The organism is Nonomuraea pusilla (assembly GCF_900109355.1).
GTDB classification, from domain to species: Bacteria; Actinomycetota; Actinomycetes; order Streptosporangiales; family Streptosporangiaceae; genus Nonomuraea; species Nonomuraea pusilla.
Window position 1 is genome coordinate 170536 of record NZ_FOBF01000009.1, and the last position, 112640, is coordinate 283175.

The window sequence follows — 112640 nt, forward strand, 5'->3', positions numbered from 1 at the left end:
GCAGCACTGGCCGAGCCAGGCGGGGACCCTCGCAGCAGCACTGGCCGCGCCAGGTAGGGATCCGCGCAGCGGCACTGGCCGCGCCAGGTAGGGATCCGCGCAGCGGCACTGGCCGCCAGGCGGCGACCCACGCCGACGGCCCGAGCAAGAGGCGCGCCCACAGCGCCACCGCAGCCAAGAGGCCGACGTGCGGCGGCGGCCCGAGCAAGCCCGAGCAAGAAGGCGCGCACGGCGTGCGTGCTGCCGGCCACACCCCACTGCCGTCTTCGCCGCCCAACCCCCTGGGACGCCCACCGCCATCGCCCAGCCCGCCACCGCGCGCCCGCCCGCCCCTTCCTCGGACCGCCACCGCGCGCCCGCCCGCCCCTTCCTCGGACCGCCACCGCGCGCCCGCCCGCCCCTTCCTCGGACCGCCACCGCGCGCCCGCCTCTTGGCCGCGGTGGCGCCGTGCACGAGCCTCTTGGCTGCGCAGCGATCTCAGCGCCGCCGGTGCGGACGGGGGTGGCGCAGGTTCAGGCCAAGCGCACCCTCGGACATGAGCCCCAGGGTGCAGGTGCAGGCCAGGCGACCCCCCGGATGTGAGCCCGAGGGGCGGCGCAGGTGCAGGTCAGGTGGCCCCTGGGCGATTGATGCGGGGTGGTGGCGCGGTTCAGGGCAGGCGGGCTGTGGTGGTGGATCGGGGCGGTGGGCGGCGACGGAGATGCGGGGACGCGCGGCATTGGGCAGTGAAGCAGGGGTGCGGCTTGGGGCAGGCGGTGGGTGGAGCAGGCGCTGGGGCGGCGGGGGCCGGCCGGGTGGTTGGGCGTAGGGAAGAGCGTGGGTGGGCCTCGTGGTTGGGGCGGCCGGTGGGGCTCGGAGGGTCGTGGGTCAGACGAGGCGGCGGGCGGTGGCCCAGCGGGACAGTTCGTGGCGGTTGGAGAGCTGGAGCTTGCGCAGCACCGACGAGACGTGCGTCTCCACCGTCTTCACGGAGATGAACAGCTCCTTGGCGATCTCCTTGTACGCGTACCCGCGGGCGATGAGCCGCAGCACCTCGCGCTCGCGCTGCGTCAGCGAGTCGAGCTCCGGGTCGATCGACGGCGCCTCCGACGAGGCGAACGCGTCGAGGACGAACCCGGCCAGCCGCGGCGAGAAGACGGCGTCGCCCTCGGCGACCCTGCGGATGGCGTCGGTCAGCTCCTTGCCGCTGATGTTCTTGGTGACGTAGCCGCGGGCGCCGCCCCTGATGACGCCGATGACGTCCTCGGCGGCGTCGGACACCGACAGGGCGAGGAAGCGCACCTGGGAGCCCGAGCCGAGGACGCGCCGCAGCACCTCCTGCCCGCCGCCCCCGGGCATGTGCACGTCCAGCAGGACGACGTCGGGCTGGTGCTCGGCGATCGCCCGCACGGCGGACTCGACGTCCTCGGCCTCGCCGACCACCTCGATGGAGTCGCCCAGCTCGGCCCGTACGCCGGAGCGGAACAGCCGATGGTCGTCGACGATCAGCACGCGCGTCATTCGTTCTCCACCTTCATCGTCAGCATCACTTCGGTGCCCTCGCCGGGTTCGGTGCGCATCCTCGCCGTGCCGCCGTGACGTTCCATTCTCCCGATGATGGACTCCCTGATGCCCATCCGGTCGGCCGGCACCGCGTCCAGGTCGAACCCCTTGCCACGATCCTTCACGAAAATTGTGACCTCTTCACCCTCTACCTCCGCATAGACGGAAATAGATGGACTCTCAGAGTATTTGGCCGCGTTGACCATCGCCTGCCGGGCCGCCTTCAGCATGGCCGCCAGCCTGCCGCCCGGGTCGAAGGCGAGGTCGCCCACGCAGACCACCTCGATGGGCACGCCGTGCGCGTCCTCCTCCTCGGCCGCGACCCTGCGCACGCCGGCGGCGATCGTCGCGTCGGCGTCCTGCGCCGGCTGGTACAGCCAGTTGCGCAGCTCGCGCTCCTGCGACCGGGCCAGCCTGGTGACCTCCCGCGGATCGTGGGCGACGCGCTGGATCAGGGTGAGCGTGTGCAGCACCGAGTCGTGGACCATGGCGGCCACCTCGGCGCGTTCCTCCTGCCTGATGCGCTCGCGCCGTTCGAGCTGGAGCTCCTTCCACAGGCCCGCCAGCCAGGGCGCCGCGATGACCGCGAGCCCGCCGACCACCACCGCCGTGAACAGCAGCCCCGGCCTGGCCTGCGCCAGCTCGCCCTGCATGACGAGGAAACCGGCGGCGCCGACGACCACGAGCACGACCCCGAGCAGCGTCCGCACCCGGTTCTTGCGCATGGTGCGCGAGGCGCCGCTCACCCAGCTCTTGCGGCGTTCGGGATCGGCCTGCTGCCAGAGGATCAGGGCGCCGATGCCGCCCACCGCGAACGGCAGCATGCCGATGCCGCCCTTGGACGCCCCCGTGAGCCAGCCGAACGCGAACAGCGCCACGCCGATCGCGGTGAACGCCGCGAGCTGGCTCCAGTCGCGCTGCGGCGGCTGGCCCTCGTACGGCTGCTTGGGGGTGATCATCCACAGCACCGCGTACGCGACCACGCCGACCCCGTCGACGACGACGCTGAGCAGCACGAACATCAGCCTGATCACGATGGGGTCGAGCGAGAGCTGCGTGGCCAGCCCCTGGGCGACGCCGCCGAGCAGGCGGCCCTCCATGGGCCGCGTCATCCGCCGGTAGGGCGCGTCGCCGCCGGGCTCGGCGAGAGTCTTCTGGTCAGCCATAACAAGGGACATCGTCACACGTCGGGGACGTGCCGGACATCAGGGAACAACCCCCGGGTCACGTCAGGGGTGTCCCGGATGCGGGGGCGCGGGGACCCGCGCCACCATGGTGGCATGACAGAAGCACCGTCCAGGGAACAGGCCACGAGGCCCCGCGGGCTGCGGCGCAGCAGCGAGGGGCGTTTCCTCATGGGCGTGTGCGCCGGGATGGGCCGCTACACCGGCATCGATCCCGTGGTGTTCCGCGTCGGCTTCGCGGCGCTCCTGCTCGGGTCGGGCGTCGGGCTGTTCCTGTACATCGCGGCGTTCCTGCTGATGAAGGAGCCGAACGGCAAGCCGGGGCTCATCGAGCAGTGGACGCGCCGCGACTTCGACGCCGAGACCGTGATGGCGCTGCTGACGGCGGTGCTCGCGTTCGGCCTCGCGATCAACCTGGCCTCGGTGTGGCTGGACACCGGCACGCTGGTGGTCGGCGTGCTGCTGGCCGTCTCGCTGCTGGCCGCGCACGCCAACGGCGTTGACCTCAAGGGGCTGGCGCGCTCGATGCCCGAACGGCTCAGCCGGCGGGCGGGTCCTGAGCAGGCGGCGCCGCCGTACGAGCCGGGCCGCCAGGCTCCCTTCGTGTACCCGCAGCCCCACCCTGAGCCGGTGCACTCGTACGCTCCCCAGCCCCCCACGGAGAAGCTCCACCCGGCGGCCCGCCCCCAGGATCCCCTCGCCGCCGAGACGCCGTCCGCCGGCGAAGGTGAAGGTGAAGGTGAAGGTGAAGGCGAGCCTGGACGACGTCCGGCGGCGCCGGAGGCTCCCCTGACCAGGGCCGCCTTCGCCGCGGAGACCGCCGCGGAGACCGCCGGAGAGACCGCCGAAGAGACCGTCGCGCAGGCGCCCACCGAGCAGCGCCGCACGGGCGAGGGCACGGGCGAGGGCACGGGCGAGGGCACGGGCGAGGGCACGGGCGAGGGCGCCGGTGACGGTGACGGTGACGGTGGCGGTGACGGTGACGGTGGCGGTGGCGAGGAGGAGCGTCCCGGGGCCACGCGGCTGCTGCCCGCGGCACCGTCCGCCCCGGCCGAGGCCGGGGAAGCGCCCGAGGGGCAGGCCGCGCCGACCGCCGAGATCCCGTCGCCGACCCGCCTGCAGCCGGCCGCGCCGTACGAGGAGCCGGCGACGACCCACGCCGACCAGACGGCGTCCCACGGGGAGCAGGCGGCGTCCCACGCCGACCGGACGGCGTCCCGCACCGAGCAGGCGACGCCCCGCGGGGAACAGGCGCACGGTGAGCAGGCGCACGGTGAGCAGGCGGCCTCGCACGCCGCGTCGGCCCGCTCCTACCGCGACCAGGCTCCCCCGCCCCGGCAGCCCGTCGGGTACGGCGAGCCGTTCGCGCCGAACGGCCCCTTCCGCCCGCTCGACCCCCGCAGGCGGCCCGGCCACTCCCCCTATGACCCCGCCCTGTACGGCAGGCCCGTCCCCAGGCAGGAGCGCAGGCCGCGCCGGAGGTCGTTCATCGGCGTCATCACCATCCTGCTGGCTTTCATCATCGGAGGGATCGTCATGCTGGTCCAGGCGAAGTCGGCCGGCGGCGTCAGCCCGACCGCCGTCGGCGGCGCCGTGCTGGTCACCATCGGGGCCGGCCTGCTGGTGGCCGCCTGGTGGGGGCGCGGCGCCGGGCTGGTGGCGGCGGGCACGACCGTCGCGATGCTCCTGGCGATGACGATGATGCTGGGCGACCTGCCGAAACAGTTCGGCGACTTGCGCTGGCACCCGCTCACGGTCGCCGAGGCGGGCCTGCGCTACGACGTGGGCGTCGGCGACGGCCGGCTGGACCTGTCGGACCTGAAGCTGGAGCCGGGCTCGCGCGTGACGTTCAACGCGACGGTGGCGCTCGGGACGCTGCGGGTGATCGTCCCGCCGCAGGCCAGGGTGGAGGTGCACGCGACGAACAGGATCGGGGACGTGAAGGTGGACCATTCGCTCAGGGGCGGCGTGGACGTGGACTTCAGCAAGGTCCTGGAGCCGGAGGTCCCCCCGCGGGACCGCCCGGCGACGATCGTGCTCAACCTGAGGGGCGGCGTCGGCGACATGGAGGTGCGGCGTGCCGCGTGAGGTGGACAGGCCGCGCAGCCTGCACAGGACGGACTGGATGGCCCTGCTCAGCGGGTTGCTCTTCGTGGTGCTGGGTATCCTGGTGCTGACCGGCGAGCTCAACGACTCTGTGACGTTGGGCGCGCTGGTGGTCGTGGGGCTCGGGTTTGCGGGGGTGGTCGCGATCATCGCGCGGGTGGTCCGCGGTAAGTGACCCTTGACCGGGACAAACACCGGCGTACGGTGGCGTGTATCCGCCTTTCCCCCTGTTCCTAGGGAGGACGTATGCCCCGAATCACCGTCACCGTCGACGGGATCACGTACGAGGAGGACGTGGAGCCGCGGCTCCTGCTCGTCCATCTGCTTCGAGACCGGCTGGGGAAGACCGGCACCCCGGTCGGCTGCGACACCAGCAACTGCGGCGCCTGCACCGTCATGCTCGACGGCAGGAGCGTGAAGAGCTGCTCGGTCCTGGCCGTGCAGGCCGACGGCTGCGACGTCGTCACGATCGAGGGCCTGGGGGCCGGCGGCTCGATGCATCCGATGCAGCGGGCCTTCCACGAGGAGCACGCGCTGCAGTGCGGCTACTGCACGCCCGGCATGGTGATGGCCGCGATCGACCTGCTCAGGGACGATCCCGATCCGTCCGAGGAGGCGATCAGGCACGGCCTTGAGGGGAACCTGTGCCGCTGCACGGGCTACTGCAACATCGTCAGGGCGGTGCGGCGCGGCGCTCAGGAGATGGGGCAGGCGGTGAAGACCTCATGAGCGAGATCGACGTCGGCGTGGTGGCCGAGCAGATCGCGGAGAGCGACCAGATCAGCGAGCCTTCTGGCGCACCGGAGCTGGGCAGGCCGCGGCGGCGCAAGGAGGACGGGAGGCTGCTCACGGGGCGCACCCGCTGGACGGACAACCTGTCGCGTCCTGGCCTGCTGTACGTGACGTTCCTGCGCAGCCCGATGGCGCACGCCAGGATCACCCGGGTGGACGTGTCCGGGGCGATCGGGCTGCCGGGGGTGGTGGCGGCGTTCAGCGGGCGGGACTTCGCGGACGAGCAGGGCAGCCTGCCGTGCGGCTGGCCGGTCAGCGAGGACATCGTGATCCCCGATCACCCGCCGATGGCGGTGTCGGAGGTCCGGTACGTCGGTGAGGCGGTGGCCTGCGTGGTCGCGACCGACCGCTACCGCGCGGCCGACGCGCTGGAGGCGATCGACGTCGAGTACGAGCCGCTGCCGGCGGTCGTGGACATGCGCGAGGCGCTCTCGCCGGACAGCCCGAAGGTGCACCCGGAGGGCAACAAGGCGTTCTCCGTGAAGATCGAGTCCGGCGACGTCGAGGCGGCCTTCCGCGACGCGCCCGTGGTGATCGACCGCACGTACGTGCAGCAGCGGCTCATCCCGACGGCGATGGAGCCGCGCGCGGTCATGGCGGAGACCGACGGCGACTCCTACACGGTGTGGTCGGCGACGCAGATCCCGCACATCCTGCGGGTCATGCTGGCCGTGATCACCGGAATCCCCGAGCACAAGATCCGCGTGATCGCGCCGGACGTCGGCGGCGGGTTCGGCTCGAAGCTCCAGGTCACCGCCGAGGAGGTGCTCTGCCTGCTGCTCGCGCGCCGCCTCGGCAAGCCGGTCAAGTGGACCGAGTCGCGCTCCGAGGGCAACATGACGGTGCACCACGGCCGCGACCAGATCCAGCACGTCAGGCTGGCGGCCGACGCCGACGGCCGCATCCGCGGCCTGCGGGTGGACCTGCTGGCCGACATGGGCGCGTACCTGATGCTGGTGACGCCGGGCGTGCCGCTGCTCGGCGCGGCGCTGTTCAACGCGATCTACAAGATGGACGCGTACGAGTTCGGCTGCACCGGCGTCTTCACCACGAAGATGCCCACCGACGCCTACCGGGGCGCGGGCCGGCCTGAGGCGACGTTCGCCATCGAGCGCACCATGGACGAGCTCGCCGCCGAGCTGGGCCTCGACCCGATGGAGGTGCGGCGGCGCAACTGGATCAGGCACGACGAGTTCCCGTACACGACGGTGTCGGGCCTGACGTACGACTCGGGCAACTACGAGGCGGCGACGGACCGGGCGATGGCCCTGTTCGGCTACGACAAGCTGCGGGCGGAACAGGCCGACCGGCGCGACAGGGGCGACCCGGTGCAGCTCGGCATCGGCGTCAGCACGTACACGGAGATGTGCGGCCTGGCGCCGTCGCGGCTGCTGGGCGAGGCGCGCTACGCGGTGGGCGGCTGGGAGCACGGCTCGGTGCGGATGCTGCCGACGGGCAAGGTCGAGGTCATCACGGGCACGTCGCCGCACGGGCAGGGCCATGTGACGTCGTGGAGCCAGATCGTGTCCGACGCGCTGGGCGTGCCGTTCGACGACGTCACGGTGCTGCACGGCGACACGGCCGTGGCGCACAAGGGCATGGACACCTACGGCTCGCGCTCGCTGGTGGTCGGCGGCGTGGCGGTGCTGAAGGCGTGCGAGAAGGTCAAGGAGAAGGCCAGGAGGCTCGCGGCGCACCTGCTGGAGTGCTCGCCGGACGACCTGGAGTTCCACGCGGGCGCGTTCCAGGTGAAGGGCACCGAACAGCGCAAGACCATCCAGGAACTGGCGTACGCGGCGTTCACCGCGCACGACCTGCCGGAGGGCGCCGAGGCGCGGCTCGACTCCGACGCCACGTTCGACCCGGAGAACTACTCCTTCCCGCACGGCACCCACCTGTGCGCGGTGGAGGTCGACACCGAGACGGGCATGGTGAAGATCCGCTCGTACGTCGCCGTGGACGACGTGGGCCGCGTGGTGAACCCGCTGATCGTCGAGGGCCAGGTGCACGGCGGCATCGCCCAGGGCGTCGCGCAGGCCCTGTTCGAGGAGGCCGTGTACGACGCCGACGGCAACCTGCTGACCACGACGATGGCCGACTACCTGCTGCCGTCGGCGGCGGACCTTCCGGCGTTCGTGACCGACCGCACCGAGACCCCGGCCACCAGCAACCCGCTGGGCGTCAAGGGCGTCGGCGAGGCGGGCACGATCGCCTCGACCCCGGCCGTGGTGAACGCGGTCGTCGACGCCCTGCGCCCGTTCGGCGTCGCCGACGTACGGATGCCGTGCACGCCCGAACGGGTCTGGCGGGCACTGGAAGGAGCAGGGCGATGATCCCCGCGCAGTTCGACTACGTCCGTCCAGGCTCGCTGGCGGAGGCCTGCGCGGAGCTCGCGGCGGACGAGGACGCGAAGGTGCTGGCGGGCGGGCAGTCGCTGCTCCCGCTGCTGCGGCTGCGGCTGGCCTACCCGTCGAAGCTCGTGGACGTCGGCCGCCTGCCGGAGCTGTCGGGCGTGCACGACCGCGGCGACCACGTCTACATCGGGGCGATGACCACCCATGACGAGGTCATCCGTTCCGCCGTGGTCACCGAGGGCTGCCCGCTGCTGGCGCTGGCCACGGCCACGGTGGCCGACCCGGCCGTACGGCACCGGGGGACGCTGGGCGGCTCGCTGGCGCACGCCGACCCGGCGGGCGACCTGCCCGCGGTGGTGCTGGCGCTGGACGGCGTCCTCGTGGCCGGGTCGGAGGAGGGCGAGCGGGAGATCCCCGCCGCCGAGTTCTTCGTCGACTACCTGGAGACGGCGCTGCGCCCCGGCGAGGTCCTGGCCGGGGTGAAGATCCCGAAGCTGGGTCCGGGGTGGGGCTTCCACTACGAGAAGTTCCACAGGACCGCCCAGGCGTGGGCGATCGTCGGCGTGGCCGCCGCCGTGCGGCGGGCCGACGGCGCGATCGCCGAGGCCAGGATCGGGCTGACGAACATGGGGGCGACGCCGCTGCGGGCCGCGGCGGCGGAGTCCGCGCTGCGGGGGGCCGAGCTGGGCGACCAGGTGCGCCAGGCGTGCGAGATGGCGGACGAGGGGACGTCCCCGCCCGCCGACCTGCACGCCCAGCCTGACTACCGGCGGCATCTGGCCAGGGTCCTGACCCGCCGGGCGGTGCTCGCCGCCGCCGGATCGCCCTGACCGCGCGGCGCGGGGACGCCTGAAGGGGCCGCCACGGGGCAGCCGGTGGGCAGCCACTCGGCAGCCGCCGGGGCCTCTTCCTGGCGTCCCCGCGCCGACGTAGTGTCGCAATGACCGGGAGAAGGAGCGGATCGATGGCGATGCGGTTCGAGCACGAGTTCACTGTTCCAGTTCCGATTGAGCAGGCCTGGTCGGTGCTGCTGGACGTCGAGCGGGTCGCGCCGTGCCTCCCCGGGGCCGCGCTTGAGGCGTCCGAGGGCGAGGAGTTCGCCGGGCGGATGAAGGTCAAGGTGGGTCCGATCACCGTCACCTACCGGGGGACGGCCAGGTTCGAGGACGTGGACAAGGACGCCCACGCGTTGACGATCCAGGCGTCGGGCAAGGAGGCCAGGGGCACGGGCACGGCGTCGGCCACGGTGCGGGCGCGGCTGTCGCCTGGCGACGGCACGACGGCGGTGGCGGTGGAGACGTCGTTCAACGTGACCGGGCGTCCCGCGCAGTTCGGGCGCGGCGTGATGCAGGAGGTGGGCGCGAAGCTCATCGACAGGTTCGCGGAGAACCTGGCCGAGCTGCTGACGGAGCCGTCCCACGAGCCTGCGGAGCCCGAGCCACGCCCCGCGCAGCCTGCGGTCGCCGCGGTGGAGCCGACGGCCGCCACGATGGAGCCGACAGCCGCGGAGCCGGCGGTGACAGGGCCCCCGGTGACAGGGCCCGCGGTGACAGGGCCCGCGGTGACAGGGCCCGCGGTCGCGGAGCCGGTGGCGGCCAGGGAGGAGGAGCGGCATCTCGTCGCGGTGCCCGAGCCGGAGCAGCTGCCCGCGGGGACGTCCCGCACGTCGCGCACGGCCGACGAGGAGGCACTCGACCTGCTGGAGATCGCCGGGCAGCCGGTGCTCAAGCGGCTGGCGCCGGTCGCCGGGGCGCTGGCGGCGCTGCTGGTCGTCATCTGGGTGATTCGCCGTCTTATGCGCTGATTTTTCAGGCAAAAACGTCATCAAGTCCGACACTCTGCCCCTGCCTGCGGGCAGTCCCCTACGCAGCCGGCCCTGAGCAGCCGGTTCCGTTGCCGCTTCTCACCAGCGGGGGGACAGGGATGCCGGACTGCACCGTCGTCGTGATCACCTACAACGACGCGGCCCGCCTGCCCAGGGCCGTGCGCTCCGTGCTCGGGCAGACGCTGCGCGACCTGGAGGTCCTCGTCTGCGACGACGCCAGCACCGACGCCACGCCCGACGTCGCCGCCCGGCTCGCGGCCGAGGACCCGCGCGTCCGCTACCTGCGCAGGGACGCCAACAGCGGCGGCTGCGGCGCGCCGCGCAACGACGGCATCGACGCCGCCGCCTCCCCGTACGTGATGTTCCTCGACAGCGACGACGAGCTGCCCAGGCACGCCTGCAAGAGCCTGCTCGCCGAGATCGAACGCACCGGGGCCGACTTCGTGTCGGGACAGATCTCACGCCTGTTCGAGTCGAGCGGGCGGCTGCGGCGGTACTACCCGTCGCTGTTCGCGCGCCGCCGCGTCGTCGGGGGCATCGGCGAGGACCCCGAGCTCTTCCTCGACTCCTTCAGCACCAACAAGCTGTACGACCTGGCCTGGCTGCGCGCGCGGGGACTGCGCTTCCCCGAGGACATCCACTACGAGGACCACGTCTTCGCGACCGGCCTGTACGCGCTGTCGCGGCGCTTCGCCGTCGTGCCGTGGACGGTCTACCACTGGCGCCGCCCCACCTCGAACCGGTCGATCTCGCTCAGCGTCGGCGACCTGGGCAACGTCCGGCAGCGGGTGATCGCCGCCCGCATGAGCGACGACGTGCTGCGCGAGCACGGCCTCGCGGACCTGGTGCCCGCCAGGCAGCGCCGGTTCCTGCGGCAGGACCTGCGGGTGTACCTCAACCCGCTGCCGGCGCGCGACCTGGTGTGGGTCAAGGAGTTCGCCGCCGTCGTGCGGCCGTACCTGGAGGGGATCCCCGAGGAGTCGTACGAGGGGCTGGACCCGCTGGCCCGGGTCTGCTGCCACCTCATCCTGGACGACCGGGCGGACGACCTGCGGGTGGCGGCCGCCTCGCTCACCGGGGCCCGCGCGGCGCCCAGGGCCGCCGTCCAGCTCGACGGGCGTACGTACTGGGGCACGACGGTCAAGCCGGGCATGGACATCACCGGTCTGCGGCTGGCCGAGCTGCCGTACGGCGACTCCAGGCTGCGCCACGAGGTCGGCGAGCTCTCCCGCGACGGCGACCGGGTGCGGATGACAGTGCGGACGTACGACCCGTTCGGGGCGCTGCCCCTCGACTGGCGGGCCTTCCTGGAGGCGGGCGGGGAACGCGTGCCGATCAGGCCGGAGCCGTCGGGCGACGGCGGGTACGTCAGCGAGGTCGTCTTCCGCCCGAAGGGCAGGTGCGAGCCGCGCATCGGCTTCACCAGGCTCTCCGACGGCCACACCACCACCGACCCGCTGCTCGTCGACCCGAACGCCGCGCCCGTGGTGCTGCCCGGCTGCGTGGTCGGCCCGGAGGGGTGCGCGGCGTACCTGTCGGTGCGTACGCGCAGGACCCCGCGCGCCCTGCCACGGGCGGTGGCCCGCCGCGCCAGGAGGGAGCTGGGCCGCCGGCTGGCCGCGCCCCGGATGAAGCTGCGGGCGTACCGGGCGCTGATCAGGGTGCTGCCGCCGCGCCGCGACCTCGCGCTGTTCGAGTCGGACGTCGGCAAGGGCTGCACGGGCAGCCCCCGCGCGATCTACGAGGAGCTGCTGCGGCGCGAGGCGCCGATCCGGATGGTGTGGTCGGTGGCGCCCGGCGTGCGCCACGTCCCCGAGGGCGCCGCCGTCGTACGGCGCGGGAGCTGGCGCCACGTGTGGGCCATGGCCCGCGCCGGCGTCTGGGTGGACAGCCACGGCTTCCCCCTGGACTACCCCAAGCCGCGCGGCACCCGCTACCTGCAGACCTGGCACGGCCAGGGCATCAAGTCGATCGGGTTCGACGCGCCCGACCTGCGGTCCGACTTCGAAGGCCCGCGCAGGCAGTGGCGGGCCGCCGTCGCCCGCTGGGACGCGCTCGTCTCGCCGAGCGCGGAGTTCTCCCGCCTGTTCCTGCCGTCCAACGGCTACACCGGCACCGTCTACCGGTACGGCACGCCGCGCTGCGACGCCCTCGTCAGGGGCGAGAGCACGGGAGACGTGCGGGAGCGGCTGGAGATCCCCGCCGGCAGGAAGGTGCTGCTGTACGCGCCCACCTACCGGGACAGGAACAAGGGCGGCGGCCGGTCGGTCCGCGTGGACCTGGAGCGCCTGGCCGAGGAGCTGGCCGACGAGTGGGTGCTCGTCCTGCGCACCCACCCGGTGGAGCGGTACGAGCCGCCCGAGCACGTCAGGCACTTCGTCCGCTCCGCCGCGGCGTACCCGGAGATCAACGACCTCATGCTGGCCTCGGACGCGCTGCTGACCGACTACTCGTCCGTGATGTGCGACTACGCCCTCACCGGCAGGCCGATGCTGTTCTTCGTCGACGACTGGGACGAGTACCGGCTGTCGGAGCGCGGCGTCTACCACGACCTGCCCGCCATCGCGCCCGGCCCCTGCGTCACCACCACGGAGGAGCTGATCGCGGCGCTGCGCGACCTGCCCGCCGGCCACGAGCGCCACGCCGCGCGCTACGCCGCCTTCCGCGAGCTGTGGTGCGCGGACGAGCGCGGCGACGCCGCCTCCCGGGTCGTCGAGGACTTCTTCGCCGCCCACCTGGGCAGGGCCGCCCGATGAGCGTCGTCTTCGCCTGCCTGGACGCCGACACGCTCGGCGGGATCCAGCAGGTCACCCACACCCTCGCGCAGGGCCTCGCCGGGCGCGGGCACGAGGTGCACGTCATCGGGCTGCACCGGGCCGCCCGGCCGTTCCGTTACGTGGAGCGGCCCCGCTACGAGCGCCACGTGATCAGCTCCCGCCCGGTGGGTCCGCAGGGCCCGGTAGCGCGGGCGCTGGCCGCGCGCAGGCTGCGCGCGCTTCTCGGCGGGATCCGCCCCGGGCACGCCGTGCTCACCTCGCCGTCGGTGGTGAGGCGGCTGGACGGGGTGCTTCCGGAGGCGTTCCACTCGATCGGCCAGTACCACGGCTCGTACGACCACGCAAGCGACTGCTGGCACCTGGCCGCCATCAGGAAGCACTACCCGGCGCTCGACCAGGCGGTCTTCCTGAGCGAGGACGACGCGTGGCGCTTCTCGGAGGACGCCCTGCTGCCGAACGCGTGGTCGCTGCCGAACCCTCTGGCGCTGTGGCCCGAGCGGACGTCGGCCCTGGCGACGCCGAGGGTGCTGGGCGTGGGCCGGTTGGAGGGGGTCAAGCGGTTCGACCGGCTGATCAGCGCGTTCGCCAGGTCGGGCGTCCCCGGGCCGTGGGAGCTGCACCTGATCGGCGACGGCTCGGAACGTGAGCGGCTGCGCGCGCACGCCGCCGCCGAGGGGGTGGCGGACCGGGTCGTGTTCCGCGGCCCGGTGCCGGCCGCGCGGATGACGGACGAGTACCTGGACGCCGCCGTGGTGGGCCTGACGAGCGACCACGAGGGCCTGCCCGTGGTGCTCCTGGAGGCGAGCGCGCACGGCGTGCCCGCCGTGGCGTTCGACGTGTCGGGCGGGGTGCGGTCGGCGGGCCCGGTGCTGGTGCCGCCGGGCGACGTGGACGCGTTCGCGGCCGAGCTGGGCCGGCTGGCCGGCTCGCTGGAGGAGCGGCGGCGCCTGGGCGCCGCCGCCAGGGAACGCGCGCGGGCGTTCCGCCTCGACCGGGTGCTGGACGCCTGGGAGGAACTGTTCACCCATCTCCGCCGCTGACCGGCCGTGACGCCGGTCAGCCGATCCAGGCGGTCGAGCCGGCCGGACGTCGGCCCAGGTCAACGGCGGTCAGACGGCGGGCTCGGCGACCTCGACCGGCTTGTCGTGCCTGTCCGGCAGCCCCGCCAGGGCCCGCTGGCCCGAGGTGAGCATCGCGGCCACCGGGCTGGGCTCGCGCAGCCGGTTGATCCTGTCGCGCATGGCCTTGCGCATGCGGTTGGCCTTGCGCTTCTGCATGGTCTTCTGCGCGGCGGCCACGTGCTCCTTGCTGGGCTTGGGCGCGCCGGTCAGCTCGTAGCCGTTGGCCTCCAGCCGGTCGCCGAGGACGTGCTCGGCGATGGCGATCTCCCAGTCCTCCAGCCGGTTCGCCCAGCTCCCGACGCGGCTGCGGGTGACCTCGCCGTGGGTGTTGCTGTGCCACACCTTGTGCAGGGGCACCGCGACGCTGGCGGCCTCGCGCGGGGAGATCATCGCCGGGGAGTAGTCCTCCTCCAGGAAGTGGCAGATCTTCTTCAGCTCGGTCGACGGGTCGTCGGTGAGGTCCTCGTAGCGCAGCTCGTAGTACGTGTCCGCCGGCAGGGACTTCCTGAGCCTGTTGCCCGCGTCGATGGCCTCCGCCCAGGTGGAGACGGCGTGGAACGAGTCGAGCGTGAACCAGGGCATCTCCTTCAGCGAGGCCACGCAGTCCCGGCCGTCCCTGATGAGGTGGATGAACTGGGCGTCGGGGAACAGCCTGAGCAGCATGTCGACCTGCTTGACGTAGCTGGGCCGCTTGTCGCCCCAGCGCTCCTTGCCGAAGCGCTCGGCGTACATCCGGAAGGCCGTGCCGATGATCGAGCCGAGCGAGCCCGGCCCCTCCACGCACTGGCGGACGAACTCGTCCTTGTCGATCTTCAGCTCGCGGAACTTCGTGGTGCGTTCCGTCGCGATCCACTCCGCGAGCGCCTTGCGCCGCTGCGGGGCGCGCAGGTCACCCCAGCTGCGGCGGCGGTAATAAGCGGGAACGAGGAAGCGCGTCTCCGGCGGGACCGCCATGCGCGGATGCGAGTGGAGCATGAGCTGGAGCATCGTGGTGCCGGACCGCGGGCACCCGATGACGAAGACTGGCCGGTCGGACATGTCGTACTAACCCCCGAAAACTTAGACGAGAACGTGCTCGCGGCTCTTCTCCTGTACGGGCGCGCTGTGCCGGCGCGTGAAGAGCCACATGCGGTAGACGAGGAAGACCTCGTTGGCCAGAAGCAGCACGCCGGCCACCGCCGAGACCGGGATGAGCGTCGCCGGGCCGGCCAGCGGCGCCACCACGAACACCGCCGCGTGGAACTCGATGCCGCTGATCAGGTGCGAGCGGACCCGGCGCCTGGCCAGGAACCGGTTCACCCTGCGGAAGAAGCGCGGCCCCTTGCGCCCCCGCGGCCGCGGCTCCAGGTCGACGTCGAGGTCGATGTCGAGGATGGTCTCCACGACCGGCACCGGGTCCGGGTCCGGCGCCGGATCCGGCACCCGCACCGCACCCGGCACCGCGTCGGCCATCGCGAGCTGGCGCTCCTCCCTGACCACCTCGCGGACCCGCTTCATCTGCGGCGCGTTGACGTACCTGAAGAGATCCAGCACCGCCACCGCGGCGCCCAGGAGGATGAAGTGGACATCCCCCGAAACGGCGTACTGCCCGTACGCCAGGCCCGCCGCGCAGCAGACGACCCTGATCCGGTCCCCCACGTAGTCGAGCCAGAGGCCGAAGGGCGTCCCCGTGCCCTTCAGCCGCGCTATCTTGCCGTCCACGCAGTCGATCATGAAGCTCAGATAGAACATCACAGCGCCCGCGGCCAGCTGGTTCATGGCGAGACAAGCCGCCGACGCCATGCCGAGGACCAGCGAGAACACCGTGAGCCCGTTGGGCGTGATCCGGGTGTGGTTGGCGACGGGAAGGGCGACCCGGCAGGCGACCGGGTCCACGAAATACACGGTCCACCAGGAGTCTCTCCGCTTGCGTGTCTCGTAGACGTCATACAGCGAATAGGTCCTCATGCGTTCCAGGATGGACACGACAAGCCGTCGGACGATTACTCTCTGGAACTACTGGGCCATGTCCATGCCGCTTCTTGACCATCCCGGCACGGAGAACCTCCAGGCCGCGCGCGACTCCCCGTCACGCAGCACATCCGTGAACGTGAGCCCTTTCAGCTCGGCCCGCACCATCACCTTCCAGCTGCGTCCGTGGCCCTTCAGACGGCGGGGATTGATGGTCGTCGTGAAGCCGTGCCTGCCCTCGCGCCGGCACTCCAGAGGCAGCTCGCGGCGGCCGTTGGTCAGCCACATGCTGAGCTCCTCCACCGGCTGCTCGACCCGGTGGATGGACACGTGGCCGCGCAGCCTGAACACGCGCCGCCCCCACTCCCCTCCCTCCGCCCTGGCGACCAGCTTCAGCTCGTCGCGGGCGTCGAACACCTCGTCCGGGATCCGCAGCCGCCAGCTCCTGAAGTACGGGTAGTCGCCGTACCAGCCGACCTTGCGGCGGCCGCGCGGCACCACCTTGGTGCCGTCCACCGACGCCCGGCGGAACTCGCGCACCTTGCGCAGCTCCCTCAGCCGGCCGCGCTTGACCAGGTGCAGTTCGAGCCTGCGCAGCGACGGCGCCGACGCGAGCGCCTCGGGGCTCAGCTCGTCCTGCCAGTCGCGGGCCAGCCGCAGCAGGTGGGCGCAGTCGTCGCGGCACTCCTCCAGGGCCTGGAACAGGAACAGGGTGTCCTTCTCCAGGACGAGCGCGTCGAAGTCAGGCAGCAGGTCCGGCGCCCGCTCGTGGAGGAAGGTCCGTACCGCGCGGATCGCGTTCAGCCGCTCCACCAGGTTCGGCGCCTCCACGCGGCGCTGCGTGATCGAGGTCTCGCCCTCCTCGCGCCTGCGCCAGTGGTAGACGACGTCGCCCAGCATGTCCACGCTGGAGGCCAGGACGTGCGCGCGCATCGCCACCGGCACGTCCTCGTAGATGCCCGGCGGGTACTCCAGGGCGTTGCCCTGCCAGAAGTCCCGGCGGTAGACCTTGTTCCAGATCGTCCTGTCCCTGACGAGCACCCGCTTGTCCGTGATGTGCGTGCACCGCTCGGGACGCCTGAACACCTTCTCGTGCAGCAGCGACTCCTCCAGCCGCCCGTCCACCAGCCTCCGCACCGCGCCGCACGCCAGGTCCGACCCGGTCTCCCTGAGCGAGGAGACCAGCTTCTCGTACGCCTCGGGCGGCACCACGTCGTCGGCGTCGGCGAACGCCAGGTAGACGCCCCGCGCCAGCCGGACCCCGGCGTTGCGCGCCGGCCCCGGCCCCAGCCGCTGCTGGCCGACCAGCGCGAACCGCCGGTCCCGCGCCACGAAGTCCTCCGCCGCCTGCCTGCTCCCGTCCTGGGAGCCGTCGTCGACCATGATGACCTCGATGTCCTCCAGCGTCTGCGCCGCCAGCGACTTCAGGCATTCCGTGATGTACGGCTCCACGTTGTAGACCGGGACGACCACGCTGAGCAGGGGGATCATGCCGTTTCGCTCCTTGGTTCGCGAGATGGGATCCACGGCAGCATGCCGCGCCCTACAGGGGCGATTCCGGACCGATGCCCGTCCATGAAGAGCTCTTTACCGGACACGGAAGCCACCGTGAATCCGCTACGTTGGGCGATGACGCGAGCACTGAACGTAGGGGGCCATGGTGCTGAGACCGGCACGAGACGACGACCTGGCGGCGATGCTGCGCTGGCGCAACCATCCCAAGGTGCGGGCCACCAGCTTCACCACCCACGTGATCGGGCCGGGCGAGCACGCCCGGTGGTGGGAGGCCGTCCGCTCCGACCCGTCCACCCGGGTGTTCGTCTACGAGCACGGCGGCACGCCCGCGGGCGTCGTCACCTACAGCGGGATGCTCGGCGGCAGCGGCTCCTGGGGCTACTACCTCGACCTCGACGGGCTCGGCACGTCCGGCGCGCTCCTCGCCGCCTGGATCGGGCTCGAACGCGCCGCCGTCGAGCACGCCTTCGGCCCACTCGGCCTGACCACGCTGCGCGGCGAGGTGCTGGCCGACAACGAGCCGGTCAGGCGGCTGCACCGCAGGTTCGGGTTCACGGAGGTCATGCGCTACCGGCGCCGCGTCGACGGCGTCCCGCGCGAGGTGGTCGTCGTCCAGCTCACCAGTGAGGAGAACCGATGATCTCGATCGACGGACGGCCCGTGGGGCCGCACCAGCCGCCGTACGTGATCGCCGAGATGTCCGGCAACCACAACGGCAGCCTGGAGCGGGCCCTCGACATCGTCGACGCCGTGGCCGCGAGCGGCGCGCACGCGCTGAAGCTCCAGACGTACCGGCCCGACACCATCACCATCGACGCCGACGGCCCCGCCTTCCGCATCGGCGACGGCCACGCGCTGTGGGGCGGCGAGAACCTGTACCACCTGTACGAGCGCGCCCACACCCCCTGGGAGTGGCACGCGCCGATCTTCGACAGGGCGCGCGGGCACGGGCTGACCGTCTTCTCCTCGCCGTTCGACCCCACGGCCGTCGAGCTGCTGGAGAAGCTGGGCGCGCCCGCGTACAAGATCGCCTCGTCGGAGATCGTGGACCTGCCTCTCATCCGGCTCGCCGCCGCCACCGGCAAGCCGCTGATCATCTCCACCGGCATGGCGACGGCCGGGGAGATCGACGCCGCCGTGTCGGCCGCCCGCGGCGCCGGGTGCACGCAGCTCGCCGTCCTCGCCTGCACCGCCTCCTACCCGGCGGCCCCGGCCGAGAGCAACCTGCGGGCGCTGCCGCTGCTGGCCGGGCTCACCGGCGCCGTGGTCGGCGTCTCCGACCACACGCCCGGCCTGGGCGCCGCGCTGGCCGCCGTCGCCCTGGGCGCCTGCCTGATCGAGAAACACGTCACCGGCGCGCGCACAGAAGGCGGCGTGGACGCCGCGTTCTCGCTGGAACCCGCCGAGCTGGCGGCGCTGGTCGCCGAGAGCACGCGCGCCTGGGAGTCGCTCGGCGAGCCGGTCATCGGGCCGCGGCCGTCGGAACGCGAAGGGCTGCGGTTCCGCAGGTCGCTGTGGGTGGTGCGCGACGTGCGGGCCGGCGAGCCGGTGACCGCGGAGAACGTACGCTCGATCCGCCCGGCGGGCGGCCTGCCACCCGACACCGCCACCCAGGTGATGGGCCGCCGCTTCACCAGGGACACCCCCGCCGCCACCCCCCTGACCTGGGACCTCGTCTGACTTTCCCCGGCCTCGGGCCCCGCGCGCCAGTGGAGAGCGTCGTCGGGGGCGGCGGTCAGAGGAGGGCGTCGGGGGCGGCGGTCAGAGGAGGGCGAGGAGGGCGTCGGCGACGCGCTCTCTGCCCCTGCCATCGACCAGGCCGCTGCCGCGCCGGGCGAGATCGTCGCGGGCGGCCGGGTCGGCGAGCAGCCGGGTGAGCGCGCCGACCGCCGCCTCGCCGGGCTCCCGCCCGAGGCCCGCCGCCGCGCCCCGGCCGACGAGCGCCCGGTAGCCGATCAGCTGGTTCGGCGCCACCCAGGTCAGGGCGGCAGGCACGCCGAGGTGGAGCAGCTCCCACACGGCGGAGCCCGCCGCCGTCACCACCAGGTCGGCCTCGGTCATGAGCTCAGGCAGGCGGTCGGTCGGCGGGACGACGGCGACGTCGTCGGGCGCGTCGAACGGCTCGGGGCTGACGACGGTCGCCTGGAACGGCACCCCCGTACGTCGCAGCGCCTCGGCCCACCGCGGCGCGACCCCGGCACTGTCGGTGCCCCCGAAGAAACACAGCACCCGCGCCACTCCCGCGCAAGACCGCGAACCCCCGGCGAGCTCCCCCGAACCGGCCACCCCCCGGCACCGCAGCCCTCCGGCGGGCCCCGCCGTGGCGGCCGGCCGCGGAACTGCCGCGCGCGCTGGTCGGCTGACGGCGGCGTCCGGCCGCGCCCGGCCGCCGAGCCGGAGGACGGCGTCGCGCAGGAGGACGTACCGGAGGCCCGCCAGGCGTTCGCCGCCGTGCGGCCATGGCGTGAGCTCGGCGTCGAGGTTCTGGTCGAGGTACAGGTCGGCGGACTGCCCGAGCGGGTCGCCGTCGACGATCGCGAGCACCGGCACGCCGGCCGCCCTGAGGGCCGCGCCCGTGCCGGGCGGCAGCTCGTACGAGTCGAGCACCATCGCGCCGAGCCGCAGCTCCACGGCGAGCCGCGCGAGCCCTGCCGGGTCGTGGGGAGCGGCCAGCAGGGGCAGCCCTCTGGCGGTGAGCTGCGCGCACGCCCACGCCGAGCCGGACAGATCTCCGAGGAACAGCACCTCGACGCCCCTGCCGGTCAGCTCCTCGGCCAGCGCGACGCAGCGCACCAGGTGCCCGGCCCCGCCCCGCGCCGTGACGTCACACCGCACGCCGACCCTCGCGCCGGCCGCCGCGTCGCCCCCCGCACCGGCCCTCGCGCCGACCACGGCCCCTTCCACAGGCCCTCCCACGGATCTCTCCGCAGGGCCCTTCGCAGGTCCCTTCGCAGGCTCTGTCACGCGTCCTGCAGCTCCTTCTGCCGTACGTGGGCGTTGAGCGCGCACACCTCGGGCCTCGCGCGCAGCCACGAGACCAGCTCGCGCACCGGGACGCACCGGTCGCCGAGGCCGTCGGCCACGGCCGAGATGAGCCGCCAGTCGTCCTCGGTGTCGAGCGTCACCCGCAGGTCGCCGGCCGACGGCTGGTACGCCAGCCCCAGCAGCCGCGCCGCCCCCGGCTCGGCGTACACGTACGACGTGACGTGCGTGCGGTGGTACCCGGTGGCCTCGCGGTCGGCGCGCCCCAGCGCGGCGGCCCCGACGATCTCCACGTCGGTGCCGCGCGGCAGGGTGCCGGTCAGGCCCGTGCTCAGGTAGTCGAGCCCGGGGACGGCGCGGTAGACGAGCGCCGCCTCCCTGATGACGGCCGGGTCGAGCAGCGGGCAGTCGGCGGTGAAGCGCATCACGGCGTCGCCTGGCCGCCCGGCCAGCGCCTGCGTGAACCGGGTGAGCACGTCGTCGACCGGCCCCCTGTGGCAGGGCACCCCGAGCCTGCGGCACTCGGCCGCCACGGCGTCGTCGGCCGCCTCCGTCGTGGTGGCGACGACGAGGTCGTCGACGGCGTCCGCCTCGCGTACGGCGCGCACCACCCAGCCCAGCACGGACCGGCCGCGCAGCTCGCGCAGCACCTTGCCCCGCAGGCGGGTCGATCCCATCCGAGCCTGAACGATTCCGACAATACGCACCGAAGCCCCAATCCCCCGTGTGACAGTGCGTGAACGAGTCGTCGCGCTATGCTACCGGCCAGCTTGGACGACTACCGCGCGATTTCAGGGGGCCACGCGTGAGCATTCTCAGAGGATCGTCGATTCTGGTCACCGGAGGCACGGGGTCCTTCGGCAAGGCGTTCATCCGGCACGCGCTCGACCACCTCGGCGTACGGCGGCTGGTGGTCTTCTCGCGCGACGAGCTCAAGCAGTACGAGACCCGCCAGCTCTTCGGCGACGACGAGCGGCTGCGCTGGTTCATCGGCGACGTGCGCGACCGCGACCGGCTCACCCGCGCCATGCACGGCGTCGAGCTCGTGGTGCACGCGGCAGCGCTCAAGCAGGTCGACACCGCCGAGTACAACCCGTTCGAGTACGTCCGCACCAACGTCGCGGGCTCGCAGAACGTCATCGAGGCCGCGATCGACTGCGGCGTGCGCAAGGTCGTCGCGCTGTCCACCGACAAGGCGTCCAGCCCCATCAACCTGTACGGCGCCACCAAGCTGGTCGCCGACAAGCTGTTCGTCTCGGCCAACCACTACGCGGCCGCCCACCCCACCCGCTTCGCGGTCGTCCGCTACGGCAACGTGGTGGGCAGCAGGGGCTCGGTCGTGCCGTTCTTCCAGCGCCTGGCCGCCGAGGGCGAGAGCCTGCCCATCACCGACAAGCGCATGACGAGGTTCTGGATCACCCTCGACCAGGCGGTCAGGTTCGTGGTCGACTCGTTCGACATGATGCAGGGCGGCGAGCTGTACGTGCCGCGCATCCCGAGCATGCGCATCACCGACCTGGCCGAGGCGCTGGCCCCCGAGTGCCCCGTGTACGAGATCGGCGTCAGGCCGGGCGAGAAGCTGCACGAGGAGATGATCGGCCCCGACGACGGCCGCAGGACGCTGCGGCTCGCCGACCGCTACGTCGTCCAGCCCACGATCGCCACCTGGGGCTACATCCCGCCCGACGGGGGCGAGCAGGTGCCCGAGGGCTTCAGCTACCGGTCCGACACCAACGACCGCTGGCTCTCGGTCGACGACCTGCGCGGCATGGTGGAGTCGTGATGCTGCCGTACGGGCGCCAGTCGATCGACGAGTCCGACATCGAGGCGGTGACCGAGGTGCTGCGCGGCGAATTCCTGACCACCGGCCCGGCCGTCGCCGCGTTCGAGTCGGAGCTGTCGCGCCACACGGGCGGCGTGCCGTGCGTGGCCGTCACGTCCGGCACGGCCGCACTGCACGTCGCGTACGCGGCGGCCGGGGTGGGCGCCGGCGACGAGGTCGTGACCTCGCCGCTGACGTTCGTGGCCACCGCCGCCACGGCGGCGCTGCTCGGCGCCACCGTCCGCTTCGCCGACGTGCAGCCCGACACCGGCAACCTCGACCCCGGCGCCGCGGCGGCCCTCGTGACCCCGCGCACGAAGGCGGTCACCGCCGTCGACTACGCCGGCCACCCCGCCGACTACGACGAGCTGCGCGCGGTCGCCGACTCCGCAGGGGCGGTGCTGATCGCCGACTCCGCCCACTCCCTCGGCGCGGCGTACAAGGACCGCCCGGTCGGCTCGCTCGCCGACCTCACCACCTTCTCGTTCTTCCCGACGAAGACCGTGACGACGGCCGAGGGCGGGGCGGTGGCCGCGGCCGACCCCGCCTGCCACGCGCGGGCCGCCCGCTTCAGGAACCACGGCCTCGTCCGCGAGCCGGGCGAGCAGCGCGACCCCGGCCACGGCGGCTGGCACCAGGAGGTGCACGCGTTCGGGCTGAACTACCGGCTGCCCGACGTGCTGTGCGCGCTCGGCATCAGCCAGCTGAGGCGGCTGCCGAGGTTCAGCGCGCGCCGTACCGAGCTGGTGGCGCGCTACGACGCGCTGCTGCGCGACGTCCCCGGGCTGACCACGCCCGCCAGGCGCGCGTACGTCACGCCGAACTGGCACCTGTACCCCGTGCGGGTCCACGACGGCCGCAGGCGCGAGGTCTACGACCGCATGCGCGCGGCCGGCATCGGCGTGCAGGTCAACTACATCCCGGCCTACTGGCACCCGGTGTTCGAGGACCTCGGCTACCGGCGCGGCCTGTGCCCGGAGGCGGAGTCGTACTACGCCGAGGAGCTGTCGCTGCCGCTGTTCGCCGACCTCACCGACGCCCAGCAGGACCACGTCGTCGAGACGCTCACCGCGATCCTGCGCTGACCCCGCCGAGTCGGGACGCTCACCGATCCTGCGCTGACCCCGCCGGGAGCCCGATCGCGCGCCCCCGGGAGCGCGATCGGGTGACGAGGCCCGCAGGGCGGGCCTCCCCGCCTCGGCAGGCTCACCGCTCGGCCAGCACCAGGCAGCCGTCCACGCCCCTGTCGATGAGGAAGCGGCGGTCGGCCACCGTCAGGATCGTGCCCCCACGGCCCTTCACCAGGGGGCGCAGCGGCTTGCCCTGGTCGATGACGACCTCCCACCACGACTCCGCGCCGACGGCCTCGTCGATGTCGGCCAGCGGCACGCGGGCGTGGAAGTCCTGGCCGGTGAGCGTCACGGGGAAGTACATCTCCTCGCCGTCGTTCTTGCGCGTGAGCCGCAGCACCGGCTCGCCGTCGCCGACCTTCTTGATCCTCCCCGAGAACACCAGGTCGCCGCCGTCCTCGACGCGGCACTCGCCGATGAACGCGCCCGCCTGCCGCAGCCGCAGGCCCCACGCGCCCTTCGCGTTGCGCACCGGCACCACCCACACCCCGCGACGGCAGGACGGCGACGGAGCCAGCGGCGGCAGCCAGCGCGGGCCCGCCACCCTGCCGTCGAGCTTCAGCCCCTGCCCCCTGAGCTGCACGCGCAGCTCCCAGTGGCCGCGCCTGGCGAGCTGCGCCGGCGTGAACGTCACCGGGTCGAACCTGAAGTGGAACGGGAACGCGTGCTCGCGCAGCACGCCGCCGTCCTCCTGCGCGACGTCCTCCCAGACGGGCACGCCGAGCTGGTCGCAGAGCTCGATCGTCTCCTCGGTCCTGCGTTCCTGCAGCCAGGCGCGGACACGGACGCGGCTCAGCGCGCCCAGGTCGAACCCGCCGATCCCGACCCGTCCCGCGCCGCGCAGCGCGCCGCCCCGCCAGCAGAGCTCCACCAGCCTGGCGTTCAGCCCCAGCTCCCGTGTCACGTCCGACAGCCGCGGCGGCATCGACGGGTGCTCCGCGTGCCAGCGCCTGCCGGCCAGCCCGCCCGGCGAGAGCCGCGGGTGCAGCCTGCCGTCGCGTACGGCGGCGTGGACCTCGGCCAACTCCTCCAACCGTCGCTGGTGCAGCAGGTGCACCTGGAGCCGCCGCGCGAACGGCAGGCTCTCCCACGCCTCACGCGACACGCCGTCCAGGTAGCGGACGGCGAGGTCGATCACCCCGGCGTCGGGCGGGCACTCCCCCGCGGCCACCGCCTCCACGGCGACCGCCATGTCGATGTCCAGCGTGTCGCCGTCGAAGCTCGGCTTCAGCTTCGGCGCGCCCACGCTGAACAGCGCGGCCGTCTCCAGCACCGACAGGATCCTGTCACGCAGGTTCGACGGCTCCAGCCGCCGCTGCGTGATGGACGAGGCCGGCTCGTCCCGCTGCCGCCAGTGGTAGACGACGCACGACAGCACGTCCACGGCCGCCGCGCCGATGTGCGCCGCCATCGCCACCGGCTGGTCCTCGTACATGCGTTCAGGGAACGTCAGGCCGAAGCGGTCCCAGAACGCGCGGCGGTAGACCTTGTTCCACAGCATGCGGTCGCGGACCAGCAGCGGATGGCGCGTGATGTGGGTGCGCCTGAGCGTCCGGGCGAACGCCTCCCTGTGCGCCCACGACGCCGTCAACGCGTTCCGCCACAGGCGCATGACGTTGCCGCAGGCCACGTCCGACCCGGTCGATTCCAGCGACCCCACCAGCCGCCTGAACGCCTGGCGCGGCACCATGTCGTCGCCGTCCACGAAGGCCAGGTACTCGCCCGTGGCCGCGCGCACGCCCACGTTACGGGCGCGGCCCACGCCCAGGTTGTCCTGCCTGATCAGACGGAACCGCGGGTCGTCCTCCTGCCTGGCCGCCACCAGGGCGGCGCCGCCGTCGGTGCTGCCGTCGTCGACGCAGATCACCTCCAGGTCGCGGAAGGTCTGGACGGAGATCGAGTCCAGGCAGGCGCCGAGATACCTCTCGACGTTGTGGAACGGGACGATCACCGAAAGAACCGGCACATGCACTCCTCTACTTCGACGTCCTCGGTCCTGGCTCGGCCGGAAGCAGCCGCGCCGGGCACGTCCGGGAATCCGGCGCGCCCGGCTCAGCCCGAGAGCAGGCGCATGACCCTGCGGGCGACCTTGCGCGGACGGGCGAACCTGCGCGTCAGCCTGAACCCCAGCGTCCGCCGGTACGCGGCCGCCTTGCGCTGGCTCCTCTTCAGCTTCGCCTTCGTCCTGGACAGCTCCCGCTCCCGGTACGACAGCTTCGTCTCCAGCCGCGACACCCTGGACAGGGCGGCCGTGAGCTGGTCGGCGAGCCGATCCCTGGCCCCCAGCAGGTCGCGGTACGTCGGCGTGCCTGCCGGCAACTCGGCCGGACGGCCCAGCTCGGTGTCGAGCTTGCGGGCCCGGTCGAGGTCGCCGGTGTCGCAGGGCCTGCCCGCCATGCCGCAGAGGGTGAGCGTGAGCTGCTCCGGGTCCAGGGGCCACGGCCACGGATGGTGGTGGCCCGCCGCCAGCAGCCGCACCGCGAACCGCCACAGCACCCGGCACAGCACGACCCGTGCCTCGTCGTCTCCCCTGTCCGAGGGGTCCGGGGCGTGCGTGACGGGCGGGGTCGTCAGGGGGATGGCGGAGAAGCGGCGTCCGTCCCAGACGAGCGTGTCCGTGGTGACGGTCGCGTCGCCGCTCGTCTCCAGCCATTCGGCCAGCGCGGCCAGCAGCTCGCGGACGGCCCGCACGTCCTCGCGGGCGCACGCCTCGACCAGCACCTCCTCGACGACCCGCCCCCTGGGGACCGGCCGTTCCCCGCCGTCGGGAAGGCCGCGCAGGCCGCGGCGGGTCAGCTCGTGCACCACCCCGCCGTCCTCGATCAGGCCGAGCGGCAGCACGACGGGACGAGCAGCGGGGGTGACCGTTCCGGCGGCGCCGGACGGGACGAGGACGGCCGGGCCGCCGGAGGCGACCGGAAGGCGCTCGGACGTCTCCGGCGCCTGCTCTTCCCTCGGCCGCTCATGAACCTGGGGCCCCTGAAGCTGGTGCTCATGGCCCTGGGGCTCATGGCCCTGGGGCTCGTGAACCTGAGGCTCGTGAGCGGGCCTCTGGCCATCGGTGCCCTCCCCGGCGGGCCCTTCGTCGGCGGGCCGTTCCTCTGCCGGCCGCTCGTGAACCGAAGGCCGGTGGGCCGCCTGGTCCTCGTCCCCCGGCTCCCCCTGGGGCAGGCCGGGCTGAGGCTGGTCCGGTTTGAGTGCCACGGTGAGCCACAGCGGGGCCAGTTCCGCGCCCAGCCGGTGGCGGAACGCCAGCCGGGTGAGCTGGAGCGGGTCCGCCACGGACATCCGGTCGCCGTCGCCCGCGCTGAGCGGCACCGCCAGCGAGTCGGGCAGCAGGCGGGCCAGCGCCTCACGCGCCACCAGCGCCCTCGGGGACCTGCGTCCCGGGTACGCCCCGTAGAACCGCTCCACCGCCAGCCCGGCGTCCTCCAGCCCGCGGTCCAGCGCCTGCGGGCCGCTCGGGTAGGTCACGTCGAAGCCGTGCGGGGCCCACTGGTCGTCGCCACCCGCGCGCTCGTCGGGCCTGGCTTCGAGGAGGCGGTCCACGCCCAGGTCGTTCCGTACGCCGAGCACCAGCCGGCCGCCCGGCGCGACCAGCCGCGCCAGCGCGGACACCGACTCGGCCCACGACGCCGCCGGGGCCTCCGCCGAGTGCGTGCGCAGCACGCCGTCGAGCGCCAGCACCAGGTCGTACGGTTCGCGCGGCTCGAACGCCTCCAGCCGCCCGCAGGAGACCTCCAGCCCCGGGTGACGCGCGCCGAGCGAGCACGCGTCGGGGTACGACCGCAGCACGATCGCCACGGTGGACGCTGCGGTCACCACCTCGTCCACGAGGGCCTCGGGGTGCGGGCCGACCATCAGCACCCTGCCGCGCGGGGGGAGAACGCGCCGGATCAGCTCCAGCGCCACGCCCCGCCAGTCCGTCATGCCGGACTCATCCGACAGGTCCGACCAAAGCAGCATCTCGCCGCCGATCATCCGCACGTTCCCCGGCACCTCCCCGGCACCGGGAACGTCGGGGGTTCCGGCGACCGTAGGACGGGGGGCATCGGCGCCTCGCGGGATCTCACGGCGGACGGGCGCCTCCTGGGGCCGCCCCGCCTGAACGGGCTGAGCAGGCAGCTCCGCCTGGTCGAACCGGACGGGCTGACCAGGCTGAACGGGCTCGTCCTGCGAAAAGATCATTCCCCTCGCGGAGGGCTGAACGGGCCGGCCGGACCGTACCGGCTGGAGCGGCTGGATCGGCTGGAACGGCCGTGCGCCTTCCCCCGCCGGTTCGCCCACCTCACCGGAAAGGGCCTCACCGAAGGGACGACGACCACCCCCGAACGCCCCCGCAGGGCTCTCACCCAGCGGATACGGCGGAACGCGACCCACCCCACCGGCCGCGTCGTCGTGTGCTGTGGCGGAGGGCGGGGCCGCATCGACTTCCCGGTCGGCGAACCTGGCGTTCAGCCCGGCGCCGTCACCTGCGTCCTCCACCGGGTCGCCCGCCCCCGGCAGGCGCTCATCCGCCGCAGGCGCCTGACTCCGCCATGCGTCGCCGCCGACGTCGGCTCTGACGTCGGAGCCGACGTCGGAGCCGGTGTCCGGCCCACCCGGGGGCGTCGTCACCGCGCGATCGTGCGTCCCGCTCGGCTCGTCCGGGCGCCCCCCGCGCGACACCTCCACACCGGGCTCGCACGCCGCCTCTCCGCAAGTCTCGGGCGCGGCCTCCTCGCGGACCTCGGGCGTGGCCTCGTCGTGGGCCTCGCGGGCCGCCTCCTCGTGAGCCCCTTCGGCCTCCGCCCTTGCCGTGTTCCTCGCGGACGGGGGCCGGTGGGCCGAGGGGTGGGTCCTGGGGGTGGGGATGTGACGGCGGACGTCGTCAGGGATGTCGTTCATGCGCACCGCACCCGCTTCCATCCGAACATGCGCCTCAGCTCCTCCGGTGTGGCCTGATACTCGAATCCCAGCTCGCGCTGCGCCGCCTCCGCCGCCGCCCCGGGGTCGACGGTCGTGCCGTGCAGCTCGGGCCAGAGCCGCAGGCGGCGTGCCGTGCCGCCGTACTCGGGGCGTTCGTCCTCGTACTGCATCGGGTCGCCGTACACGGCGACGTCGCAGCCGACCGAGGCGCCGTAGAACAGGGCGCTGCCGAGGCGGTTGGAGGCGACCCTGCGGTGCCGCCGCAGTTCGACGAGCTGCTTGCGCAGGAAGTTACGGCCCTTCACGTCCCAGCGAGATCCGCGCTCGCCATGGCAGATCACCCGGAATCCCCGCGATTCGTACGCCCGTCTGATGTCCGGATTGGCGAATTCCAGCCAATAAAGGCAGACCGTCACCGGGCCGGTTTCCACGTCCCTGATCTCGTCGGCCAGGCGGGCGTGGTCGCCGCTGACCGAGGACTTCTCCCAGCCGTGAAACGGGTACCAGATCGTCCCTTTCCGGTCGGGTGTGACACCGAGGTCAGGTTCGAGGTGGAGGAGGTAGATCCAGGGGGCACCGACCAGGTAGTGCCCGCGCCGCCCCATCGACCAGCCACGCCGTCGCAGCACGTCGGACCAGACGAACCGGGGGTATCCGGGGCTGCACCAGTGGTCGTTCGGCGGGAATCCGTGGAGGTAGTTCCAGCCGTGCTGAAGGAACCCCTGAATGCGTTTGGGCGTGTCGTCGGGCATTCCGCAGTATTGGGAGAGTATGCGGGAATGCCCATACCAGTGATTGGATTCGTCCATTCTTCCCTCTGTAGCCGTCGGCGCGCTCCACCGACATTTCCAGCCCCGGACGGGCGCCACCGCGCGTTATACGGTTCCATTACTCATGCCGGGCGTTGGTTTCAGCGGACCACCCAAAAGCGGCTACACTACGTCGCGGTACGAGGACAGAGAGTGAGTGATCATGAGTCATCTCGACCGCCTGCGCGCCGTCTTCCGCTCGGCGCTCAACCTTCCGCCCGGCGCCGACGTCGACGGCCTCGAGTACCGCGCGATCCCGCAGTGGGACTCCCTGGCCCACATGTCCCTGGTCGCCGCGATGGAGGACGAGTTCTCCATCATGATCGACACGGACGAGATGATCGACATGAGCTCGTTCGCGAAGGCGACGGAGCTGCTGGAGAAGCATGGCATCGACGCCGCCGTCTGACGGCCACCGCCCCGCGCAGGCGCCACGGTCTGAGGGCCACCGCCCCGCGCAGGCGCCACGGTCTGATGGCCACCGCCCCGCGCAGGCGCCGCCGTCCGACGGCCACCGCCCCGGCTCCACGCCGCTGCCGGGAAGCGATCGCCCTGCTTCCGTGCCGCTGTCCGCCGGTTCAGGCGCGGGAGCGGGCCCGGACTCCGGTGGGAGGGTCGCGCTGGTCACCGGTTCGACGTCGGGCATCGGGCGCGCCACCGCCGCCCTGCTCGCGTCCAGGGGCTACGAGGTGATCGTGCACGGACGCGACGAGGAGCGGGCCGCCAAGGCCGCCGCCGAGGTGGCGGCGGAGACCGGCGGGCGCGCCGACGCCGTCCACGGCGACGTCGCCGACCCGGCGGCCGTCTCGGCCGTGCTGCGCCGCGTCCACGAGCGTCACGGCCGCCTCGACGCGCTGGTGGTCAACGCGGGCGTCCACACCGCGGGCCTGCTCGGCATGGTCGGCTCCGCCGAGGTCGGCAGGCTCTTCCAGGTCAACGCCGCCGGCGCCGCGCACACGCTGCAGGCGTCGGTCAGGCTGCTGCGCAGGGGCTCCTGCCCGGCCGTGGTGCTCGTCTCGTCGATCATGGGCCGCGCGGGCGGCGCCGGGCAGGCGGTGTACTCCGCGACCAAGGCGTCGCTCCTCGGCCTGGCGACGGCGGCGGCGAAGGAGCTCGGGCCCGCCGGGATCCGGGTGAACGCGGTGGCCCCCGGCTACGTCGAGACCGGCATGCTCGACACGCTCGACGACGCGTCCCGAGCGGACGTCGTCGGGGCCACGCCGCTCGGCCGGCTCGGCACCCCCGGCGACGTCGCCCGCGTCATCGCCTTCCTGCTGTCCTCCGAGGCCGCGTTCGTCACCGGTCAGGTCCTCGGGGTCGACGGCGGGCTGGTGGTGTGATGTTCCCGCACCCGCAGGCGCGGCTGGTCGTGGCCGGCGAGCCGCACGGCCTGTCAGGAGACGAGCTGGCCCCCCGGGTGGCGCGCGGCGTCGAGACGATGTCCAGGCTGCGGCCCGGCCCGGTGTTCTGCGGCATGCGCAACAACCTGGCGTCCGTGCTGCGCTACCTCGCCGCCTGGGGGGCGCGGCGGCCCGTCGCGCTGCTCGACCCCGATCTCGCCCCCGGCGCGCTCGCCGACCTGGTCGCCCGGTTCAGGCCCGCGGCGGTGTTCGGCTTCGCGCACGCCCCCGACGGGGTTCCGCCGGCGCGGCGTGACACGCCCGAGCCGCATCCCGACCTGGCCGTCCTGCTCGCCACGTCGGGCTCCACCGGCAATCCCAAGCTCGTACGCCTGTCGCGGGCCGCCGTCGCGGCCAACGCGGAGGCGATAGCGGCGGCGCTGGCCATCGGTCCAGGCGACGTGGCGCCCACGAGCCTCCCGCTGCACTACAGCTACGGCCTGTCGGTGCTCAACAGCCACCTCGCGGCCGGGGGCACGGTGGTGCTCACCGAGGCCGGGCTGCTCGAACGCTCCTTCTGGACCCACCTCGGCCTGCACCGCTGCACCTCGCTCGCCGCGGTGCCGTACCAGTACGAGATGCTGCGCAGGCTCCGCTTCGACCAGTCCGAGCATCCGGCGCTCACCACGCTCACCCAGGCAGGCGGCAGGCTCGCGCCCGACCGGGTCGCCGAGTTCGCGGCGAAGGCCGAACGGTTCTTCGTCATGTACGGGCAGACCGAGGCCACGGCCCGCATCGCGGTCCTGCCGCCGGAACGGCTCCACGACAAGCTCGGCTCGGCCGGCGTCGCGATCCCCGGCGGCAGGCTGGAGATCGACGGCGGCGAGGTCGTCTACCACGGCCCGAACGTCATGATGGGCTACGCCGAGACCGCCGCCGACCTCGCCAGGGGCGACGACCTGGGCGGCGTGCTGCGCACGGGCGACCTCGGCGAGCTCGACGGCGAGGGCTTCCTGCGCATCACCGGGCGGGTGAAGCGCATCGCGAAGGTGTTCGGCGTCCGGGTGAACCTCGACGACGTCGAGCGGCTCGTACGCGACTGCGGCGCGGTCGCGGCGACCAGCGGCGACGACCGCGTCACCGTGTGGGCCGAGGGCCTGGCCGCCGACCGGTGCGCGGCGCTCGCCCGGCGGCTCGGCGCCGAACTGCGGCTGCACTGGAGCGGCTTCGACGTGCGCGGTGTCGAGCGGCTGCCGCTGCTGGCCACCGGCAAGGTCGACTACCGCGAGCTGGAGGCCCGTACGTGAGCGTCGTCTACCGCGAGCTGGAGGCCCGTACGTGAGCGTCGTCACGAGCGTCTTCACGCTGGCCGAACCCGACAGGGAGGCGGCGCTCGTACCCCGGCTGGCGGAGCTGACCGAGCGGCACCGGCGCGCCTGCGAGCCGTACCGGCGGATCCTCGACGCCATCGGGGCGGCGCCGGCGTACGAGCGGGTGGCCGACTTCCCCTGGCTTCCCGTACGCATGTTCAAGACGCACGAGCTGCGCAGCGTGCCCGCCGACCAGGTGTTCCGCGTGCTCGTCTCCAGCGGCACCACGGGGGCGCCGAGCCGGGTCCACCTCGACAGGGAGGCCGCGGCGGCGCAGCCGCGCATGCTGGCGGCCACGCTGCGGGCGGTGCTGGGCGGGCGGCGGCTGCCGATGCTGATCGCCGACACCCGTTCCGTGGTGCGCGACCCGACACTGAGCGCCCGCGGCGCAGGCGTGCTGGGCATGATGAACCTCGGCAGGGACCACACGTTCGTGCTCGACGAGCAGGGGCGCGTCGACACCGAGGCGGTCGGCGGCTTCCTGCGCAGGCACGGCGGCGAGCCCTTCCTGATCTTCGGCTTCACGTTCATGGTGTGGCTGCACCTGCGCGGGCTCGGCGCCGACCTCTCGCAGGGCACCCTGATCCACTCCGGCGGTTGGAAGCGGCTGGCCGAGCAGGCCGTCGGCAACGCCGAGTTCCGCCGCACGCTGGCCGAGGAGTGCGGGCTGACCCGGATACACAACTTCTACGGGATGGTGGAGCAGATCGGGACGATCTTCCTGGAAGGGCCGGACGGCGACGGGCTCTACTGCCCCGACTTCGCCACCGTCGTCGTACGCGACCCCGAGACGTGGGAGGAGGCGCCGCCGGGCACTCCCGGGCTGGTGGAGGTGGTCAGCACGCTGCCGACGTCGTACCCGGGGCACGTGCTGCTGACCGAGGACCTCGGGGTGGTGCACGGCGTCGACGACGGCGTGTGGCCGGGCAAGCGGTTCTCGGTGCTCGGCAGGCTGCCCAGAGCGGAGGCCAGGGGCTGCAGCGACGTGTACGCCCAGGCGGAGCCCGGTGCGGTGGTCCCGGGTGGCGCGCGGGCGGCGGAGCCAGGTGAGGCGGTCGTGGGCGGCCGGGGCGGTGGGCGGGTGTGATGCGGGCGCAGTCAGACCTGGACGAGCAGGTCGAGGTGACGTTCCCGGCGCCTGCGACGGTCCCCGCGGGCGCGCTGATCGGCGAGCTCGCGTCGGCCGGCGCCCTCGGCGTCGGCGACGAGCGGATGATCGCGTTCCTGACGGCGTTCGGCAGGCGGCTCCTGCGCCCGGCGCTCGCCCGCCGCCACCCCGAACTGGGGTCGCTCGGCTTCTTCCTGCGGCCGAGCGAGCTGGTCCGCACGCTCGAGTCCATGCGGGGCGAGCACGTCCGCGTGCCGCGCGGCCTGGTCTTCCACGTGCCGCCCGCGAACGTCGACACCGTGTTCGTCTACTCGTGGGCGCTGTCGGCGCTGATGGGCAACCGCAACGTCGTGCGCCTGTCGCGCAGGGCGGGCGCGGTCGCCACGGCGATCGTCGAGGCGCTGCGCGAAGCCCTGGCCGAGGCCGAACCCGCGGTCCGCGCCGCGGTGTCCGCCACCCAGCGCCTGGTCTCGTACGGTCGCTCGGCCGACGTCACGGCCGCGCTGTCGGCGGCCTGCGACCTGCGGGTGGTGTGGGGCGGCGACCGCACCGTGGACGAGATCAGGCGGCATCCGCTCGCCCCCCACGCCCGCGACCTGACCTTCCCCGACCGGTCCTCGTTCGCGGCGATCAAGGCGGCGGCCTGGCTGGACGCGCCGCGGTCGGCCAGGGTCCGCGCCGCCCAGGGCTTCGCGAACGACGCGTACTGGTTCGACCAGGCCGCCTGCTCGTCGCCGCGCACCGTCTACTGGGTGGGCGAGCCGTCCGGCCGGGAGGCCGCCCTCGCCGACTTCACCACCCACCTGTGGCGGGTGCTCGCCGAGCGCGGGTGGGGCGTCGACGCGGCGATGGCGGTGGAGAAGCGCGTCGCGACGTACGGGCTGGCCGCCGACGGCGTGGCCGGGTCGATCGCCTTCCACGGCAACGCGCTGGCCAACGTCACGCTCGCGGGCGACGGCGTCACCGCGCCGGGGCGGTGGCTGGGCGCGGGGACGTTCGTGCACGCCGGGCTCTCCTCCCCCGCCGACCTGGTGCCCCTGGTACGGCGCCGCGACCAGACCATGACGTACTTCGGCTTCACCCGGGCCGAACTGGAGGAGCTGGCGCAGGCGCTGGCCGGGCGCGGCGTCGACCGGATCGTGCCGGTCGGCGACGCGCTCACCTTCCACCGTGTGTGGGACGGCGTCGACCTGCCGGCCGAGTTCACCCGCCTGGTGACCGTCCTGCCGTGACGCGACCAGCTCGTCGGGCGGCGGGAGGAAGGTAAAAGGATCTCCCGCTGCCGGAATGCGGTGCAGAAACCCCGGCCGCCGAGGCGCGACGGCCCACGACGATGTCGGTGCCCGAAGCCGTCGGACGGCTCCGCCGGAAGCAGGACTCCCGACCACCCGAGACCTGCGCCCCGCGGAGCGCGCCGGGGTGCCCCACCGCACCGGGGCACCCGTCCACGGGGAACTCCGCCGCACGCGGAACCCCGGGGGCAGGGCGACTCCGCCCAGCATGGGACTCGCCTGGCACCTGGGGGCACGGCTTGTGCCGCGCTCCCGGGCGACGGGAAGCACCGCCCGGCGCTCCTGGCCGCCGGCGGTTCCGGCGGAGGCGGCGGTTCCAGCGGAGGCGGCGGTTCCGGCGGGGTGGCGCCGCGACCGTCTGCCGCCCCCTCGGGACGCCCCTCGGCACGCCCCCTCGGCACGCCCCTCGGGGTGTTCCGTCCCCCTCCCGTTCTTTCCATCCCTCCCTTGCAGGAAGCCGTCATGGAGATCACTGAGATCCGCCGACTGATCGACCTTGAGGACACCCACTGGTGGTTCCGGGAACGCCGGGCCGTTCTCCGCGCCGAGGTGCGCGGGCTGGGCCAGGCGCGCAGCCGTCCTGGACGGGCCCTGGACATCGGCGCGGCCGGCGGTGGCAACACGCGGGTGCTGGCCGAGGCGGGCTGGGACGCCACGGCCGCCGACCCGTCCGAGGAGGCGGCAGGAGCGGCCAGGGCGCGCGGCCTGACCACGGTGCGGGCCGACGCGCGGGCCCTGCCGTTCGAACCGTCCAGCATGGACCTCGTGACCGCGTTCGACGTGCTGGAGCACGTCCAGGAGGACTACCTGGTGGCCGAGGAGATCGCCCGCGTGCTGCGGCCCGGCGGGCACGCGCTCATCGCGGTGCCATGCGACATGACGCTGTGGTCGGCGCACGACGCGGCGGTGGGGCACGTACGCAGGTACGGACGTGATTCGCTGACGGTCGTGGTGGAGCGGGCCGGCCTGGAGGTGGAGCGGGTGTGGAGCTGGAACGTCCTGCTGCGGCCGTTCGTGGCGATGCACCGGCGCCGCTCGGCGGGCAGCGACCTGCGCCGGATGCCCGCGCTGGTCAACGCCGGCCTGTCGGCGGTGGTGCGGGCCGAACGGTACCTCCCGGTCAGGTCGCTGAAGGGCGTGACCCTGTTCCTGCGCGCCCGCCTCCGCCGCTAGCGGCCCGCCCGGGAACGTTGACCCGGTGATCGATCTCACCCGGTCAAACCCACCAGGCCGTCGGTCAGCGGCACGGCCTGGTGCGCGGCCATGGTCACCTCGTCGTCGCCCACGTCGGCGTAGAGGTTCCAGTCGCCCCTCGGCAGGCGGACCTTCGCCACGCCACGCCGGCGGGGGTGACGACGACCCGGTCGCCGGTGAGCGACCAACCCACTGCCTGGGCTCATGCGCACCTCTCCGACGGTTGAAGATCGACACGAGGTATCACCGCTGGGCGGCTACGGCGTTCATGACGTTCCTCCAGGCCTCTCCTGAAACGCGCCCGCAGAGCCGGACACCTGCTGGGCCGTGCAGGCCGTTGCTGGAGGGCTCCTGGTGAGGGCAGGCGTCTTCTCGGGGTCGGTGAGAGGCCGGCGCCCGGCGGGACGGCCGTGCGTCACGGGGTTCGCGGGCGGACGGGCGTGGAGCGCGGGCGCGCGGGTTTGGCCCTAGGCTGTCGCCTGTGTTGATTCACGCCATGCTCGCGGCTTCGCTGGCCTTCACCGCGGCGCCCGCGACCGACCAGCGGACGACGATCGACTGTGCCCGGGTGAAATGCCTGGCGTTGACCTTCGACGACGGGCCGGGCGATCACACCCCCGCGCTGCTCCGGGTGCTGCGTGAGGAGGGCGCCAAGGCCACCTTCTTCCTGGTGGGCAAGCAGGTGGAGCGGCGTCCCTCGGTGGCCAGGCAGGAGGCGGAGGAGGGGCACGCCGTCGGCAACCACACCTACTCCCACCCATGGCTGACGTCGCTGCACGACAACGAGATCCTGGAGGAGCTGCGTACCACGCAGGCTCTGATCGCCGACGCCACGGGGCGGCGCCCGACGATGTACCGTCCGCCGTACGGCGAGACGGACGAGCGGGTGCTCGGCCTGGCCGACCAGCAGGAGCTGGCCCAGATCCTGTGGACGGGCACCACGCTCGACTGGAAGCTGCGCGACGCCAAGAAGATCAAGGCCGCTGTGCTCAGGCTGGCCGAACGTGACGGGGTGATCCTCATGCACGACACCGTCCCGCAGACGGTCCAGGCCATGCCGGAGATCGTCCGGGAGCTCAAGAAGCGCGGCTACCACCTGGTGACCGTGCCGACGCTGATGCGCGGCAAGGGGCCGAAGGCTGGAGTGAGTTACTTCTAGCCGGGCAGTCCCCTGGAACGATGCTGAGCGACACCATGAGAAAGCCCGTGCCGTGGGTGGCGCTCGCGACCTTCGCGGTCGTCCAGGGCGTGCTGGCCTGCTGGTGGGCCGCGTTCCACCCGGGGCTGTTCAGCCGCGACTCGGTCCTCTACCTCAGCCACACCATGGTGGGGCCGTGGGTGAGCGACCACTCGGCGCTGTACGACGCGCTGGTGTGGCTCAGCTTCACCAGGACCGGCGACCTGGGCGCGGTGACGCTCGGGCAGACGACGGCGATGGCGGCGGCGCTGACGTACCTGGCGCAGTCGCTGAAGGCGATAGGCGCGCCGCGCCTGCTGACGACCGTGGTGGCGATGCTGCTGCCGTTCGCCCCCACGGTCGGGGCGTTCACCGTCACCCTGTGGAAGGACGTTCCGTTCACCGTCTGCGCGGTGGCGATCGCCGGGGTGTGCGCGCGGATGGCGGCCAGGCGCGCGGTGACGGTTCCGCTGCTGGTGTCGCTCGGCGTGCTGATGACGCTGCTCGGGCTGTTCCGCGCGAACGGCTTCCTGGTCGTGGGCGTGGCGGTGCTGGTGCTGCTGACGGTCGTCGCGTCGGGGCGGCTGCGGCTGCTGCTGACGGGCGTGCTGGCGGCGGGCCTGCCGCTGCTGCTCACGAACGTGGTGCTCCCCCACGCCGGCATCCAGGCCCCGTCGAAGACGTACGTCTACCACACCGCCTTCGGCGACATCGCGGTCGCCTACCGGGAGCGTCCCGACCTGTTCACCGATCGGGACAGGGCGCTCATGGAGGCGGTGGCGCCGCTCAGCCGCTGGTACGAGGGCGGCACCTGCTACACGATCAACCCGCTGATCTGGCGGCGTGACTTCAGCTGGCCGCAGGCGGACGCGCACGCGAGCGAGCTGCTCGACCTGTGGAAGCGGCTGCTGTTCGCCGACCCGAAGGTCGTGGTGGACGCCCGCCTCTGCCGTGGCGCGATCGCCTGGCGGCCGGTGCAGGACGAGTGGGCGGTCGGAGGGCAGACGTACCGGTTCTCGCGGCGGCCGAACGCCGACACGTACGTGGGGCCCACGAAGGTGCCGGACTTCCCTGGCCGTTCGGTGTTCTCGCTCAGGCCGCTGTCGCCGGAGCTCAACCGGGTGGCCGACCCGTGGCTCACGAACGCGCTCGCCCCGCAGTACGACTGGGTGCTGTGGCGGGGCGCGGCGTGGGCGTACCTGGCGTACCTGGCGGTGGCGCTGGGCGCGCTGGCTCTGCGTAACCGCTGGGTGGCCGGGGTGGCGGCGGTGGTGGCGGGGCAGCAGCTCGCGGTGCTCGCCAACATCTCGGCACAGGACTTCCGTTACATGGCCGCGCCGATCGTGATCGGGGCGATGCTGGTGCCGCTGCTCCTGGGCGCGCTGGTACGGCCACCGCTCGCCCTCGTCCGCCGCCTGACGTCACGGCCCCGCCCCTCAGGAGACGACGACCGGCCCGCGCAGCCGCCACCGGAGCCGCAGCGGGGAGGGCCGGACGCGGACGCCGACCGCGAGGGGACGGACACGGCGGAGGCCCGGCCGACCGAGCAGACGCAGCAGCCTCCGCACGTCTCCGACAGACGCGCCCTCGGCGAGGACGACCAGTAGGCGAGCGGGCGCCGTGCTGCCGGGGCGGCGCGCTGCCCGCGCCGCCCTGACCGAGGAGGAGAGCACCGAGCGGGCGCCTACTCCCACTCGATGGTGCCCGGAGGCTTGCTGGTGACGTCGACGACGACCCGGTTGATCTCGCGGACCTCGTTGGTGATGCGGGTGGAGATGCGGGCCAGCACGTCGTACGGCACCCGCGCCCAGTCGGCGGTCATCGCGTCCTCGGAGGTCACCGGGCGCAGCACGACCGGGTGGCCGTAGGTGCGGCCGTCGCCCTGGACGCCGACGGAGCGGACGTCGGCGAGCAGCACCACCGGGCACTGCCAGATCTCCCTGTCGAGGCCGGCGCGCGACAGCTCTTCGCGGGCGATGGCGTCGGCCTCGCGCAGGATGTCGAGGCGGTCGCGGGTGACCTCGCCGACGATGCGGATGCCGAGGCCGGGGCCGGGGAACGGCTGGCGCCAGACCATCGCGGGCGGCAGCCCGAGCTCCTCGCCCGCGCGCCGCACCTCGTCCTTGAACAGGGCGCGCAGCGGCTCGACCAGCTCGAAGCGCAGGTCTTCAGGGAGGCCGCCCACGTTGTGGTGGGACTTGATGTTGGCGGTGCCGGTGCCGCCGCCCGACTCGACGACGTCGGGGTAGAGGGTGCCCTGCACGAGGAAGTCGACGGGGCCGTCGGCCAGGATGGCGCGCTGCTCGTCCTCGAAGACGCGGATGAACTCGCGGCCGATGATCTTGCGCTTCTCCTCGGGGTCGGTGACGCCCTCCAGCGCCTTCAGGAACCGGTCGGAGGCGTCGACGACGCGGAGCTTCACGCCGGTGGCGGCCACGAAGTCGCGCTCGACCTGCTCGGCCTCACCCTTGCGCAGCAGGCCGTGGTCGACGAAGACGCAGGTGAGGCGCTCGCCGATGGCGCGCTGGACGATGGCGGCGGCCACCGCGGAGTCGACGCCGCCGGACAGCGCGCAGATGGCGCGGCCGTCGCCCACCTGGCGGCGGACCGCCTCGACGGAGTCCTCGACGATGTTGAGCATCGTCCAGGTGGGGCGGCAGCCGGCCGCGTCGAGGAAGTGCTTGAGCACCGTCTGGCCGTGCTCGGAGTGGAGCACCTCGGGGTGGAACTGCACGCCGTACAGGCCGCGCTCGGGGTGCTCGAAGGCGGCGACCGGGGTCTCGCCGGTGGAGGCGGTGACGGTGAAGCCCTCGGGGGCGGCGGCGACGCTGTCGCCGTGGGACATCCAGACCTTCTGGGTGGCGGGCAGCCCGGCGAAGATCACGCCTTCGCGCAGCACGTCGAGGGTGGTGCCGCCGTACTCGGCGACGCCGGTGCGGGCCACCTCGCCGCCCAGCGCCTGGGCCATGGCCTGGAAGCCGTAGCAGATGCCGAACGTGGGCACGCCCGTGGTGAACAGGCCCGTCGGCACGGCGGGGGCGCCCTCGGCGTAGACCGACGACGGGCCGCCGGACAGGATGATCGCCTTCGGGTTCTTGGCCATCATCTCCTCGACCGACATCGTCGAGGGGACGATCTCTGAGTAGACGTGGCACTCGCGCACCCGCCTGGCGATGAGCTGTGCGTACTGTGCGCCGAAGTCGACGACGAGCACTGTGTCGAACTCTGACACCGAGAGAACCCCCCAAAGGCGAATGCGGTGACCTCAGTGTATCGGCCCCCGCATTCACCAGGACCTCCCGTACCGGCGCCGCGGAACCTCAGCAGCCCCGTAGGTCGGCTACAGCACCGCGTCGATCAGGCCCAGGGGCGGGGCGCCCAGGTCGAGCAGGGCCTTGTGGAAACGCTGGACGCTGAACCCGGCGCCCCACTCCTTCCTCGCCCGCTCACGCAGGTCGAGGATGAGCAGCTTGCCCCAGGTGTAGCGGCCGTAGGTGGGGTCGAACGAGGCCCGGCGCGCCTCGGACAGGGCCGCGGGACCGGCCAGGTGGGTGTCGGAGGCGAACCGCCGGGCGCCCTCCTCCACCGTCATCTGCCCGGTGTGGACGCCGATGGCGCAGGCCAGCCGCGTGACGCGGATCAGCGCCTCCACCCAGACGCCGATCTCGAAGCGCGGGTCGTCGGGGGCGAAGCCCTCCTCCACGCACAGCTCCTCGGCGTAGTGCGCCCAGCCCTCGATGAACGCCGCGGACTGCAGCAGCCGCCGCACGTCGGAGGGGGCCCTGCGCAGCGCGCGGGCGTGCGAGAAGTGGCCGGGGGCGACCTCGTGCACGTTGATCGCGGGCAGCGTGGTCGCGCTGAACACCTCCAGCCACTCCTCCTGCTCCTGCTCGGGCCAGGACGGGTCGGGCGGGGTGATGTGGTACCACGACGGGCCTTCCGGCTCGCCGGGGCAGTTCCACGACATCATCGCCATCGCCCAGCGGCGCGACTCGGGCGCCAGGCCCACCAGGCACTCGCCGTCGTGGTACGGCACGAGGTCCTTCTCCCTGGTGAACGCGATGGCCCGCTCGGTGCCCACCCTGGCGGCCTCGATCACGCCGTCGGGGCCGGGGTGGTCCCTGACCAGCTCGCGTACGACGTCGAGCGGCGGCCTGCCGCCGTGCCCCAGCTTCTCGCAGGACTCCGTGAGCAGCGCCGTGAGCCGGTCGCGCTCGGCGTCGGCCCGCTCGGCCAGCCTGCCGAGGTCCACCGGCAGGCCCTCGCCGGCGCCCATCAGCCTGGCGAGCGCCTCGCCGCCGAGCGCCGCGTCGGGGTCGCCCTCGGCGGCGGCCCGCTCGACGTGCGCGACGAGCCTGCCGTGCGCCTGGAGCGCGGCGTCGTCCGACACGCCCGCCGCCAGGCCCTTCACCGCGCCCAGCAACGACTGGGCGACGGGCGCCGCGACCCGGTCGAGCGAGGCGACGGCGCACTCGACCGCCTCCGGCCACAGCGCGAGGTGCGCGGCCCTGGCGGCGGCCCGCTCCTCCTCGGGGCCGTAGTCGCGGTCGTAGCCGGCCAGTTCGAGGTTGGACAGGTGGAGGAGGGGGTTGCGGCGGTGCAGCTCCAGCTCGCCGAACTGGACGCGCAGGCTCTCCTCGAACACCTTGACGTGCTCGGCGTCGTGGGGGTCGGCGGGCAGGTCGCCGTGCCCGAGCCGGTCGAGCCCGGCGCGCACGCCGTCCGGCGAGAGGTCCTGGATCCTGCCGTCGTACTCGTGCCTGCCGCCTGCTTCGCGGGCCTCGGCCATCAACATGTCGGTGATGGCGCGCAGCCTGGCATCAAGGTCCGTCATGTGGCTGACGTTACTCTTTCACGCCTTCGTCTTGACCAGTGGACAATGATCGTCATGTTGCGGATCACGACGCTGGCGGAGCGGCCGGAGTTCGGGCCCGGGTTGTGGGACATGGAGACCGGCTGGGAGGAGTTCGTGCTCCACGACCCCCTCGCGGACCTGTTCTACTCCGTCGCGGTCACGACCTACCCGGAGTACGTGCTGGTGGCCGACGACGACCGGGAGCCCGGCAGGCTGGTGGCGCGGGGGTGCATGATCCCGTACCGGACGGACGGCGACCCGATGCCCGACGACGGGTGGGACGGCGTGATCAGGGCCGGGTGGCTGACCGGGGAGACCGGCGCGGAGGCCGACCGGATCTCGGCGCTGGAGATCACGGTCAGGAAGGACCTGCTCGGCACCGGCCTGTCTCCGCTGATGGTGGCGGCCATGCGGGAGCACGCGGCGCGGCGCGGCTTCGCCGAGCTGGTGGCGCCGGTGCGGCCCAACAGGAAGCACCTGGAGCCGCGCACCCCCATGGCGGAGTACGCGTTCCGCACCCGCGAGGACGGCCTGCCGTACGACGCGTGGCTGCGGGTGCACGTACGGGCGGGCGGGACGATCGTCAAGGTGGCGCCGCGCTCGATGGTGGTGCCGGGGACGCTGGCGGAGTGGCGGGCGTGGACGGGCCTGCCGTTCGACGAGACGGGCCCGGTCGAGGTGCCGGGGGCGCTGACGCCGGTGCACTGCGCCGTCGAGCACGACCACGCGGTGTACGTGGAGCCGAACGTGTGGGTCTCGCACCGGCTGCGGTAGAGCGAACGGCCGCGGCTCGTGCCTCCGGCCGCGTCAGGGCGAGCAGGCGCGGGCTCAGCGGCGGCGACGTGAGCTACGTGAGGGCGAGCAGGCGCGGGCTCAGCGGCGGCGACGTGAGCTACGTGAGGGCGAGCAGGCGGGCCTCGTGGGGGCCTGGGTCGAGGCCCTTGGCCGCCGCCCACCGCGGGTCGTGGCACCCGGCGAGGTGGCGGTCGTGCGCGTCGCCGACGAGCGAGACGATCGTGCCGGTCTCGCCGCGTGCCGCCATGCGGCCGGCGAGCTCCAGCGCCGCCCACAGGGCGGTGCCGGTGGACGGGCCCACGGGCAGGCCGGTCACGGCCCTGACCCGGCGGGCCGCGGCCACGCTCGCGGAGTCGGGAACGGGGATCACCAGGTCGACGAGGTCGGGGCGGAAGCCCGGCTCGACGCGCGGCCTGCCCACCCCTTCGACGCGTGACGGCATGCCGGTGGAGTAGTCGGGCGCGTCGAGGGTCCAGCCGGGGAAGTACGCGGAGTGCTCGGGGTCGGCGACGGCGACGCGGCAGGACAGGCCATGCTCGCGCACCCAGCGGCCGAGTGTGGCCGAGGTGGCGCCGGTGTGGGCGCCGGTGACCACCCAGTCGGGGCGGACCTGGGCGAACAGCTCCTCGGCGAGGTCGTGTTCGGCGGCCCTGCCGAACTGGTCGAGGAAGTGGCCTTCGACGCGCCTGGCGGCGTCGTAGATGGCCAGGGGTGGGGTGACGAACCTGCACTCGCCGCCGAGCGCCTCGACGGCCCGCGCCCGCTCCTCGCTGCGCCTGCCCGGCATGACGACGACGTAGGGCAGGCCGAGGCGCCGCGCGAACCACGCCTGGGCGGTGGCGGCGTTGCCGCCGGTGGCCTCGACCACCGTGCCGCCCTCGGTGACGAGGCCGTCGAGCACGGCGCGGCGGAACAGCGCCCTGGCGTGCCGGTGCCGCAGGCTGCCGGTGGGGTGGGCGGACTCGTCCTTCAGCAGCAGCCTGACGCCCGGCGCGCGCACGGGGAGCTCGATCAGCGGCGTGGGCGGGCCCGCCGCCAGCGCGTCGAGCGCCTTCTCGGCCCAGGTCATGCCCGCAACGATGGCAGAGGCGGATCAGCGGATCACGAGGTGTTCGCCCGGGGCGAGCAGGTTCAGCTTTCCGCCGAATCCCGCGAACGCCTTCTCCAGCGTCTCCCTGCCCTGCGTGAAGTGCGTCCAGTGCTCGAAGTGCAGCGGCACGACCTCGCGGGCGCCGAGGATCTCGGCGGCCGTGGCGGCGGCCTCGCTGGTCAGCGTCAGGTAGTCGGCCACGAGCGGGGTGCGGGCGGCGCCTGCGAACAGCACCGCGACGTCCACCGGGCCGACCCGTCCCGCGACGGCGCGTACGACGTCCAGGGAGGCGTTGTCGCCGCTGACGTACACGGTGGGCAGGCCCTCGCCGCTGAGGACGAACCCGGTCACCTCGCCCACCAGGTGCTCGCTGCCGTCGGGTCCGTGCTGGGCGGGAACGGCGGTCACCCGTACGGGGCCGACGTCGGCGGCGGTCCAGGCGGGCAGGGCGCGGACGGGGCCGCCGAGGCGGGCGGCGGCGGAGCCGGTGGAGAGCGCGAGCGGGACGGACCGCAGGTACGCCCGGCCGGCGGGGTCGAGGTTGTCGGGGTGCTGGTCGTGCGAGAGCAGCACGGCGTCCACGGGGCCGACGTCGGCGGGGCCGAGCGCGGGGCCCGCGGTCTTCGTCAGCACGCGGGCGCCGACGGGGAACTCGCCGGGCGGGTCGAACGTGGGGTCGGTGAGCAGCCGGACGCCGCCGATCTCGATGACCGCCGTGGGCCCGCCGATGTAGCGCATCTCCATGCCCAGCTACGACATTCCGGGACATTTCCTTATTCCACCGGGAAACCGGCCCACGAGCCGCACCCCCGAGACCCGGCGGTGCCGCCCGGCCGGGCTCAGCGGCGGAGGGCGGCGGGGGCGTCCTCAGGGACGGCAGGGTGGCGGGGGGCGATCGGGGTCAGCCGGACGTAGGCCCCGCCGAGCGGCGGTCGCGGGTCGGGGTCGCCCGCGTTCGGCCAGAACGACATCGCCCGCTCGGCCTGCGCCGTGATGGTGAGCGAGGGGTTCACGCCGAGGTTCGCCGACACGGCCGAGCCGTCCACGACGTGCAGCCCCTCGTGCCCGTACAGGCGGTGGTAGGGGTCGATGACGCCGGTCCGCGGCGAGTCGCCGATGGCGCAGCCGCCGAGGAAGTGCGCGGTGGTCGGGACGTCGACCAGGTCGAGCCAGGTGCCGCCGGCGATGCCGCCGAGCTGCGCGGCGGCGTGCCGCACCGCCTCGTGCCCGGCGGGGATCCAGGTGGGATTGGGCTCGCCGTGGCCGGGAGAGGAGCGCAGGCCGCCCCAGCGGGTGCCGCGCACGGTGATCGAGTTGTCCTTGGCCTGCATGACCAGCGCGATGACGGTCCGCTCGGACCAGCGGCGCAGGTCGAGCAGGCGCAGCGCGGCGGCAGGGCGCGCGGCCACCTCCCGCGCGAAGGCGCGCCACCTCGACCGGCCGCCGCCCTCGCCCCCGGCCGCACCACCGGCCGCGCCGCCGTCCACGAGCAGGGTGCGCAGCAGGCCCATCGCGTTGGAGCCGTCGCCGTAGCGCACCGGCTCGATGTGGGTCTCGGCGTCGGGGTGGATGGAGGAGGTGATGGCCACGCCCCTGTTGAGCTTCTCGCCGCCCCGCTCCTGGCGCTCGGCGCCGAGCAGCGCCTCGGAGTTGGTCCTGGTCAGCACGCCCAGCCTGGCCGACACGCGGGGCAGCGTCCCGTTCCCGCGCAGCCGGTGCAGCAGCCGCTGGGTGCCGTACGTCCCCGCGGCGAAGACGACCTGGCGGGCCCTGAACACGCGCCGCCGGGTGAGCGAGCCGGTCCTGCGGGCGAGCACCTCGTAGCCGCCGCCGGGCAGCGGGCGCACCGACGTGACCGTGCACTCGGCGTACACCCTGGCACCGGCCCGCTCGGCCAGGTACAGGTAGTTCTCGGTGAGCATGTTCTTGGCGCCGTGGCGGCAGCCCGTCATGCACTCGCCGCACTCGACGCAGCCGCGCCGGGCGGGCCCCGCGCCGCCGAAGTACGGGTCGACGCCGTCCTCGCCGAAGTACACGCCGACGGGCGCGAGGCGGAAGGTGTCGCCGACGCCCATGGTGTCGGCCACCCTGCGCATGATCCGGTCGGCGGGGGTGAAGGTGGGGTTCACGACCACGCCGAGCATCCGCCTGGCCTGGTCGTAGTGGGGCGCGAGCTCCGACTTCCAGTCGGTGATGCCCGCCCACTGCGGGTCGCGGAAGAACGGGTCGAGCGGCTCGTACAGCGTGTTGGCGTAGACGAGGGAGCCGCCGCCGACGCCGGCGCCCGCGAGCACCAGCACCCGGCTGCCGCGCTCGCCCCGCAGCAGGTGGATGCGCTGGATGCCCTTCATGCCGAGCCAGGGCGCCCACAGGAAGTCGCGCGCCTGCCAGGAGGTGGCGGGCAGCGTGGACTCGTCGAAGCGCCGTCCGGCCTCCAGCACGCCGACGCGGTAGCCCTTCTCGGTGAGCCTGAGCGCGGCGACGCTGCCGCCGAACCCCGACCCGATCACGAGGACGTCGAAGGTCACTTGAGCCTGAGCCTCCGCATCGTCTTCAGCGTGGTCGCGAGCACGCCCGCCCACTTCTCGTACGGCATCCCGGCCGGCGCGTCGAAGCCCAGCCAGGACGCCTGCGAGGCCACCGTCTGGGACTCGGTGTAGCGCAGCAGCCCCTCGGCGCCGTGCCTGCGGCCCAGCCCCGACGCCTTCATGCCGCCCATCGGCGCGTCGTAGGAGGCGTAGGCCGAGGCGTACCCCTCGTTGACGTTGACGGTGCCCGCGTTGATCCTGGCGGCCAGCGCCCTGCCGCGCCGCGTGTCGGAGGTCCAGACGGAGGCGTTGAGCCCGTAGCCGGTGTCGTTGGCCAGCTCGACCGCCTCGTCGTCGGTGGTGAACGGGTGGAGGGCGACGACGGGGCCGAACGTCTCCTCGCGGCACAGCCGCATCTCCTCGGTGACGCCGGTGAGCACGGTCGGCTCGTAGAACAGCGGGCCGACGTCGGGCCTGGCCCTGCCGCCGGTGAGGACGGCCGCCCCCTTGGCCACGGCGTCGTCCACGTACGCGCTGACGGCGTCGAGCTGGCGGCGCGAGGTGAGCGACCCCATGTCGGCGGACCAGTCGCGGCCCGCGCCGAGCCTGAGGTTCGCCGCCTGCGCGGCGAGGCGGGCGGCGAAGGAGTCGAACAGGGAGGCGTGCACGTACAGGCGCTCGACGGACAGGCAGAGCTGCCCGGCGTTGGTGAAGCAGGCCCTGAGCGCGCCCTGGACGGCCCTGTCGAGGTCGGCGTCGTCGAGCACGAGCATCGGGTTCTTGCCGCCGAGTTCGAGCGAGCAGCCGACGAGCCGCTTGGCCGCCTCCTCGGCGATCTTCCTGCCGGCCCGGGTGGAGCCGGTGAACGCGACGTAGTCGGCGCCGTCGAGCAGGGCGTCGCCGATGTCGGCGGGCTCGCCGAGCACGACCTGCCAGATCTGGCGGGGCATGCCCAGCTCGGCGAGCAGGTCGATGGTCCACAGGGTGGACATCGCGGTCTGGGTGTCGGGTTTGTGCACGAGGGCGTTGCCGGCGAGCAGCGCGGGCACCGCGTCGGTGACGCCGAGCGAGAGCGGGTAGTTCCACGGGGAGATGAGCGCGACGACGCCCTTGGGCCTGCGCAGCTCGCTGACGCGGGTGGCGACCGGGAAGATGCCCTTGCGGGCGCGCGGCGCGAGCAGGCGGGACGCGCGGCGGGCGTAGTAGAGCGCGCAGCCGGCGACGTCGAGCACCTCCTCGAAGGCGTGCTTGCGGGCCTTGCCGGTCTCGTCCTGGACGATGTCGAGGATCTCGTTCCTGCGGTCGAGTATCGCGTCGTGCAGGAGAAGGAACGGCCTGGCCCGCTCGGCGGCGGGGCGCGCGGCCCAGTCCCGCTGCGCGGCCCTGGCGGCGGCGTAGGCCGCGTGCACGTCGTCCGGGGCGGAGACGGGCAGCTCGGCGATGGGTTCCCCGGTGAAGGGGGCGGTGATGACCCGGGTCTCTCCGCTGGACGTCACATGCATGTCCGAAGGATATTCCGGATTGCTACTCGCCGGTAGTTTTTGCGGATCCGCCGCATGGGGACACAATCCCCTCATGCCATCCTTCGCTCCGCTACGACCCGGAGATCCTCAGAGGCTGGGGGGCCTGGATCTCCTCGGCAGGCTCGGCGAGGGCGGCCAGGGCGTCGTCTATCTGGCCACCGACCCCGCCGGCACGCAGGTGGCGGTCAAGTGGCTGCGGCCCGACCTGTCCGGCGACGAGGTCAGCGTCGAACGCTTCCTGCGCGAGGTGCAGGTCGCCCAGCAGGTGGCGCCGTTCTGCACCGCGGCCGTCCTCGGCACCGGGGTCGAGCAGGACCGCCCCTACATCGTCAGCGAGTACATCGAGGGGCCGTCGCTCCAGCGCGTCGTGCAGGAGGAGGGGCCGCGCGCGGGAACGGTCCTGCACCGGCTGGCCATCGGCACCGCCACCGCGCTCGCCGCGATCCACCAGGCCGGGATCGTCCACCGCGACTTCAAGCCGGCCAACGTCATCATCGGCGCCGACGGCGCGCGGGTGATCGACTTCGGCATCGCCAGGGCGCTCAACGCGACCTCGACGATCAGCAGCATGGTCGTCGGCACGCCCGCGTACATGCCGCCGGAGCAGATCATGGGGCACCAGGTGGGCCCGGCGGCCGACCTGTTCGCGTGGGCCAGCACGATGATCTTCGCGGCGTCGGGCCGGGCGCCGTTCGGCAGCGACACCATGCCCGCCGTCATCAACCGGGTGCTCAACTCGCAGCCCGACCTCGGCGCGCTCGACGGCACGCTGCGCGAGGTGGTGGCCGCCTGCCTGGCCAAGGACCCGGCGCAGCGGCCCACCGCGGAGCAGGTGCTCATGCGCCTGCTCCAGCACCCCGTCTCCAACACCGGGCCCAACTCGGGGATGCTCGCGCAGGCCGCCGCCGCCGCGGCGCCCGCGCCGCTCCCGCCTCCCCCGCCGCCGCCCCATCAGCAGCACCCGCACGGGCCCGCCTACCAGGGGCCGCCCAGCATGCCCGGCCAGTGGCCTCCGCAGCCGCCGTACGGGCAGCTGCCCACGCACCCCGGCTCCTACCACCCGCAGCAGCCGGGACGGCCCAGGAAGAGCCGGGCGCCGCTCGTCGCAGGCATCACCATCGCCTGCGCGTTACTCCTGCTCGCCGGCGTCATCGTCGTCGTGAGCATGGACAGGTCCGGCCGCGTGACCGCCGACCCGCCCGCGACGACCCCCTCGGCGGGGCGCACCACGCCGCAGCGCACCACCCCCTCGCCGTCCCCCACTCTCGGCCCGGTGCCGGAGGAGGGGCCGAGGAAGCAGCTGCCCGGCGGCGCGATCGGCCTGTTCGAGACGCCCGGCGACGCGATCGTGCTCACCTCGTACGAGATCTACGACAAGGCCAACGACGACTGGATCGACTACGCGAGGGGCCCGGAACGCGGCGCCTTCACCAAGTACGCGGCGAACTGGGAGTCGCTGGTCTCCCCCGGCGGGCGCTACCTGGCCACCCGCGGCCGCAGCTACAGCTCCGACGACTACGACTTCGTCGTGATCGCCGACCGGCGCACCGGCGACCGCAAGACCGTCAAGACGGTGAAGGAGCCGATGGTCAGCACGATGCGGGCGTGGTCGAAGGACGGCACGAAGATCCTGCTCAACGTCGAGAAGAAGACGGGCGACAAGACCTGGGTGTACCTGGGCGTCGTCATCATCGACGCGGTGCAGGGAGAGGCGAAGACCATCATGATCGACGATCCCGCCGTCCGCACCACGCCGTACGGCTGGGACGGCGCCGAGCAGGGCGTCGTCAACGTCTACGACATGGCGGGCAAGACCGGCGCCGGCGAGGAGCCCAAGAACGTGGGGCTGCGCTTCTTCGGCGCCGACGGGAAGAAGACGCACGACGCGCCGGGCGTCGGCACACTCTCGGCCGGCACGCAGGACATCTTCTCGATCTCGGGCGAGCAGTTCGTCACCGACTGCCCGAACGGCGGGGACGGCGACCACTGCCTCTGGGACTCCGCCACGGGCAAGCGGGTGCGCAAGTTCTCCTCCGACTGCGACAAGGTGCTCGGCTGGTACGACGACGCCCACCTGTACTGCTGGGAGCAGGACGCGCCGAGCAAGGACGAGGTCCAGGTCATCGACCTGAAGGGCAACCAGGTGCGCAGGCTGCTCGAGGTGCCGAAGAGCATGGACTTCAGCCCGGTGTTCACTGTCAACAGACCCTCCTGAACCACCGAGCCCCCACGGCCGTCGCTTTCACCCCCGAAAGGACCTTTGAACCATCGGGCTCGCGGCGCCGTCATGAGGGCATGAAGACGCTCATCCGTACGGCCGCGGCCGCCGCGCTCCTCGCGGCGGTCACGGCCTGCACCTCCGCCCCCGAGGGCAGGCCGGCTCTCCCGAAGGTCGATCTCGGCGCCGTACGCCTGGTGTCCTACAGCGGCTGCGACGAACTGCTGACAGGGCTGCGGGAGCACGCGGCCGAGAACACGGGACCCTGGGGCTTCGGCAACGCGCCGATCATGTACACCATGGAGGCGCGGTCCGACGCGCGGGCCGAGGCGAAGAGCACGACCAGCACGCCCGAGCACTCCACCACGAACGTGCACGAGGCGGGCGTGGACGAGCCCGACCTGGTCAAGACCGACGGCAACCGGGTCCTCACGGTCGCGGGCGGCACGCTGCGGGTCATCGACACGGCGAGCAGGAAGGTCACCGGGTCGCTGAAGCTGACCAAGGACGGCGAGGCCACGTTCGTGCCCGCCGACCTGCTGGTCTCCGGCGACCGCGCGCTGGTGATGTTCCGCGGCGGCGGCGACGTCATGGTGAAGTCGTTCGCGCCGCTGGGCGACACCCGCTACGTCCTGGTCGACCTGGCGGGAGAGCCGAAGGTGCTGGCCACGGTCAAGCCGCAGGGCACGTACGTGGACGCGCGCATGGTGGGCTCCACCGTCCGCCTGGTGACCCGTGCCCAGCCCGACATCACGCTGCCGCAGCCCGGCCCCGACGACACCGAGGCCAAGCGCACGTCGGCCAACCGCGCGGCGGTGCGCAAGGCGCCGCTGTCGGCGTGGCTGCCGACGGTCGAGATCACCGACGCGTCGGGCAGGACGCGCAAGGACACCATGAAGTGCGAGCGGGTCAGCCACCCGGCCGACTACACGGGCACCTCGCTGCTGGCCGTCCACACGATCGACCTGGCGCGCGGGCTGGACGCAGCGGGCACCGACCCGATCGGCGTGGCCGCCGACGGCGACACGGTCTACGGCACCGGCACCAGCCTGTACGTGTCCAGCAACCCGCGCTGGTGGTGGCCGATGCCGATCGAGGACGCCGTGGCCCCCGCGGACGAGCCGACGCCCCCCGAGCCTGCGCCGGGCGAGCCGGACCCGGTGGAGCCCGACCCGTCGGCCAAGCCCTCGCTCTCGGAGGAGCCGGTGCCGTCCCCGACTCCCCCGGCGGAGGAGACGGAGATCCACCGCTTCGACATCTCCAAGCCGGGCGCGCCCGCCTACGTGGCGTCGGGCAAGGTGCCTGGACGGCTGCTCAACCAGTACGCCCTGTCGGAGTACGACGGCCACCTGCGGGTCGCGACGACGCTCGCCTCGGCCGACGGCAAGGACAGCTCCAGCAGCGTGTACGTGCTGAAGTCCGACTCGCTGGCCAAGGTCGGCGAGGTGGGCGGCCTGGGCAGGGGCGAGCGGATCTACTCGGTCAGGTTCGCCGGCCCGGTGGGCTACTGCGTCACGTTCCGCCAGGTGGACCCGCTCTACACGCTCGACCTGCGCGACCCGGCCGCCCCCAAGGTGACCGGCGAGCTGAAGATCACCGGCTACTCGGCGTACCTGCACCCGGTGGGCGAGGGCCGGCTGATCGGCATCGGCCAGGAGGCGAGCGCGAAGGGCAGGACGCTCGGCACGCAGGTGTCGCTGTTCGACGTCAGCGACCCGGCCGCGCCGCGCAGGCTCGCCCAGATGTTCCAGAAGGACTCGGGCTCGGAGGCCGAATGGGACCCGCACGCGTTCCTGTACTGGCCGAAGACGGGCCTCGCGGTGCTGCCGATGTACGCCTGGGGCGCGAACGGCGACGAGGTCGGCGCGGTGGCGCTGCGCGTGAGCGAGTCGGGCATCGAGCGGCTCGGCATGATCAAGCATCCGCGCCGCGCCCAGGAGGGCGGCGTCTACCAGCCGGGCATCCAGCGCTCGATGGTGATCGGCGACGAGATCTGGACCCTGTCGTACGACGGCATCCAGGTCAACGACCTGGCGACGCTGAAGTCGAAGGCGTGGATCCCGCTGACCTGATCAGCGGGTGAAGCGGCCGGCCGGAGCGCCCGTCATGGGCGCTCCGGCGTGGACAGGGGGACGATGTCGGGCGCGCCGAGCCGCATGGCGTCGGCCTCCTGGTCGGTGTCCTGCTCCTGGGAGCGGCGTTCGGCCTCCACGCGCTTGGTGAAGTACTCCACCTCCCGCTTGACCTGGTCGTCGTCCCAGCCGAGCGGCCCGGCGAGGAGCTCGGCCGCCTCCTGCGCCACCGCCAGCCCCCGGTGGAAGGTCTCGATGGAGATGTGGGTGCGCCGGCTGAGCACGTCGTTGAGGTGGCGGGCGCCCTCGTGGGTGGCGGCGTAGACGACCTCGGCCCGCAGGTAGTCGTCGGCGCCGGTGAGCGGCCTGGCCAGCGACGGGTCGCGGGCGACCAGGTCGAGCACCTCGTGGATGAGCGAGCCGTACCGCTGGAGCAGGTGCTCGATCCTGGCGACGTGCAGGCCGGAGCTCTGGGCGAGGCGGTGCCTGGAGTTCCACAGCGCCTGGTAGCCCTCGGCGCCGGCGAGCGCGATGCGGTCGGTGCACGAGCGCGGCACCCGCTGGTCGAGGCCGTGCGCGACGGCGTCCACGGCGTCCTCCGCCATGACCCGGTACGTGGTGTACTTGCCGCCCGCGATCATGACGAGGCCGGGCACCGGCTTGGCGACGACGTGCTCCCTGGACAGCTTGGACGTCTCCTCCGACTCGCCGTACAGCAGGGGGCGCAGGCCCGCGTACACGCCTTCCACGTCGTCGCGGGTCAGCGGCACCGACAGCACGGCGTTGACGTGGTCGAGCAGGTAGTCGATGTCGCTGCGCGACGCCGCGGGGTGGATCTTGTCGAGGTTCCAGGCGGTGTCGGTGGTGCCGATGATCCAGTGCCGCCCCCACGGGATGACGAACAGCACCGACTTCTCCGTGCGCAGGATGATCCCGGTGTAGGAGTGGATGCGGTCGCGCGGGACGACCAGGTGGATGCCCTTGGACGCCCGTACGTGGATCTGGCCGCGCCCGCCCACGAGCTCCTGGATGTCGTCGGTCCAGACGCCGGTGGCGTTCACGACCTGCCTGGCGTGCACGTCGAACTTCTCGCCGCTCTCCATGTCGCGCACCCGCACGCCGGTGACCCGGTCCCCCTCGCGCAGGAAGCCCACCACGCGGGCCCGCGGCGCGACCATGGCCCCGTACGTGGCGGCGGTGCGCAGCATCGTCATCACGTACCTGGCGTCGTCCACCTGGGCGTCCCAGTACTGCACGGCCCCGGTGAAGGCGCGTCTCTTCAGCGCGGGCGCCAGGCGCAGCGCCCTGGCCCTGGACAGGTGCCGGTGTCCCGGCATGCCCCTGGTCAGCCCGGCCGTGTAGCCGAGCACGTCGTACAGGGCCACCCCGGCGCCCACGTACGGGCGTTCCCACAGGTAGTGGGTCATGGGGAACAGGAACGGCACCGGGCGGACGAGGTGGGGGGCGATGCGCTGGAGCAGCAGCGCCCGCTCGCGCAGCGCCTCGCGGACCAGCTCGAAGTTGAGCTGCTCCAGGTAGCGCAGACCGCCGTGGACGAGCTTGGACGAGCGCGACGACGTGCCCGAGGCGAAGTCCCTGGCCTCGACCAGGCCCACCGCGAGCCCCCTGGTGGCGGCGTCGAGCGCGATGCCGGCGCCCACGACGCCTCCGCCGACGACCACGACGTCGAGTTCCTCGGCCGCCATCTCCTCCAGTGCTGCCGCGCGTTCCGCGGGCCCGAGCCGAGCCACGCCCCTTCCCGCCGTCATAAGTCCCCCCGGAGTGGGCCAAATCGCCTGCCTGGGATACCTACCCGTGGCCGCCGCGCCCAGTAACGCCCCCCTGGTGGCGGGCCCGCTCAGGCGCGGATGACGCGGACGCCCGCGTCGGTGAGCCGGTGCGCCAGGGCGTCGGACAGCCGGGCGTCGGTGACGAGCGTGTCGATCTCGGACAGCGGGCAGATGCGGGCGAACGCCCGCTTGCCGACCTTGGAGGAGTCGGCCACGACCACGACCCGCTGCGCGCGGCTGATCATCAGGTGGTTGACGCTGGCCTCGCCCTCGTGGTGCGCGGACGCGCCCAGCTCGACGTCCAGCGCGTCGACGCCGAGGAAGGCGATGTCGAGCGTCACCTGCTCCAGCACGCCGGAGGCGAGCGGGCCGATCAGCTCGTACGACTGCTGCCTCGCCACGCCGCCGGTGACCACGATCTTGACGTGCCGGCGGACGGTGAGCTCGGAGGCGATGTTCAGCGCGTTCGTGACGACGGTGAAGCCCGACTCCAGTGTGGCCAGCGTGGCGAGGGCGCGGGCCAGCTCGGAGGTGGTGGTGCCGCCGTTCAGGCCGACGACGGCGCCGGCGGGGACCAGTTCGGCCGCGGCGGCGGCGATGCGCTGCTTCTCGTCGGCGTGCCTCGCGGTCTTGTAGCGCAGCGGCAGGTCGTAGCTGACGCTCTGGGCGACGGCGCCGCCGCGGGTGCGCATGAGCATCTGCTGCTGGGCGAGCTGGTCGAAGTCCCGGCGGATGGTGGCCGTGGAGACGTCGAGCGCCTGCGCGGCCTCCTCGACGGAGAGCCTGCCCTCCTGCGCGAGGAGTTCGAGGATGGCGTTCCATCGGTCGTAGCGGGACACCTGGCCTCCTGCTCTGGGATCCGGGACAGGTGCAAGCGTGGCACACGCCACGGTACGCGGCGACCTCTGCCCATAAATGTTCCTTTCTGGTATAAAAGAAGCACAAACAAGCAAAACTTGTGGAGGCGAGTGGTGACCACCCACACCGAGGCCGAGATCGCGTCCCAGCCGGAGTGCTGGCGCCGCGCCGTCGCGAACGTTCCCGCCGACGCGCTGCCGCGGCCCGGAGAGCGCGTCGCCGTCGTCGGCTGCGGCACCTCCTGGTTCGTCGCGATGGCGTACGCCGCCCTGCGCGAGCGCGCCGGGCAGGGCGAGACCGACGCGTTCGCCGCCTCCGAGGCGCCCATCGGCCGCGCGTACGACCGCGTGCTCGCGCTGACCCGCTCCGGCACCACCACCGAGGTGCTCGACCTGCTCGCCACGACCGGCTCCAGGACGGTCGCCATCACCGCCGACCCGGACACGCCCGTCATGACGGCCGCCGACCAGGTGATCGTGCTCGACTACGCCGACGAGAAGTCCGTCGTGCAGACCAGGTTCGCCACCACCCAGCTCGCCCTGCTGCGCGCCAGCCTCGGCGAGGACCTCACCCAGGCCGTCGCCGACGCCGAGCAGGCGCTCGCCGAGCCGCTGCCCGACGTCCTCACCGGCGCCGAGCAGTTCACCTTCCTCGGCAGCGGCTGGTCCGTCGGGCTGGCCCAGGAGGCGGCGCTGAAGATGCGCGAGGCGTCGCGGTCGTGGACGGAGGCGTACCCGGCGATGGAGTACCGCCACGGCCCCATCAGCATCGCCGGGCCCGGCCGCGTCACCTGGATGCTCGGGCAGGCCCCGGAGGGGCTGCGCGAGCAGGTCGAGGCCACCGGCGGCACCTTCGTGCAGAGCGGCCTCGACCCGATGGCCGAGCTGATCCGCGCGCAGCGCGTGGCGGTGGCACGGGCGTTCGCCGCCGGGCTGAACCCGGACGAGCCCATGCACCTCACGCGATCTGTGATCCTTTCCTCATGAGCCTTACTCTCGCCGACGCCCGGATCGTGACCACTGACGGCATCCACGACGGGTGGCTGACCATCGAAGACGGCCGCATCACGCACGTCGGCCGCGGATCCGCCCCCCGTCCCGGTCACAGCCTGGGCGGGCGGCACGTGGTGCCCGGCTTCGTCGACGTCCACAACCACGGCGGCGCGGGCGGATCCTTCCCGGCGGGCGACCCAGGGACGGCGCGCGACGCCATCGCGCTGCACGAGCGCCACGGCACCACCACCATGGTGGCCAGCCTGGTCACCGACACCCTCGACGGCCTGGCCAGGGCGGCGTCCGCGCTGGCCGAGCTGTGCGAGGACGGCCTGCTCGCCGGCATCCACTTCGAGGGCCCCTACATCGCCAGGTCGCGCTGCGGCGCCCACGACCCGTCGCTGCTGCGCGACCCGTCGGCGCAGGAGCTCGCCGGCCTGTTCAAGGCCGCCAGGGGGCACGCCAGGATGGTCACCATCGCCGGCGAGCTGCCCGGCGGGCTCGACGCCATCCGCATGACCGCGGGCGAGGGCGTGATCGCGGCCGTCGGCCACAGCGACGCCGACTACGACCAGACCCTGCAGGCCGTCGAGGCGGGAGCGACCGTCGCCACCCACCTGTACAACGCGATGCCGCCGCTCGGCCACCGCGCGCCCGGCCCCGTCGCCGCGCTGCTGGAGGACGAGCGCGTCACCGTCGAGCTGATCAACGACGGCGTCCACGTCCACCCCGCCATGCTGCGCCTCGCGTACGAGGTGGCCGGGCCCGGCCGCACCATGCTGGTCACCGACGCCATGTCCGCCACCGGCCTGGGCGACGGCGAGTACGTCCTCGGCCCCATGCGGGTCCGCGTGGAGGACGGCGTGGCCAGGCTCGTCGAGGGCGGCTCCATCGCCGGCTCCACCCTCACCATGGACGTCGCCTTCCGCCGCTCGGTGCGCGAGCTCGGCCTGTCGCTGCCCGACGCCGCCCAGGTGGCCTCGCTCACGCCCGCCCGCGTGCTGGGCCTGGCCGACCGCGTCGGCTCGATCGACGTCGGCAAGGACGCCGACCTCGTCGTGCTCTCCGACGACCTGGAGGTGGCCGGCGTGATGCGGCGCGGCGCCTGGATCACGGAGCCCTGATGATCCTCACCGTGACGCTCAACGCCGCACTCGACGTGACCTACGAGGTCCCGCCCGTCGCGTGGGACGGGGTCAACCGCGTCTCCTCCGTCCACAGGCGGGCCGGCGGCAAGGGCGTCAACGTGGCCCGCGTCCTGGCCGCGCTCGGCCAGGACGTGCTGGTCACGGGCCTCGCGGGCGGCCCGACCGGCCGCCTCGTCGAGGCCGACCTGCGGGCCGCCGGGCTGCCGCACGCGCTGTGCGGCGTCGCCGCCGACTCCCGCACGACGCTCGCGGTCACCGAGCCCGGCCGCACCACCCTGTTCAACGAGCCCGGCCCCGAGGTGACCGCCGCCGAGCTGTCCTCCTTCATGGAGCAGTACGACGAGCTGCTGACCGGCGCCGACGTCGTCGTGATCTCCGGCAGCCTCCCCCGTGGCGTCCCCGCCGACGTGTACGCGACGCTGGCCGCCGCGGCGGCCGGCCGCGGCGTGCCCGCCGTCGTCGACGCCGACGGCGAACCCCTGCGCCACGCGCCCGCGGGCCGCCCCTCCGTCGTCAAGCCGAACGCCGAGGAGCTGGCCAGGGCCGTGCCGGGCGGCACGGCCGCCGAAGGCGCCGAGGAGCTGCGCGCCAGGGGCGCCGAGTCGGTCGTCGTCTCGCTGGGCGCCGACGGGCTGCTGGCCGTCACCCCCGAGGGCGTGTTCGGCGCGCGCATGCCGTACCGGGTCGAGGGCAACCCCACGGGGGCGGGCGACGCGCTCGTCGCCGGGCTCGCGCTCGGCCTGCTGGAGGCCACGCCGTGGCCGGACCGGCTCAGGAGGGCCGCCGCGCTCGGTGCCGCCGCCGTGGCCGCGCCCGTCGCCGGCGACTTCGACAGGGACGTCTACGCCGACATCCATCCCCAGATCGTCATCACGTAAGGAGCCGTCATGCCCCTCGCCGGAATCGGCGACATCGTCCGCCAGGCGCCCGCGGGGGTGGGCGCGTTCAACGTGATCCAGCTGGAGCACGCCACCGCCATCGTCGCGGGGGCCGAGGCGCTCGGCCTGCCCGTCGTGCTGCAGATCAGCGAGAACTGCGTGCGCTACCACGGCGCGCTGGAGCCCGTCGCGCTGGCCTCGCTCGCGGTCGCCAGGCGGGCCTCCGTGCCCGTCGCCGTGCACCTCGACCACGCCACCGACCGCGCGCTCGTCCAGGAGGCGGTGGAGCTCGGCCTCGGCTCCGTCATGTTCGACGCCTCCGCGCTGCCCGACGAGGAGAACGTCGCCGCCACCGCCGACGTCGCCGCCTGGTGCCATGAGCGCGGCGTCTGGGTGGAGGCCGAGCTGGGCGAGGTGGGCGGCAAGGACGGCGTGCACGCCCCCGGCGTCCGCACCAAGCCGCACGAGGCCGTCGAGTACGTCGCCAGGACCGGCGTCGACGCCCTCGCCGTGGCCGTGGGCAGCTCACACGCCATGACCACCAAGGACGCCGTGCTCGACCTGGAGCTCATCGCCGAGCTGCGCGCCGCCGTGCCGGTGCCGCTGGTGCTGCACGGCTCGTCCGGCGTGCCCGACGACACGCTGAGCGCCGCCGTACGGGCCGGCATGAAGAAGATCAACATCGCCACTCACCTGAACAAGGCGTTCACCGGCGCCGTACGCGACTACCTGGCGCGCGACGCCAAGGTCGTCGACTCCCGCAAGTACCTCAGGGCCGGCCGCGACGCGGTGGCCCGCGAGGTGACCCACCTGCTGGGCGTCCTCACCGGCTGAGCCGGCCGCTCAGGTCGCCAGTTCCTTGCGCATCATGACCGCGCTGCGCCCCTCGATGCCCACCCGGCCGGTCTCGACGTAGCCGAGCCGGGTGTACAGGGCGATGTTCGACGCCATCTTGACGTTCGTGTACAGGCGCAGCGCGGGCAGCCCCAGGCGGGCGGCCTCGTGCTCGGCGTACGCCAGCAGCCGCCTGCCGACGCCCCTGCCGTGCAGCCCGGGGCGCACCGCGACGTTGTCGACGAGCAGCACGCCGTCCTCGGGGACCAGCACGATCAGGCCGTCGATCTCCTCGCCCACGACGTGCACGCGGCCCGCCCCGATCAGCGCGCCGTAGTCGGCCTCCATCGGCAGCGGGCGCATCCCCACCACGTCGATCCACGGCTCGTACGCGTCGTGGACGAGCCGCTCGACGGCGGCCTGGTCGGCCGCCACGGCGAGCCGCACATCTCCCCAGGATCCGGTCATGCGTCCCATGATCGCAGCATTCGCACGCCCCTGACGGCGGACGGTGGCCGGCGCGAGGCCGGCCACCCCACCTCCGAACGGAGGAGCCGTCAGCGCTGGATGGGCGCCACGACGACCTCGACCCGCTGGAACTCCTTGATGTCGGAGTAGCCGGTGGAGGCCATGGTGCGCTTGAGCGCGCCCATGAGGTTCATCGAGCCGTCGGCCACGCTCGACGGGCCGTGCAGGATCTGCTCCAGCGTGCCCACCGTGCCGAACTCCACGCGGCGCCCGCGCGGCAGGTCGGGGTGGTGCGCCTCGGAGCCCCAGTGGAAGCCGTGCCCCGGCGCCTCGACGGCACGCGCCAGCGGCGAGCCCACCATGACGGCGTCGGCGCCGCAGGCGATGGCCTTGGCGATGTCGCCCGAGGTGCCCATGCCGCCGTCGGCGATGACGTGGACGTACCGGCCGCCCGACTCGTCCAGGTAGTCGCGCCGGGCCGCCGCCACGTCGGAGATCGCGGTGGCCATCGGCACCGCAACGCCCAGCACGTTCCTGGTGGTGTGCGAGGCGCCGCCGCCGAAGCCCACGAGCACGCCCGCCGCGCCGGTGCGCATGAGGTGCAGCGCCGCGGTGTACGTGGCGCAGCCGCCGACGATCACCGGGACGTCCAGCTCGTAGATGAACTGCTTGAGGTTGAGCGGCTCGGCCCGGCCGGAGACGTGCTCGGCCGAGACCGTGGTGCCGCGGATGACGAAGATGTCGACGCCCGCCTCGATGACCGCCTTGTGGTACTGGACGGTGCGCTGCGGCGACAGCCGCACGGCCGCGGTGACCCCCGACGCGCGGATCTCCTCGATCCTGCGGCCGATCAGCTCTTCCTTGATCGGCGCCGCGTAGATCTCCTGCAGCCGCCTGGTGGCCGCCGCCGTGTCGAGGCTCGCGCACTCCTCCAGCAGCGGCAGCGGGTCCTCGTACCGCGTCCACAGACCTTCGAGGTCGAGCGGGGCCAGGCCGCCGAGCCGTCCGATCTCGATCGCCGTGGCGGGCGAGACGACGCTGTCCATGGGGGCGACGACGACGGGCAGCTCGAACCTGTAGGCGTCGATCTGCCAGGCGATCGAGACCTCCTCGGGGTCACGGGTACGCCGCGAGGGCACGAGGCCGATCTCGTCGAGCGCGTAGGCGCGGCGCCCGGTCTTGCCCCGGCCGATCTCCACCTGCTGAGTCATGAACTTACCTTCTGTGATAGTTCGGAGCTTCCACGGTCATCTGGATGTCGTGGGGGTGGCTCTCCTTGAGTCCCGCCGACGTGATCGGCATGAGCTCGCAGTCGGTGTGCATCTGCTCGATCGTGCGGCAGCCGGCGTACCACATGCCCTGCCGCAGACCGCCGACGAGCTGGTGCGCCACGGCCGCGACCGGGCCGCGGTAGGGCACCTGGCCCTCGATGCCCTCGGGGATGTACTTGTCCTCGCCGCCGACGTCGGCCTGCGCGTAGCGGTCCTTGCTGAAGGAGGTGCCGCCGCGCTCCCGGTTGCGTACGGCGCCCAGCGACCCCATGCCGCGGTAGGACTTGAACTGCTTGCCGTTGATGAAGATCAGCTCGCCCGGCGACTCCTCGCAGCCGGCGAGCAGCGAGCCGAGCATGACCGTGTCGGCGCCGGCCGCGATGGCCTTGACGATGTCGCCGGAGTACTGCAGGCCGCCGTCGCCGATGACCGGCACGCCGGCGGGCGCGCACGCCCTGGACGCCTCGTAGATGGCCGTGACCTGCGGCGCGCCCACGCCCGCGACCACGCGGGTGGTGCAGATGGAGCCCGGGCCCACGCCGACCTTGACCGCGTCGGCGCCCGCCTCGACGAGCATCTGCGCGCCGGCCCTGGTGGCGATGTTGCCGCCGATGACCTCGACCTTGCTGTTGGCCTTGATCTTGGCGATCATGTCGGCCAGGCCCTTGGAGTGGCCGTGCGCGACGTCGACCACGACCACGTCGACGCCCGCCTCGATGAGCGCCTTGGCGCGCAGCTCGGCGTCGCCGCCGACGCCCACGGCCGCGCCCACCACGAGGCGGCCGTCGGAGTCCTTCGTGGCCAGGGGGTACTGCTCGCTCTTGGTGAAGTCCTTGACCGTGATGAGGCCGCGCAGCCTGCCCTCGGCGTCGACCAGCGGCAGCTTCTCGATCTTGTTCTGCCGCAGCAGCGCGAACGCCTCGTCACGCGACACCCCGACGGGCGCGGTGACCAGCGGCATCTTGGTCATGACCTCGCGGACGGGCCGCGTCTGGTCGGTCTCGAACCGCATGTCGCGGTTGGTGACGATGCCGACGAGCGTGCCGGACACGTCCGTGACGGGCACGCCGGAGATGCGGTAGGTGGCGCACAGCCGCTCGACGTCGGCCAGGGTGTCGTCGGGGCTGCAGGTGACCGGGTTGGTCACCATGCCGGCCTCGGACCGCTTGACCAGGTCCACCTGCTGCGCCTGCTCCTCCACGGAGAGGTTGCGGTGGAGGATGCCGATGCCGCCCTGGCGCGCCATCGCGACCGCCATGCGGGCCTCGGTGACGGTGTCCATGGCCGCGGAGACCAGCGGGATGGACAGCGTGATGCCCCGGGAGAGGCGCGACCTGGTGTCGGCCTCGCCCGGCTGGAGATCTGAGTACCCGGGCACCAACAGCACGTCATCGAAGGTCAAACCCATCTCGGTGAACTTGGACATGCTGCGGCCCCCTCCTGCCGTTGCGCTGATTGAGCCTAAGTCTAGGGCCTGGGTCCAAAACGCACTGATGCCGGGAGGACGATGACCCCCACGGCCCGTCGTACTCCCGGCATCGAATGGCGCCGGGGGACGGGACGGTCGGTGAATCCGTCACACATCCCCCGGCCGCCGGCATCCGGACAGGCAGGCGTGAGCGCCACCGAACCCCCCTCCGTGTCCTGATGGCCGCGCTGCCTGTCCCTCGGCGAATGCCGACGCTAGGTAAAGCCTGCGTCACTCACCGGCACGGCGGCAATGTGAAAAGGTGCAACTGCACGAAGTTGCAGCCCGCCGCACCGCTCCGGGGGCTCCCGGGGCGCGCCGGTTCCGGGCAACCGGGGGTCGTCCTGCGCAAGACGGGGACAGGCGCGTGCCGCCCGGCTATCCTCTCGGCACGCCCGTGTCCCCCACCGGAGCCGCCACAGATGCCCAACGAGCACCGCACCTCCCCGCACCGGCTGTCCGACCCGCTGTCCGACTCGCTGGAGACGCTGGGCCTCGACCCGGCCCAGACGGCGCTCTACACGGCGGTGCTGCGCCTGCACAGGGCCACCCGCACGGAGCTCGCGCAGGCCATGGACGGCTCCGTGGAGAAGGTGGGACGCCAGCTCGACGACCTCGTCAGGCTGGGCGTGGTCGACGAGCGGTCGGGCGAGTACCTCGCCAGGCACCCGGCCGCGGCCCTCGGCCGCGTGATCGCGCAGCGGCTCGACCGGCTGGCCGAGGAGAGCCGCAGGATCGACTCCGCGCTCGGCTCGATCCGCGGCCTCATCCACGACTACGACGCCGGCCACGACTACCAGAACGGCCGGTTCCCCGTGGAGCTGGTGAGCGGCGCGGACGTGCTGTACGAGAGCGTGGTGGGCATGGCGGTGCAGTCGCCGCCGATGGCGCTGCTGATCGCCATCCCCGACGAGCGCACCATGACGGATTTCGCCCACAAGTTTGCCGATCCTTGGATCGACGCGCAGCAGCGCGGCCTCCTGACCGTCCAGACCGTCGTCCCGGTGTCGACGCTGGCCCTGCCCGGCGTACGCGACCAGCTCACCAGGCTCGTCGAGACCGGCGGTCAGGCCCGCACGCTCGACCGGGTGCCGAGCTGGTTCATGACGGCCGGCGCGGAGACGGCGGGGCTGCCCGCGTTGTGGGGCGGCAACCTGCCCGACCACGCCTACAACTTCTACCTGGTGCGCACCCCGATCGTGACGGGCGTGCTGCGCACCCTCTTCCACGAGCTGTGGGGCCGCGCCGTCCCCCTGCCGTGGGGGCGCAAGGGCGACGGCATGGTGCGCGTGCTGCGCCTGGCCGCGCAGGGCATGTGCGACGACTCCATCGCCCGCCAGCTCGGCGTCTCCGTGCGCACGGTCCGGACCCGGTTCGCCGAGGCGATGGCGGAGCTGGGCGCCCAGTCGCGCTTCCACGCCGGCGTGGAGGCCGCCCGGCGCGGATGGCTGGGGTAATACTCACCGCTCAGCCCTGTTCGGTCATATGGTGGGAAGGTGCTGGAAGACGTCCCCCGCGACCCGTTCGCGGACGATCCGAACGACCCTTCCTCGGCGATGGGCGAGCTCGACGACGCCGAGCCGCTCACCGCGGCCGAACGTGACGAGGCCATCACCGACCTCGCCGACGTCGAGGTGTTCCGCTCGCTGCTCGAACCGCAGGGAGTGCTCGGGCTCGTACTCGACTGCCCGGAATGCGGTGAGCAGCACTACTTCGACTGGGAGCTTCTGCGGGGCAACCTGCGCCAGATGATCGAGAACGGCCGGCCGCAGGTGCACGAGCCGGCCTTCCACCCCGATCCCGCCGACTACGTCAGCTGGGAGTACGCCAGGGGCTACGTCGACGGCGTCATCGACACCGAGGAGCGCCACTGACCCACGTCGCCGAGCCCGTCGTCGAGCCCGTCGTCACCCGCGGCGCCGAGCGTGTCGTCGAGCAGGGCGGCGAGCAGCCACGCGGCGGGATCGCCCGGGTCGGGCAGCTCTCCCCGCGCGAGCGCGTCGAGGAGCGCGTCGCTCTCTTCCTCAGGCGTCAAGCCGACTCCAGCTCGGCCATCTGCCGCAGCCTGGCCAGCGCCCGATGCTGGGCGACGCGGACGGCACCTGGTGACATACCGAGTACATTACCGGTCTCCTCGGCCGAGAGCCCCGAGACCACCCGCAACAGCAGCAGTTCCCGCTGGTTGTCCGGCAGGCGGGCGAGCAGCCTGCGCGCGTGCTCGACCTCGATGTAGCGCACCACCGTCTCCTCCGGCCCCGGCCCGTCGTCGGGCCCGTCCGGGAGGTCCTGCGTGGGCACGGCGGAGCGCACGGAACTGCGCAGGGCGTCGGCCACCTTGTGCGAGGCGATACCGAAGACGAATGACGCGAACGGCCGGCCCATGTCCCGGTACCTCGGCAGCGCTGACAGCACCGCGATGCAGACTTCCTGGGCCACGTCATCGGCAATGTGATATTGCCCGGAAACCCTGCCCAGCCTGGCGCGGCAATAGCGCACCACCATCGGACGCAACTCGCCCAGCAGGGATTCGATCGCGGTGCGATCTCCCTGGACGGCGAGGCTCGTCAGTTCCCTTAGGTCGGAGTCATCCGTCCGTGCCGGAAGTCTCGACGCGAGCCTTACCCCAATTTTGGCGTCGGCGACGCTTCCCTCGCTCACGATAGGCATGATGCCCGTACTGATCCGGCCTGTCGTCATGGCGAACGGCTACGGATTGGTCACATTGGCGCGACGATAACTGTCGGTAATCATCCGATGACACTAAGGCGAATCGGCTGCCATAATGTTTCAGGCCATAAGCCGAAATGCGTGGGAATTGTCAGACCCCCGACGCATAACGCGCCTTGCGGGTTTACCTCAATAAACAACTTCCCGCGACGCCTCCCCGGTGGCCGCCCGCGCGGCCCGGCGCCCGCCCCAATGATCGGGAAACGTTTACAGCTCCCGGACATGGGCTCACAAAAAAGAAAAAGGGTTATGAAAAGGAAGGGCCCGCGCCGTCGAGCGGCGCGGGCCTCCCTCGCAGTGGGTCGGTGACCGTCACCACCGGCCCGGCCTGAGCCGTCGGACCTGGTGGCGGTGGGTCGGTGACCGTCACCACCGGCCCGGCCTGAACGGCCGGGCCTGGTGTGGTGGGTCAGTGGCCGTGGCCGTGACCGTGGCCCTGGCCGGCGGCCGGAGCCTCCTCCTCGGGCTTGTCGACCACGAGGGCCTCGGTCGTGAGCAGCATGCCCGCGATCGAGGCGGCGTTCTGCACGGCGGAGCGGGTGACCTTGACCGGGTCGATGACGCCCTGCGCCACGAGGTCGCCGTACTCGCCGGTGGCGGCGTTCAGGCCGTGGCCGGTGGGCAGCTCGGCGACCTTGTGGGTCACGACGTAGCCCTCCAGGCCGGCGTTCTCGGCGATCCAGCGGGCCGGCTCGACCAGCGCGCGGCGCACGACGCCGACGCCGGTGGCCTCGTCGCCGGTCAGGCCGAGGTCGTCGAGGTCCTTGGAGACGTGGATCAGCGCGGAGCCACCGCCGGAGACGATGCCCTCCTCGATGGCGGCGCGGGTCGCGGAGATCGCGTCCTCGAGACGGTGCTTCTTCTCCTTGAGCTCGACCTCGGTGGCGGCGCCGACGCGCAGCACGCACACACCGCCGGCGAGCTTGGCCAGGCGCTCCTGCAGCTTCTCGCGGTCCCAGTCGGAGTCGGACTGCTCGATGGCGAGCTTGATCTCCTTGACGCGGTCCTCGATGGCCTGCTGGTCGCCGGCGCCGTCGACGATGGTCGTGTTGTCCTTGGTGACCACGATGCGGCGGGCGGTGCCGAGCACCTCGAGACCGACGTGCTCCAGCTTGAGGCCGACCTCCTCGCTGACGACCTGGCCGCCGGTGAGGATGGCCATGTCCTGCAGCATCGCCTTGCGGCGGTCGCCGAAGCCGGGGGCCTTGACGGCCACGGAGGTGAAGGTGCCGCGGATCTTGTTGGTGACCAGGACGGCCAGGGCCTCGCCCTCGACGTCCTCGGCGACCACGAGCAGCGGCTTCTTGGTCTGGGCGATCTTCTCCAGCAGCGGCAGGAAGTCGGCGATGGAGGAGATCTTGCCCTGGGTGAGCAGGATGTAGGCGTCCTCCAGGACGGACTCCATGCGCTCGGGGTCGGTCACCATGTACGCCGACAGGTAGCCCTTGTCGAACTGCATGCCCTCGGTGAACTCGAGCTCCATGCCCATGGCGTTGGACTCTTCGACCGTGAGGACGCCGTCCTTGCCGACCTTGTCGAACGCCTCGGCGATGAGCTCGCCGATCTTGGCGTCCTGGGCGGAGATCGTCGCGACGTTGGCGATCTCGTTCTTGTCGCCGACCTCGCGGGCGCTGGCGAGCAGCTTGTCGCTGACCTCCTTGGCGGCCCTGTCGATGCCGCGCTTCAGCGACAGCGGCGAGGCGCCGGCGGCCACGTTGCGCAGGCCCTCGCGGACCATGGCCTGGGCCAGGACGGTCGCGGTGGTGGTGCCGTCGCCCGCGATGTCGTTGGTCTTGGTGGCGACTTCCTTGGCGAGCTGGGCGCCGAGGTTCTCGTAGCGCTCCTCCAGCTCGATCTCACGCGCGATGGTGACACCGTCGTTCGTGATCGTCGGGGCGCCGAACTTCTTGTCGATGACGACGTTGCGGCCACGCGGGCCGAGCGTCACCTTGACGGCGTCGGCGAGGGCGTTGACGCCGCGCTCGAGCGCGCGCCGCGCGCCCTCGTCGAACTCCAGGATCTTGGCCATGCTGATGAGTCCTCTCCTAGCGTCGAAGGCCCCGGCCGCCCGCAAGAGCGCCCGGGGCCCGACACATCCGGCTTACTTCTCGATGATCGCGAGAACGTCGCGGGCGGAGAGCACGAGGTACTCCTCGCCGCCGTACTTGACCTCGGTGCCGCCGTACTTGCTGTAGAGGACGATGTCGCCCTCGTTGACGTCGAGCGGAATCCGCTTCTCGCCGTCCTCGTCCCAGTTGCCGGGGCCCACCGCGAGGACCTTGCCCTCCTGCGGCTTCTCCTTGGCGGTGTCCGGGATGACCAGGCCGGAAGCGGTGGTCTGCTCGGCCTCAAGCGGCTGGACCACGATGCGGTCGCCGAGCGGCTTAACGGGAACTCTGGTGGCGGTCGTCACGATCGGACCTCCCCTTCAGATTTGACTGATCTAGAAGAGGCGACCAGCGGGGCCTGCCGTCGCGGGTGTCAGACCTGCCTCGTCGCACGTTGGCACTCTCAAGGGGAGAGTGCCAACAGGAAACATATGCAAGAGGGGCTTGACAGTCAACACGAACGCGTCCGCTGAGGGCGATCAGCGGCGAACTGCCCGCGATCAGGCGTACGAGCCCTCGACGAGATCGGCGACGACGCCGGGACGCGTGGGGTTCCAGCCTAGGGCCGCCCTGGTCCGCGCGGCGCCGACACGCTGGCCGAGCGCCAGGGCCTGCGCGAAGCCCTCGCCCAGCACGGCGGCGGCCTCCTCCAGCGGCCACGGTCGCGCCACCGGCTCCGCCCCGGCGGCCCGCGCGGCGGCCACGGCCACCTCGGTGACCGGCACCCCCTCCTCGCTGATGCCGTGGTAGACGGCCGCCCCGCCCTTCTCCGCGGCGGTCACCAGCAGGTCGGCCAGGTCGTCGACGTGGACGAACGTCCAGGTCGGCACCGCGCCCCCCGCGCTGACGTAAACGCCCTCGCCGCGCTGCGCGGCCTGCGCCTTCAGCAGCGCGGCGATGCCGCCGCCGCGCCCGTGCACGACGCCCGGCCGCACGACCGTGCCGCCCGCGTCCAGCACCAGGCGCTCGATCTCCGGCCGGTACGCCACCGCCGGGATCGGGTCCACCGGGCTCTCCTCGTCGCCGCCGTCGGACGGTCCGAGCACCCAGACCCCGCTGACGTACAGGAGCCTCTTGCCGGTGCGCGTCAGGGCGGCGATCGCCTCCAGGTCGGTCTCGCGGTCGCCGGTCAGGTTCGCGGTGTGGACGATGACGTCGATCTCGGGGGTCACGGCGGCGAGGGCGGTGCCGTCGGCCAGGTCGCCGTACCGCTCGTCGGCCACGCCGGGCAGCCTCCTGGAGCCGTCCGCGGAAGGCCGGACCACCGCGGCCACCTCGTGACCCCGCTCGGCCAGGCGCTCCAGCAGGACTCCTCCGATGTATCCCGTCGCGCCCAGAACCAGGACCTTCATTGTCCCACCTCAAAAATTTCGACGTTGAACTTTTCAACGTCGAGGTTAGCGTGCCGGGCATGACATTTCAACATCGAAGCTTTGGGGTACGCTGAGGGGCATGGACGACGCGGTCGACGTGATACTCGGGCAGTGGGCACGCGCGCGCCCCGACGCCAACGTGTCCGCCATGGGCGTGGTCGGCCGGGTCTCGCGCGCCTCGCGCCTGCTCGAACGCGGCGTGAAGGAGTTCTTCGCCGAGCACGGCCTGGAGGCGTGGGAGTTCGACATGCTCGCCACGCTGCTGCGCAGCGAGAACGCCACCATGTGCATGAAGGACCTGTCCGCCTCCGCCATGGTCAGCCCAGGCGCGCTGACCAACCGCATGGACCACCTCGTGGAGCGCGGCCTGGTCGAGCGGCACCCGGCGCCCCACAACCGGCGCATGACGATGGTCGTCCTCACCGACGAGGGCAGGGCCCTCGCCGGCGACCTGCTCGACCTCCACCTCGCCAACGAGGAGCGCCTGCTGGAGGGCCTCACGCAGGACGAGCGCGACGCGCTGGCCGGCCTGCTGCGCAAACTGCTGGTCTCGCTCGGCGACACCCGGCTCTGAGCACGAGCGGGCCTGCTGCGCAAGCTGCTGGTCTCGCTCGGCGACATCGGGCTCTGAACGCGGCATCCCGCGCGAGGCGCTAACGTCGTCGCCGTGGACCTCGACGCCTTCACCGAGCTGCTGACCCCGCGCGGGCAGCGGGCGCTGGCGGAGGCCGAGGAACTCACCGGAGCCGACCCGGTCGCCGCAGCCACCACGCTGCGCAGGACGTACGACGCGGCTCTCACCTCCGCCGCGCTCACGCAGGCCGGGCTGCGGGCGAGGGCGCGGGCCAAGTTCGGCGACGACGCCGCGCGCATGTACTTCACCCCGCACGGCCTCGAACAGTCCACGAGGGCCGAGGTCGCCGCCCACCGCGCCCGCCGCCTGACCGCCACGCCGAACAGCCCGCAGCCCGCACCCCAGCCCGGACAGCAGCCCGTGCGGGAGCCCGTGCCCTCGGGTCGACGGCAGGCCGGGCCGCGCGTCGTCGACGCCTGCTGCGGCATCGGCGGCGACCTGCTCGCGCTCGCCCGCGCGGGATGCGCCGTCGACGCCGTCGAGGCCGACCCCCTGACCGCCGCCGTCGCGCGCGCCAACGCCCGCGCGCTCGGCGTGGCCGACCTGGTGACGGTCTCGGTGGGCGACGCCGCCGACGTCGAGCCCGAACGGTACGACGCGCTGTTCGCCGACCCGGCCAGGCGCACCGGCAGGGGCAGGACGTTCGACCCCATGGCCTACTCCCCGCCCTGGCCCGTCGTGCTCGACCTGGTCGCGCGGGCGGCGCGGGCGTGCCTCAAGGTCGCCCCCGGCATCCCGTACGAGTTCATCCCGGCCGGCGCCGAGGCCGAGTGGGTGTCGTACAAGGGGGAGGTCAAGGAGGCCACGATCTGGACCGGGCCGGGCACGGCCCCGCCCGGCGGGCTGCTCAGGCGCGCCACGCTGCTGCCCGGGGGCCACACCCTCACCGCCACCGGAGTCCAGGCCCCCGTCGGCCCCGTCGGCCGGTACGTCTACGAGCCCGACGGCGCCGCCGTGCGCGCGCACCTGGTGGGCGAGGTGGCCGAGCTGGTGGGCGGCAGGCTCGCCGACCCCATGATCGCCTACATCACCGGCGACGCCGCCGTCGACACCCCCTGGGCCTCCAGGTACGAGGTCCAGGAGGTCATGCCGTTCTCGCTGAAAAGGCTGCGGGCGGCGCTCAGGGAACGCCGGGTCGGAAACCTCACGCTGAAAAAGCGGGGCTCCGCCGTGGACATCGAACGGCTGCGCGCGGATTTGCGGCTTTCCGGCGATGAATCGGCCGTCGTGATTCTCACCAGGATCGCCAACAAACCCTCGGCCATCATCTGCAACCCTTCCCGACCTGCCTGAACGGCAAATCAGGCCATTATCCCGTCAATCGCGATCTTTCACGTCGCCACCGCCTGACCTTGATCGAAAGGCTAAGGTGGACGCGCGGGAGTTCTCCCCCTCTTGCCATTAGTCGCGTTCTCGCCTTTCCATCTGCAAACCGGACCTACCCCACCGCTGCGCGGCACCCCGTCGGCGAGCGAAGGAGCTTTCGGTGGACCATTCCAACCACACCACCCTTCTTCAGGCAGGCGGCCAGACACCCGTCCACGAGAGGATGCGAGACCTGCTGGCGCGCGCCGCTCAGGACCACGTCTACGAGCAGCGCACCCAGGGCGCGATCCTCGACGAGATCCGCCAGCGGCTCGAAGGCATGGAGTGGCTGCTGCGCGAGGTGCGCGAGCGCGAGCTCGGCGGCCTCAGCGGCACCCTGGAGGCCGTGAGCGGGCGGCTCGACGACTTCACGTCCAAGCCGCCGATGTGGGCGGAAGGGCTGGCGCAGCACGTCGAGGCGGTGCGCGACCACGTCGACGCGGTGGGCGAGCAGGTCGGGGCGGTCGACGCCAGGGTGCACAGCGTCAGCCAGACCGTCACCCCGGTGGCCGAGCTGCCGGGCGTGCTCGAAGACCTGGGCGCGATGGGCGAGAGCGTCGAGGAGGCGCTCAGGCGGCTGCAGTCAGTGCTCGACGGCACCGACGGCATCACCAGGGGCATGGCCGAGTTCGCCGCCAAGCTGACCCAGCTCCACTCCGGCATGGAGGCCGCGGCCGGCCGCTTCTCCAGGCTCGACAAGTCGCTGGCCGACCTGACCGCCCGCACCGAGCGCGTCGAGGGCGTCGTCACCGGGCTGGTCGCGGGCGTCGGCGAGCGCGTCTCCGGCATCGCCGAGCAGGTGTGCGTCAAGGTCGACGCGGCCGAGCAGCACCTGACCGTCCGGCTCGACGAGACCGGGCAGCGCGTCGCGGCGCGGCTCGACGCCGCCGACGAGCGGCTCACGTCCCGCCTGGCCGACGCCGACCAGCGCATCACCGCCCGGCTCGACGCCGCCGACGAGCGGCTGGCCGCCCGGCTCGCCGAGGCCGAGCAGCACATCGCCGCCCGCCTCGACGACACCGGCCAGCGCGTCGCCGACCAGCTCGACGAGACGGAGCAGCGGCTCACCGGCCGCCTCGACGGCATCGACAGCAGGAGCGACCGCGCCGAGGGGCGGCTCATCGCCGTCGAGACCCGGCTCACCTCCATCGACGGCCGCCTGGAGACCACCGACGAATGCCTGTCCGAGCTCGACGCCCGCCTCGACGGCGTCGACGGCAAGGTCACCGGGCTCGACAAGCGGCTCACGTCCGTCGACGGGCAGCTCGGCACGCTCGACAAGCGCTTCGGCTCCTTCGACGCCCACCTCGCCCGCCACGACGACCGCTTCGACGCCCTCGACGTCCGCGTCGACAACCGGTTCACCAGGCTCGACGAGCGCATCGGCGAGTCCGCGACGCGCAGCGAGGGCCGCTTCAACAAGCTCGACAACCAGATCGAGTCGATCGACGAGCGGCTGGGCGAGGCCGAGGAGCACCTCATCAGCCGCTTCGACGCCGTCGACGGCGCGGTGGGCGGGCTCGACACCCGCTTCAACGGCCTCGACACCCACCTCAGCGGGCTCGCCACCCGCGCCGAGCGGGCCACCGAGCAGCTGGAGGCCGTCGACGACCGCGTCGAGGCCGTCAGTCAGCGCGTGAGCCAGCTCCCCGCCGCCCTCGGCATCCCCGAGCAGCTCGGCGACCTGCTGGAGACGAAGGCCACCGACCAGGCCGACCGGCTCACGGCCGCCGCCGCCGCGCTGACCGATCTCGTCCGCTCGCGTCCCGACCGCGACGAGCTGGAAAAGACCGTGTCCGGCATCGTCCAGCCCGCCACCACCGACCTCACCAAGCGCCTCAGCGCCCTGGAGGAGACCATGCTGGCGCTGGCCGAAGCCCTCCTGCGCCCCACCCGCGGCAAGGACTGACCACCCGCCCCGCCGGTTACCGGCCTCGCGCGGCGGGCCTGCCGCCGAAGCGCCAGGGGTGCACCTCCACGAGGTCGTCGCCGCCCGCCGGCAGCAGTGCCGCCGCCGACTCCCGGTCGGGCGCCTCCACCAGGGCCGCCCGGCCGAGCCGCGCCACACCGTCGAGGGCGAGCAGCTCGCCCGAGGCGATCAGGTGCGCCGAGGCTGCCGGCGCGGGGCCGGAGCCGCCCATGGCCAGCACCAGGAAGCGGTTGTAGCCGGCCACCGCCCCGGTGAAGTCCCACATCGTACGGCCCAGAACGTTGCGGAAGCGGCACAGCAGCACCGACTCGAACACGCCGGCGCGGTAGTACGGCTCGTCGTAGGCGAACGCGCGGGCGGCCCGCACGTCCGGGAGGTCCACGACGTGCAGGCTGCCCGTCGACTCGGCGTCGTCGTCGTGGCCGGTCAGCGTGGGGCCGCGGGCCACCATCGCCTCGCCGTACCCGTCCATGAAGGCCCAGTGCTCCTCGCTCAGGCTCAGCTTGAGCGGGAAGGCGCCGGGGCGGTCGCGGCCGTACACGAAGAACTCCACGACCGCCCAGCCTAGATCACCGGGAGGGGCCTCAGACGTGGACGGTGGTGATGGGGAGGGAGGAGTCGGCCGGGATGTCGAGCATCGAGGGGGTGATGCCGGCGGCCACCAGGTTGGAGCCCAGGGCGGCGACCATGGCGCCGTTGTCGGTGCACAGGCCCGGCCTGGGGACGCGCAGCCGCACCCCCGCCGCGTCGCAGCGCTCCTGGGCGAGGGCGCGCAGCCGCGAGTTGGCCGCCACGCCTCCGCCGATCAGCAGGTCGTGGACGTCGTACTTCTTGCACGCCGCGAGCGCCTTGCGGGTGAGGACGTCCACGACGGCCTCCTGGAAGGACGCCGCGACGTCGGGGACGTGGATGGTCTCGCCGGCGGCCTGCCGCGCCTCGACCCAGCGGGCGACGGCCGTCTTGAGCCCGGAGAAGGAGAAGTCGAGCGTGCCGTCGTCGATCTTGCCGCGCGGGAAGGTGACGGCGGTGCCCGAGCCTTCGCGGGCGGCCCTGTCGATGTGCGGGCCGCCGGGGAACGGCAGCCCGAGCACGCGGGCCACCTTGTCGAACGCCTCGCCGGCCGCGTCGTCGACGGTGGAGCCGAGCGAGATGACGTCCTGGGCGACGTCGGGCACGAGCAGCAGCGACGAGTGTCCGCCGGACACGAGCAGCGCGACGCAGGGCTTGGGCAGCGGGCCGTGTTCGAGCTGGTCGACGGCGACGTGCGCGGCGAGGTGGTTGACGCCGTAGAGGGGCACGCCGAGCCCGAGCGCGTACGACTTGGCGGCGGCGACGCCGACCAGCAGGGCTCCGGCGAGGCCGGGACCGGCGGTGACGGCGACGGCGTCGACGTCGGAGAGCCTGACGCCGGCGGCGGCGAGCGCGGCCTCGACGGTGGGCGTCATCGCTTCGAGGTGGGCGCGGGAGGCGACCTCGGGGACGACGCCGCCGAAGCGGGCGTGCTCGTCCATGCTGGAGGCGATGGTGTTGGCCAGCAGCGTGTGACCGCGGACGAGCCCGATGCCGGTCTCGTCGCAGGACGTCTCGATGCCCAGGACCAGAGGTTCGTCAGCCATCCAGCTTCCTTCTCATCATGATCGCGTCGGTGCCGTCGTCGTAGTAGCGGCGGCGGATGCCGATCTCCTCGAACCCGAAATGCTGGTAGACGCCGCGCGCCTGCGCGTTGTCGGCGCGGACCTCCAGGAAGATCTCCCTGGCTCCTCGCCTGCGTGCCTCGGCCAGCAGCTCGGTGAGCATGGCGCCGCCGACGCCGGTGCCCTGGTGCTCCCGCAGGACGGCGATGGTCTGGACGTCGGCCTGGTCGGCGGCGCAGGCGAGCCCGGCGTAGGCGACGATCCTGCCGTCGGCGACGGCCACGACGTAGTGCCTGGTGCGCGGCTGGTCGGCGAGCTCGCCGCGCATCATGCCCTCGCTCCAGGCGTCGAGCGGGAACATGGCCCGCTCGATGGCCATGACCTCGGGCAGGTCGGCCTCGGTCATCTGCCGAAGCTTCACGCCGTCACCCTCTTGGGCGCGCCGGGGACGACCGCGTCGGGCCTGCGCAGGTAGATGGGCCTGGGCGGGTCGAGCGGGGCGCCGGAGGCGATGCGCTCGGCGGCCAGCGCCGCGAGGAACCCGGCGTACGGGTACGGCGGCTCCCCGCCCTTGCCGAGGACGTCGGGGTAGAGGGCGGCGCCGGCGCCGACGACGGGCAGGCCGTCGAGCGGCACCTCGGCGGGCCGGTTCACGAAGGGGCCCTCGGCGCGGGTGCGCAGGTCGGCGTACCGGGCCCAGAACACCTCCTTGCGGCGGGCGTCGGTGGCGACCAGGAACGGCTCGGTGCGCCCGCTGCCGTAGGCGAGGGCGTCGAGCGTGCAGACGCCGTACGCGGGGACGCCGAGCGTGGCGGCGAGCGCCTGCGCGGTCATGAGGCCGACGCGCAGGCCCGTGTAGGGGCCGGGGCCGCTGCCCGCGGCGATGGCGGTGACGTCGCGCAGCGTGGCGCCCGCCTCGGCGAGGACACGCTCGACGGTGGGGACGAGCAGCTCGCCGTGGCGCCGGGCGTCGATCGTCGTCGACTCGGCGAGCACCCGCTCCCCGTCGTGGAGGGCGGCGGTGACGGCGGGAGTCGCGGTATCAAAGGCCAGGACCAGCACGACTGTTTAGCCTACCCGCAGGAGGGGGGCCACCCGGCCGGTACGCGCGATCCTCCCGCGCTCAGGCGCGGGAGGCGTACACGATGATGTTGTCGAGGTACTCGCCCTTGGCGTAGTCGAAGACGCCGCCGCAGGTGACGAGCTTGAGGCCGTCCTCCAGGTAGACCTTCCGGGTGGGGAAGCGGTCCTTGTGCACCTGCTCGATCGCGTCCACCTTGAACCGCACGACCTTGCCGTCGCTGCGCTCCACCTTGACGATCTCGCCCTTGCGCAGCTGCCTGAGCCGGTAGAACACGGCGGGCGCGGTCTTGGTGTCGACGTGCCCGACGATGACGGATGCGCCCTTCTCGCCGGGCACGGCGCTGCCGGTGTACCAGCCGGCGACCTTGGGCTTCTCGTACGGCGGCAGTTCGAGCTCGCCGTCCTTCAACCCGAGCTTCATCAGGGGCGCCTCGACGTCGATCGAGGGGATGTCGATGGTCTTGGGCACGACGGCGGCCTGCGCGGTGGTGCCGGTGGTGGTCTGCAGGCTCTTGCCGAACGCGACGAGGAGGAGGCCCGTGACGGCGCCCGCGACGACCACCCGTCCTGGACGGGCCATGGGAGCTTACCCGCGGCCGCGCCGCTTGATGACGTACGCGATGCCGCCCGCCAGGGCGAGCCCGAGGAGCACGCCGGCCGGGCCCAGCGGGAGGGTGGACGCGTCGCCGGCCTCCTGCGCGTACGTGCCGCCGCCGCCCGCCCTGGGCGCCTTCGTGGGCACGGTCGTGGGCAGCGTCTCGGCCGCGTTCACCCGCAGCGTCGCCCTGCCCATGTCGTTGGTGCCGTCGCACTTGACGTCGACGCGGTAGGAGCCGCGCTTGACGGTGCCGGAGACCGTGGCCTCGCCCCGCACCCACGGCGAGTCGCCCGTGGCGCCCGTGGCGGTGGGCGTGCTGCCCCCGGCGGGGACGGGGTTGAGCGCCACGCCGCTGAGGAACGCCTTGGACGTGGCGGTGCCGGTGTGGGCGGGACCGCCGGACGGCACCGGGCAGTTGGCGAGGATCCACACCTTCGATGTCTCGCCCGCGGTGACCTTGTCGGGGTTCAGCTCCACCTGGATGGTGGGCCTGGTGGCCGTGGCGGTGGGCGAGGCCGACGCGGTGGGGCCGCCGGTGGGCGTGGCGCTCGGCGACCCGGACGGTGTGGTGTCGGCCGAGGCTGTGCACCCGGTCAGACCGACGATGACGATGGCTCCCGCGTACGCGACCCGCCTGACCCTGAGCACCGCCGCACCCCACTTTGCCGTTGACACCCAGCCATCCACCAAGATGTGGACGTCGCCCCTCCTGATACCCAGAAAATCCGGGCGAATCCCATACCGTTGATCACGATTTACGTGACCGGCACGGTGGTTCCAGGGTGCCAGCGTTGCCGTGGGACGGCGCGGACTTTACCGTTCGGGCGGCTCAGACGGCGTGTCGGCCCAGCGGGGGCCCACGCCGCGCAGCGTCACGACCCGGATGTCGCCGTCGGCCTCGCGGTCGATGTGGATCTCCAGGCGGTCCTCGGCCAGGCCTTCGACCAGCCCCTCGCCCCACTCGACGACGGTGACGGACTCGTCCAGGCTGGCGTCGAGGTCGAGGTCGTCGACCTCCAGGTCGCCGCCCAGCCGGTACGCGTCGACGTGGACGAGCGGCGGCCCCTGGCGCAGCGACGGGTGCACCCTGGCGATGACGAACGTGGGCGAGGTGATCGGGCCGCGTACCTTCAGGCCCTCGGCGATGCCCTGCACGAGGGTGGTCTTGCCGGCGCCGAGCGGGCCGGACAGGACGACGAGGTCGCCGGGGCGCAGCAGCCCCGCCAGGCGGTGGCCGTACGCGCGCATGTCCTCGGCGGTGGGCAGCTTCATGACAGCTCCACTCGCTTGGCCAGGTCCCGCAGGGCGTCGTTGACGGCTCCGGGACGTTCGAGCTGGATCAGGTGGGAGGTGTCGGGCACCTCGGTGAGCTGGGCCTTCGGCAGCGCCGCCGCGATGGCCTCGCTGTGCTCCGGCGGGGTGAGCCAGTCGCCGTCGCCGACGAGGATCGCGGTGGGCACGGGGTCGAGAACGTGCAGCGCGGCCAGCTTGTCGTGGTTCATCAGCGCCGGGTAGAAGTCGGCGAACACCTCGGTGGGGGTGGCGCGGATCATCGACTCGGCGAAGTCGACCACGGTGGGGCTGACGTTCTTCGAGTCGCCGAAGCCCATGTACCTGGTGATCAGGAAGGCGATGTCGCTGCCCGCGTGGCGGGTGCGGTCGACCAGCGCGCCCCGCCTGCCCAGCATGGAGACGGTGGCGGGCGCGACCTTGTGCAGCGCCTTGGACAGCAGCGCGGGCAGGCCGAGGGTGAGCTCGGCCAGCTTGCCCGCGGAGGTGGAGATGAGGGCGACGCCCCTGACCTTGTCGCCGAACAGGTGGGGGTGGCGGTCGGCCAGCGCCATGATCGTCATGCCGCCCATGGAGTGGCCGACGAGCACGCACGGGCCGGGCACGAACTCCTCGATCAGCTCGGCGAGGTCGTCGCCCAGCCGGTCGATGGTGCTGCCGTCGGGGGTGGCGCGCTGAGAGCGGCCGTGCGAGCGCTGGTCCCAGAGCACGAGGCGGTGGCTCTCGCGGAGGTCCTTGCGCTGGTAGTGCCACGATTCGAGGCTGAGGCAGTAGCCGTGGCAGAAGACGATGGTCAGCGGCGCGTCCTCGGGGCCGTCGACCTCGACGTGCAGCGCGACCTCGTCGGAGGTGATGAGCGTGTGCTCCCTGCCCCCCAGCTCGCCGAACAGCTCGCTGGCCTCGGTGTCGGGCCGCAGCCTGATGCGGCCGACGGCGTAGCGCTTGGCCAGCGCCGCCGCCGCGACCCCCGCGGACGCCGCCCCGACGATCGCTCCGGCGATGCCGACCCTGCGCCGTGTTGTCGTCGTCATGTCCCCGATCCTTCTCCGCTCGTGACCGCGCCGGCGCCCGGGGGCCCGTCGAGGTGGACGCGGGGCACCCGGGAACCGATCCTGGTCACGATCTCATGGGTGATCGTGCCGAGGGTATCGGCCCACTCCTGGAGCGTGGGCTCGCCCCCGTCCCCGGGACCGAACAGCACGACCTCGTCGCCGGCCGACAGCACGTCGTCGCCGAGGTCGATCATGAACTGGTCCATGCAGACCCGGCCCGCCACCCGCCTGCGGCGCCCGCCCGCGAGGACCTCGGCGCGGCCGGTGGCGTGCCGCAGGATGCCGTCGGCGTAGCCGATGGGCACGATCGCCAGCGTGGTGGGGCGGTCGGTGACGTAGACGTGGCCGTACGAGACGCCCGACCGCTCGGGCACGCGCTTGACCAGGGCGATCCTGGCGACCAGGGTCATGGCCTGCCTGAGCCCGAAGTCGCCCTGCTCGGGGATGGGGCTCAGGCCGTACAGCGCGATGCCGAGCCTGACCATGTCGAAGCGGGCCGCGGGCAGCGTCACGGCGGCTGCCGAGTTGGCCATGTGCCTGATCACCTCGGAGCCGGCCGCGCCGGCCTGCTCGGCCAGCTTCAGCGCCTCCTCGTACGCGTCGAGCTGGGCCTGGATCGACGGGTGGCCCGGGATGTCGGCGCAGGCGAAGTGCGACCACAGGCCGACGATCTCGACGGCGCCCTCGGCGCGCAGGGCGAGCGCCCGGTCGAGCAGCGCGGGCCAGCGGGCCAGCGGGGCGCCGCCCCTGCTCATGCCGGTGTCGGCCTCCAGGTGCAGCCGCGCGGGACGCCCGGTGCGGCGGGCGGCCGCGGCGATCTCGTCGAGCAGCCACGTGTCGAACGCCGACAGCTCGATCCCGGCCTCCAGCGCCTCGTCGAGGGGCTCGCCGGGGGTGATCAGCCAGGACAGGACCGGCGCGGTGACCCCGGCCGCGCGCAGCGCGAGCGCCTCCCTGACGAAGGCGGTGCCGATCCTGCCCGCCCCGCCCTCCAGGGCCGCCCTGGTCACGGGGACGAGCCCGTGCCCGTACGCGTCGGCCTTGACCGCGGCCATCGCCTCGACGCCGCCCGCGGCCTCCTTGAGCAGGGCGACGTTGTGCCGGATCGCGGACAGATCGACCCGCGCTTCGGCGGGTGTGGCCATCGGGTGGTGCATCCTTCCAGTCTGGCAGCTCGCTCAGGTGGGCGAGCGCCGTTCGCCGTCAGCGGGCGAACGATCTCCTGCCCGGCGGGGTGCGCTCAGGCTCGCGACGCCCGGCCACGGCGCGGATCGCGGCGGGCACCGCCTCGGCCACGTCGGCCGCCGCGAGCGGCGCTCCCGCTGCCGCCAGCCGCCCCGCCAGCCCGTGCAGGTACGCCGCGCACGAGGCGGCGTCGAAGCAGCCGAGCCCCTGCGCGAGCAGCGCGCCCGCGACGCCCGACAGCACGTCGCCGGTGCCGCCGGCGGCCAGCCAGGACGTGCCCGTGGTGTTCACCCGCGCGGGTCCGGCCCCGTCGGCCACCACCGTGGTGGAGCCCTTCAGCAGCACCGTGACGCCCAGCTCGCCCGCGGCGTCCCTGGCGTGCTCCAGCCGCGCCGCCTCGATCGCGTCGCGGCCCACCCCCATCAGCCGCGACAGCTCGCCCGCGTGCGGCGTGAGCAGCACGGGCGCGTCCCTGCGCAGCAGGTCGCGGTCCCTCGCGACGAGCGTCAGCCCGTCGGCGTCGACGAGCACGGGCACGTCCGAGGCGAGGACGGCGGCGGCCAGCTCGTGCGCCCAGTCGCCGGTGCCGAGGCCGGGGCCGAGCACCCATGCCTGGACCCGTCCGACGTGCTCGATCGAGGGTGCGTCGAGCAGGGTGACGACCGCCTCGGGCCAGTGGGCGCGCACCTGCGTCACGGGGGCGGAGGTGCCGGCGTAACGGACCATGCCCGCCCCGGCCCGCAGCGCGCCGCCGACGGCGAGCACGGCGGCGCCCGTGAACAGGTCGCTGCCGGCCGCCACGCCGAGCACGCCCCTGCGGTACTTGTCGGACTCGGCGACGGGGCGCGGCAGCAGGGCGTGCACGTCGGCGGCCTCCTGCGCCACGGCGTCGGGCTCCGGCAGGTACGGCCCGAGCCCGATGTCCACCAGCTCGACCGCCCCCGCGTACGCGGCCCCTGGGTCGACGAGCAGCCCCGTCTTGTACGCCCCCATGGTGACGGTCAGCGTGGCGCGCACCGCCGGGCCCTCCACGCGCCCGGTGCCCGCGTCGACGCCGCTCGGGACGTCCACGGCGACGACCAGGCCGGGCGCTGAGCCGGCCGCCGCGGCGAGCGCGCCGTACGGCTCGCGCAGCGCGCCCGTCGCCCCGATGCCGACCAGGCCGTCGACGACCAGGTCGGCCTCCTCGATCGCCTCCCCGCCCGTGACCCTGCCGCCCGCGTCCAGGAACGCCGCGAGCCCCGCCTCGTGCGTCCTCGACCCGGCGAGGACCGCGCCGACCCGCGCGCCTCGCCTGGCCAGCAGGGCGCCGGCGTACAGGGCGTCGCCCCCGTTGTCGCCGCCGCCGACGAGCAGCACGACGCGGGCGGCGTACACGCGGCCGAGCAGGTCGGCGCAGGCGGCGGCGAGCCCGGCGGCGGCCCGCTGCATGAGCGTGCCGTGGGGCAGCTCCGCCATCAGCGCCCGCTCTGCGGCCCTGATCTGGTCGGCGGTGTAGGCAGTGCGCATGCGTCCGACGCTATCCCTCGGCGATCACGTAGGCCACGGCGACGCCCGCGTCGTGGCTGAGCGAGATGTGCCAGCGCTTGACCCCGAGCCCGTACGCGACGTCGGCGGCCTGGCCCGTGACGCGGACCTCGGGCTTGCCCGTCTCGTCGCAGCGCACCTCCGCCTCCAGGTGCGACAGCCCCTTGGGCGCGCCGAGCGCCTTGGCCACGGCCTCCTTGGCCGCGAACCTGGCGGCCAGCGAGTGCGTGGGCAGGGTCTTCTCGCCGTCGGTGAACAGCCGGTCGCGCATGGCCGGGGTGCGCTCCAGCGCGGCCTCGAACCGGGCGATGTCCACGACGTCCACGCCGATACCCAGGATCATCGCTCCAGGCTAGCCGCCCGTGCCTCCGCTCCAGGGAGGGCATGGGTTCTTTCCCCGAACCGGGTCTCGGCAATCCCCCGTCTTTGTCCACAGGGTGTGGACGACGGCTTCCCGGTCCCCGGTCAAGATCCGTCCGTGGGCACGTCGTTACGCTGCCTAGGTGAACAACGGCTACGTGGAACTGAGCAGGGAGCAGTGGAGCGAGCTCCGCAAGAACACGCCCTTGACTCTCACCGCAGCAGAGCTGGAAGAGCTTCGCGGCGTCGACGACCCGATCGACCTCACCGAGGTCACCGACATCTACCTCCCCCTCACCCGGCTGCTGAACCTGCACTTCACCGGATCCAAGCAGCGCAGCAGCGTGCTGAACGAGTTCCTGGGTCACCCCGAGCGGCGCGTGCCGTACATCCTGGGCATCGCGGGCAGCGTCGCCGTGGGGAAGTCCACGACGGCGCGGCTGCTGCACACGCTGCTGGCCCGCTGGCCCGAGCACCCGAACGTGGAGCTGATCACCACCGACAGCTTCCTCTACCCGAACGCGGTGCTGGAGGCCAAGGGGATCATGCATCGCAAGGGTTTCCCCGAGAGCTACGACCGGCGCGCGCTGGTGCGGTTCGTGGCGGAGATCAAGGCGGGCGCCCCCGAGGCGTGCGCACCCATCTACAGCCACCTGGAATACGACATCATCCCCGGCGCCCGACAAGTCGTGAAGAAGCCGGACATCTTGATCCTCGAAGGGCTCAACGTCCTCCAGCCCGCCCCGCCCACGGCCCTCGCCGTCAACGACTACTTCGACTTCTCCATCTACGTCGACGCCAAGGTCGAGGACGTCCGCCACTGGTACGTGGAGCGCTTCCACAAGCTCCGCCGCACCGCCTTCGAGGACCCCAAGTCGTACTTCAAGTACATCGCGGAGCTGTCCCACGAGGAGGCGACGGAGTTCGCGGTCAACGTCTGGCGCGACATCAACGAGCGCAACCTCGTCGAGAACATCGCCCCCACCCGGGGCCGCGCCGACCTCGTCCTGCACAAGGGCGCCGACCACGCGGTCAGGCGGGTACGGCTTCGCCGAACCTGAACGCCTCCTCGAACAGATAGGCGGCGAACCTGCCCGCGCACCCCTGGTCGTCGATGTCGGCGAACCAGCAGTCCTCACCATGGTCGTGACACGTGAACGTCCTCATGTGAGGCAGCCTCGCGTACGGACGTCAATACGGGGTCAACGTTGGATCGACAACAATGGCCCGGTGCTGCATTTGCGACTGATCTGCCCGGCCACCCGCACCGAGGAGGCCGCGACGGTGCTGGACGAGTGCACGGGCGTCACCAACATCGTCGTGCTCAAGGGCGCGGCGAGGGAGCCGGCGGGCGACCTGCTCCTCTGCGACGCCGCCCGCGAGGCCGTCAACGAGGTGATCGCCAAGCTCAAGTGGCTGGAGACCGAGGGGTCGATCGCGATCGAGCAGGTCGACCTCTCGCTCTCCAGGGCGGCCGAGCACGCCGTCGAGGAGGCTCCGGGCGCGCCCGACGACGCCGTCGTATGGGAGGAGTTCGCCCACAAGGTGCAGTCCGACTCCCGCATCACCTGGGCGTACCTGGCGTTCCTGGCGATCGCCACGCAGCTCGCCGGCATCGCCGTGGTGCTGAACTCCCCCATCCTGGTTGTCGGCGCGATGGTGCTCGGCCCCGAGTTCGGCGCCATCGCGGCCATCTGCTTCGGGCTGCTCGGCCTCAGGTGGCACCTGGTCGTCGGCGCGCTGCGCACGCTCGCCGTCGGGTTCACCGCGGCGATCGCCGTCACCTTCGCCTGCGCGTACGTGTCGTCCCTGCTGGGGTGGATCGACCTGAGCAGCCTGAGCGCCGACAACAAGGAGGTGCACTTCATCGTCACCCCGGACAAGTGGTCGTTCATCGTGGCGCTGCTCGCCGGCGGTGCCGGGGTGCTGTCGGTCACGGCCGGCAAGTCGTCGGCGCTGATCGGCGTGTTCATCTCGGTCACCACCGTGCCCGCCGCCGGCTACCTCGCCGTCGCGCTCGCGCTGGGCGACTGGCCCGAGGTCGCGGGCTCGGTCTCGCAGCTCGCCGTGAACATCCTCGGCATGGTCATCTCGGGCACCGCGACCCTGCTCGTCCAGCGGAGATTCTGGCCTCAAGTAGGACACCGTTCATCCCTGTGAACGAGGCCGGGCCACCAGCCCTGCGGGTAGGGTCCGGATCATGCACATCCTCGCCACCGAGGGGCTGACCAAACGCTTCCCCACCGTCACGGCCGTCGACCAGCTCACGGTCACCGTGGGGCCCGGCGTGACCGGCCTGGTGGGGGCCAACGGCGCGGGCAAGTCCACGCTGATCAAGATGCTGCTCGGCCTGCTCCCGCCCACCGCGGGCGCCGCCCGCGTCCTCGACATGGACGCCACCACGCGCGGCGCCGAGATCCGCAGGCTCGTCGGCTACATGCCGGAGCACGACTGCCTCCCGCCCGACGTCTCGGCCACCGAACTGGTCGTCCACCTCGCCCGCATCTCCGGGCTGCCCCGCACCGCCGCCCGCGAGCGGGCCGCCGACGTCCTGCGCCACGTCGGCCTCGCCGAGGAGCGCTACCGGGCGATCGGCGGCTACTCCACCGGCATGAAGCAGCGCGTCAAGCTCGCGCAGGCCCTCGTCCACGACCCCAAGCTGGTCTTCCTCGACGAGCCCACCAACGGGCTCGACCCGCGCGGACGCGACGAGATGCTGACCCTGATCAGGCGCATCGGCACCGAGTTCGGCATCAGCGTGCTCGTCACCTCGCACCTGCTCGGCGAACTGGAGCGCGTCTGCGACCACGTCATCGTGATCGACGCCGGCCGGCTGCTGCGCTCGTCCGCGATCGGCGAGTTCACCCAGGTCACGCGCACCGTCACCGTCGAGGTGGACGAGGGCACCGACGCGCTGGCGCAGCGGCTGGCCGCGACGGGCCAGCGGGTCACCCCGCACGGCAGGATGCTCCTGGTCGAGGTGCAGGGTCCGGGCACGTACGACGCCATCCGCGACGCGGCGGCGGACCTCGACCTGGCCCTCATCCGCCTCGAACAGGGACGCCACCGCATCGAGGACGTCTTCAGGGAGGAGGCCGCGAGTGTCTGAGATCTACGACATCGGCTACCGGCACTACGACGGCCCCAGGCTGGGCGCGGGCCACGCCGCGCGGGCGCTCACCGTCCACAGCCTGCGCGGCGTGTTCGGGCTGGGCCGCACCGCGCGCAGCAAGATCATGCCGTTCGCGCTGGGCGTCGTCATGCTGCTGCCCGCCGTCGTGTCCATCGCGCTGATGGCGCTGGCCAAGCAGCGCGGCATCCCCTACAGCGGCTTCGCGGTGATGATGCAGGCCGTGGTGGCGATCTTCCTGGCGTCGCAGGCGCCCACGGTCGTGGCCCCCGACCTGCGCCACCGGGTGCTGCCGCTGTACCTGTCGCGGCCCATCACCGTCGGCCAGTACGTCACCGCCAAGGTGTGCGCCATGACGGCCGCCGTGTTCCTGATCATCGCGGTGCCGCTCGTCCTCATGTTCGTCGGCGAACTGCTGGTGGACCTCGACGAGCCCCTCCCGACGAAGGAGTTCGCCGGCTCGCTGGTCATGGCGCTGGTGCTGTCGCTGCTGCTGTCGGCCTTCGGCCTGGCCATCGCCTCGTTCACGCCCCGGCGGGGGCTCGGCGTCGCCTCGGTGATCGCCGTCTACCTCCTGACGTGGGCGGCCGTCCCGATCCTGTACGCCACCTTCCAGTCCACGGGCGACGAGTCCGGAGCCGCGTGGGCGTGGCTGCTGAACCCGTTCTGGCTGGTCGACTCCGTGCAGTCGTGGCTGTTCGGCACGCCGCCGCACTCCATCGAGGGCGAGTACCCGAGCGGCCCGGCCTCGGCCCTGATCCTGGTGGTGCTGATCGCCGCCGCGCTGGCCGCGCTGGCGCTGCGTTACAGGAAGGCGGCCGCGCGATGAAGATCGAGCTCTCGCAGGTCTCGCGCTGGTACGGCAACGTGGTGGCGGTCAACGACGTCACGATGACGATCGGCCCGGGGGTGACCGGCCTGCTCGGCCCGAACGGCGCGGGCAAGTCCACGCTCCTGCACATGATGGCGGGCTTCCTCGCGCCGTCGAACGGCACGGTCACGCTCGACGGCACCCGCGTCTGGAAGAACCACGACATCTACCGGCACATCGGATTGGTGCCGGAGCGGGAGGGCGTGTACGGCTTCCTGACCGGCTGGCAGTTCGTCCTGTCCGCCGCGAAGCTCCACGGCCTGCCCGACCCCGACGCCGCCGCCCGCAAGGCCCTCGCCACCGTCGAGATGGAGGAGCCCAAGGACCGCAGGGTCGAGACGTACTCGAAGGGCATGCGACAGCGCGTCAAGGTCGCCGCCGCCCTCGTCCACGACCCGGCCGTCCTGCTGCTCGACGAGCCGTTCAACGGCATGGACCCCCGCCAGCGCCTCCACCTCATGGACCTCATCAAGACCATGGGCGCCGCCGGCAAGACCATCCTGTTCAGCTCCCACATCCTGGAGGAGGTCGAACGGGTCGCCCAGCACATCGAGGTGCTGGTCTCCGGACGGCACGCCGCCTCCGGCGACTTCCGCGAGATCCGGCGGCTCATGACCGACCGCCCCCACCTGTTCAAGATCCGCTCCAGCGACGACAGGGCGCTCGCCGCCGCGCTCATCCGCGACCAGTCGGCGGGCGGCATCACGCTGCGCCCCGACGGGCTGGAGGTGCAGGCGACCGAGTTCCGCCGCTTCGCCCGGCTCCTGCCCCGCGTCGCCCGCGCCGAGGGCGTCCACCTGCTCGAGGTCTCCCCCGCGGACGAGGACCTGGAGAGCGTCTTCTCCTACCTGATCAACCGGAGCGCCTGATGAACACCGTGGTCGCCGGCATCACCTACCGCGCCCTGCTGGGCAGGCGGCGCGTCGTCCTGCTCCTGCTGCTGCCCATGGCCCTCGTCGGCCTGGCCGTGCTGCTCCTCGCCTTCGGCGCCGCCGACCAGCGCACGGCCATGCAGCTCATGGACAAGTTCGCGATCGGCACCATGCTGCCCCTGCTCGGCCTCATCGCCGGCACGGGCGTGATCGCCCCCGAGATCGACGACGGCACCATCCTGCACCTGATGTCCAAGCCGATCTCGCGGCCCGTGATCGTCCAGACCAAGTTCCTCGTCGCCGCCTCGCTGCTGGCGCTGTTCGCGGCCGTGCCCACGTACGCGGCCGGCTGGCTGCTCGTACGCAACGAGGACGGCATCGCCCCGGGCTTCGCGCTCGGCGCGCTCGTCGCGGGCGTCGCGTACGCGGCGGTCTTCCTCCTCCTCGGCATCGTCACCAGGCACGCCGTCACCATCGGCATCGTCTACGCGCTGGTGTGGGAGGGCCTGGTGGGCAACTTCGTGCCGGGGGCCCGCAAGCTCTCCATCCAGCAGTGGGCCAAGTCGATCGCCGACCAGATCTCCGACTCCGCCTTCCTGCGCGCCGACGTGACGATAAGCTTCGCCGTCCCGGCGCTTGTCGTCGTCACGGTGATCGCAGTCGTCTGGGCGGGCCGGCGCCTGCGTGTCTTCTCCCTCACGGGCGACGAGTAGCGGCGGGGCGAGACCGCCGCCAACTCATCCCCGCGAGGCCACATCTTGACCGAGATCATCGTCGCGCTCATCGGACTGGTCGGCGTCCTGGTCACGGCCGTCTTCGGCTACGTCCAGTGGCGCAGGACCCAACTCCATGCGATGGCCAGGGAGCGGCCTCCCACAGTGCCCGCGCCGCGGACGAGGACCGAGGAGAAGGCCCTCGACCGGCGGCGCGGCCCGCTCCTGGAGCGCCTGGCCGACGACCTGCGCCACGTCTCGCTGCTCAACCGGGCCAGGCCGCTCGACCTCGACACGCTGTACGTGCAGCTGCGCATGCACAACCAGGAGCCCCTGCGGTACGTGCAGCCGCAGGAGATCCAGGACCTTCGCGGCAAGGAGTTCACCGACCTCCACCGGCTCACCAGGGCCCGCCAGGAGGAGCGGGCAGGGGAGCCGCTCACGCCCGAGGAGGCGCTGACGAGGCTGCGGCGCGTCGTCGTCCTCGGCGACCCCGGCGCGGGCAAGACCACCATGCTCCGCTACCTGGCGCTCCAGGCGGCGCGCGGCAGCCTGTCCGGCACGCCCTGCCTGCCGGTCTTCGTGGAGTTACGGCAATTCGTCCGGACCGAGGCCCCCGACCTGCTGGCCTACGTCCAGCAGGCCTGGGCCGAACGCTACGGCGAGCGCGACGCCGCCGACCTCGCCGACCACGCCCTCACCAAGGGCGAGGCGGTGCTGCTCCTCGACGGCCTGGACGAGGTGCTGGGCGGCGAGAGCCGCGACGCCGCCGACCAGGTCTACCGCAAGGTCGTGCAGGAGATCGACCGCCTGGCCGCCCGCTACCCCGACGCCCGCATCGCGGTGACCTGCCGCAGGGCCGGCTGGCGCGGCCAGCTCCCCGCGTTCAGGACGCTGGAGGTGCTCGACTTCGACGACGCCCAGATCAAGGTGTTCGTCACGCACTGGTTCGAGTCCGACCCGGCCAGGGCGGCAGGGCTGACCGCCGCGCTCGGGCGCAACGCCCGCATCAGGACGCTGAGCGCGAACCCGCTGCTGCTCTCCCTCATCGCGATCGTCTACGAGAGCGACCTCGAACTGCCCGAGCGCCGCTCCGAGCTGTACAAGCGCACGGTCAGCGTGCTGCTCAGCGAGTGGGACGCCCACCGCGACATCAGGCGCTTCGCCCGCTTCACCAGCGACCGCAAGCGCGACCTGCTGGAGGAGATCGCCTGGCACTTCCACCGCCAGGGCCTGGCGTACTTCCCCAAGGACGAACTGCTCAAGATGATCGCCGACTTCCTGCCGTCGATCGCGCTCGACCCCGTCGACGCCCCGCACATCCTCACGGAGATCACCGAGCAGTACGGCCTGCTGAAGGAGCAGGCGCACGAGGTCTACGGCTTCCTGCACCTGACCCTGCAGGAGTTCTTCGCCGCCGAGGTGGCCGCCAGGGTCGGATATCCCGCCATCGAGGAGATCAGCAGGGCCCGGCACGACCCGTGGTGGGAGGAGGTCATCCTCCTGCTGGCCGGCCGCCTGCACGACGCGACGCCGCTCCTGCTCGGCCTGCTCGACCGCACCGGCGAGCCGCCGCCCGGCGAACCCGTGGCGGCCCGCGACGACCTGTTCCACAGCGACCTGTTCCTCGCCGCGCGCTGCCTCGGCGGCGTGCCCAGGGTCAAGGCCGCCTGGCTGCGCGAGCGCGTCGTCGCCGAGGTGCGGGCGATCATGCTGGAGTCGACCCACGAGTTCCTGTACGTCGAGGCCGCCCGCCTGTACGCCGAGATCTGCCCGGGCGAGCCCGTCACCCGCGCGACGCTCCCGCCCGACCGGCGCGAGCGCATCGCCGAGGCGCTGAACCTCGACGACCTCGACCCCGTCGGCACGTTCACCGCGCCCGTCCCGAACGACCTGGCCGCGTACGCCCGCGTCCTCGACGACCTCGGCCTCACCCACGACGCCGGCCCGAAGGCCCTCGCCCCGCTCGCGCCCGAATGGCTCGCCCGGCTCGCGCCCCACTACCGCCACCCGGAGGCGGCGAACGCCCTCGCCGGCCTCGTCGAGGCGGCCGGCGCCGAACGCGTCTCGGCCGCCGTCCCCGCCGTGCGCTCTCTCATGGAGACCGCGCTGGAGGACACCGCGGCCGAACAGCTCCTCACCCCGTGCAGGAAGGCCCTGGTCAGGCTGGAGGTGATCCGGCCGGAAGAGCTCTGGGACCTGCTCGCCTGGGGCCGCTCCGGCCAGGAGGGCGGCCTGGTCGAACTCCTGACCGAGGCCGACCCGTCCGCCGGCTGGCGGCCGCTGTTCGACGCGCTCGTCGATCCGCGCACCGACACGTACTACACCGACGAGCTGAGCAGGCACCTCGCCGCCACCCGCGACCCCGAGCTCGTCGGGCCCGTGCTGTCGTCCCTCCGCAACCACGACATCCCGTGGCCGGTGCGCTGGCACCTGTGCGAGACACTCGACGCCTTCGACACCCGCGAACCGCTCATGAAGATCGTCAACGACGACGGCGAGCACCGCATGGTCCGCATCGGCTGCGCCGCCACCCTGGTCAGGCAGGGCCACAGGGACGGCGTGCCCACCCTGCTCGACGCCGTACGCGACGACGTCATCACCAGCGACAGCCTGCGCACCCGCCACCACGTCAGCCCGTTCGGCTACCTGTACTACTTCGCCAACCCGGCCAGGCGGGTCTTCCAGGCGCTCGGCAAGTGCGGCGACCCGGCCGTCGCCCCCACGCTGCTCGCCTGCTTCGACCTCGCCGTCGCCGCCGCGCCGCCCACCAGCGACCAACCGGCCATCTCCGGCAAGGCCGACCTCCTGGTCGACGCGCTGGCCGACGCCGCGCCCGACGAGATCAACCACAGGCTGCTCGGCCTGCTCGGCGAGATCGCGCCCGTCCGGCGCTGGCGGGGCGTCTACACCCTCGGCTACGAGCTGCGCACCGCGCTCAGGCCCGGGCAGACGGCCCGCACGCTGGCCGCCCTGCGCGCCATGGACCTCCCCATGGGCGCCGCGTCCGACCTGTCCAGGCTGCTCGAAGAGGTCGGCGACATCGCCGGCGACTCCGCCACCGTCGCCGAACTCGTCGCCGTCCTCGACGACCCCGAGCCGCTCTGGGACCGCGCCGCCGCCCTCACCGCCCTCCACAAGGTCAGCAGGCGCGCCCGCGTCCGCATCACGCCGGACATCCGCATGGAGGGCTGACGACAACGCAGAAGGGGCACGGCGTGTCCGCCGTGCCCCTTCCGGGAGAGTGTCAGGCGCAGGCCGTGCGCACCACGTCCGCCAGGCGGCCCGCCACCTCCGTGGCGTGCTCCTCCGACGCGGCCTCGACCATCACCCTGATCATCGGCTCGGTGCCGCTCGGCCTGATCAGCACCCGGCCGGCGTCGCCCAGCTCCGCCTCGGCCTGGGCCACCGCCTCGATGAGCTCCGGCACCGACGCCTTGCCCCTGTCGACGCCCTTGACGTTGATCAGGATCTGCGGGAGCGGAGTCATCACGGAGGCCAGCTCCTTCAACGTCACACCGGACTTGGCCACCACCGCGAGCAGGTGGAGCGAGGTCAGCAGGCCGTCACCCGTGGTGGCGTGGTCGAGCATGATGACATGCCCCGACTGCTCGCCGCCCAGGTTGTAGCCGTCGGACTTCATCCGCTCCAGCACGTAACGGTCGCCCACCGCGGTCTCGACCACGGTGATGCCCGCCTCGCGCATCGCCAGCTTGAAGCCCAGGTTGGACATCACGGTCGCGACCACGGTGTCCTTCGCCAGCAGGCCCTCGTCGCGCATCGCGCGGGCCAGCACGGCCATGATGTGGTCGCCGTCGACGACGACGCCCGTGTGATCGACCGCCAGGCAGCGGTCGGCGTCGCCGTCGTACGCCACGCCGAGGTGCGCCCCGCGCGACACGACCACCTGCCGCAGCCGGTCGAGATGCGTGGAGCCGTAGCCGTCGTTGATGTTGAGCCCGTCGGGCCTGGCACCGATCGCCTCGACCCGCGCGCCCGCCCGCACCAGCGCCTCCGGCGCCACCATGTGCGCCGCGCCGTGCGCGCAGTCGACCACGACGTCGAGCCCGTCGAGCGAGGCCCCGACGGTGGTCAGCACGTGCGAGATGTAGCGGTCGGCCTCGCCGTAGGCGTCGCGCACCCGCCCCACGCCCGAGCCGACCGGGAAGCTCCAGTCCTCGCCGAGCCGCCGCTCGATCTCGTCCTCGACCGCGTCGGACAGCTTGAAGCCGCCCCGGGCGAGGAACTTGATGCCGTTGTCCGGGGCCGGGTTGTGCGACGCGGACAGCATGACGCCGAGGTCGGCGCCGAGCGCGGCCGTGAGGTGGGCGACGGCCGGGGTGGGCAGCACGCCGAGGCGCAGCACATCCACTCCGGACGACGCGAGGCCGGCGACCACAGCGGCCTCGAGGAACTCTCCCGAGGCACGCGGGTCCCGGCCCACGACCGCCACCGGGCGACGCCCGGTGGCGGTGAACACTCCTGCATCGCCGAGGACGTGAGCGGCCGCGACCGAAAGGTCCATGGCCAGCTCGGCGGTGAGGTCGCGGCCCGCGACCCCACGTACCCCGTCGGTGCCGAAGAGGCGCGCCAATTTAGCGCTTGCTGTACTGCGGAGCCTTGCGGGCCTTCTTGAGGCCGTACTTCTTCCGCTCCGTGGCGCGGGCGTCACGGGTGAGGAAGCCGGCCTTCTTCAGCGGCGGGCGGTTGACCTCGACGTCGAGGATCGCCAGCGCACGCGACAGGCCCATGCGCAGCGCGCCGGCCTGGCCGGTCACGCCGCCGCCGTCGATGCGGGCGATGACGTCGAACGCCTCCTCGGCGCCGAGCACCACGAAGGGCTCGTTGACGATCTGCTGGTGGACCTTGTTGGGGAAGTAGACGTCCAGCGAACGACCGTTGATCGTCCACTTGCCGGTGCCCGGGACGATGCGCACGCGGGCGATCGCCTCCTTACGGCGACCGGTGCCGTACGAGTTGCCCGTGGTCACGGGCTTGCGCACGGGAGCGTCAGCGCTGGCGGTGGATTCGGTGGTGTACTCGGAAGGGAACTCCTCGCCGGAGTAGTCCTCCAGCTCGGCCTCGACGGCCTCGACACCGGTGGGCTCAGCCACGGTTCTCCTCTAACTCTTTCGAACTACTACTGGGCGATCTGGGTGATCTCGAACGGCACCGGCTTCTGGGCCTGGTGGGGGTGCTCCGACCCCGCGTAGACCTTCAGCTTCTTGGCCATCTTCCGGCCGAGGGAGTTCTTCGGCAGCATGCCCTTGACGGCCTTCTCGACGGCCTTCTCCGGACGCTTCTCCATGAGCTCGCCGTAGGTGACGGAACGCAGACCGCCCGGGTAGCCCGAGTGGCGGTACGCCTTCTTCTGCTCAAGCTTGTTGCCGCTCAGCGCGATCTTGTCCGCGTTGATGACGATGACGAAGTCACCCGTGTCGACGTGGTTGGCGAAGATCGGCTTGTGCTTGCCGCGGAGCAGGGTCGCGACGTGGCTGGCCAGCCGGCCCAGCACGACATCGGTCGCGTCGATGACGTACCACTGACGCTGGACGTCGGCGGGCTTCGGTGAGTACGTGCGCACGGTCGTAGCCTTCTTTATGCTCGCGTCTTCGGCGCTGTCGGATGCGACAGCAACATTGGTCGGTCGGTGCGGGCACACGACGGCCCGGACCTTCCGTCTCCACGCGATGGGAGATGACGCCGGACGCGCCGCGCATCGGTCACGCGGGACCTATGCACACAACGAACGATTAGGTTACCTGCCCTTGAGGAGCTGGTCAAAGAGACCGGTGACCCTGGGCGAGTCTACCGGACACAGAACGGTTCTATTTCAGTTACCTGGCATCCCTTCTGCCCCACCACCGCTCATCCCTATCGTTGACTGCGCCATGTGGCCGCACTCTCACTCCAGGCACACCCAGCGTGGCGTCCGCCGCCGCAACCACCTGGGCGTCCTGGCCTGCCTCCTGGCGGTGCTGTTCACCGGCATCCTCATCGGCCGGCTCACCGGCGACGAGGAGCAGGAGGGCCACATCGTCCTCAGCGAGACCGCCCCGCCGGCCGCCGCGGCCGGCGTCTCGCCCACGCCGTCGGCCAAGCTGGCGCAGCCGCGCGCCGGCAGGATCGCCAGGCACACCACCAGCACCGCAACGCCGCGCGCCACCAGGAGCACGCCGAGGCCGTCGAGGCCGGCGCACGACCAGATCCCCGGCCAGGACGCCATCGGCGACCCCACCCAGGTGCTCGGCGGCGACGGCGGCGCCGCCGAGCCCGTCAGGCTCCTGCCCGGCATGGCCGCCAGGGTCGTCTCGCTCACCAACGCCGCCAGGGCCAGCCACGGCTGCGGCGCGCTCAGGGTCGACGCGCGGCTCACCCGCTCGGCGCGTACGCACTCGCTGGAGATGGCCAGGACCGGCCGGCTCAGCCACAACTCCCCCGACGGGGCCTCCCCGTGGGACCGCATGGACCGCGCCGGGTACCACTGGGGCGCCGCCGAGAACATCGGCACCGGCTACGGCACCCCCGAGGAGGCCGTGCGCGGCTGGCTCGACAGCCGCGACCACCGCAGGAACATCCTCGACTGCGGGCTGAAGGCCATCGGCGTGGGCGTCGCGTCCGGCCCCGGAGGCCCTTGGTGGACCCAGGACTTCGGAACCTCCTGACGAACATCACGGTAATGTCGCCGCCATGGGTTTCCCCGACGAACGCTCAGGCATGGGTTTCCCCCGCGAAAGCTCAGGCACGGGCCGCCCCGGCGAAGGCTCAGGCGCGGGTCTCCCCCGTGAAGGCATGGGTCTCCCCCGCCACGGCATGAGCCGCCCTGGCGACGGCTCAGGCATGAGTCGCCCCGCAGAAGGCTCAGGCATGGGTTTCCCCGGCGAGAGCTCAGGCATGGGCCGCCCCGCCGGAGGCTCAGGCATGGGCCGCCCCGCCGGAGGCTCAGGCATGAGCGGCTCAGGCATGGGCGGCTCAGGCATGGGCGGCTCAGGCATGGGCGGCACCGGCGACGGCGACGGCGATGGCTTGGGTTTCCTGGACGGCGGCGAGCCCCTCACCGGTGACGAACCCCGCCGCTCCCGCAAGGACGCCGACCCCGCCGACGCGACACGGCAGAGCCGGACCTGGAGCCCGTACGACGAGGGCTCCCGCTCGCGCGGGCCCATCTGGTTCGCGATCGGCGGCGTCCTGGTGCTCGGCCTGCTCGGAGGCGGCCTGGCCGTCATGTGGAACGCGGGCGGCTCCGAAACCGTGGCCTCGCGGCCCACCCGCACCTCCGCGCCCCTGCCCACCGTCCCCCGGGGCGAGTTCGGCTTCGCCGAGGCACGCACCACCGACCCCGACCCGATCACCGTCAAGGAGATCTTCGGCTCCAAGAAGAAGATCACGTACGACGGCCGCTCGTACGAGATGACGATCACGAGCAAGGACAAGAAGTGCACCGACGGAGCCCTCGGTGACAAGCTCCAGAAGGCGCTCAAGTCCGCGAAGTGCACCCAGCTCGTCCGGGCCAGCTTCCGCGACAAGCCGGGCAAGGTGATCGGCACCATCGGCGTCGCGAACCTCAAGTCGAGCGCCACCGCGCGCAAGGTGGCCAAGAGCGGCGACACCAAGAACTACGTCAAACCGCTCGCGGGGAAGGACACTGTCACCAAATACCTCGGCTCGGGCAGCGGCGGGGCCAAGATCTGGACCCACGGCCACTACGCGATCATGGTCTGGTTCCAGAACAAGGACGGCAGCAAACCCGACTCGAAGGCCTCCAAGCTGCTGACTCAGGCCATCAAGGACCTCACCAAGGCCACCGTCTTCAAGGCCCTGGACCACCGCTCCCTGACCGGGAACCCCGCATAGTTTTCCCCCGCCAATCCCCCAAAAAGGGACGGCCGATCCCATCGGGAACGCTCATACCGACGTAACGATCTCGCGTCTCTCGCTAGGCTCGCCCTTATGCGTGGCCAGGAACCCGGGTCTGAGCACGATCGTTGGGAAGCCGACCGCTCGGCCGCCCCGGCGACGCCACCGCCTAGCTTCGGCGGGCGCACGGCCGACGAGCCGAGCGACGCCACCCGTCCCGCCGTCCCCGCCCACCCGGGCCCCACACCGGGCCGCGCCGACGCGGACCCCCCGTACGCACCGTCCGCACACGGGGGGCATTCCTTGCCCGAGGAGACGTCCTCACGCGGAGAAACGCCCTCGCATGAGGGGGCGTTCTCGCGCGCGGGGACGCCGTCACACGGGGAAACCTCCTCCCGTGAGGGGACGTTCTCGCGTGAGGGGACGTTCTCGCGTGAGGAGGCGTTCCCGCACGGGGAGACGTTCCCGCACGGGGAGGACACCTCCCCGCAGGGAGCCGTCACGCCCGCTCACACCTCCGCCGCAACTGACAGCGGCACCCCGAGCGGAGACGCGCACCCCGCCACGCACAACGCCACCTCAGCCGAGCCCACGCCATCTAACCCTGGCCGCGAGCCCACGCGGTCTCACCCTGGCCGCGAGCCCGTGCCGTCCTCCCAGGCCGGGCAGAGCACCGACTCCGAGCCCGCCACGCCGTCCGCCGCCGTGCACGAGGCCGCCACGCCCACCGCCGCCGTGGACGAGCCCGCCATGGACGAGCCCGCCCTGCCCTTGCCCCGCCGCAAGCCCGCGGCGGCGTCCTCACCCGGGCGGCCGGGCACCGGCTCCGGGGCCGCCACGCCCACCGCCGCCACCGACGAGCCCGCCCCGCCTCTCCCCCGCCGCAAGCCAGCAGGCGCAGGGGCCACGCAGGGGCTCCCGAACCAGGGGGACTTCTCGGCCTTCACCTCCCAGGAGCCCGCACCGCCCCTGCCCCGGCGCAAGCCCGGCTCCCGCGCCGCCGAAGCGGCGGCCGCACACGCCTCCCGGCCGCCCGGCTCCCAGTCGCCCGCCTTCCAGGAGGCGGGACACACGTCCCGCGCGTCCGCCGGCCTGCCCGCGCTCCCGGGCACGCAGCCCTGGGAGACCCCGGACGACGAGCCCCCCTACGACTGGTACGCCGACACCGACCCCCTGAGCGCGACGCGTCCAGGAACAACGGCGGCACCCTCGCCCGCGACGCCCACCCGCCAGCCGACGACGGCGGGACAGACCGCGCGCACCACGCAAGGAGCCCATCCCGGACACGCCGCTCAGTTCACGGGGCCGGGACAAGCGACCGCAAGCACCCCCGCCGAGCACCAGGCACCTCCGACGTGGACGGCTGCCGAGCACCAGGCCCCTTCACCATGGACTCGTACCGAGGACAGGGCTCCTTCGGCATGGGCTCCAAACGAGCACCAGCCGCCCGCAGACCGGGACGCCGAGCACCGGCCGCCCGCACGGGTCACCGCCGAGAACCAGCCGCTCCCGGCGGCTCCCGCCCCGTCCGACGGGACCCGGAGCACCCGGCCGACCGCGCCTCACCCGCCGACGGCCCCCTGGGCGCCCCCGTCCCCCACGAGCCCGACGACCTGGCCCCCCACCGCCTCCCAGGACCAGTCCCCCTGGACGGGATCTCCCGCGCAGCCATCCCCAACAGGGGAGCAGCCCCAGCCCTGGCCCGGCCAGGCACAGCGGTCCGCCGCACCCGAACACCAGCAAGCCCCCTGGCCAGGCTCACCCCAGCGGGGCGAGGCTTCCTGGGCAGGCTCCCCGCACCAGGACCAAGCCGCCCGGCCCGGCACGCCCACTCCCCAGAACCAGGGCCAGTGGGCCCCCGGATGGGCCGCCCCTTCGGAGCACCACCGATCTCGGGGGGCAGACACCCCACCGCAGCACGGACAGCCCCAGCGGAGCAGCACCCCGCAGCCAGAGCCGCCCCAGCCAACCGGAACCCCACACCCCGACCCGGCCTCCTGGACCGGAGCACCGCAGCCGGCCTCCTGGACCGGTGCGCCCCTCCAGGGGCACGCCCAGCAGCCCGGAGCACCTCTCCAGGGGAACGGTCAGCAGCCCTGGGCGCCTGCGCAGGGGCAGCCCGAGCAGACCGGAGCATCCCGGCAGGGGCAGGCTGCGTGGACAGGCACGCCCCAGGAGCAGGGGCAGGCTGCGTGGACGGGCACGTCCCAGCACGACCAGGCCCCATGGACAGGCATGCCACAAGATCACGGGCCGTCCTCCTGGGCCGGCACACCTCAGCACCAGGAGCAGCCGCCTCAGGCTCATGCCCCGGAGCACGCCCCGTCGCCATGGGCGCCCGCACCGGAGCAGGGCAGGCCCGGACACCCCGGTTACCTGCCGGCCCCCCTGCCTCCCGCCCCCGCGCCACAGCCCGCCCCCCGGAGCGCCACCGACCCGGCCGCCCCCGGCGCGCCCTTCTGGGAACCGCCCGCGACCTTCACCGCCGCGGCAGCCGGCATGCCCGTGTGGCCGGCCCCGGTGTCCGACCCGCACGCCATGCCGCCCTGGCCCGCCGCGACAGGCGAACTCGTGGCCGAACCCGACGGCGACGACCCCCACTCCCCGCCGCATCCGACCGCGCCACCGCCTCACACCGCCGAACCGTCCCCGTACGGCGAGGCCCACCAGGGAGCGTCCCAGCGTCCCGTACAGGGCGGCGCACACCCGGGAGCACCTCACGCGGCCCCGGCGTCCTCCCACGCCGGGGAACGCCTCGGCGCGCCCCAGCCATGGGACGAGTCATCGCCCTACGGCGACGGGCGCCCGCAGCAAGGCTCATGGCAGCCCGGACCAGCCACACCCGGCACAGGTCCCGACTCCGACCCCTGGCCGGCCCACGTCCAGCGCCCGGCACCGCCGACCGCCCCGGCCCCACGCGCAGCCGGTACGCCACCGCAGGGCGTTCCCCGGCCGGCCGTCCCCCTTCAGCAGGACGCGGCCTACGCCCCCGAGTCGACCTGGCTGTCGGCGCCGACCGACCCGCAGGTCACCCGCCCGGCATCGGCAGGGCAGACGGCTCCCCGTCCACGTCCCGCGGGCGACGACGTCAGCCACACCCTGCCCTCAAGCATGCCCCCGGGCATGCCCGCCCCCGCGTACGGGAACGCCGCGCACCCCGGCGCCACCCCCAGGGCGACGGAGACCGGTCCCACCGGACCTGCTGCGTCGCCTGCCCACCCCCAGACCGGCCACGCGCCCGCCGACCGGGAGAGCAGCCCTGCCCGTGACCGAGCCTCCCGCGCCGGTGACGGAACTCACAACTCCGGTCGGACCGGCTCCGGCCACAGTGACCCGGACGTCCTCGACGCGACTGACCCCACGACAGGTTGGCGACCACCGACCGCCGGCGGCGCACACCAGGGGCCGGGAGTCGAGATCCGGATGCTCTCAGCTGAAGCGAACCAGGGACGCCTGCGCATGCCAGAAGCGGACGAAGGACGTACGGGCGGCCGAGCCCACACCGGCAAGGGACAGCCGTTCCCGCCTGAGACGCACGGGGAACGTTCGGGCGGCCAGGCCCAAACTGGCGAAGCATGGCCTTCCACACCCGACACCGACCATGGACACGCGGGCGGCTCAACCCAGACGGACGAAGCGTGGCCCTTCACGCCCGAGACCGAGTATGAGCATGCGGATGGCCCGCCCCGGACGAGCGACGCATGGCCCTTCACGCCCGACACCGACCATGAGCATGCGGGCGGCCCGCCCCGGACGGGCGAGGCGCAGAGGGCAGCCACCGGCGCGGACATGGGCGCGACGCCCTTCACCGGCCTTTCCGAAGGGCAGACGTCGCCAGCCGAGAGCGTGCCCGGCCCGGCTGCGGCATCAGGACCGGGTGGGACGCCGGGCGAGAGCGAGATGTCGGCCGCTGAGGCGGCCAAGGCGTCCAGGCCGGTTTCTCTCCGCGCCGGCAAGACGTCCCAGGCCGGGCACTTCTTCGACCCCCAGGCCAAGGACAACGCCCCACGCACCCCGCGTCCGCCGGAGCCGGGGGACGTACCCGTCTGGCCGCCCATCGCCCCGCAGCTCCCCAAGCATCCCGGTCCTGGCGACGACCCACAGACCCCGCACTCCCCTGGCGACGTCCTGGCGCAGGAGCCCGGCCTGCACGGTGCCGAGCGACCGCACGTCGGAAGCGACCATCCCGGCAGCGGCGCGCACGACCACAACCCGCACGGCCCCCAACTCGGCGGGCCGGCCGCTCCCGACGCCCGGGGAAGCGCAGGCACGACGAAGCACGACGCGGACACCGCAGACGCCAACGCGCGCGCGGCCTCCGGCCCGACCCCACAACCAGGCGCAGCAACGGGCGCAGGCGCGAACGCAGGAGCGGGCGCGAGCGGGCTGGTGGGCCACCGCATAGACGGCCCCGGAGCCGCCAACCAGCCCAGGGATGCCGACCAGCCCAGGGATGCCGACCGACCCAGGGATCCCGCCGGCCATCCTGCCGACGCCATGAAGCGCCCGGCCGACGGCCCCTCCGCCATGACCGCAGGCGCGGGTACCGGGACCGCCGCCGCAGGCGCAGCCGCCGGGACGGGCGCCGACGGCTCGGGCCGAGGCGCAGCTCCCGGCGGCACCGGCTCCGGCCGGGCTGCCTCAGCCGCAGACTTCGACGGCGCTGGTGCCAGTGTGGGCGACGGTGTCGGCCACGGTGCAGGCGGCGGCCCGCGAATCCCTGCGGGCACGGACGACGGCACAGGCATCCGAACGGGTGACAGCGCAGGCCGCGGCACAGCCGGTAACGCAGCCAACGACGCAGCTGGTAGCGCGGGCGACGGTACAGGCATCAGTACGGGCAACGACGCAGGCAAAGACACAGCCGGTGGCGCCGGCGACAGCGCAAGCATCAGTACAGGCAGCGCAGCAGCCGGTGGCGCGGGCGACAGCGCAAGCATCAGTACAGGCAGCGGTGCAACCGGTGGCGCGGGCGGTGGTACAGGCGGCGGTACGGGCGACGGTGCCGGCGGCGCAGGTGGTGCCGGCGGCGCAGGTGGTGCGGGCGGCGGATCCGGCGGCGGATCCGGCGGCGGTGCAGGTGGTGTCGGCGGCCGTGCGGGGGCTGGTTCGGGTGGCCCTGCCGGCAGCCCCGTCGGCGGCCCTGTCGGCGGCCCTGTCGGCAGCCCTGCCAGCAGCCCTGTCGGCAGCCCTGACGGCGACCGCGCGGGCGGCGGCGGTGAGGTCGGTCGCTTGGATCAGGGGGGCGACGACGTCTCCGACCGGCGGCCCGCGCCTCCGCGGATGGTCGAGGACCCGAACCCCACCATGCACCGCCTGCCCGACCTGCCGTTCGGTTCCGACGGCTGGAGCCGGCGCTCCGACCACCCCACGCCACCCGCTGGAAGCCCTGCCTATCAGGGCGGTCCAGGGGCGCAGGGTGGTCCCGGGGGCCAGGTGGTCAGCCCGGCGTTCTCCCCCGACGGGTACAGGCAGCCGCCGTTCCAGACGCCGCCACCTCCCCCACCGCCGCAGGGCAGGAGCAAGCGGGCGCTGCTGGTGACGTTGGGCGCGCTGGCCCTGGCCGGTGTGGCCACGGGCGGCTTCTTCGCGTACCGGAACATGTCGGCGCCCTCGGCGACGACGGCGGCCCCGCAGCCGACGGACGGCACGCCCACGGCCGAGCCGACGGACGCGGCGAGCGGCGCGCCAACGGACGCCCCCGGCGCCTCGAAGCTGAACTCGGAGGAGACGGACCCTGCCAGGATGGCGCTGTCGGAGGCCTTCCCCAAGAAGAAGGTGCAGGCAGCGGGCATGACGTTCACCAGGGTCAAGACCGACACGGAGACGCGCTGCGAGAAGGCGGCGACGGGCGCGTTCGCCGGCGCGCTGCGCGAGCAGAAATGCGACAGGGTGCTGAGGGCGACGTACGTCGACGGCAAGCGCCGCTTCGCCGTGACGACGGGCATCGCGGTGCTGCCGTCGAAGGAGGCGGCCGAGGCCGCCGACGGGGCGAAGGACCTGGGGCGCAACGTGTGGTTCCGTCCGCTGCCCGGCGCGTCGGGGTCGGGCGGCGACCGGGTGCACATCGCGGGGGGTTACGGTGCGGGCCTGCTGTGGGGGCGCTACATCGTCTTCAGCTACGCCACCTACGCCGACGGCCACACGCCGGGGGCGAAGGACAAGGCGCTGGCGAAGGTGAGCGGCGCCTTCCGGGACCAGGCCTCCGCGGTGCTGGAACACCGCGCCACCGCCGACTGACCCACGCCACGCGGCGGCCCACCCCGAGCGGCACCTCCGGAGTCACCCCGCCACCACCCCAGGCGGCGCCTCCGAAGCCAGCCGCCACCGGCAACCGGACCCCGCCCGAGCACGCCCCCGGGGGCAGCCCGCCACCGCGGCCGCCCCACCCGGGCGGCACCTCCGGACTCAGCCCACCACCGGCAACCGGACCCCGCCCAAGCGCGCCTCCGAGGGCAGCCTGCCACCGGCCCCACGCCGCACGCCGCGGGATCAGGCCTCTGCCGTGCTCGAACCCCGTGCCACCGACGGCTGGTGCTGCGCCGGCGCCGCCGCCTGCGGGCCGGCCCCCGGTCCGGCCGAGGTCGCCGAGGGCGTCGAGGGCGCCGAGGGCGTCGAGGGCGCCGAGGGCAGGGTGCGCACCCGGCGTGTCGCCTCGGCGCGTGCGGCGAGTTCCTCCGCGGGCGGGTAGGCGACCGCCTCCAGGCACAGCCCGTGCGCGGGCGCGACGTGCACCCCGGAGTCGCGTACGGCCCGCGTCAGCACCTGCCCCGGCCATTCGACGGGCCGCCGCCCGTCGCCGACGGCGAGCAGCGACCCGACGAGGGCGCGCACCATGGAGTGGCAGAACGCGTCGGCCACGACGGTGGCCACGACGACGCCGTCGGCCTGCCGTTCCCACTCGAGCCGCTGGAGTTCCCTGATGGTGGTGGCGCCGTCGCGCTTCTTGCAGAACGCGGCGAAGTCGTGCTCGCCGAGCAGCCGCGCGGAGGCGGCGTTCAGCGCGGCGACGTCGAGCGGGCGATTGTGCCAGAGCACCTCGCGGCGCCGCAGCGGGTCGCCGCCGCCGGGCCCGTCGGCCACCCGGTACGCGTACCGGCGGGACAGCGCCGAGAAACGGGCGTCGAAGCCCTCAGGAGCCACGCTGACGCGATGAACCCGCACATCGAGGGGTAGGACACCTCCCAGCCTCCTGACGAGCGCAGCGAGCCGCTCGTCCACGTCCTGCGGCGGGCGGTTGCCGTCGAGCTCGGCGAGGGAGCCGTCGGGGACGTCCACGTGGGCGACCTGCCCGCGCGCGTGCACGCCGGCGTCGGTGCGTCCGGCCACGGTCAGCTCGGCGGGCCCGCCGAGGCGCAGGATCCTGCCGATCGCCTGCTCGATCTCGCCCTGGACGGTACGGCGCGCGGGCTGCCTCGCCCATCCGGAGAAGTCGGTGCCGTCGTACGCGAGGTCGAGACGGAGCCGTACCATGATCACCCTCCTGATACCGGAACGGGCCCGGACCCCCGTGAGGGGGGCCGGGCCCGTTCACCTGGCCTGAGAAACCAGGACCTGAGGAATCAGGGCCTGAGGAATCAGGCCTCGTCCTTCTTTGCCTCAGCCTCGGCGGCCGGGGCCTCCTCGGCGGGAGCCTCGGCCTTGGCCTCCTCGGCCTCGGCGGGGGTCTCCTCGACCTTGGGCTCCTCGGCGGGCGCCGGAGCGGCGGCCGGGGCCTGCGTACGAGTCGTCACCGCGTTCAGGGGCTCCGTCACCAGCTCGATGACCGCCATGGGGGCGTTGTCGCCCTTACGCGGACCGACCTTGGTGATGCGGGTGTAGCCACCGGGACGCTCGGCGAAGGTCGTCGCGATCTCGGTGAACAGGTGGTGGACGACGCCCTTGTCCCTGACGACGGTCAGAACCTGGCGACGGTTGTGGATGTCGCCCTTCTTGGCCTTCGTGATCAGGCGCTCCGCCAGCGGGCGCAGGCGCTTGGCCTTGGCAACCGTGGTGCGGATCTTGCCGTGGCGGAACAGATCGGTGGCGAGGTTCGCCAGGATCAGCCGCTCGTGCGCCGGGCTGCCGCCAAGACGTGCACCCTTGGTGGGCTTGGGCATTTCATTCTCCTTGGAGTTAACCCGCCCCGGCCGTACCAGGTACCGGAGTCGGGCCGCGGGAACCGCCGCGCGGTTCCCGCGTCATGTGAACACGTCCCGGGGGCCGCGCGGCCCCCGGAGGACTAGTACTGCTCGGTCTCGACGTACGCGCTGTCGTCGTCGTCGTAGCCGCCGCCGGCCACCGCGCTCGGGTCGAACCCGGGCGGGGAGTCCTTGAGCGCCAGCGACATCTCGTGCAGCTTCTGCTTGACCTCTTCGATCGACTTGGCGCCGAAGTTGCGGATGTCGAGGAGGTCCTGCTCGCTGCGGGCGACGAGCTCACCCACGGTGTGGATGCCCTCGCGCTTGAGGCAGTTGTAGGAGCGGACGGTGAGGTTGAGCTCCTCGATCGGCAGCGCCAGGTCGGCGGCCAGGGCGGCGTCGGTCGGCGACGGGCCGATGTCGATGCCCTCGGCCTCGACGTTGAGCTCGCGGGCCAGGCCGAACAGCTCGACGAGGGTCTTGCCCGCGGAGGCCACCGCGTCGCGGGGCTTCATCGCCGGCTTGGTCTCGACGTCGAGGATGAGACGGTCGAAGTCGGTGCGCTGCTCGACTCGGGTCGCCTCGACCTTGTACGTGACCTTGAGCACCGGGGAGTAGATGGAGTCGATCGGGATACGGCCGATCTCCTGGCCCGGCTGCTTGTTCTGGGCGGCGGAGACGTAGCCGCGACCGCGCTCGACGGTGAGCTCCATCTCCAGCTTCGCCTTGCTGTTGAGCGTGGCGATGCGCAGCTCGGGGTTGTGCACCTCGACACCGGCGGGCGGCGCGATGTCGGCGGCGGTGACCTCGCCCGGGCCCTGCTTGCGCAGGTACATCACGACGGGCTCGTCGTGCTCGGACGAGACGACGAGCTCCTTGAGGTTCAGGATGATGTCGGTGACGTCTTCCTTGACCCCGGGAACGGTCGAGAACTCGTGCAGCACACCCTCGATGCGGATGCTCGTCACGGCCGCGCCCGGGATGGACGACAGCAGCGTGCGGCGCAGCGAGTTGCCGATGGTGTAGCCGAAGCCCGGCTCCAGCGGCTCGATGACGAAGCGGGACCGGGTCTCGTCGATCGACTCTTCGAGAAGAGTCGGACGCTGAGCGATCAGCATGAGTGGGATCTCCCCTGTTTCGTGTGGCGCCCGCTATATGACGCCACCCCGATAGACAGCTTAGTTCGGGTACGGCATGCCGTACCCGAACTAAACGAGCGGCGAGTGACTACTTCGAGTAGTACTCGACGATGAGCTGCTCCTGGACCTGCGTGTCGATCTGCTGACGGACCGGCAGCTGGTGGATCAGGACGCGGAGCTTGTCCGGCACGACGCCGAGCCAGGCCGGGACCTGACGCTCACCGGCGGTGGCGCGGGCGACCTCGTACGGCATGAGGCTGCGCTTGTTCTCGCGGACCTCGATGATGTCGTGCTCGCGCACGCGGTACGACGGGATGTCGACCTTCTTGCCGTTCACCAGGATGTGGCCGTGACGGACCTGCTGGCGGGCGGCGTCGCGCGACTGGGCGAAACCGGCGCGGTAGACCACGTTGTCGAGGCGGCTCTCCAGGATCTGGAGCAGCACCTCACCGGTCTTGCCGGTCTTGCGGGAGGCTTCCTCGTAGTAGTTGTGGAACTGCTTCTCGAGGACGCCGTAGATGCGGCGGGTCTTCTGCTTCTCGCGAAGCTGAAGCTGGTACTCGGACTCCTTGGGGCGTCCGCGGCCGTGCTCACCCGGCGGGTAAGGACGGATCTCGATGGGGCACTTGGCGGACTCGCACTTGCTGCCCTTGAGGAAGAGCTTGGTCTTCTCGCGACGGCAGAGCTTGCAGTCCGCGCCCGTGTAACGAGCCATTTCTCAATCTCTCCTGGAATTCAGACGCGGCGGCGCTTCGGCGGACGGCAGCCGTTGTGCGGAACCGGGGTGACGTCCTGGATCGAGCCCACTTCGAGGCCGGTGGCCTGAAGGGAGCGGATCGCGGTCTCGCGGCCCGAACCCGGACCCTTGACGAAGACGTCGACCTTCCGCATGCCGTGCTCCATGGCGCGGCGGGCGGCGTTCTCGGCGGCCATCTGAGCGGCGAACGGGGTGGACTTACGGGAGCCCTTGAAGCCCACGTGGCCCGCGCTGGCCCAGGAGATCACGTTCCCGTTCGGGTCGGTGATCGAGACGATGGTGTTGTTGAACGTGCTCTTGATGTGGGCGTGCCCGTGAGCGACGTTCTTCTTTTCCTTGCGGCGCACCTTCTTCGGCGCACCCTGGCGGCTCTTAGGAGGCATTGCTTGCCTTCACTCCTGAGGTGTTCGGTCCTGCGGCTGCGCGGACTACTTCTTACCGGGCTTCTTCTTGCCGGCGACGGTCTTCTTCTTGCCCTTGCGGGTGCGCGCGTTGGTCTGCGTGCGCTGACCGTGGACCGGGAGGCCCTTACGGTGCCGGATGCCCTGGTAGCAACCAATTTCGATCTTGCGACGGATGTCGGCCTGGACCTCGCGGCGCAGGTCACCCTCGATCTTGAAGTTCGCCTCGATGTAGTCACGCATCGGGACGAGCTCGTTGTCGGTGAGCTGGTGCACCCGCATGTCGCCGCTCACACCGGTCGCCTGGAGAATCTCCTGGGCGCGGGTGCGGCCGATGCCGTAGATGTAGGTGAGAGCGATCTCCAGCCGCTTCTCGCGGGGGAGGTCGACGCCAACCAGGCGAGCCATGGTCGGGCATTCTCCTTCGTTGTGGCGGAGGTCTTGCGCGTCACCACCCCTCCCCATGCCCGGGGTGAGGGCCCCGGCCTCCGACCGGGGGTCTCCTGAACGGTTCGGTCGCCCGCCTGCTCAGGTGTGACACGCGATTACTGAATCAGGCTCCTCATGCGTCGAGCCCGCTCCCTGGACGGGGCGGACTCGGAGAAGCCTTGCGGCGACTAGCCCTGACGCTGCTTGTGGCGCAGGTTGTCGCAGATCACCATGACGCGACCGTGCCGGCGGATCACCTTGCACTTGTCGCAGATCTTCTTGACGCTCGGCTTTACCTTCATTGTCCTTCGTGTTCCTCAGACGTCTTACTTGTATCGGTAGACGATCCGCCCACGACTCAGGTCGTAGGGGCTCAGTTCCACGACTACCCTGTCGTCCGGCAGGATCCGGATGTAGTGCATCCGCATCCGTCCGCTGATGTGGGCCAGGACCTTATGGCCGTTATCGAGCTGCACCCTGAACATGGCGTTCGGGAGCGACTCAATCACAGTGCCCTCGATCTCGATGGCGCCGTCTTTCTTGGCCAAAATCCCTCGCGTTTCACTGATCGATCGTCTGAGGCTCCGGTTCACTAAGCAGCCGCGACCTCACGCTTCGGAGAGAGCGGCGACCGGCAAGGGCCACCGACGCGTGATAGTCATAGTGAGCCGACTAAGGAGTGTACGACACCTGAGCCAAAAACGCGAAACGCGTGCCAGGTGTCCTGACACAACCATGTCGAGTGTACCCCACCGCATTCGGCACAATGCCCGCTCCTCCTTGAGAAGGAGCGGCCAGGCGTCTGCTCCCGGCCCCGGTTCAGCCGCCGGGACGAGGAGAACCGCCCTCCACGTCCCTAGGTTCGAACCGTGGGAAGCGTGAAGGGTGTGAGACGCGTGAGCAACCCCAGGCCCCGCAGGCTGCGCAGGGCCGCGGCGTGGTGCGCGGTGGCGGCCGTGCTGCTGAGCGGGGCCGGCTTCGCGTACGAGTCGGCGGCCGAGCGCGACGACGCCCGGCGGTACCCGGCCCCCGGCCGGCTGGTCGGCGTCGCCGGTCACCGGCTCCACCTGCACTGCACCGGCGAGGGATCCCCCACCGTGGTGCTGGAGGCCGGGCTCGCCGAGTCGAGCGTGAGCTGGGCCGGCGTCCAGCGGGCCCTGTCCGCCCGTGGCCGGGTCTGCTCCTACGACCGGGCGGGCTACGCGTGGAGCGACACGGGGCCGGCGCCGCGCACCGCGTCGCGGGCCGCGGAAGACCTGCGCGCGCTGCTCGCCGCCGCCGGTGAGCGGGCGCCGTACGTGCTGGTCGCGCACTCCTACGGCGGCCAGGTGGCCCGCCTGTTCGCCGGCCGGTGGCGGGACCTCACCGCCGGTCTGGTGCTGATCGACGTCACCGACGAGACCCAGCTCGACGCGCTCGCGATGTCCAGGCCTCTGCTGGCCGCCCAGTTCACCGCGTACGGGCTCCTCGCCCGCACCGGCGTGCTCCGCCTCACCGGGGACGCCCTGGCGCCCGGGGACGCGACCGCCGAGGCCCGCGCCGCGGCCCCGGTCGTCTACGGGGCGAGGAGCATGGCCGCCGCCCGGTCGGAGGCGTGGGCGGCGCTGCGGAGCGCGGCGGAGGTGGCCGCCACGGTCCGCCCAGGAGCGTGGGGCGATCTGCCGGTGGCGGTCGTCATCCCGTCGGGGCAGCCGGAAGGCGCCGTCGGCCGGGCGAGGTCCCTCGCCGCGCTGTCCACCCGCGGGCGGGTGCTGACCGCTGCCACGACCGAGCACTACGTGCAGATGCACGAGCCGCGGGTCGTCCTGGGCGCCGTCGGCGAGGTCGTGGACGCGGCCCGCGCGACCCTCCGGAAACGCCCCTGAGACCCCGCGCGACGCTCCAGGAATACCCCGGAGAGGCCGCGCCACGCTCCTGGACGCCCCTGAGAGGCCGCGGCGGCCTCGGGACCGCCAGGAGGACACCGGCCCGCCGGGTCGGGTGTCAGGGACGCCGCTTCGGGCCCGCCAGCGTGCTCAGCAGCAGGACGGCGCCCCACGGGCCCATCACCCACAGCGGCCAGGGATAGATCAGCTCCCCGGAGGTGACGCTGACGATCAGCCAGATCACCCAGTTGATCGCGCTCGCCGCCGCCCAGGTGCCCCAGGCGGCCCGCATGCCCTGGTGCGTCGCGGGCCTGGCCACCTCGGCGTGAGGCTGCGGTCGCTGGCGCAGGTCGACGTCGGGGAGGTCCGCCGTCAGCTTCGCCAGCTCACCGTACGTCCTGCTGGCGTAGACCTGTTCGAGCCGCTCGTTGAACTCCTCCATCGTGATGCGGCCCTGGGCGGTGTGCTCCCGGAGGATGGCGGCGACCCTGTCGCGGTCGACGTCGGAGGCACGCATCTCGGGGCTGTGCGCCATACCACCACTCCCGGCGGCTAGTTCTGGAGTTGGGCCAGGCGCTCCTCGCCGCCGTCGAGGGCGGTGAGCACCCAAGGTCCATTATGTGTCACCGCGACGCTGTGCTCGAAGTGCGCGGACGCCTTGCCGTCGACGGTCACGACCGTCCAGTCGTCGGTCAGGACGCGGGTGCGCTCGGTGCCCAGGTTCACCATCGGCTCGATGGCCAGGCACATGCCCTCCTCCAGCACCGGGCCGCGCCCGGGACGCCCGTGGTTGGCGATCCACGGGTCCATGTGCATCTCGGTGCCGATGCCGTGGCCGCCGTACTCCGGAGGGATGCCGTAGCGGCCCTGCGAGCGGACGTACCGCTCCACCTCGTGGCCGATGTCGGACAGGTGGCGGCCCGGCTTCAGCGCGGCGATGCCGCGCCACATGGCCTCCTCGGTCACCCGCATCAGCTCGGTGAGCTTCGGGTCGACCTCGCCGACCGGCACCGTGACCGCCGAGTCGCCGTGCCAGCCGTCCAGGATGGCGCCGCAGTCGATGGAGATGACGTCGCCCTCGCGCAGCTTGCGGGCGTTCGTCGGGATGCCGTGGACGACCTCGTGGTTCACCGAGGCGCAGATCGTCGCAGGGAACCCCTGGTAGCCCTTGAACGACGGGATCGCGCCCTCGTCCCTGATCGCCTTCTCGGCGATGACGTCGAGGTCGAGCGGCGTCATGCCCGGCTCGACCGAGCGCTTCAGCAGGTCGAGCGTGCGCCCGACCACCAGGCCCGCCGCGCGCATCTTCTCCAACTGCTCGGCCGACTTGATCTGGATTCCGTGTCTGTTTCGTCTGAACAATGTTCCGGCACCCCCCGGGGTCTCAACGGGCGACGTGGGAGCCCAATTCCCCCCACAATAGCCGCGAGGTGGCACGGATCACCGTGCCACCTCCGCAGTAGTGCTGCCGGGCCCCTAACCGAGGAACGGCCGGATCGCCTCCATGGCGCGCTCGGTGACCTCCTCGACCGGCCCCGTCGCGTCGACCCCGACGAGGATGTCCTCGCCCGCGTAGTAGGAGATCAGGGGCGCGGTCTGCTCCTGGTAGACCTCCAGGCGGTGCCTGACGGTCTCCTCCTTGTCGTCGTCGCGCTGGAACAGGGCGCCGCCGCACGCGTCGCACTTGTCGTCCTTCTTGTCGTCGAAGTCGACGTGCCAGATGCGGCCGCACTGGCTGCACGTACGGCGGCCGGCGAGCCGCCTGACCACCTCGTCGTCGTCGACGACCAGCTCCAGGACCAGGTCAAGCGCCTGACCCCAGTCCTTGAGCATCTCGCGCAGGATCTCGGCCTGCGCCACGTTCCTGGGGAAGCCGTCGAGCAGGAAACCGTCCTGCGCGTCGTCCTCCGAGAGCCGATCGCGGACCATGGCGATGGTCACCTCGTCGGGTACGAGGTCGCCGCGGTCCATGTATGTCTTGGCCAGCTTGCCGAGCTCCGTGCCGCCCGAGACGTTGGCACGGAAGATGTCACCTGTCGAGATCTTCGGGACGGACAGGTTCGATGCGATGTACTGGGCCTGTGTCCCCTTACCCGCTCCGGGGGGCCCGACCAGAACGAGACGCACTACCGCAGGAAGCCTTCGTAGTTACGCTGCTGCAGCTGGCTCTCGATCTGCTTGACCGTGTCCAGGCCGACACCAACCATGATCAGAATACTCGTCCCTCCGAACGGGAAGTTCTGGCTCGCCCCGGCCACCGCGAGCGCGACGATCGGGATCATGGAGATCAGACCCAGATAGAGCGCGCCGGGCGCAGTCAGACGGGTGAGCACGAAGTTCAGGTATTCAGCCGTCGGCCGGCCCGGACGGATGCCCGGAATGAACCCACCGTACTTCTTCATGTTGTCAGCCACTTCAGCGGGGTTGAAAGTGATGGACACGTAGAAGTACGTGAAGAAGATGATCAGCACGAAGAACGTCGCCATGTACACCGGGTGGTCGCCGCGCACGAGGTAGGTGGAGATCCACCGCACGACCGCGTTGTCGGTGTTCTGGAACAGCGACGTGAGGAGCTGAGGCAGGTAGAGCAGGGAGGAGGCGAAGATGACCGGGATGATGCCGGCCTGGTTCACCTTGAGCGGGATGTAGGTGGACGTGCCGCCGTACATGCGCCGCCCGACCATCCGCTTGGCGTACTGGACGGGGATGCGGCGCTGGGCCTGCTCGACGAAGACCACCGCGGCGATCATGAAGATACCGACCACCATGACGACCGCGAAGGTGAACTTGTTCGCCTGGAAGATGTTGCTGAGCTCGGAGGGGAAGACCGCGACGACCTGAGTGAAGATCAGAATGGACATGCCGTTGCCGACGCCCCGGTCGGTGACGAGCTCACCGAGCCACATGATCACCGACGTGCCGGCCGTCATGATGACGACCATCGTGACGATGCCGAAGATGTTGTCGGGGTCGAGCAGGACAGGCTGCTGGCAGTTCGGGAACAGCTGCCCGGAGCGGGCCAGCGCGATGAAGGCGGTGGACTGCAGGACACCGAGGCCGATCGTCAGATAACGCGTATACTGCGTGATCTTGGTCTGGCCCGCCTGGCCTTCCTTCTTCAGCGCCTCGAGGCGCGGGATCACCACGACGAGCAACTGAAGGATGATGCTCGCGGTGATGTACGGCATGATGCCCAGCGCGAACACCGACAGCTTCAGAAGCGCACCGCCGCTGAAAAGCTGCACCATCCCGTAGATGTTGCCGGTGTCTCCGCTACGGGCCTGGTCGAAACAGGCGCGGAGATTCTGTACGTGGACTCCCGGAGTCGGAAGAACCGAGCCGAGACGGAACAGCGCGATGATGCCCAGGGTGAAGAGCAACTTCTTGCGCAGGTCCGGTGTCCGGAACGCCCGGGTAAACGCGGTCAGCACGGTCCCTCCTGCGCGCCTATATGGCGGTGTGAGTATGCGATGGTGCGGGGATCTGCCATCTGAAGTCTCAGGTCAAACGAGCGCGACAGAAACCTGCCGTCTCGCGAACTCTAACGCACTACGGGCGTGGGGGCCCATTGTCAAAGCCCCCACGCCTCGTAATAGCTCTTACAGCTCGGTAACGGAACCACCCGCGGCCGTGATCTTGTCCTTCGCGGTGCCCGAGAAGGCGTGAGCCTGCACGTTCACCGCGACCGAGATCTCGCCGGTGCCGAGCACCTTGACGAGCTGGTTCTTACGGACAGCGCCCTTGGCGACCAGCGCCTCGACGGTGACGTCGCCACCCTCGGGGAACAGCTCGCCGAGCTTGTCCAGGTTGACGACCTGGTAGGTCGTCTTGAACAGCGCGTTGGAGAAGCCCTTGAGCTTCGGCAGACGCCTCTGCAGCGGCACCTGACCACCCTCGAACCCGAGGTGGACGTTGGTGCGGGCGTGCGTGCCCTTGGTGCCGCGACCGGCGGTCTTGCCCTTGGACGCCTCGCCGCGACCCTTGCGGATCTTGGCCTTGTTGGCGCCGGGGGCCGGACGCAGGTCGTGAATCTTGAGCGGAGCCTTGTCAGTCATGACTAGTCGACCTCTTCCACCTCGACGAGGTGCGTCACCACGGCGACCATCCCGCGAATCTCGGGCCGGTCCTCCTTGACGACGACGTCGCCGATTCGCTTCAGGCCAAGCGAACGCAGCGAGTCACGCTGGTTCTGCTTGCCACCGATCTTCGAGCGAACCTGAGTGATCTTCAGGCGTGCCATGACTAGCTCACCGCCTTAGCGGCCGCGGCCTCGGCGATGCCCTCGCGCTGAGCCTTGAGCATCCGGGCCGGAGCCACGTCCTCGATCGGCAGGCCACGGCGGGCGGCGATCTCCTCGGGCCGGGAAAGGCCCTTCAGAGCCGCCACGGTGGCGTGCACGATGTTGATCGGGTTGTCCGAGCCGAGCGACTTGGACAGCACGTCGTGGATGCCGGCGCACTCCAGCACCGCGCGCACCGGGCCACCGGCGATGACGCCGGTACCGGCCGACGCCGGACGCAGGAAGACGACGCCCGCCGCCTCCTCGCCCTGCACGGTGTGCGGGATCGTGCCCTGGATGCGGGGCACCTTGAAGAAGTGCTTCTTGGCCTCCTCGACACCCTTGGCGATCGCCGCGGGCACCTCCTTGGCCTTGCCGTATCCGACGCCGACCAGGCCGTTGCCGTCACCGACGACGACGAGGGCGGTGAAGCTGAAGCGACGACCACCCTTCACGACCTTGGCCACTCGGTTGATCTTCACTACGCGCTCGATGTACGAGACGCCCTTGTCGGCGGCGCCACCGCGGCGATCGTCACGACGGTCCCGCCGCTCGCCACCGGTGCCGCCACCGCGACGCGGAGCTGCAGCCATCAGTGGTTCCTCATCTCAACAGTTGCCATCAGAACTCGAGCCCGCCTTCGCGGGCGCTGTCCGCCAGGGCCGCGATGCGCCCGGCGTAGCGGTTGCCACCGCGGTCGAAGACGACCTTGGTGATCCCGGCTTCCTTGGCCCGCTGAGCGAGGAGCTCGCCGACCTTCTTCGCCTTCTCGGTCTTGTCCGCCTCCAGGGTGCGCAGCGAGGCGTCCATGGTGGAGGCGCTCACCAGCGTGTGGCCGACGGAGTCGTCCACGATCTGGACGAACATGTGACGCGTCGAACGGTTGACGACCAGGCGCGGACGCTCGGTCGTGCCGACGATGCTCTTGCGGACACGGCGGTGACGGCGGGCCCGCGAGAGCGTGCGGGCAGCCGTGTGCTTGCTGAACGCAGTCTTCGGAGCCATGCCTACTTACCAGCCTTTCCGACCTTGCGGCGGATCTGTTCGCCCTGGTAACGCACGCCCTTGCCCTTGTACGGGTCGGGCTTGCGCAACTTGCGGATGTTGGCGGCGACCTCGCCGACCTTCTGCTTGTCGATGCCGTCGACGTGGAACAGGGTCGGCTTCTCGACGCGGAAGGAGACGCCCTCGGGGGCGTCGACGATGACCGGGTGGCTGAAGCCCAGCGAGAACTCCAGCTGCGTCGGGCCCTTGGCCTGGACGCGGTAACCGACGCCGACGATCTCCAGGGTCTTGGAGTAGCCCTGCGTGACACCCTGCACCATGTTGGCGATGAGCGTCCGGGACAGGCCGTGCAGCGCACGCACCTTGTTCTCGTCGTTGGGCCGGGTGACGGCGATGGCGCCGTCCTCGTCGCGAGCCACAACGATGGGCTCGGCGACCGTGTGGGTGAGCGTGCCCTTCGGGCCCTTGACCTGGACTTCCTGGCCGTCGATCGTGATGTCCACGCCGCTGGGCACAGGGATGGGCAGCCGTCCGATTCTCGACATGCTGTGTTCCTCCCCTCTACCAGACGTAGGCGAGGACTTCCCCGCCCACACCACGCTTGCCGGCCTGCTTGTCGGTCATGAGACCGGCGGACGTCGAGATGATCGCGACGCCCAGCCCTCCCAGGACTCGGGGCAGGTTGTCCTTCTTCGCATAGACCCGCAGACCGGGCTTGGAAACCCGGCGCAGGCCCGAGAGCGAGCGCTCACGGCTCGGCCCGAACTTGAGCTCCACCACGAGGTTCTTGCCAACCTTGGCGTCCTCGACGGTCCAAGCCTGGATGTAGCCCTCCTGCTGGAGGATCTCGGCGATGTGCGCCTTGATCTTCGAGTACGGCATCGACACGCTGTCGTGGTACGCCGCGTTCGCGTTACGCAGACGCGTGAGCATGTCTGCGATCGGGTCGGTCATCGTCATGGCCAGTGGCCTTCCTCGCCGCGGTTTCCAGTCGGCCAAGCAGCGCTCTGCCGGTGGACCTTCGGCGCGGTCATGGGGCGCTCCCTCCCGGGAGCCCCCTGGGTTTGACATTTCATATGTGGACGGGCCGGTGGCGCGCCCGGGGGCGGCACAGGGCCGCCCCCAAGACTAACTACCAGCTCGACTTGGTGATGCCGGGCAGCTCGCCCCGGTGCGCCATCTCACGGAAGCACACGCGGCACAGCCCGAACTTGCGGTAGACGGCGCGCGGACGGCCGCAGCGCGAGCA

At 72.4% G+C, this 112640-nt stretch carries 106 protein-coding genes (1 of these 106 running past the window's edge); 43 read left to right on the forward strand and 63 right to left on the reverse strand.

What is annotated here, in order from left to right; all coding sequences use genetic code 11:
- Positions 1–868: 868 nt before the first annotated feature.
- The gene (locus BMX74_RS20605) at positions 869–1501 is read right to left on the reverse strand and encodes a response regulator (RefSeq protein WP_055506481.1); all 633 of its coding nucleotides are present in this window, start codon (positions 1499–1501) and stop codon (positions 869–871) included.
- Complete coding sequence (locus BMX74_RS20610; protein ID WP_055506480.1) at positions 1498–2709, reverse strand: PspC domain-containing protein; 1212 nt, start codon at positions 2707–2709, stop codon at positions 1498–1500. The genes BMX74_RS20605 and BMX74_RS20610 overlap by 4 nt, the downstream gene beginning before the upstream one ends.
- A gap of 114 nt (positions 2710–2823) precedes the next feature.
- Between BMX74_RS20610 and BMX74_RS46320 the strand changes: the two genes are divergently transcribed.
- The 8 genes from BMX74_RS46320 (at position 2824) to BMX74_RS20650 (ending at position 13621) form a co-directional block, all read left to right on the forward strand.
- Positions 2824–4815, forward strand: coding sequence for a PspC domain-containing protein (locus BMX74_RS46320; RefSeq protein WP_177227444.1), 1992 nt, complete (start codon positions 2824–2826; stop codon positions 4813–4815).
- On the forward strand, positions 4805–5008 hold the full coding sequence (locus BMX74_RS20620) for a hypothetical protein (protein WP_055506478.1): 204 nt from the start codon (positions 4805–4807) through the stop codon (positions 5006–5008). The genes BMX74_RS46320 and BMX74_RS20620 overlap by 11 nt, the downstream gene beginning before the upstream one ends.
- A gap of 71 nt (positions 5009–5079) precedes the next feature.
- On the forward strand, positions 5080–5562 hold the full coding sequence (locus tag BMX74_RS20625; protein ID WP_091102211.1) for a (2Fe-2S)-binding protein: 483 nt from the start codon (positions 5080–5082) through the stop codon (positions 5560–5562).
- The gene (locus tag BMX74_RS20630; RefSeq protein ID WP_055506476.1) at positions 5559–7958 is read left to right on the forward strand and encodes a xanthine dehydrogenase family protein molybdopterin-binding subunit; all 2400 of its coding nucleotides are present in this window, start codon (positions 5559–5561) and stop codon (positions 7956–7958) included. Before BMX74_RS20625 ends, BMX74_RS20630 begins: the two co-directional genes overlap by 4 nt.
- On the forward strand, positions 7955–8809 hold the full coding sequence (locus BMX74_RS20635) for an FAD binding domain-containing protein (RefSeq protein ID WP_091102213.1): 855 nt from the start codon (positions 7955–7957) through the stop codon (positions 8807–8809). Before BMX74_RS20630 ends, BMX74_RS20635 begins: the two co-directional genes overlap by 4 nt.
- A gap of 134 nt (positions 8810–8943) precedes the next feature.
- Positions 8944–9783 (forward strand): SRPBCC family protein, encoded by an 840-nt coding sequence (locus BMX74_RS20640; RefSeq protein WP_177227445.1) that lies wholly within the window; start codon positions 8944–8946, stop codon positions 9781–9783.
- Between the two features lie 119 nt (positions 9784–9902).
- Positions 9903–12560 (forward strand): bifunctional glycosyltransferase/CDP-glycerol:glycerophosphate glycerophosphotransferase, encoded by a 2658-nt coding sequence (locus BMX74_RS20645; protein WP_091102215.1) that lies wholly within the window; start codon positions 9903–9905, stop codon positions 12558–12560.
- Positions 12557–13621 (forward strand): glycosyltransferase, encoded by a 1065-nt coding sequence (locus tag BMX74_RS20650; RefSeq protein WP_091102218.1) that lies wholly within the window; start codon positions 12557–12559, stop codon positions 13619–13621. The genes BMX74_RS20645 and BMX74_RS20650 overlap by 4 nt, the downstream gene beginning before the upstream one ends.
- A gap of 69 nt (positions 13622–13690) precedes the next feature.
- Here BMX74_RS20650 and BMX74_RS20655 read toward each other — a convergent pair whose 3' ends face one another.
- Genes BMX74_RS20655 through BMX74_RS20665 form a run of 3 tightly spaced genes read right to left on the reverse strand, consistent with a single transcriptional unit; the run spans position 13691 to position 17143 of the window.
- A complete protein-coding gene (locus BMX74_RS20655) occupies positions 13691–14740 on the reverse strand; it encodes a sulfotransferase family protein (protein ID WP_055506471.1) in 1050 nt (349 codons plus the stop codon).
- A gap of 21 nt (positions 14741–14761) precedes the next feature.
- Positions 14762–15649, reverse strand: a complete 888-nt coding sequence (locus tag BMX74_RS46325; protein WP_055506470.1) for a CDP-alcohol phosphatidyltransferase family protein — start codon at positions 15647–15649, stop codon at positions 14762–14764.
- A gap of 48 nt (positions 15650–15697) precedes the next feature.
- On the reverse strand, positions 15698–17143 hold the full coding sequence (locus tag BMX74_RS20665) for a glycosyltransferase family 2 protein (protein ID WP_091102220.1): 1446 nt from the start codon (positions 17141–17143) through the stop codon (positions 15698–15700).
- A gap of 166 nt (positions 17144–17309) precedes the next feature.
- Here BMX74_RS20665 and BMX74_RS20670 point away from each other — a divergent pair, with 166 nt between their 5' ends.
- Complete coding sequence (locus BMX74_RS20670; RefSeq protein WP_091102222.1) at positions 17310–17807, forward strand: GNAT family N-acetyltransferase; 498 nt, start codon at positions 17310–17312, stop codon at positions 17805–17807.
- On the forward strand, positions 17804–18847 hold the full coding sequence (gene pseI, locus BMX74_RS20675; protein ID WP_091102224.1) for a pseudaminic acid synthase: 1044 nt from the start codon (positions 17804–17806) through the stop codon (positions 18845–18847). Before BMX74_RS20670 ends, pseI begins: the two co-directional genes overlap by 4 nt.
- A gap of 81 nt (positions 18848–18928) precedes the next feature.
- Here the strand turns inward: pseI and BMX74_RS20680 are convergent, their stop codons facing one another.
- Together BMX74_RS20680 and BMX74_RS20685 are read right to left on the reverse strand one after the other, a co-directional pair.
- Positions 18929–20071, reverse strand: coding sequence for a PseG/SpsG family protein (locus BMX74_RS20680; protein WP_218154007.1), 1143 nt, complete (start codon positions 20069–20071; stop codon positions 18929–18931).
- 56 nt (positions 20072–20127) lie between these two features.
- Positions 20128–20856: a cytidylyltransferase domain-containing protein gene (locus tag BMX74_RS20685; protein WP_091102228.1), complete on the reverse strand. Its 729-nt coding sequence runs from the start codon at positions 20854–20856 to the stop codon at positions 20128–20130.
- 98 nt (positions 20857–20954) lie between these two features.
- Here BMX74_RS20685 and pseB point away from each other — a divergent pair, with 98 nt between their 5' ends.
- Positions 20955–21932, forward strand: a complete 978-nt coding sequence (gene pseB, locus BMX74_RS20690) for a UDP-N-acetylglucosamine 4,6-dehydratase (inverting) (RefSeq protein WP_055506464.1) — start codon at positions 20955–20957, stop codon at positions 21930–21932.
- On the forward strand, positions 21932–23056 hold the full coding sequence (locus BMX74_RS20695; RefSeq protein ID WP_091102230.1) for an aminotransferase class I/II-fold pyridoxal phosphate-dependent enzyme: 1125 nt from the start codon (positions 21932–21934) through the stop codon (positions 23054–23056). Before pseB ends, BMX74_RS20695 begins: the two co-directional genes overlap by 1 nt.
- Before the next feature lie 121 nt (positions 23057–23177).
- Here BMX74_RS20695 and BMX74_RS20700 read toward each other — a convergent pair whose 3' ends face one another.
- The 3 genes from BMX74_RS20700 to BMX74_RS20710 all read right to left on the reverse strand — a co-directional run bounded on the left by BMX74_RS20700 (position 23178) and on the right by BMX74_RS20710 (position 28761).
- Positions 23178–25067: a glycosyltransferase family 2 protein gene (locus tag BMX74_RS20700; RefSeq protein WP_177227447.1), complete on the reverse strand. Its 1890-nt coding sequence runs from the start codon at positions 25065–25067 to the stop codon at positions 23178–23180.
- A gap of 86 nt (positions 25068–25153) precedes the next feature.
- Positions 25154–27031 (reverse strand): hypothetical protein, encoded by a 1878-nt coding sequence (locus BMX74_RS44250; protein ID WP_177227449.1) that lies wholly within the window; start codon positions 27029–27031, stop codon positions 25154–25156.
- A 953-nt stretch (positions 27032–27984) separates the two neighbouring features.
- Entirely contained in the window at positions 27985–28761 is a 777-nt protein-coding gene (locus BMX74_RS20710; protein ID WP_256257046.1) for a hypothetical protein, read from the reverse strand.
- A 220-nt stretch (positions 28762–28981) separates the two neighbouring features.
- Between BMX74_RS20710 and BMX74_RS20715 the strand changes: the two genes are divergently transcribed.
- From BMX74_RS20715 to BMX74_RS20740, 6 genes are all read left to right on the forward strand, one after another.
- Positions 28982–29227 (forward strand): acyl carrier protein, encoded by a 246-nt coding sequence (locus BMX74_RS20715; protein ID WP_055507400.1) that lies wholly within the window; start codon positions 28982–28984, stop codon positions 29225–29227.
- Positions 29228–29378: 151 nt separating this feature from the next.
- Positions 29379–30158, forward strand: coding sequence for an SDR family NAD(P)-dependent oxidoreductase (locus BMX74_RS20720; protein WP_256257048.1), 780 nt, complete (start codon positions 29379–29381; stop codon positions 30156–30158).
- Complete coding sequence (locus tag BMX74_RS20725) at positions 30158–31465, forward strand: AMP-binding protein (RefSeq protein ID WP_091102240.1); 1308 nt, start codon at positions 30158–30160, stop codon at positions 31463–31465. The genes BMX74_RS20720 and BMX74_RS20725 overlap by 1 nt, the downstream gene beginning before the upstream one ends.
- A 31-nt stretch (positions 31466–31496) precedes the next feature.
- Positions 31497–32615 (forward strand): LuxE/PaaK family acyltransferase, encoded by a 1119-nt coding sequence (locus BMX74_RS20730; RefSeq protein WP_091102243.1) that lies wholly within the window; start codon positions 31497–31499, stop codon positions 32613–32615.
- The gene (locus BMX74_RS20735) at positions 32615–33868 is read left to right on the forward strand and encodes an acyl-CoA reductase (RefSeq protein WP_091102246.1); all 1254 of its coding nucleotides are present in this window, start codon (positions 32615–32617) and stop codon (positions 33866–33868) included. Before BMX74_RS20730 ends, BMX74_RS20735 begins: the two co-directional genes overlap by 1 nt.
- Before the next feature lie 522 nt (positions 33869–34390).
- Positions 34391–35101: a class I SAM-dependent methyltransferase gene (locus tag BMX74_RS20740; RefSeq protein ID WP_091102248.1), complete on the forward strand. Its 711-nt coding sequence runs from the start codon at positions 34391–34393 to the stop codon at positions 35099–35101.
- A 35-nt stretch (positions 35102–35136) separates the two neighbouring features.
- Here BMX74_RS20740 and BMX74_RS45735 read toward each other — a convergent pair whose 3' ends face one another.
- Entirely contained in the window at positions 35137–35262 is a 126-nt protein-coding gene (locus BMX74_RS45735; RefSeq protein WP_256257050.1) for a hypothetical protein, read from the reverse strand.
- Between the two features lie 341 nt (positions 35263–35603).
- Between BMX74_RS45735 and BMX74_RS20745 the strand changes: the two genes are divergently transcribed.
- Together BMX74_RS20745 and BMX74_RS20750 are read left to right on the forward strand one after the other, a co-directional pair.
- Positions 35604–36281, forward strand: coding sequence for a polysaccharide deacetylase family protein (locus tag BMX74_RS20745; protein WP_143078706.1), 678 nt, complete (start codon positions 35604–35606; stop codon positions 36279–36281).
- A 20-nt stretch (positions 36282–36301) separates the two neighbouring features.
- Positions 36302–37906 (forward strand): hypothetical protein, encoded by a 1605-nt coding sequence (locus tag BMX74_RS20750; RefSeq protein WP_143078707.1) that lies wholly within the window; start codon positions 36302–36304, stop codon positions 37904–37906.
- Between the two features lie 77 nt (positions 37907–37983).
- Here the strand turns inward: BMX74_RS20750 and guaA are convergent, their stop codons facing one another.
- Entirely contained in the window at positions 37984–39531 is a 1548-nt protein-coding gene (gene guaA / locus BMX74_RS20755) for a glutamine-hydrolyzing GMP synthase (protein ID WP_091102252.1), read from the reverse strand.
- 108 nt (positions 39532–39639) lie between these two features.
- Positions 39640–41133 (reverse strand): DUF885 family protein, encoded by a 1494-nt coding sequence (locus BMX74_RS20760; protein WP_055506453.1) that lies wholly within the window; start codon positions 41131–41133, stop codon positions 39640–39642.
- A gap of 54 nt (positions 41134–41187) precedes the next feature.
- Here BMX74_RS20760 and BMX74_RS20765 point away from each other — a divergent pair, with 54 nt between their 5' ends.
- Complete coding sequence (locus BMX74_RS20765) at positions 41188–41928, forward strand: N-acetyltransferase (protein WP_236714996.1); 741 nt, start codon at positions 41188–41190, stop codon at positions 41926–41928.
- 118 nt (positions 41929–42046) lie between these two features.
- On the opposite strand, the gene BMX74_RS20770 is transcribed toward BMX74_RS20765, so the two are convergent.
- The 4 genes from BMX74_RS20770 to BMX74_RS20785 form a co-directional block, all read right to left on the reverse strand.
- A complete protein-coding gene (locus BMX74_RS20770) occupies positions 42047–43018 on the reverse strand; it encodes a PLP-dependent cysteine synthase family protein (RefSeq protein WP_091102254.1) in 972 nt (323 codons plus the stop codon).
- Positions 43019–43042: 24 nt separating this feature from the next.
- The gene (locus BMX74_RS20775) at positions 43043–43783 is read right to left on the reverse strand and encodes an MBL fold metallo-hydrolase (RefSeq protein WP_055506450.1); all 741 of its coding nucleotides are present in this window, start codon (positions 43781–43783) and stop codon (positions 43043–43045) included.
- A gap of 95 nt (positions 43784–43878) precedes the next feature.
- The gene (locus BMX74_RS20780) at positions 43879–45567 is read right to left on the reverse strand and encodes an FAD-dependent oxidoreductase (RefSeq protein WP_091102256.1); all 1689 of its coding nucleotides are present in this window, start codon (positions 45565–45567) and stop codon (positions 43879–43881) included.
- Positions 45564–47069 (reverse strand): succinic semialdehyde dehydrogenase, encoded by a 1506-nt coding sequence (locus BMX74_RS20785; RefSeq protein WP_091102258.1) that lies wholly within the window; start codon positions 47067–47069, stop codon positions 45564–45566. Before BMX74_RS20785 ends, BMX74_RS20780 begins: the two co-directional genes overlap by 4 nt.
- 73 nt (positions 47070–47142) lie before the next feature.
- On the opposite strand from BMX74_RS20785, the gene BMX74_RS20790 reads away from it, so the two are divergent.
- On the forward strand, positions 47143–49305 hold the full coding sequence (locus BMX74_RS20790) for a serine/threonine protein kinase (protein WP_177227451.1): 2163 nt from the start codon (positions 47143–47145) through the stop codon (positions 49303–49305).
- Positions 49306–49385: 80 nt separating this feature from the next.
- Positions 49386–51380, forward strand: a complete 1995-nt coding sequence (locus BMX74_RS20795; protein ID WP_091102262.1) for a beta-propeller domain-containing protein — start codon at positions 49386–49388, stop codon at positions 51378–51380.
- A 32-nt stretch (positions 51381–51412) separates the two neighbouring features.
- On the opposite strand, the gene BMX74_RS20800 is transcribed toward BMX74_RS20795, so the two are convergent.
- A complete protein-coding gene (locus tag BMX74_RS20800; RefSeq protein WP_091102264.1) occupies positions 51413–53149 on the reverse strand; it encodes a glycerol-3-phosphate dehydrogenase/oxidase in 1737 nt (578 codons plus the stop codon).
- Positions 53150–53238: 89 nt separating this feature from the next.
- On the reverse strand, positions 53239–54009 hold the full coding sequence (locus BMX74_RS20805; RefSeq protein ID WP_055506444.1) for a DeoR/GlpR family DNA-binding transcription regulator: 771 nt from the start codon (positions 54007–54009) through the stop codon (positions 53239–53241).
- Positions 54010–54141: 132 nt separating this feature from the next.
- Between BMX74_RS20805 and BMX74_RS20810 the strand changes: the two genes are divergently transcribed.
- The 4 genes from BMX74_RS20810 to BMX74_RS20825 are packed head-to-tail and all read left to right on the forward strand — an operon-like array spanning position 54142 to position 57880.
- Positions 54142–55014, forward strand: coding sequence for an SIS domain-containing protein (locus BMX74_RS20810; protein WP_091102324.1), 873 nt, complete (start codon positions 54142–54144; stop codon positions 55012–55014).
- Entirely contained in the window at positions 55011–56144 is a 1134-nt protein-coding gene (nagA, locus tag BMX74_RS20815) for an N-acetylglucosamine-6-phosphate deacetylase (RefSeq protein ID WP_055506443.1), read from the forward strand. The genes BMX74_RS20810 and nagA overlap by 4 nt, the downstream gene beginning before the upstream one ends.
- A complete protein-coding gene (locus BMX74_RS20820) occupies positions 56144–57046 on the forward strand; it encodes a 1-phosphofructokinase family hexose kinase (RefSeq protein WP_055506442.1) in 903 nt (300 codons plus the stop codon). Before nagA ends, BMX74_RS20820 begins: the two co-directional genes overlap by 1 nt.
- Positions 57047–57055: 9 nt before the next feature.
- Positions 57056–57880, forward strand: a complete 825-nt coding sequence (locus tag BMX74_RS20825; protein ID WP_055506441.1) for a class II fructose-bisphosphate aldolase — start codon at positions 57056–57058, stop codon at positions 57878–57880.
- 9 nt (positions 57881–57889) lie between these two features.
- Here BMX74_RS20825 and BMX74_RS20830 read toward each other — a convergent pair whose 3' ends face one another.
- From BMX74_RS20830 to guaB, 3 genes are all read right to left on the reverse strand, one after another.
- Positions 57890–58348, reverse strand: coding sequence for a GNAT family N-acetyltransferase (locus BMX74_RS20830; RefSeq protein ID WP_063792251.1), 459 nt, complete (start codon positions 58346–58348; stop codon positions 57890–57892).
- A gap of 89 nt (positions 58349–58437) precedes the next feature.
- Positions 58438–59559 carry a GuaB3 family IMP dehydrogenase-related protein gene (locus BMX74_RS20835; protein WP_176573497.1) on the reverse strand — a complete coding sequence of 374 codons (1122 nt, stop codon included), beginning with the start codon at positions 59557–59559 and terminating at the stop codon, positions 58438–58440.
- Positions 59560–59563: 4 nt separating this feature from the next.
- Positions 59564–61045, reverse strand: coding sequence for an IMP dehydrogenase (guaB, locus tag BMX74_RS20840; RefSeq protein WP_055506438.1), 1482 nt, complete (start codon positions 61043–61045; stop codon positions 59564–59566).
- A 464-nt stretch (positions 61046–61509) separates the two neighbouring features.
- Between guaB and BMX74_RS20845 the strand changes: the two genes are divergently transcribed.
- Complete coding sequence (locus BMX74_RS20845) at positions 61510–62544, forward strand: helix-turn-helix transcriptional regulator (RefSeq protein WP_055506437.1); 1035 nt, start codon at positions 61510–61512, stop codon at positions 62542–62544.
- A gap of 39 nt (positions 62545–62583) precedes the next feature.
- On the forward strand, positions 62584–62961 hold the full coding sequence (locus tag BMX74_RS20850; protein ID WP_055506436.1) for a DUF5319 domain-containing protein: 378 nt from the start codon (positions 62584–62586) through the stop codon (positions 62959–62961).
- Here the strand turns inward: BMX74_RS20850 and BMX74_RS20855 are convergent.
- The 5 genes from BMX74_RS20855 to BMX74_RS20875 all read right to left on the reverse strand — a co-directional run bounded on the left by BMX74_RS20855 (position 62922) and on the right by BMX74_RS20875 (position 67274).
- On the reverse strand, positions 62922–63122 hold the full coding sequence (locus tag BMX74_RS20855; RefSeq protein WP_091102266.1) for a hypothetical protein: 201 nt from the start codon (positions 63120–63122) through the stop codon (positions 62922–62924). The genes BMX74_RS20850 and BMX74_RS20855 overlap by 40 nt on opposite strands.
- A complete protein-coding gene (locus BMX74_RS20860) occupies positions 63119–63754 on the reverse strand; it encodes a sigma-70 family RNA polymerase sigma factor (protein WP_091102327.1) in 636 nt (211 codons plus the stop codon). Before BMX74_RS20860 ends, BMX74_RS20855 begins: the two co-directional genes overlap by 4 nt.
- A gap of 469 nt (positions 63755–64223) precedes the next feature.
- Positions 64224–65843: a chaperonin GroEL gene (groL, locus tag BMX74_RS20865; protein WP_055506434.1), complete on the reverse strand. Its 1620-nt coding sequence runs from the start codon at positions 65841–65843 to the stop codon at positions 64224–64226.
- 72 nt (positions 65844–65915) lie between these two features.
- A complete protein-coding gene (gene groES, locus BMX74_RS20870) occupies positions 65916–66227 on the reverse strand; it encodes a co-chaperone GroES (protein WP_055506433.1) in 312 nt (103 codons plus the stop codon).
- A 195-nt stretch (positions 66228–66422) separates the two neighbouring features.
- A complete protein-coding gene (locus BMX74_RS20875) occupies positions 66423–67274 on the reverse strand; it encodes an NAD-dependent epimerase/dehydratase family protein (RefSeq protein WP_091102268.1) in 852 nt (283 codons plus the stop codon).
- A gap of 100 nt (positions 67275–67374) precedes the next feature.
- Between BMX74_RS20875 and BMX74_RS20880 the strand changes: the two genes are divergently transcribed.
- From BMX74_RS20880 to BMX74_RS20890, 3 genes are all read left to right on the forward strand, one after another.
- On the forward strand, positions 67375–67869 hold the full coding sequence (locus BMX74_RS20880; RefSeq protein ID WP_055506431.1) for a MarR family winged helix-turn-helix transcriptional regulator: 495 nt from the start codon (positions 67375–67377) through the stop codon (positions 67867–67869).
- 93 nt (positions 67870–67962) lie between these two features.
- On the forward strand, positions 67963–69222 hold the full coding sequence (locus BMX74_RS20885) for a class I SAM-dependent methyltransferase (RefSeq protein WP_091102270.1): 1260 nt from the start codon (positions 67963–67965) through the stop codon (positions 69220–69222).
- Positions 69223–69415: 193 nt separating this feature from the next.
- Entirely contained in the window at positions 69416–71203 is a 1788-nt protein-coding gene (locus BMX74_RS20890; RefSeq protein WP_143078708.1) for a hypothetical protein, read from the forward strand.
- 16 nt (positions 71204–71219) lie between these two features.
- On the opposite strand, the gene BMX74_RS20895 is transcribed toward BMX74_RS20890, so the two are convergent.
- From BMX74_RS20895 to BMX74_RS20945, 11 genes are all read right to left on the reverse strand, one after another.
- A complete protein-coding gene (locus BMX74_RS20895; RefSeq protein ID WP_091102275.1) occupies positions 71220–71777 on the reverse strand; it encodes a YciI family protein in 558 nt (185 codons plus the stop codon).
- Between the two features lie 31 nt (positions 71778–71808).
- Positions 71809–72840, reverse strand: coding sequence for a tRNA (adenosine(37)-N6)-threonylcarbamoyltransferase complex transferase subunit TsaD (gene tsaD, locus BMX74_RS20900; RefSeq protein ID WP_055506427.1), 1032 nt, complete (start codon positions 72838–72840; stop codon positions 71809–71811).
- Positions 72833–73264 (reverse strand): ribosomal protein S18-alanine N-acetyltransferase, encoded by a 432-nt coding sequence (gene rimI, locus BMX74_RS20905; protein WP_055506426.1) that lies wholly within the window; start codon positions 73262–73264, stop codon positions 72833–72835. The genes tsaD and rimI overlap by 8 nt, the downstream gene beginning before the upstream one ends.
- A gap of 11 nt (positions 73265–73275) precedes the next feature.
- Positions 73276–73920: a tRNA (adenosine(37)-N6)-threonylcarbamoyltransferase complex dimerization subunit type 1 TsaB gene (gene tsaB, locus BMX74_RS20910; RefSeq protein WP_091102278.1), complete on the reverse strand. Its 645-nt coding sequence runs from the start codon at positions 73918–73920 to the stop codon at positions 73276–73278.
- A gap of 61 nt (positions 73921–73981) precedes the next feature.
- Positions 73982–74521 (reverse strand): class F sortase, encoded by a 540-nt coding sequence (locus BMX74_RS20915; RefSeq protein ID WP_055506424.1) that lies wholly within the window; start codon positions 74519–74521, stop codon positions 73982–73984.
- Positions 74522–74527: 6 nt separating this feature from the next.
- Positions 74528–75214 (reverse strand): hypothetical protein, encoded by a 687-nt coding sequence (locus BMX74_RS20920; RefSeq protein ID WP_143078709.1) that lies wholly within the window; start codon positions 75212–75214, stop codon positions 74528–74530.
- 138 nt (positions 75215–75352) lie between these two features.
- The gene (gene tsaE / locus BMX74_RS20925; RefSeq protein WP_055506422.1) at positions 75353–75811 is read right to left on the reverse strand and encodes a tRNA (adenosine(37)-N6)-threonylcarbamoyltransferase complex ATPase subunit type 1 TsaE; all 459 of its coding nucleotides are present in this window, start codon (positions 75809–75811) and stop codon (positions 75353–75355) included.
- The gene (locus BMX74_RS20930; protein ID WP_091102280.1) at positions 75808–76860 is read right to left on the reverse strand and encodes an alpha/beta fold hydrolase; all 1053 of its coding nucleotides are present in this window, start codon (positions 76858–76860) and stop codon (positions 75808–75810) included. Before BMX74_RS20930 ends, tsaE begins: the two co-directional genes overlap by 4 nt.
- Positions 76857–78026: an alanine racemase gene (gene alr / locus BMX74_RS20935; protein WP_055506420.1), complete on the reverse strand. Its 1170-nt coding sequence runs from the start codon at positions 78024–78026 to the stop codon at positions 76857–76859. Before alr ends, BMX74_RS20930 begins: the two co-directional genes overlap by 4 nt.
- A 58-nt stretch (positions 78027–78084) precedes the next feature.
- Positions 78085–79575: an NAD(P)H-hydrate dehydratase gene (locus BMX74_RS20940; RefSeq protein ID WP_091102282.1), complete on the reverse strand. Its 1491-nt coding sequence runs from the start codon at positions 79573–79575 to the stop codon at positions 78085–78087.
- Positions 79576–79585: 10 nt separating this feature from the next.
- On the reverse strand, positions 79586–79936 hold the full coding sequence (locus BMX74_RS20945; RefSeq protein ID WP_055506418.1) for a holo-ACP synthase: 351 nt from the start codon (positions 79934–79936) through the stop codon (positions 79586–79588).
- Between the two features lie 175 nt (positions 79937–80111).
- Between BMX74_RS20945 and coaA the strand changes: the two genes are divergently transcribed.
- Positions 80112–81014 (forward strand): type I pantothenate kinase, encoded by a 903-nt coding sequence (gene coaA / locus BMX74_RS20950; RefSeq protein ID WP_055507392.1) that lies wholly within the window; start codon positions 80112–80114, stop codon positions 81012–81014.
- On the opposite strand, the gene BMX74_RS45740 is transcribed toward coaA, so the two are convergent.
- The gene (locus BMX74_RS45740; RefSeq protein ID WP_256257053.1) at positions 80986–81120 is read right to left on the reverse strand and encodes a hypothetical protein; all 135 of its coding nucleotides are present in this window, start codon (positions 81118–81120) and stop codon (positions 80986–80988) included. The genes coaA and BMX74_RS45740 overlap by 29 nt on opposite strands.
- 63 nt (positions 81121–81183) lie before the next feature.
- Here BMX74_RS45740 and BMX74_RS20955 point away from each other — a divergent pair, with 63 nt between their 5' ends.
- From BMX74_RS20955 to BMX74_RS20980, 6 genes are read left to right on the forward strand one after another with little or no spacing between them, the layout of a single operon-like run.
- Positions 81184–82113 (forward strand): DUF389 domain-containing protein, encoded by a 930-nt coding sequence (locus BMX74_RS20955; RefSeq protein ID WP_055506417.1) that lies wholly within the window; start codon positions 81184–81186, stop codon positions 82111–82113.
- A 40-nt stretch (positions 82114–82153) separates the two neighbouring features.
- Positions 82154–83062: an ABC transporter ATP-binding protein gene (locus BMX74_RS20960; RefSeq protein ID WP_055506416.1), complete on the forward strand. Its 909-nt coding sequence runs from the start codon at positions 82154–82156 to the stop codon at positions 83060–83062.
- Positions 83055–83912, forward strand: coding sequence for an ABC transporter permease (locus tag BMX74_RS20965; RefSeq protein ID WP_055506415.1), 858 nt, complete (start codon positions 83055–83057; stop codon positions 83910–83912). The genes BMX74_RS20960 and BMX74_RS20965 overlap by 8 nt, the downstream gene beginning before the upstream one ends.
- Positions 83909–84823, forward strand: a complete 915-nt coding sequence (locus BMX74_RS20970) for an ABC transporter ATP-binding protein (protein ID WP_055506414.1) — start codon at positions 83909–83911, stop codon at positions 84821–84823. Before BMX74_RS20965 ends, BMX74_RS20970 begins: the two co-directional genes overlap by 4 nt.
- The gene (locus tag BMX74_RS20975; RefSeq protein WP_201784711.1) at positions 84823–85539 is read left to right on the forward strand and encodes an ABC transporter permease subunit; all 717 of its coding nucleotides are present in this window, start codon (positions 84823–84825) and stop codon (positions 85537–85539) included. The genes BMX74_RS20970 and BMX74_RS20975 overlap by 1 nt, the downstream gene beginning before the upstream one ends.
- Positions 85540–85584: 45 nt before the next feature.
- Positions 85585–88734, forward strand: a complete 3150-nt coding sequence (locus tag BMX74_RS20980) for an NACHT domain-containing protein (protein WP_091102284.1) — start codon at positions 85585–85587, stop codon at positions 88732–88734.
- Positions 88735–88786: 52 nt separating this feature from the next.
- On the opposite strand, the gene glmM is transcribed toward BMX74_RS20980, so the two are convergent.
- From glmM to rplM, 3 genes are read right to left on the reverse strand one after another with little or no spacing between them, the layout of a single operon-like run.
- The gene (gene glmM, locus BMX74_RS20985) at positions 88787–90133 is read right to left on the reverse strand and encodes a phosphoglucosamine mutase (protein ID WP_055506411.1); all 1347 of its coding nucleotides are present in this window, start codon (positions 90131–90133) and stop codon (positions 88787–88789) included.
- A gap of 1 nt (position 90134) precedes the next feature.
- The gene (gene rpsI, locus BMX74_RS20990; protein WP_055506410.1) at positions 90135–90653 is read right to left on the reverse strand and encodes a 30S ribosomal protein S9; all 519 of its coding nucleotides are present in this window, start codon (positions 90651–90653) and stop codon (positions 90135–90137) included.
- Between the two features lie 26 nt (positions 90654–90679).
- Complete coding sequence (gene rplM, locus BMX74_RS20995) at positions 90680–91123, reverse strand: 50S ribosomal protein L13 (protein WP_055506409.1); 444 nt, start codon at positions 91121–91123, stop codon at positions 90680–90682.
- Positions 91124–91430: 307 nt separating this feature from the next.
- Here rplM and BMX74_RS21000 point away from each other — a divergent pair, with 307 nt between their 5' ends.
- Both BMX74_RS21000 and BMX74_RS21005 read left to right on the forward strand, forming a co-directional pair.
- Positions 91431–92204, forward strand: a complete 774-nt coding sequence (locus BMX74_RS21000; protein WP_143078710.1) for a CAP domain-containing protein — start codon at positions 91431–91433, stop codon at positions 92202–92204.
- A 283-nt stretch (positions 92205–92487) separates the two neighbouring features.
- Positions 92488–93393: a hypothetical protein gene (locus BMX74_RS21005; RefSeq protein ID WP_143078711.1), complete on the forward strand. Its 906-nt coding sequence runs from the start codon at positions 92488–92490 to the stop codon at positions 93391–93393.
- A 629-nt stretch (positions 93394–94022) separates the two neighbouring features.
- Here the strand turns inward: BMX74_RS21005 and BMX74_RS21010 are convergent.
- Together BMX74_RS21010 and BMX74_RS43165 are read right to left on the reverse strand one after the other, a co-directional pair.
- Complete coding sequence (locus BMX74_RS21010) at positions 94023–94283, reverse strand: hypothetical protein (RefSeq protein WP_143078712.1); 261 nt, start codon at positions 94281–94283, stop codon at positions 94023–94025.
- 2094 nt (positions 94284–96377) lie between these two features.
- On the reverse strand, positions 96378–96590 hold the full coding sequence (locus BMX74_RS43165) for a hypothetical protein (RefSeq protein ID WP_143078713.1): 213 nt from the start codon (positions 96588–96590) through the stop codon (positions 96378–96380).
- Positions 96591–98628: 2038 nt separating this feature from the next.
- Between BMX74_RS43165 and BMX74_RS21015 the strand changes: the two genes are divergently transcribed.
- The gene (locus tag BMX74_RS21015; protein ID WP_143078714.1) at positions 98629–99636 is read left to right on the forward strand and encodes a hypothetical protein; all 1008 of its coding nucleotides are present in this window, start codon (positions 98629–98631) and stop codon (positions 99634–99636) included.
- 252 nt (positions 99637–99888) lie between these two features.
- Here the strand turns inward: BMX74_RS21015 and truA are convergent, their stop codons facing one another.
- From truA to infA, 8 genes are all read right to left on the reverse strand, one after another.
- Positions 99889–100869 (reverse strand): tRNA pseudouridine(38-40) synthase TruA, encoded by a 981-nt coding sequence (gene truA / locus BMX74_RS21020; protein ID WP_091102296.1) that lies wholly within the window; start codon positions 100867–100869, stop codon positions 99889–99891.
- Between the two features lie 104 nt (positions 100870–100973).
- Positions 100974–101495, reverse strand: coding sequence for a 50S ribosomal protein L17 (gene rplQ, locus BMX74_RS21025; protein ID WP_091102299.1), 522 nt, complete (start codon positions 101493–101495; stop codon positions 100974–100976).
- Between the two features lie 122 nt (positions 101496–101617).
- The gene (locus tag BMX74_RS21030) at positions 101618–102634 is read right to left on the reverse strand and encodes a DNA-directed RNA polymerase subunit alpha (RefSeq protein ID WP_055506403.1); all 1017 of its coding nucleotides are present in this window, start codon (positions 102632–102634) and stop codon (positions 101618–101620) included.
- Positions 102635–102743: 109 nt separating this feature from the next.
- A complete protein-coding gene (rpsD, locus tag BMX74_RS21035; protein ID WP_055506402.1) occupies positions 102744–103370 on the reverse strand; it encodes a 30S ribosomal protein S4 in 627 nt (208 codons plus the stop codon).
- 20 nt (positions 103371–103390) lie between these two features.
- Positions 103391–103795, reverse strand: coding sequence for a 30S ribosomal protein S11 (gene rpsK / locus BMX74_RS21040; protein ID WP_020542285.1), 405 nt, complete (start codon positions 103793–103795; stop codon positions 103391–103393).
- 45 nt (positions 103796–103840) lie between these two features.
- The gene (rpsM, locus tag BMX74_RS21045) at positions 103841–104221 is read right to left on the reverse strand and encodes a 30S ribosomal protein S13 (protein WP_055506401.1); all 381 of its coding nucleotides are present in this window, start codon (positions 104219–104221) and stop codon (positions 103841–103843) included.
- Between the two features lie 209 nt (positions 104222–104430).
- Positions 104431–104544: a 50S ribosomal protein L36 gene (rpmJ, locus tag BMX74_RS21050; protein ID WP_003956441.1), complete on the reverse strand. Its 114-nt coding sequence runs from the start codon at positions 104542–104544 to the stop codon at positions 104431–104433.
- Positions 104545–104568: 24 nt separating this feature from the next.
- A complete protein-coding gene (gene infA / locus BMX74_RS21055) occupies positions 104569–104790 on the reverse strand; it encodes a translation initiation factor IF-1 (RefSeq protein WP_030508344.1) in 222 nt (73 codons plus the stop codon).
- Between the two features lie 348 nt (positions 104791–105138).
- On the opposite strand from infA, the gene BMX74_RS21060 reads away from it, so the two are divergent.
- Positions 105139–106107 (forward strand): alpha/beta fold hydrolase, encoded by a 969-nt coding sequence (locus tag BMX74_RS21060; protein WP_177227453.1) that lies wholly within the window; start codon positions 105139–105141, stop codon positions 106105–106107.
- A 118-nt stretch (positions 106108–106225) separates the two neighbouring features.
- On the opposite strand, the gene BMX74_RS21065 is transcribed toward BMX74_RS21060, so the two are convergent.
- The 11 genes from BMX74_RS21065 to BMX74_RS21115 all read right to left on the reverse strand — a co-directional run.
- A complete protein-coding gene (locus BMX74_RS21065; RefSeq protein ID WP_055506399.1) occupies positions 106226–106642 on the reverse strand; it encodes a DUF1707 SHOCT-like domain-containing protein in 417 nt (138 codons plus the stop codon).
- Positions 106643–106659: 17 nt separating this feature from the next.
- Positions 106660–107469: a type I methionyl aminopeptidase gene (gene map, locus BMX74_RS21070; RefSeq protein WP_055506398.1), complete on the reverse strand. Its 810-nt coding sequence runs from the start codon at positions 107467–107469 to the stop codon at positions 106660–106662.
- 114 nt (positions 107470–107583) lie between these two features.
- Positions 107584–108234 (reverse strand): adenylate kinase, encoded by a 651-nt coding sequence (locus BMX74_RS21075; RefSeq protein WP_055506397.1) that lies wholly within the window; start codon positions 108232–108234, stop codon positions 107584–107586.
- Positions 108234–109538 carry a preprotein translocase subunit SecY gene (gene secY / locus BMX74_RS21080; RefSeq protein ID WP_055506396.1) on the reverse strand — a complete coding sequence of 435 codons (1305 nt, stop codon included), beginning with the start codon at positions 109536–109538 and terminating at the stop codon, positions 108234–108236. The genes BMX74_RS21075 and secY overlap by 1 nt, the downstream gene beginning before the upstream one ends.
- 168 nt (positions 109539–109706) lie before the next feature.
- The gene (rplO, locus tag BMX74_RS21085; protein ID WP_055506395.1) at positions 109707–110162 is read right to left on the reverse strand and encodes a 50S ribosomal protein L15; all 456 of its coding nucleotides are present in this window, start codon (positions 110160–110162) and stop codon (positions 109707–109709) included.
- Positions 110163–110164: 2 nt separating this feature from the next.
- Complete coding sequence (gene rpmD / locus BMX74_RS21090; protein ID WP_020542293.1) at positions 110165–110347, reverse strand: 50S ribosomal protein L30; 183 nt, start codon at positions 110345–110347, stop codon at positions 110165–110167.
- A gap of 2 nt (positions 110348–110349) precedes the next feature.
- The gene (gene rpsE, locus BMX74_RS21095; RefSeq protein WP_049572667.1) at positions 110350–110979 is read right to left on the reverse strand and encodes a 30S ribosomal protein S5; all 630 of its coding nucleotides are present in this window, start codon (positions 110977–110979) and stop codon (positions 110350–110352) included.
- A gap of 28 nt (positions 110980–111007) precedes the next feature.
- Positions 111008–111391 (reverse strand): 50S ribosomal protein L18, encoded by a 384-nt coding sequence (gene rplR, locus BMX74_RS21100; RefSeq protein ID WP_055506394.1) that lies wholly within the window; start codon positions 111389–111391, stop codon positions 111008–111010.
- Positions 111392–111393: 2 nt separating this feature from the next.
- Positions 111394–111936: a 50S ribosomal protein L6 gene (gene rplF / locus BMX74_RS21105; RefSeq protein WP_055506393.1), complete on the reverse strand. Its 543-nt coding sequence runs from the start codon at positions 111934–111936 to the stop codon at positions 111394–111396.
- A 16-nt stretch (positions 111937–111952) separates the two neighbouring features.
- Positions 111953–112351 (reverse strand): 30S ribosomal protein S8, encoded by a 399-nt coding sequence (gene rpsH / locus BMX74_RS21110; protein ID WP_055506392.1) that lies wholly within the window; start codon positions 112349–112351, stop codon positions 111953–111955.
- Between the two features lie 172 nt (positions 112352–112523).
- On the reverse strand, positions 112524–112640 hold the 3' portion of the coding sequence (locus BMX74_RS21115; protein ID WP_055506391.1) for a type Z 30S ribosomal protein S14. 69 nt of this gene lie beyond the right edge of the window; the window shows 117 of its 186 coding nt (coding positions 70–186); its start codon lies off the right edge, out of view — the gene reads right to left on this strand; its stop codon occupies positions 112524–112526.

Bases quoted from the DNA above. Each gene is read 5' to 3' on its own strand.
- BMX74_RS20605 (WP_055506481.1), bottom strand. From the start codon at position 1,501: ATGACGCGCGTGCTGATCGTCGACGACCATCGGCTGTTCCGCTCCGGC.
- BMX74_RS20610 (WP_055506480.1), bottom strand. From the start codon at position 2,709: ATGGCTGACCAGAAGACTCTCGCCGAGCCCGGCGGCGACGCGCCCTAC.
- BMX74_RS46320 (WP_177227444.1), top strand. From the start codon at position 2,824: ATGACAGAAGCACCGTCCAGGGAACAGGCCACGAGGCCCCGCGGGCTG.
- BMX74_RS20625 (WP_091102211.1), top strand. From the start codon at position 5,080: ATGCCCCGAATCACCGTCACCGTCGACGGGATCACGTACGAGGAGGAC.
- BMX74_RS20630 (WP_055506476.1), top strand. From the start codon at position 5,559: ATGAGCGAGATCGACGTCGGCGTGGTGGCCGAGCAGATCGCGGAGAGC.
- BMX74_RS20635 (WP_091102213.1), top strand. From the start codon at position 7,955: ATGATCCCCGCGCAGTTCGACTACGTCCGTCCAGGCTCGCTGGCGGAG.
- BMX74_RS20640 (WP_177227445.1), top strand. From the start codon at position 8,944: ATGGCGATGCGGTTCGAGCACGAGTTCACTGTTCCAGTTCCGATTGAG.
- BMX74_RS20645 (WP_091102215.1), top strand. From the start codon at position 9,903: ATGCCGGACTGCACCGTCGTCGTGATCACCTACAACGACGCGGCCCGC.
- BMX74_RS20650 (WP_091102218.1), top strand. From the start codon at position 12,557: ATGAGCGTCGTCTTCGCCTGCCTGGACGCCGACACGCTCGGCGGGATC.
- BMX74_RS20655 (WP_055506471.1), bottom strand. From the start codon at position 14,740: ATGTCCGACCGGCCAGTCTTCGTCATCGGGTGCCCGCGGTCCGGCACC.
- BMX74_RS46325 (WP_055506470.1), bottom strand. From the start codon at position 15,649: ATGAGGACCTATTCGCTGTATGACGTCTACGAGACACGCAAGCGGAGA.
- BMX74_RS20665 (WP_091102220.1), bottom strand. From the start codon at position 17,143: ATGATCCCCCTGCTCAGCGTGGTCGTCCCGGTCTACAACGTGGAGCCG.
- BMX74_RS20670 (WP_091102222.1), top strand. From the start codon at position 17,310: ATGGTGCTGAGACCGGCACGAGACGACGACCTGGCGGCGATGCTGCGC.
- pseI (WP_091102224.1), top strand. From the start codon at position 17,804: ATGATCTCGATCGACGGACGGCCCGTGGGGCCGCACCAGCCGCCGTAC.
- BMX74_RS20695 (WP_091102230.1), top strand. From the start codon at position 21,932: ATGCTGCCGTACGGGCGCCAGTCGATCGACGAGTCCGACATCGAGGCG.
- BMX74_RS44250 (WP_177227449.1), bottom strand. From the start codon at position 27,031: ATGACGGACTGGCGGGGCGTGGCGCTGGAGCTGATCCGGCGCGTTCTC.
- BMX74_RS20710 (WP_256257046.1), bottom strand. From the start codon at position 28,761: ATGCCCGACGACACGCCCAAACGCATTCAGGGGTTCCTTCAGCACGGC.
- BMX74_RS20715 (WP_055507400.1), top strand. From the start codon at position 28,982: ATGAGTCATCTCGACCGCCTGCGCGCCGTCTTCCGCTCGGCGCTCAAC.
- BMX74_RS20725 (WP_091102240.1), top strand. From the start codon at position 30,158: ATGTTCCCGCACCCGCAGGCGCGGCTGGTCGTGGCCGGCGAGCCGCAC.
- BMX74_RS20735 (WP_091102246.1), top strand. From the start codon at position 32,615: ATGCGGGCGCAGTCAGACCTGGACGAGCAGGTCGAGGTGACGTTCCCG.
- BMX74_RS20740 (WP_091102248.1), top strand. From the start codon at position 34,391: ATGGAGATCACTGAGATCCGCCGACTGATCGACCTTGAGGACACCCAC.
- BMX74_RS20750 (WP_143078707.1), top strand. From the start codon at position 36,302: ATGCTGAGCGACACCATGAGAAAGCCCGTGCCGTGGGTGGCGCTCGCG.
- BMX74_RS20760 (WP_055506453.1), bottom strand. From the start codon at position 41,133: ATGACGGACCTTGATGCCAGGCTGCGCGCCATCACCGACATGTTGATG.
- BMX74_RS20765 (WP_236714996.1), top strand. From the start codon at position 41,188: ATGTTGCGGATCACGACGCTGGCGGAGCGGCCGGAGTTCGGGCCCGGG.
- BMX74_RS20770 (WP_091102254.1), bottom strand. From the start codon at position 43,018: ATGACCTGGGCCGAGAAGGCGCTCGACGCGCTGGCGGCGGGCCCGCCC.
- BMX74_RS20775 (WP_055506450.1), bottom strand. From the start codon at position 43,783: ATGGAGATGCGCTACATCGGCGGGCCCACGGCGGTCATCGAGATCGGC.
- BMX74_RS20785 (WP_091102258.1), bottom strand. From the start codon at position 47,069: ATGCATGTGACGTCCAGCGGAGAGACCCGGGTCATCACCGCCCCCTTC.
- BMX74_RS20790 (WP_177227451.1), top strand. From the start codon at position 47,143: ATGCCATCCTTCGCTCCGCTACGACCCGGAGATCCTCAGAGGCTGGGG.
- BMX74_RS20795 (WP_091102262.1), top strand. From the start codon at position 49,386: ATGAAGACGCTCATCCGTACGGCCGCGGCCGCCGCGCTCCTCGCGGCG.
- BMX74_RS20800 (WP_091102264.1), bottom strand. From the start codon at position 53,149: ATGACGGCGGGAAGGGGCGTGGCTCGGCTCGGGCCCGCGGAACGCGCG.
- nagA (WP_055506443.1), top strand. From the start codon at position 55,011: ATGAGCCTTACTCTCGCCGACGCCCGGATCGTGACCACTGACGGCATC.
- BMX74_RS20820 (WP_055506442.1), top strand. From the start codon at position 56,144: ATGATCCTCACCGTGACGCTCAACGCCGCACTCGACGTGACCTACGAG.
- BMX74_RS20825 (WP_055506441.1), top strand. From the start codon at position 57,056: ATGCCCCTCGCCGGAATCGGCGACATCGTCCGCCAGGCGCCCGCGGGG.
- BMX74_RS20830 (WP_063792251.1), bottom strand. From the start codon at position 58,348: ATGACCGGATCCTGGGGAGATGTGCGGCTCGCCGTGGCGGCCGACCAG.
- BMX74_RS20835 (WP_176573497.1), bottom strand. From the start codon at position 59,559: ATGACTCAGCAGGTGGAGATCGGCCGGGGCAAGACCGGGCGCCGCGCC.
- guaB (WP_055506438.1), bottom strand. From the start codon at position 61,045: ATGTCCAAGTTCACCGAGATGGGTTTGACCTTCGATGACGTGCTGTTG.
- BMX74_RS20845 (WP_055506437.1), top strand. From the start codon at position 61,510: ATGCCCAACGAGCACCGCACCTCCCCGCACCGGCTGTCCGACCCGCTG.
- BMX74_RS20860 (WP_091102327.1), bottom strand. From the start codon at position 63,754: ATGCCTATCGTGAGCGAGGGAAGCGTCGCCGACGCCAAAATTGGGGTA.
- groL (WP_055506434.1), bottom strand. From the start codon at position 65,843: ATGGCCAAGATCCTGGAGTTCGACGAGGGCGCGCGGCGCGCGCTCGAG.
- BMX74_RS20875 (WP_091102268.1), bottom strand. From the start codon at position 67,274: ATGAAGGTCCTGGTTCTGGGCGCGACGGGATACATCGGAGGAGTCCTG.
- BMX74_RS20880 (WP_055506431.1), top strand. From the start codon at position 67,375: ATGGACGACGCGGTCGACGTGATACTCGGGCAGTGGGCACGCGCGCGC.
- tsaD (WP_055506427.1), bottom strand. From the start codon at position 72,840: ATGGCTGACGAACCTCTGGTCCTGGGCATCGAGACGTCCTGCGACGAG.
- rimI (WP_055506426.1), bottom strand. From the start codon at position 73,264: ATGACCGAGGCCGACCTGCCCGAGGTCATGGCCATCGAGCGGGCCATG.
- BMX74_RS20915 (WP_055506424.1), bottom strand. From the start codon at position 74,521: ATGGCCCGTCCAGGACGGGTGGTCGTCGCGGGCGCCGTCACGGGCCTC.
- tsaE (WP_055506422.1), bottom strand. From the start codon at position 75,811: ATGAAGCTGCCCACCGCCGAGGACATGCGCGCGTACGGCCACCGCCTG.
- BMX74_RS20930 (WP_091102280.1), bottom strand. From the start codon at position 76,860: ATGACGACGACAACACGGCGCAGGGTCGGCATCGCCGGAGCGATCGTC.
- alr (WP_055506420.1), bottom strand. From the start codon at position 78,026: ATGGCCACACCCGCCGAAGCGCGGGTCGATCTGTCCGCGATCCGGCAC.
- BMX74_RS20940 (WP_091102282.1), bottom strand. From the start codon at position 79,575: ATGCGCACTGCCTACACCGCCGACCAGATCAGGGCCGCAGAGCGGGCG.
- BMX74_RS20945 (WP_055506418.1), bottom strand. From the start codon at position 79,936: ATGATCCTGGGTATCGGCGTGGACGTCGTGGACATCGCCCGGTTCGAG.
- BMX74_RS45740 (WP_256257053.1), bottom strand. From the start codon at position 81,120: ATGAGGACGTTCACGTGTCACGACCATGGTGAGGACTGCTGGTTCGCC.
- BMX74_RS20960 (WP_055506416.1), top strand. From the start codon at position 82,154: ATGCACATCCTCGCCACCGAGGGGCTGACCAAACGCTTCCCCACCGTC.
- BMX74_RS20970 (WP_055506414.1), top strand. From the start codon at position 83,909: ATGAAGATCGAGCTCTCGCAGGTCTCGCGCTGGTACGGCAACGTGGTG.
- BMX74_RS20975 (WP_201784711.1), top strand. From the start codon at position 84,823: ATGAACACCGTGGTCGCCGGCATCACCTACCGCGCCCTGCTGGGCAGG.
- BMX74_RS21000 (WP_143078710.1), top strand. From the start codon at position 91,431: ATGTGGCCGCACTCTCACTCCAGGCACACCCAGCGTGGCGTCCGCCGC.
- BMX74_RS21005 (WP_143078711.1), top strand. From the start codon at position 92,488: ATGAGCGGCTCAGGCATGGGCGGCTCAGGCATGGGCGGCTCAGGCATG.
- truA (WP_091102296.1), bottom strand. From the start codon at position 100,869: ATGGTACGGCTCCGTCTCGACCTCGCGTACGACGGCACCGACTTCTCC.
- rplQ (WP_091102299.1), bottom strand. From the start codon at position 101,495: ATGCCCAAGCCCACCAAGGGTGCACGTCTTGGCGGCAGCCCGGCGCAC.
- BMX74_RS21030 (WP_055506403.1), bottom strand. From the start codon at position 102,634: ATGCTGATCGCTCAGCGTCCGACTCTTCTCGAAGAGTCGATCGACGAG.
- rpsD (WP_055506402.1), bottom strand. From the start codon at position 103,370: ATGGCTCGTTACACGGGCGCGGACTGCAAGCTCTGCCGTCGCGAGAAG.
- rpsK (WP_020542285.1), bottom strand. From the start codon at position 103,795: ATGCCTCCTAAGAGCCGCCAGGGTGCGCCGAAGAAGGTGCGCCGCAAG.
- rpsM (WP_055506401.1), bottom strand. From the start codon at position 104,221: ATGGCTCGCCTGGTTGGCGTCGACCTCCCCCGCGAGAAGCGGCTGGAG.
- rpmJ (WP_003956441.1), bottom strand. From the start codon at position 104,544: ATGAAGGTAAAGCCGAGCGTCAAGAAGATCTGCGACAAGTGCAAGGTG.
- BMX74_RS21065 (WP_055506399.1), bottom strand. From the start codon at position 106,642: ATGGCGCACAGCCCCGAGATGCGTGCCTCCGACGTCGACCGCGACAGG.
- rplO (WP_055506395.1), bottom strand. From the start codon at position 110,162: ATGACTGACAAGGCTCCGCTCAAGATTCACGACCTGCGTCCGGCCCCC.
- rpmD (WP_020542293.1), bottom strand. From the start codon at position 110,347: ATGGCACGCCTGAAGATCACTCAGGTTCGCTCGAAGATCGGTGGCAAG.
- rpsE (WP_049572667.1), bottom strand. From the start codon at position 110,979: ATGGCTGCAGCTCCGCGTCGCGGTGGCGGCACCGGTGGCGAGCGGCGG.
- rplR (WP_055506394.1), bottom strand. From the start codon at position 111,391: ATGGCTCCGAAGACTGCGTTCAGCAAGCACACGGCTGCCCGCACGCTC.
- rplF (WP_055506393.1), bottom strand. From the start codon at position 111,936: ATGTCGAGAATCGGACGGCTGCCCATCCCTGTGCCCAGCGGCGTGGAC.
- rpsH (WP_055506392.1), bottom strand. From the start codon at position 112,351: ATGACGATGACCGACCCGATCGCAGACATGCTCACGCGTCTGCGTAAC.